General features: G+C 72.0%; 88 protein-coding genes, 1 rRNA gene and 1 pseudogene (1 of these 90 only partly in view). 27 read left to right on the top strand and 63 right to left on the bottom strand.

Features of this window, described 5'->3' with window-relative positions; genetic code table 11:
* The 3 genes from ACWCQM_RS23615 to ACWCQM_RS23625 all read left to right on the top strand — a co-directional run.
* On the top strand, positions 1 to 701 hold the 3' portion of the coding sequence (locus ACWCQM_RS23615) for a glycosyltransferase family 2 protein (RefSeq protein WP_450917132.1). It extends 304 nt beyond the left edge of the window; only the last 701 of its 1,005 coding nucleotides appear in the window; the start codon falls outside the window, past its left edge; the stop codon is at positions 699 to 701.
* Positions 702 to 730: 29 nt separating this feature from the next.
* Positions 731 to 1,519, top strand: coding sequence for a polysaccharide deacetylase family protein (locus tag ACWCQM_RS23620; protein ID WP_450917207.1), 789 nt, complete (start codon positions 731 to 733; stop codon positions 1,517 to 1,519).
* A gap of 151 nt (positions 1,520 to 1,670) precedes the next feature.
* Entirely contained in the window at positions 1,671 to 2,765 is a 1,095-nt protein-coding gene (locus tag ACWCQM_RS23625; protein WP_450917133.1) for a DUF5925 domain-containing protein, read from the top strand.
* A 58-nt stretch (positions 2,766 to 2,823) separates the two neighbouring features.
* On the opposite strand, the gene ACWCQM_RS23630 is transcribed toward ACWCQM_RS23625, so the two are convergent.
* On the bottom strand, positions 2,824 to 3,198 hold the full coding sequence (locus tag ACWCQM_RS23630; protein ID WP_450917134.1) for a GntR family transcriptional regulator: 375 nt from the start codon (positions 3,196 to 3,198) through the stop codon (positions 2,824 to 2,826).
* Between the two features lie 93 nt (positions 3,199 to 3,291).
* Here ACWCQM_RS23630 and ACWCQM_RS23635 point away from each other — a divergent pair, with 93 nt between their 5' ends.
* A complete protein-coding gene (locus tag ACWCQM_RS23635; RefSeq protein ID WP_450917135.1) occupies positions 3,292 to 4,212 on the top strand; it encodes an N-acetyltransferase family protein in 921 nt (306 codons plus the stop codon).
* Entirely contained in the window at positions 4,193 to 4,693 is a 501-nt protein-coding gene (locus tag ACWCQM_RS23640; protein WP_450917136.1) for a DUF402 domain-containing protein, read from the top strand. Before ACWCQM_RS23635 ends, ACWCQM_RS23640 begins: the two co-directional genes overlap by 20 nt.
* Positions 4,694 to 4,708: 15 nt before the next feature.
* On the opposite strand, the gene ACWCQM_RS23645 is transcribed toward ACWCQM_RS23640, so the two are convergent.
* The 3 genes from ACWCQM_RS23645 to ACWCQM_RS23655 form a co-directional block, all read right to left on the bottom strand.
* Positions 4,709 to 5,368 (bottom strand): GntR family transcriptional regulator, encoded by a 660-nt coding sequence (locus ACWCQM_RS23645; protein ID WP_450917137.1) that lies wholly within the window; start codon positions 5,366 to 5,368, stop codon positions 4,709 to 4,711.
* Positions 5,369 to 5,543: 175 nt separating this feature from the next.
* Positions 5,544 to 6,488: an ABC transporter permease gene (locus ACWCQM_RS23650; RefSeq protein ID WP_450917138.1), complete on the bottom strand. Its 945-nt coding sequence runs from the start codon at positions 6,486 to 6,488 to the stop codon at positions 5,544 to 5,546.
* Positions 6,485 to 7,264: an ABC transporter ATP-binding protein gene (locus ACWCQM_RS23655; protein WP_450917139.1), complete on the bottom strand. Its 780-nt coding sequence runs from the start codon at positions 7,262 to 7,264 to the stop codon at positions 6,485 to 6,487. Before ACWCQM_RS23655 ends, ACWCQM_RS23650 begins: the two co-directional genes overlap by 4 nt.
* A gap of 386 nt (positions 7,265 to 7,650) precedes the next feature.
* On the opposite strand from ACWCQM_RS23655, the gene ACWCQM_RS23660 reads away from it, so the two are divergent.
* Positions 7,651 to 8,820: a hypothetical protein gene (locus ACWCQM_RS23660; RefSeq protein WP_450917140.1), complete on the top strand. Its 1,170-nt coding sequence runs from the start codon at positions 7,651 to 7,653 to the stop codon at positions 8,818 to 8,820.
* A gap of 218 nt (positions 8,821 to 9,038) precedes the next feature.
* On the opposite strand, the gene ACWCQM_RS23665 is transcribed toward ACWCQM_RS23660, so the two are convergent.
* Positions 9,039 to 10,070 carry an isopenicillin N synthase family dioxygenase gene (locus tag ACWCQM_RS23665; protein WP_450917141.1) on the bottom strand — a complete coding sequence of 344 codons (1,032 nt, stop codon included), beginning with the start codon at positions 10,068 to 10,070 and terminating at the stop codon, positions 9,039 to 9,041.
* A gap of 498 nt (positions 10,071 to 10,568) precedes the next feature.
* Between ACWCQM_RS23665 and ACWCQM_RS23670 the strand changes: the two genes are divergently transcribed.
* Positions 10,569 to 11,906, top strand: coding sequence for an amidohydrolase family protein (locus tag ACWCQM_RS23670; RefSeq protein WP_450917142.1), 1,338 nt, complete (start codon positions 10,569 to 10,571; stop codon positions 11,904 to 11,906).
* Positions 11,907 to 11,971: 65 nt separating this feature from the next.
* Here ACWCQM_RS23670 and ACWCQM_RS23675 read toward each other — a convergent pair whose 3' ends face one another.
* Positions 11,972 to 13,447: a methyltransferase domain-containing protein gene (locus tag ACWCQM_RS23675; RefSeq protein ID WP_450917143.1), complete on the bottom strand. Its 1,476-nt coding sequence runs from the start codon at positions 13,445 to 13,447 to the stop codon at positions 11,972 to 11,974.
* Positions 13,448 to 13,679: 232 nt separating this feature from the next.
* On the opposite strand from ACWCQM_RS23675, the gene ACWCQM_RS23680 reads away from it, so the two are divergent.
* Entirely contained in the window at positions 13,680 to 15,254 is a 1,575-nt protein-coding gene (locus tag ACWCQM_RS23680; RefSeq protein ID WP_450917144.1) for an alkaline phosphatase D family protein, read from the top strand.
* Positions 15,255 to 15,275: 21 nt separating this feature from the next.
* On the opposite strand, the gene ACWCQM_RS23685 is transcribed toward ACWCQM_RS23680, so the two are convergent.
* Together ACWCQM_RS23685 and ACWCQM_RS23690 are read right to left on the bottom strand one after the other, a co-directional pair.
* Positions 15,276 to 15,803, bottom strand: coding sequence for a GNAT family N-acetyltransferase (locus tag ACWCQM_RS23685; protein ID WP_450917208.1), 528 nt, complete (start codon positions 15,801 to 15,803; stop codon positions 15,276 to 15,278).
* A 74-nt stretch (positions 15,804 to 15,877) separates the two neighbouring features.
* Entirely contained in the window at positions 15,878 to 16,600 is a 723-nt protein-coding gene (locus tag ACWCQM_RS23690; protein ID WP_450917145.1) for a DUF4232 domain-containing protein, read from the bottom strand.
* A 268-nt stretch (positions 16,601 to 16,868) separates the two neighbouring features.
* On the opposite strand from ACWCQM_RS23690, the gene ACWCQM_RS23695 reads away from it, so the two are divergent.
* Positions 16,869 to 17,606, top strand: a complete 738-nt coding sequence (locus ACWCQM_RS23695) for a hypothetical protein (protein WP_450917146.1) — start codon at positions 16,869 to 16,871, stop codon at positions 17,604 to 17,606.
* Between the two features lie 219 nt (positions 17,607 to 17,825).
* Positions 17,826 to 18,869: a lytic polysaccharide monooxygenase auxiliary activity family 9 protein gene (locus tag ACWCQM_RS23700; RefSeq protein WP_450917147.1), complete on the top strand. Its 1,044-nt coding sequence runs from the start codon at positions 17,826 to 17,828 to the stop codon at positions 18,867 to 18,869.
* Positions 18,870 to 18,918: 49 nt separating this feature from the next.
* Here ACWCQM_RS23700 and ACWCQM_RS23705 read toward each other — a convergent pair whose 3' ends face one another.
* The 3 genes from ACWCQM_RS23705 to ACWCQM_RS23715 form a co-directional block, all read right to left on the bottom strand.
* On the bottom strand, positions 18,919 to 19,800 hold the full coding sequence (locus tag ACWCQM_RS23705; RefSeq protein ID WP_450917148.1) for an esterase/lipase family protein: 882 nt from the start codon (positions 19,798 to 19,800) through the stop codon (positions 18,919 to 18,921).
* A 156-nt stretch (positions 19,801 to 19,956) separates the two neighbouring features.
* The gene (locus ACWCQM_RS23710) at positions 19,957 to 20,955 is read right to left on the bottom strand and encodes a DNA polymerase Y family protein (RefSeq protein WP_450917149.1); all 999 of its coding nucleotides are present in this window, start codon (positions 20,953 to 20,955) and stop codon (positions 19,957 to 19,959) included.
* Positions 20,952 to 24,410 carry a DNA polymerase III subunit alpha gene (locus tag ACWCQM_RS23715; protein ID WP_450917150.1) on the bottom strand — a complete coding sequence of 1,153 codons (3,459 nt, stop codon included), beginning with the start codon at positions 24,408 to 24,410 and terminating at the stop codon, positions 20,952 to 20,954. The genes ACWCQM_RS23710 and ACWCQM_RS23715 overlap by 4 nt, the downstream gene beginning before the upstream one ends.
* A gap of 155 nt (positions 24,411 to 24,565) precedes the next feature.
* Here ACWCQM_RS23715 and ACWCQM_RS23720 point away from each other — a divergent pair, with 155 nt between their 5' ends.
* Both ACWCQM_RS23720 and ACWCQM_RS23725 read left to right on the top strand, forming a co-directional pair.
* On the top strand, positions 24,566 to 25,612 hold the full coding sequence (locus tag ACWCQM_RS23720; RefSeq protein WP_450917151.1) for a DUF3533 domain-containing protein: 1,047 nt from the start codon (positions 24,566 to 24,568) through the stop codon (positions 25,610 to 25,612).
* A 165-nt stretch (positions 25,613 to 25,777) separates the two neighbouring features.
* On the top strand, positions 25,778 to 26,344 hold the full coding sequence (locus ACWCQM_RS23725) for a YcxB family protein (protein ID WP_450917152.1): 567 nt from the start codon (positions 25,778 to 25,780) through the stop codon (positions 26,342 to 26,344).
* A gap of 249 nt (positions 26,345 to 26,593) precedes the next feature.
* Here ACWCQM_RS23725 and ACWCQM_RS23730 read toward each other — a convergent pair whose 3' ends face one another.
* Complete coding sequence (locus tag ACWCQM_RS23730; protein WP_450917153.1) at positions 26,594 to 27,679, bottom strand: S1 family peptidase; 1,086 nt, start codon at positions 27,677 to 27,679, stop codon at positions 26,594 to 26,596.
* A 447-nt stretch (positions 27,680 to 28,126) separates the two neighbouring features.
* Here ACWCQM_RS23730 and ACWCQM_RS23735 point away from each other — a divergent pair, with 447 nt between their 5' ends.
* Positions 28,127 to 29,011 carry an alpha/beta fold hydrolase gene (locus ACWCQM_RS23735; protein ID WP_450917154.1) on the top strand — a complete coding sequence of 295 codons (885 nt, stop codon included), beginning with the start codon at positions 28,127 to 28,129 and terminating at the stop codon, positions 29,009 to 29,011.
* Positions 29,012 to 29,085: 74 nt separating this feature from the next.
* Here ACWCQM_RS23735 and fxsT read toward each other — a convergent pair whose 3' ends face one another.
* The 4 genes from fxsT to fxsA form a co-directional block, all read right to left on the bottom strand.
* The gene (gene fxsT, locus ACWCQM_RS23740) at positions 29,086 to 33,021 is read right to left on the bottom strand and encodes an FxSxx-COOH system tetratricopeptide repeat protein (protein ID WP_450917155.1); all 3,936 of its coding nucleotides are present in this window, start codon (positions 33,019 to 33,021) and stop codon (positions 29,086 to 29,088) included.
* The gene (fsxC, locus tag ACWCQM_RS23745; protein WP_323179212.1) at positions 33,018 to 34,319 is read right to left on the bottom strand and encodes an FxsC protein; all 1,302 of its coding nucleotides are present in this window, start codon (positions 34,317 to 34,319) and stop codon (positions 33,018 to 33,020) included. Before fsxC ends, fxsT begins: the two co-directional genes overlap by 4 nt.
* Positions 34,320 to 34,469: 150 nt before the next feature.
* Complete coding sequence (fxsBH, locus tag ACWCQM_RS23750) at positions 34,470 to 36,746, bottom strand: radical SAM/SPASM protein FxsBH, inactivated beta-hydroxylase extension form (RefSeq protein ID WP_450917156.1); 2,277 nt, start codon at positions 36,744 to 36,746, stop codon at positions 34,470 to 34,472.
* Positions 36,747 to 36,853: 107 nt separating this feature from the next.
* Positions 36,854 to 37,018, bottom strand: coding sequence for an FxSxx-COOH cyclophane-containing RiPP peptide (gene fxsA, locus ACWCQM_RS23755; protein ID WP_073751188.1), 165 nt, complete (start codon positions 37,016 to 37,018; stop codon positions 36,854 to 36,856).
* 211 nt (positions 37,019 to 37,229) lie between these two features.
* On the opposite strand from fxsA, the gene ACWCQM_RS23760 reads away from it, so the two are divergent.
* Complete coding sequence (locus tag ACWCQM_RS23760; protein WP_450917157.1) at positions 37,230 to 38,159, top strand: DUF4231 domain-containing protein; 930 nt, start codon at positions 37,230 to 37,232, stop codon at positions 38,157 to 38,159.
* Positions 38,160 to 38,244: 85 nt separating this feature from the next.
* On the opposite strand, the gene ACWCQM_RS23765 is transcribed toward ACWCQM_RS23760, so the two are convergent.
* The 10 genes from ACWCQM_RS23765 to ACWCQM_RS23810 form a co-directional block, all read right to left on the bottom strand.
* The gene (locus ACWCQM_RS23765; RefSeq protein ID WP_450917158.1) at positions 38,245 to 38,721 is read right to left on the bottom strand and encodes a hypothetical protein; all 477 of its coding nucleotides are present in this window, start codon (positions 38,719 to 38,721) and stop codon (positions 38,245 to 38,247) included.
* A 184-nt stretch (positions 38,722 to 38,905) separates the two neighbouring features.
* Positions 38,906 to 39,808, bottom strand: a complete 903-nt coding sequence (locus ACWCQM_RS23770) for a S1 family peptidase (RefSeq protein ID WP_450917159.1) — start codon at positions 39,806 to 39,808, stop codon at positions 38,906 to 38,908.
* A gap of 269 nt (positions 39,809 to 40,077) precedes the next feature.
* Entirely contained in the window at positions 40,078 to 40,884 is an 807-nt protein-coding gene (locus tag ACWCQM_RS23775) for a DUF1684 domain-containing protein (protein WP_450917160.1), read from the bottom strand.
* A 4-nt stretch (positions 40,885 to 40,888) separates the two neighbouring features.
* Positions 40,889 to 42,178, bottom strand: coding sequence for an NtaA/DmoA family FMN-dependent monooxygenase (locus tag ACWCQM_RS23780; protein ID WP_450917161.1), 1,290 nt, complete (start codon positions 42,176 to 42,178; stop codon positions 40,889 to 40,891).
* Entirely contained in the window at positions 42,175 to 43,251 is a 1,077-nt protein-coding gene (locus ACWCQM_RS23785) for an LLM class flavin-dependent oxidoreductase (protein WP_450917162.1), read from the bottom strand. Before ACWCQM_RS23785 ends, ACWCQM_RS23780 begins: the two co-directional genes overlap by 4 nt.
* A 15-nt stretch (positions 43,252 to 43,266) precedes the next feature.
* Entirely contained in the window at positions 43,267 to 44,241 is a 975-nt protein-coding gene (locus ACWCQM_RS23790) for an ABC transporter substrate-binding protein (protein ID WP_450917163.1), read from the bottom strand.
* Positions 44,242 to 44,271: 30 nt separating this feature from the next.
* Entirely contained in the window at positions 44,272 to 45,024 is a 753-nt protein-coding gene (locus ACWCQM_RS23795; protein WP_450917209.1) for an amino acid ABC transporter ATP-binding protein, read from the bottom strand.
* Between the two features lie 35 nt (positions 45,025 to 45,059).
* Positions 45,060 to 45,959: an amino acid ABC transporter permease gene (locus ACWCQM_RS23800; protein WP_450917164.1), complete on the bottom strand. Its 900-nt coding sequence runs from the start codon at positions 45,957 to 45,959 to the stop codon at positions 45,060 to 45,062.
* Positions 45,960 to 46,003: 44 nt separating this feature from the next.
* On the bottom strand, positions 46,004 to 47,845 hold the full coding sequence (locus tag ACWCQM_RS23805; protein WP_450917165.1) for an FAD/NAD(P)-binding protein: 1,842 nt from the start codon (positions 47,843 to 47,845) through the stop codon (positions 46,004 to 46,006).
* Positions 47,842 to 48,708, bottom strand: coding sequence for an amino acid ABC transporter permease (locus ACWCQM_RS23810; RefSeq protein ID WP_450917166.1), 867 nt, complete (start codon positions 48,706 to 48,708; stop codon positions 47,842 to 47,844). The genes ACWCQM_RS23805 and ACWCQM_RS23810 overlap by 4 nt, the downstream gene beginning before the upstream one ends.
* A 449-nt stretch (positions 48,709 to 49,157) precedes the next feature.
* On the opposite strand from ACWCQM_RS23810, the gene ACWCQM_RS23815 reads away from it, so the two are divergent.
* Positions 49,158 to 50,096: an ABC transporter substrate-binding protein gene (locus ACWCQM_RS23815; RefSeq protein WP_450917167.1), complete on the top strand. Its 939-nt coding sequence runs from the start codon at positions 49,158 to 49,160 to the stop codon at positions 50,094 to 50,096.
* 31 nt (positions 50,097 to 50,127) lie between these two features.
* Here ACWCQM_RS23815 and ACWCQM_RS23820 read toward each other — a convergent pair whose 3' ends face one another.
* Positions 50,128 to 51,321: a DUF5685 family protein gene (locus ACWCQM_RS23820; RefSeq protein WP_450917168.1), complete on the bottom strand. Its 1,194-nt coding sequence runs from the start codon at positions 51,319 to 51,321 to the stop codon at positions 50,128 to 50,130.
* A gap of 310 nt (positions 51,322 to 51,631) precedes the next feature.
* Here ACWCQM_RS23820 and ACWCQM_RS23825 point away from each other — a divergent pair, with 310 nt between their 5' ends.
* Positions 51,632 to 52,072: a cell division protein SepF gene (locus ACWCQM_RS23825; RefSeq protein ID WP_450917169.1), complete on the top strand. Its 441-nt coding sequence runs from the start codon at positions 51,632 to 51,634 to the stop codon at positions 52,070 to 52,072.
* A 22-nt stretch (positions 52,073 to 52,094) separates the two neighbouring features.
* Here the strand turns inward: ACWCQM_RS23825 and ACWCQM_RS23830 are convergent, their stop codons facing one another.
* On the bottom strand, positions 52,095 to 53,312 hold the full coding sequence (locus ACWCQM_RS23830; RefSeq protein WP_450917170.1) for an acyl-CoA dehydrogenase family protein: 1,218 nt from the start codon (positions 53,310 to 53,312) through the stop codon (positions 52,095 to 52,097).
* Positions 53,313 to 53,401: 89 nt separating this feature from the next.
* Positions 53,402 to 55,114, bottom strand: coding sequence for an MFS transporter (locus ACWCQM_RS23835; protein ID WP_450917171.1), 1,713 nt, complete (start codon positions 55,112 to 55,114; stop codon positions 53,402 to 53,404).
* A gap of 476 nt (positions 55,115 to 55,590) precedes the next feature.
* On the opposite strand from ACWCQM_RS23835, the gene ACWCQM_RS23840 reads away from it, so the two are divergent.
* Positions 55,591 to 56,628, top strand: a complete 1,038-nt coding sequence (locus tag ACWCQM_RS23840; protein WP_450917172.1) for a phosphatase PAP2 family protein — start codon at positions 55,591 to 55,593, stop codon at positions 56,626 to 56,628.
* 66 nt (positions 56,629 to 56,694) lie between these two features.
* On the opposite strand, the gene ACWCQM_RS23845 is transcribed toward ACWCQM_RS23840, so the two are convergent.
* On the bottom strand, positions 56,695 to 56,910 hold the full coding sequence (locus ACWCQM_RS23845; protein WP_450917173.1) for an I78 family peptidase inhibitor: 216 nt from the start codon (positions 56,908 to 56,910) through the stop codon (positions 56,695 to 56,697).
* 444 nt (positions 56,911 to 57,354) lie between these two features.
* Positions 57,355 to 58,635, bottom strand: coding sequence for a glycosyltransferase family 4 protein (locus ACWCQM_RS23850; RefSeq protein ID WP_450917174.1), 1,281 nt, complete (start codon positions 58,633 to 58,635; stop codon positions 57,355 to 57,357).
* Between the two features lie 301 nt (positions 58,636 to 58,936).
* Here ACWCQM_RS23850 and ACWCQM_RS23855 point away from each other — a divergent pair, with 301 nt between their 5' ends.
* Together ACWCQM_RS23855 and ACWCQM_RS23860 are read left to right on the top strand one after the other, a co-directional pair.
* Entirely contained in the window at positions 58,937 to 59,719 is a 783-nt protein-coding gene (locus tag ACWCQM_RS23855; protein ID WP_450917175.1) for a hypothetical protein, read from the top strand.
* 137 nt (positions 59,720 to 59,856) lie between these two features.
* Positions 59,857 to 60,162 carry a hypothetical protein gene (locus ACWCQM_RS23860; RefSeq protein ID WP_450917176.1) on the top strand — a complete coding sequence of 102 codons (306 nt, stop codon included), beginning with the start codon at positions 59,857 to 59,859 and terminating at the stop codon, positions 60,160 to 60,162.
* 70 nt (positions 60,163 to 60,232) lie between these two features.
* On the opposite strand, the gene der is transcribed toward ACWCQM_RS23860, so the two are convergent.
* The 5 genes from der to aroH all read right to left on the bottom strand — a co-directional run bounded on the left by der (position 60,233) and on the right by aroH (position 64,704).
* Complete coding sequence (der, locus tag ACWCQM_RS23865; RefSeq protein WP_073751148.1) at positions 60,233 to 61,702, bottom strand: ribosome biogenesis GTPase Der; 1,470 nt, start codon at positions 61,700 to 61,702, stop codon at positions 60,233 to 60,235.
* A 53-nt stretch (positions 61,703 to 61,755) separates the two neighbouring features.
* Positions 61,756 to 62,424 (bottom strand): lysophospholipid acyltransferase family protein, encoded by a 669-nt coding sequence (locus tag ACWCQM_RS23870; protein WP_073751146.1) that lies wholly within the window; start codon positions 62,422 to 62,424, stop codon positions 61,756 to 61,758.
* Positions 62,421 to 63,137 (bottom strand): (d)CMP kinase, encoded by a 717-nt coding sequence (gene cmk, locus ACWCQM_RS23875; protein ID WP_450917177.1) that lies wholly within the window; start codon positions 63,135 to 63,137, stop codon positions 62,421 to 62,423. Before cmk ends, ACWCQM_RS23870 begins: the two co-directional genes overlap by 4 nt.
* Positions 63,138 to 63,259: 122 nt before the next feature.
* Entirely contained in the window at positions 63,260 to 64,345 is a 1,086-nt protein-coding gene (locus tag ACWCQM_RS23880) for a prephenate dehydrogenase (RefSeq protein ID WP_267076517.1), read from the bottom strand.
* Positions 64,342 to 64,704 (bottom strand): chorismate mutase, encoded by a 363-nt coding sequence (aroH, locus tag ACWCQM_RS23885; RefSeq protein ID WP_450917178.1) that lies wholly within the window; start codon positions 64,702 to 64,704, stop codon positions 64,342 to 64,344. Before aroH ends, ACWCQM_RS23880 begins: the two co-directional genes overlap by 4 nt.
* 222 nt (positions 64,705 to 64,926) lie before the next feature.
* On the opposite strand from aroH, the gene ACWCQM_RS23890 reads away from it, so the two are divergent.
* Together ACWCQM_RS23890 and ACWCQM_RS23895 are read left to right on the top strand one after the other, a co-directional pair.
* Positions 64,927 to 65,337 (top strand): Rieske (2Fe-2S) protein, encoded by a 411-nt coding sequence (locus tag ACWCQM_RS23890; RefSeq protein ID WP_450917179.1) that lies wholly within the window; start codon positions 64,927 to 64,929, stop codon positions 65,335 to 65,337.
* 59 nt (positions 65,338 to 65,396) lie between these two features.
* Entirely contained in the window at positions 65,397 to 66,086 is a 690-nt protein-coding gene (locus ACWCQM_RS23895; protein WP_450917180.1) for a nucleotidyltransferase domain-containing protein, read from the top strand.
* Between the two features lies 1 nt (position 66,087).
* Here the strand turns inward: ACWCQM_RS23895 and ACWCQM_RS23900 are convergent, their stop codons facing one another.
* Entirely contained in the window at positions 66,088 to 67,044 is a 957-nt protein-coding gene (locus tag ACWCQM_RS23900; RefSeq protein WP_450917181.1) for a class I SAM-dependent methyltransferase, read from the bottom strand.
* A 47-nt stretch (positions 67,045 to 67,091) separates the two neighbouring features.
* On the opposite strand from ACWCQM_RS23900, the gene ACWCQM_RS23905 reads away from it, so the two are divergent.
* Complete coding sequence (locus ACWCQM_RS23905) at positions 67,092 to 67,658, top strand: helix-turn-helix domain-containing protein (protein WP_450917182.1); 567 nt, start codon at positions 67,092 to 67,094, stop codon at positions 67,656 to 67,658.
* Positions 67,659 to 67,676: 18 nt separating this feature from the next.
* Here the strand turns inward: ACWCQM_RS23905 and ACWCQM_RS23910 are convergent, their stop codons facing one another.
* The 14 genes from ACWCQM_RS23910 to ACWCQM_RS23975 all read right to left on the bottom strand — a co-directional run bounded on the left by ACWCQM_RS23910 (position 67,677) and on the right by ACWCQM_RS23975 (position 83,210).
* A complete protein-coding gene (locus tag ACWCQM_RS23910) occupies positions 67,677 to 68,468 on the bottom strand; it encodes a nucleotidyltransferase domain-containing protein (RefSeq protein ID WP_450917183.1) in 792 nt (263 codons plus the stop codon).
* A 3-nt stretch (positions 68,469 to 68,471) separates the two neighbouring features.
* Positions 68,472 to 69,494, bottom strand: coding sequence for an ADP-ribosylglycohydrolase family protein (locus ACWCQM_RS23915; protein ID WP_450917184.1), 1,023 nt, complete (start codon positions 69,492 to 69,494; stop codon positions 68,472 to 68,474).
* Positions 69,491 to 70,234 carry an NUDIX hydrolase gene (locus ACWCQM_RS23920; protein ID WP_450917185.1) on the bottom strand — a complete coding sequence of 248 codons (744 nt, stop codon included), beginning with the start codon at positions 70,232 to 70,234 and terminating at the stop codon, positions 69,491 to 69,493. The genes ACWCQM_RS23915 and ACWCQM_RS23920 overlap by 4 nt, the downstream gene beginning before the upstream one ends.
* On the bottom strand, positions 70,231 to 71,310 hold the full coding sequence (locus ACWCQM_RS23925) for an AAA family ATPase (protein ID WP_450917186.1): 1,080 nt from the start codon (positions 71,308 to 71,310) through the stop codon (positions 70,231 to 70,233). The genes ACWCQM_RS23920 and ACWCQM_RS23925 overlap by 4 nt, the downstream gene beginning before the upstream one ends.
* Positions 71,307 to 71,960 (bottom strand): nicotinamide riboside transporter PnuC, encoded by a 654-nt coding sequence (pnuC, locus tag ACWCQM_RS23930; RefSeq protein ID WP_450917187.1) that lies wholly within the window; start codon positions 71,958 to 71,960, stop codon positions 71,307 to 71,309. The genes ACWCQM_RS23925 and pnuC overlap by 4 nt, the downstream gene beginning before the upstream one ends.
* Positions 71,961 to 72,093: 133 nt before the next feature.
* Positions 72,094 to 73,293, bottom strand: a complete 1,200-nt coding sequence (locus ACWCQM_RS23935) for a pseudouridine synthase (RefSeq protein ID WP_450917188.1) — start codon at positions 73,291 to 73,293, stop codon at positions 72,094 to 72,096.
* Positions 73,293 to 73,943, bottom strand: coding sequence for an SMC-Scp complex subunit ScpB (scpB, locus tag ACWCQM_RS23940; protein WP_450917189.1), 651 nt, complete (start codon positions 73,941 to 73,943; stop codon positions 73,293 to 73,295). Before scpB ends, ACWCQM_RS23935 begins: the two co-directional genes overlap by 1 nt.
* Complete coding sequence (locus ACWCQM_RS23945) at positions 73,940 to 75,145, bottom strand: segregation/condensation protein A (RefSeq protein ID WP_450917190.1); 1,206 nt, start codon at positions 75,143 to 75,145, stop codon at positions 73,940 to 73,942. The genes scpB and ACWCQM_RS23945 overlap by 4 nt, the downstream gene beginning before the upstream one ends.
* Before the next feature lie 102 nt (positions 75,146 to 75,247).
* Complete coding sequence (locus ACWCQM_RS23950; protein ID WP_450917210.1) at positions 75,248 to 75,823, bottom strand: hypothetical protein; 576 nt, start codon at positions 75,821 to 75,823, stop codon at positions 75,248 to 75,250.
* The gene (locus ACWCQM_RS23955) at positions 75,820 to 76,938 is read right to left on the bottom strand and encodes a ParA family protein (RefSeq protein ID WP_073751114.1); all 1,119 of its coding nucleotides are present in this window, start codon (positions 76,936 to 76,938) and stop codon (positions 75,820 to 75,822) included. The genes ACWCQM_RS23950 and ACWCQM_RS23955 overlap by 4 nt, the downstream gene beginning before the upstream one ends.
* Before the next feature lie 358 nt (positions 76,939 to 77,296).
* Positions 77,297 to 78,412: an alanine dehydrogenase gene (gene ald / locus ACWCQM_RS23960; protein WP_450917211.1), complete on the bottom strand. Its 1,116-nt coding sequence runs from the start codon at positions 78,410 to 78,412 to the stop codon at positions 77,297 to 77,299.
* A 144-nt stretch (positions 78,413 to 78,556) separates the two neighbouring features.
* Positions 78,557 to 80,629 (bottom strand): NB-ARC domain-containing protein, encoded by a 2,073-nt coding sequence (locus tag ACWCQM_RS23965; RefSeq protein WP_450917191.1) that lies wholly within the window; start codon positions 80,627 to 80,629, stop codon positions 78,557 to 78,559.
* Positions 80,630 to 80,820: 191 nt separating this feature from the next.
* Positions 80,821 to 81,447 (bottom strand): NUDIX domain-containing protein, encoded by a 627-nt coding sequence (locus ACWCQM_RS23970; RefSeq protein WP_073751110.1) that lies wholly within the window; start codon positions 81,445 to 81,447, stop codon positions 80,821 to 80,823.
* Positions 81,448 to 81,539: 92 nt separating this feature from the next.
* Positions 81,540 to 83,210, bottom strand: coding sequence for a CTP synthase (locus ACWCQM_RS23975; protein ID WP_450917192.1), 1,671 nt, complete (start codon positions 83,208 to 83,210; stop codon positions 81,540 to 81,542).
* A 437-nt stretch (positions 83,211 to 83,647) separates the two neighbouring features.
* Here ACWCQM_RS23975 and ACWCQM_RS23980 point away from each other — a divergent pair, with 437 nt between their 5' ends.
* The 3 genes from ACWCQM_RS23980 (at position 83,648) to ACWCQM_RS23990 (ending at position 88,654) form a co-directional block, all read left to right on the top strand.
* A complete protein-coding gene (locus ACWCQM_RS23980; RefSeq protein WP_450917212.1) occupies positions 83,648 to 85,450 on the top strand; it encodes a glycoside hydrolase family 15 protein in 1,803 nt (600 codons plus the stop codon).
* A gap of 98 nt (positions 85,451 to 85,548) precedes the next feature.
* Complete coding sequence (locus tag ACWCQM_RS23985; RefSeq protein ID WP_450917193.1) at positions 85,549 to 86,946, top strand: FAD-binding oxidoreductase; 1,398 nt, start codon at positions 85,549 to 85,551, stop codon at positions 86,944 to 86,946.
* 79 nt (positions 86,947 to 87,025) lie between these two features.
* Positions 87,026 to 88,654: a PucR family transcriptional regulator gene (locus tag ACWCQM_RS23990; protein ID WP_450917194.1), complete on the top strand. Its 1,629-nt coding sequence runs from the start codon at positions 87,026 to 87,028 to the stop codon at positions 88,652 to 88,654.
* A gap of 45 nt (positions 88,655 to 88,699) precedes the next feature.
* On the opposite strand, the gene ACWCQM_RS23995 is transcribed toward ACWCQM_RS23990, so the two are convergent.
* The 5 genes from ACWCQM_RS23995 to ACWCQM_RS24015 form a co-directional block, all read right to left on the bottom strand.
* A complete protein-coding gene (locus ACWCQM_RS23995; protein ID WP_450917195.1) occupies positions 88,700 to 89,773 on the bottom strand; it encodes a glycosyltransferase family 4 protein in 1,074 nt (357 codons plus the stop codon).
* Between the two features lie 176 nt (positions 89,774 to 89,949).
* Positions 89,950 to 91,695, bottom strand: a complete 1,746-nt coding sequence (recN, locus tag ACWCQM_RS24000; RefSeq protein ID WP_450917196.1) for a DNA repair protein RecN — start codon at positions 91,693 to 91,695, stop codon at positions 89,950 to 89,952.
* Between the two features lie 94 nt (positions 91,696 to 91,789).
* A complete protein-coding gene (locus ACWCQM_RS24005; RefSeq protein ID WP_450917197.1) occupies positions 91,790 to 92,713 on the bottom strand; it encodes an NAD kinase in 924 nt (307 codons plus the stop codon).
* Positions 92,710 to 93,525 (bottom strand): TlyA family RNA methyltransferase, encoded by an 816-nt coding sequence (locus ACWCQM_RS24010; RefSeq protein WP_147962087.1) that lies wholly within the window; start codon positions 93,523 to 93,525, stop codon positions 92,710 to 92,712. Before ACWCQM_RS24010 ends, ACWCQM_RS24005 begins: the two co-directional genes overlap by 4 nt.
* A gap of 6 nt (positions 93,526 to 93,531) precedes the next feature.
* Positions 93,532 to 93,843: a hypothetical protein gene (locus ACWCQM_RS24015; RefSeq protein WP_450917198.1), complete on the bottom strand. Its 312-nt coding sequence runs from the start codon at positions 93,841 to 93,843 to the stop codon at positions 93,532 to 93,534.
* A 42-nt stretch (positions 93,844 to 93,885) separates the two neighbouring features.
* On the opposite strand from ACWCQM_RS24015, the gene ACWCQM_RS24020 reads away from it, so the two are divergent.
* The gene (locus ACWCQM_RS24020; RefSeq protein WP_450917199.1) at positions 93,886 to 94,233 is read left to right on the top strand and encodes an SCP2 sterol-binding domain-containing protein; all 348 of its coding nucleotides are present in this window, start codon (positions 93,886 to 93,888) and stop codon (positions 94,231 to 94,233) included.
* 63 nt (positions 94,234 to 94,296) lie between these two features.
* Here the strand turns inward: ACWCQM_RS24020 and ACWCQM_RS24025 are convergent, their stop codons facing one another.
* From ACWCQM_RS24025 to ACWCQM_RS24040, 4 genes are all read right to left on the bottom strand, one after another.
* Complete coding sequence (locus ACWCQM_RS24025) at positions 94,297 to 95,100, bottom strand: ABC transporter ATP-binding protein (protein WP_450917200.1); 804 nt, start codon at positions 95,098 to 95,100, stop codon at positions 94,297 to 94,299.
* A 47-nt stretch (positions 95,101 to 95,147) separates the two neighbouring features.
* Positions 95,148 to 96,206, bottom strand: a complete 1,059-nt coding sequence (locus ACWCQM_RS24030; protein WP_450917201.1) for a FecCD family ABC transporter permease — start codon at positions 96,204 to 96,206, stop codon at positions 95,148 to 95,150.
* Positions 96,203 to 97,261 carry a FecCD family ABC transporter permease gene (locus ACWCQM_RS24035; protein WP_450917213.1) on the bottom strand — a complete coding sequence of 353 codons (1,059 nt, stop codon included), beginning with the start codon at positions 97,259 to 97,261 and terminating at the stop codon, positions 96,203 to 96,205. The genes ACWCQM_RS24030 and ACWCQM_RS24035 overlap by 4 nt, the downstream gene beginning before the upstream one ends.
* 64 nt (positions 97,262 to 97,325) lie before the next feature.
* The gene (locus ACWCQM_RS24040) at positions 97,326 to 98,354 is read right to left on the bottom strand and encodes an HAD hydrolase-like protein (protein ID WP_450917202.1); all 1,029 of its coding nucleotides are present in this window, start codon (positions 98,352 to 98,354) and stop codon (positions 97,326 to 97,328) included.
* 72 nt (positions 98,355 to 98,426) lie between these two features.
* On the opposite strand from ACWCQM_RS24040, the gene ACWCQM_RS24045 reads away from it, so the two are divergent.
* Positions 98,427 to 99,707, top strand: a complete 1,281-nt coding sequence (locus ACWCQM_RS24045) for a DUF1015 family protein (protein WP_450917203.1) — start codon at positions 98,427 to 98,429, stop codon at positions 99,705 to 99,707.
* 109 nt (positions 99,708 to 99,816) lie between these two features.
* Here ACWCQM_RS24045 and ACWCQM_RS24050 read toward each other — a convergent pair whose 3' ends face one another.
* From ACWCQM_RS24050 to rrf, 3 genes and pseudogenes are all read right to left on the bottom strand, one after another.
* A complete protein-coding gene (locus tag ACWCQM_RS24050) occupies positions 99,817 to 100,563 on the bottom strand; it encodes a hypothetical protein (RefSeq protein WP_450917214.1) in 747 nt (248 codons plus the stop codon).
* A gap of 246 nt (positions 100,564 to 100,809) precedes the next feature.
* Positions 100,810 to 102,045 (bottom strand): annotated as a pseudogene (locus tag ACWCQM_RS24055) (hypothetical protein); the annotation flags it as partial.
* 127 nt (positions 102,046 to 102,172) lie between these two features.
* A 5S ribosomal RNA gene (gene rrf, locus ACWCQM_RS24060) occupies positions 102,173 to 102,264 on the bottom strand; the annotation flags it as partial.

Below are 102,264 nucleotides of genomic sequence, written 5' to 3' on the forward strand. Positions count from 1 at the left end.
GGCTGCGCCACTTCGGGAAGGGCTACGACGATCCGGGGGTGATGGCCGTCGGCGGCCGTACCCTGCCCTCCTGGGCCTCGGGCCGCCGGCCCGCCTGGTTCCCGGAGGAGTTCGACTGGGTGGTCGGCTGCACCTACCGGGGGCTGCCGCCCGGCACGGTCAGGGTCCGCAACGTCCTCGGCGGCAACGCCTCGTTCCGGCGTACGGCCTTCGACGCGGCGGGCGGCTTCGCCACCGGCATCGGGCGGGGCGGTGACAGGCGCCCGCTGGGCGGCGAGGAGGCCGAGCTGTGCATCCGGCTCACCCGCGCGCTCCCGGGGGCGGTGCTGCTGATCGACGACCGCGCGGTGATCCACCACAAGGTCCCCGCGCCCAGGGAGCGGTTCGGCTATTTCCGTACGAGAACCTACGCCGAGGGGCTCTCCAAGGCCCTCGTGTCCCGGAGTGTCGGGGCGGCCCGGGGGCTGGAGTCCGAGCGCCGCTACACCGCCCGGGTGCTCCCTGCCGGGGTGCTGCGGGGCCTGCGGGACGGCCTGCTCGGCCGGCCCGGCGGAGCGGGGCGTGCGGGCGCCATCGTGACGGGGGTGCTCGCAGCGGCTGCCGGATACGCGGTGGGGAGCGTCCGGGCCCGGCGCGACGGCACGTCCTTCGCCGTACCGGGGGCCCGCCCCACGGCGGTCGTGGGTGAGGAGGTGCGGTGAGTCCGCCGGACGGCGCCGTGCCGATCCTGATGTACCACGCCGTCGGCCGGCGCCCGGCCGATGGCGTGTACGGCCTGTCGGTGTCACCCGGCGCCTTCCGGACGCAGATGGAGATCCTCGCCCGGCGCGGGTTCACCCCGCTGACCACGGCGGCGCTGGGCGAGAGCTGGCGCACGGGGCGGCCCCTGCCGTCCCGGCCGGTGCTGATCACCTTCGACGACGGTTACGAGGGGGTGCACCGGCACGCCCTGCCGGTGCTGGCCGAGCACGGTTTCACGGCGACCGTCTTCGTCACCACGGGCTGGCTGCGCGGGCCGTACGACGAGGGGGGTGCCCTGGACGCCATGCTCGACTGGGGCCAGGTGCGCGAACTCGCGTCCACGGGTGTGGAGATCGGCGGCCACAGCCATACGCACCCGCAGCTGGACCAGCTCGGCGACACTGCGCTGCGGTCCGAGGCCGTGCGCTGCCGGGAGATCGTCGGCGCCGAACTGGGCGCGCCTCCGGTCTCCTTCGCCTATCCCTACGGCTACTCCACCCGCCGGGTGAGGCGATCGGTCAGGGCGGCGGGCTTCGCGCAGTCCCTCGCCGTGGGAAACGCGCTGGCCCGTCGCCGCCAGGGGCCGTACGCCCTGGAGCGGGTGACCGTCCGCCGGAGCACCGGGGCCGCCGAGTTCGCACGGCTGGTCGAGGGCCGGGATGTCGCCCGTGCGTTCGCGGCCGACCGGGTACTCACCAAGGGGTTCGCCGTCGTACGCGGCGCGCGCCGGGCGCGGCGGAGGCTCGCCGCGCCCGGGACGGCCGCGGACCGGGGCTGATCCCGGAGGGCCGGGCGGGCGCGGGTGCCCGTCCGGCCCTCCGGCTGGTCCACCGGCCCCGGCCGTTCCCCCGGCGGGCCTCGGCTCTTCTCCGCGGCGGGCTCGCGAAACCTGGGTGCGCGGGGTGCCGTGGTGGCGGATCATGGGCGCCATGTCTGCCAACCCCGAATCCGCCCTGCCGATCCGGCTCAACGTCGACGACAGCGATTCGCCGTCGGACGTCGTGGACGCGCTGTTCCTGGGCCGCTTCGCGACGGGCGAGCAGCCCTATTCGCACAGCTCCTCCCTCGACCGGGTCAAGTCGGGTGCGACCCTGCTGCCCTCGGCGGCCAAGGTGCTGCGCGCCGCGCGGGACGACGACCGCAGCGCGACGCTCGCCGAGGGTGAGGGATGGACACTGCTGGTCTCACGGTGGAACCGCGGGGCCGATGTGACCGTGACGGCGACCAGCTCCGAACTGGCCGAGAAGGTGCTGTCCGAGGCCACCGACGGCGCACAGGACGAGCCGGAACCCCAGCCGGAGAACGTGACCATGGGCTTCTGGTACGTCTCCCCGCGCCGCGGCCCGCACCGCACCACCCGGCAGATCGCCGCGGGCACCTGGGACGAGGTCCGGCCCAACTACACCGCTCCGGTCGCCGACGCGATGGACCGGCTGATGAAGGTCACCCCCGACGACATCGCCGGCCGGCTGCTCCTGCTGCACGGCCCGCCGGGCACCGGCAAGACCTCGGCGCTGCGCACCCTCGCCCGGTCCTGGCGCGACTGGTGCCAGGTCGACTGCGTGCTGGACCCGGAGCGGCTCTTCAACGACGTCGGCTATCTGATGGACATCGCCATCGGTGAGGACGACGGTTCGGCGAAGGGCCGGTGGCGGCTGCTGCTCCTGGAGGACTGCGACGAGCTGATCCGCGGCGAGGCCAAGCACACGGCCGGGCAGGCGCTGTCCCGGCTGCTGAACCTCACGGACGGTCTGCTGGGCCAGGGCCGGAACGTGCTGGTGGGCGTGACGACCAACGAGGACCTGGAGCGTCTGCACCCCGCGGTGGTCAGGCCGGGCCGGTGCCTGGCCCGTATCGAGGTCGGCCCGCTGACCCGTGCGGAGTCGGTGTCCTGGCTGGGTACGGAGGAGGGGCTCGGCCGGGAGGGCAGCACGCTCGCGGAGCTCTTCGCGCTGCGGCGCGGCAACACCCCCGCGTCCGTACCGAAGCAGGACGCGGGGGCGGACGCGGGGCTGTATCTGTGAGCAGCCGGGCAGCCTGGCGACGCGGGGCCGTATCTGTGAGCAGCCGGGCAGCTGTGCGTCAGCTCCCGTAGGCCGCTCGTACGGCGTCTTCGGCGAGGGCGAGAGCGTCGGCACGGGACAGACCGAGGCGCCGGGCCTGCTCGGCGTACTCCTGGGCCGCCGTCGCAGCGTGGCGGGCCGCCGCGTCGCCCGCGGCGGCGACGAAGGTCCCGTTGCGCCCCCGCGTCTCGATCACCCCGTCGGTCTCCAGCGCGCGGTAGGCCTTGGCGACGGTGTTGGCGGCGAGGCCCAGTTCGCCCGCGAGGCCGCGCACGGTCGGCAGCCGGTAGCCGACGGGCAGGGAGCCGGACCGGGCCTGTTCGGAGAGCTGGGCGCGCAGCTGCTCGTACGGGGCGGTGGCGGAGTCCGGGTCAACGGCGATCTTCAGGGTCACGCACCGATTCTCTCGCACGGCGCGCGGCGCGAGCGGTGGCCCCGCAGGAAATTCGGAGGCGGCCGGGCCGCGCATCACGTTAGCGTCCGGCCCATGACCGTTCTCGTGCGTGACTTCCTGCCCGGCGACGCGGACGACTGGGTGCGGGTGCGGCGTGCCGCGCTCCCGTTCATGGTGACGACTCCCGAGCAGGTCCTGAGCGACCTGGCCAACTCCCCTCCGGACCGGCGTTTCCGGCTGCTGGTCGCCGAGGAGGACGGCGAGCTGATCGGCACCGCCCAGGTGGGGATCTCCCACGAGAGCACGGAGCCCGGCCAGGGGTTCTGCAATCCGTACGTGCTTCCGGGCAGGACGGGCCGGGGTGCGGGGTCGCTGCTGGTGCGGACCGCCGAGGAGCATCTGACCGCCGCCGGTGCGAGGGCCGTGTACACCTGGGTGCTCGACGAGCCGGCCAACCGCGCGTTCGCCGAGAAGCGCGGCTACGCGCCGCGCAGGCAGGCGCACTTCTCCCGTCTCGACCTGGCGAACGCCACGCTGCCGCCGCTCCCGGAACTGCCCGCCGGGGTGGAGCTGCGCACGGGCGCCGACTTCGAGGACGATCCCCGGCCGTTGTTCGAGGCCGACGCGGAGGCGACGGCGGACGAACCGAGCGACGTCACGGTGGAGTTCTCCGACTACGAGGACTGGCTCGCCATGACCTGGCGGGCGCCCGGCCTGGACCACGAGCTCACCTCGGTCGTCGTGGCCGACGGGAAGGTCGCGGCGTTCAGCGCGGCCCAGACCGACGGCCGCACCCGCTACTGGTCGGGCATGACCGGCACCGTGCGCGCCTTCCGCGGACGGGGTCTGGCCAAGCTCGCCAAGAACGACTCGCTGCACCGCTCGCGGGCCGCCGGATACACGGACGCCTACACGGGCAACGACGCCGGGAACGCCCCGATGCTGGCCATCAACCGGTGGTTCGGTTACGAGATCTGCGCCACGGAGGTACGTCATGTCCGCGAGCTCGGCTGAACCCGGCACCACCCTGACGGTCGCCCTGGTCAAGGCGGGCCGCACCAAGATCCGGTATCCCGCGGAGCAGACCGGTGACGACGGAACCCGCATCACCGTCCGGGCTCCCTGGGCGGCCCCCGGGGTCCGGGACTTCGGTTTCGTACGCTTCGAGCCGGGCGACGTCTTCACCGAGCACTACTGGCGCGACCGGTGGTACGCCGTGAAGGAGGTCCGCACCGGGGACGGCCTGCTGAAGGGCTGGTACTGCGACATCACCCGGCCCGCCGTGCTGCGTGGCGCGGAGCTCCTGGTCGAGGACCTGGATCTGGACCTGTGGGTTTCGGCGGACCGTTCGTCCGTACTACGTCTGGACGAGGACGAGTTCGAGGAGAGCGGCCTCGCCGATCGCGACCCCGCGGCGGCCGGGGCGGCCGTGCGGGCGCTGGACGAACTGGAACACCTGGCCCGCACCGAGGGCCTGGCGGGGCTGCTGCGCTGATCCGGCCGGGTGGGCTCAGCTCTGGTCGGCCGTCCAGCGGCGCATCCGGACGGTGAGGGCGGCGACGTGGGCGGCGGCCGCCGTCTGGGCGGTGGGCGCGTCCCCCGCGTCGATGGCGGCCAGGATGGTGCGGTGTTCCCGCAGGGCGAGTTCCCTGTTGTGCTGCGAGGACCAGAGGGCCGAGCGGTAGAGATGGGCCTGGGCGTCGAGGCGGTGCAGGGCGTCGGTGAGGGCGGTGTTGGCCGCGAGCGCCCGGATCGCGGTATGGAACTCCAGGTCGAGAGCGGCCTCGCGCTGCGGGTCGGGGGCCTCGCCGAGCAGCGCCTCCTGCCGTGCGACGAGCGCTTCCAGGGCGGCGACATCGCTCGTACGGGCGCGGAGCGTGGCCTCTCTCGCCGCCAGGCCGTCCAGCACTTCGCGGACCTGGAGCACGGCGAAGACGGACTCCTGGTCGAGCTGGGCGACCTTTGCTCCGGCGTGCGGGATGTGCACCGCGAGGCCGTCGTAGATGAGGCGCTGCACCGACTCTCGTACGGGGCTGCGGCTGACGTCCATGTCTGCGGCGAGCGCGGGGACGCTGAGCGGGGCACCGGGGACGAGGTCGCCGCTGAAGATCCGGTCCAGCAGGCGCTGGTAGACCGCGTCGGCCAGGAGTTCGCCGCTGTCGAGGGTCATGGTTCTCCTGGGCGCGGGGCGCGCCATGCCGGCCGTCGGGCGTGCGGGTCTGCGTCCCGGCGCCGGGACGGCGGGTGCTGGGGTGGTGGTCATGCGGGGTGGTCGTCCCTCACATTCCGGGCCGAGCATAGTGCGCCCGGCCGACTGACGGGTTGCGACGGCTGACGGCACGGTGTCAGCGGCGGTCGCCCGAGCTGTGCCAGCGGCCCACGACAGCCTGCGAGACGAGCGTGAAGACGGTGTACACCGCGATGCCGAACAGCGAGGCGAGCGCGATCGCGGCGATGAGGTCCTCCGAGCGCAGCGTCGCCCGGTAGGTGTCGAGCAGGGTTCCGATGCCGGGCTCCCCCTTGGCGAAGAACATGTCGCCGAGGATGGCACCGATGACGACCTGCCCGGAGGCGATGCGCAGTCCGGTGAAGACCGAGGGCAGAGCTGCGGGAAGTTCGAGGCTGACGAGGCGGCGGACCCTGGAGGCACGGCCGAGGGTGAACAGCTCGTGCAGGCCCCGGTCGACGGAGCGTAGGCCGAAGTGGGTGTTGGTGATGACGGGGAACAGCGCGATCATCACACAGACGATGACCCTGGAGCCGGTACCGAAGCCGAACCACAGGCCGATGAGCGGGACGATCGCGAGGACCGGGATGACCTGGAGCATGACGGCGTACGGATAGACGAGGCGTTCGACCCACCGGGCCTGGTTCATGAGTGAGCCGGTGCCGATGCCGATCAGTGCGGCGAGGACGAACCCGATGGCGGCGATCCTGGCCGTCACCCCGAGAGCCTGGAGCATGGGTTCCAGATGGACGGGGTCGGCGAGCGACCGGGAGACCACCTGGTGCGGAGGCGGAAGCAGGAAGCGCCGGGCGGGGTCGAGGAGCAGGTAGCTGACGGCGTACCAGACCCCGATGCCGAGGGCCAGTGCGAGTGCGGGCACCGCGACGGCGGCGAGGACCCGGCGCGCCCGGGAGGACGAGCCGGGGGCGGCGGCCGGGGCGGCCTCGGCGGGCTTCGCGGGGTTCCCTGCGGACGCCCCGGCCGGCTTCCCGGTGGGCTCCTCGGCGGCCCGTTCGGCGGAAGACGCGAGGGTCGTGCCGGTGGAGGCGGCTGTGCTGGTCATCGGACCTCCTGGAGCAGAGCGGAGACGGCCGCGACGTGTTCGACGTAACGCGGGTCGTAGCGGAGTTCGGGGCCCCGGGCGGCGGGCAGGTCGATGTCGACGACGGCGGCGATCCTGCCGGGGCGCGGGGACATGACGACGACGCGCTGTGCGAGCAGGACGGCCTCGGCCACGGAGTGGGTGACGAACAGGGCGGTGAACCGGCTCTGTTCGTACAGGCGCAGCAGTTCGACCTGCATGTCCTGGCGGGTGAGCTCGTCGAGGGCGCCGAAGGGTTCGTCGAGCAGCATCACATCGGGTCGGAGTACGAGGGCCCGGGCGAGCGAGACACGCATGCGCATGCCGCCGGAGAGCGCGCGGGGCAGCTGGCCGGCGAAGTCACCGAGGCCGACGGCGTCGATGACGGCGTCGACGCGCGCCTCGCGTTCCGCCTTCGGGACCTTCGCCAGCCGGGCGAGCAGGCCGATGTTGCGCCTGACCGTGCGCCAGGGAAGGAGTGTCGCCTCCTGGAAGACGAATCCCACGGAGGAGGTGTCCAGGGCGACGGAGCCGGCGGTGGGCTTCTCCAGTCCGGCGGCGAGGCGCAGCAGGGTGGACTTTCCGCAGCCGGACGGTCCGACGATGGCGGTGAACTGGCCGTCCGGCACCGCGAGGGTGACGTCGTCGAGCGCCTGGGTGCCGGTGGGATAGCGGACACCGACGTGGTCGAACGAGACCCGTACCCCCTTCATCAGATGGCTGGCGTCCACGTCCCGAAGGGTGTCGACGAGGTGCACGGGCTCTCCGTTCTGCTGGTGGCGGGGGCCCGGCGCCGCCGGGGGAATCGCTGCGCCGGAATGCATGCCAGTCTGGAACTGCATGTAACCCGACACAAGAAGACCCGCGTTAACTTCTCGTGACGCGACCCGCCCTGGGTCCGTATAAGCCCAAGTTGCAGCGGGACAGGAGCCCACGGGGCGACCACATTCCACTCCTGGCGAAGAACATGCAATCAACTATCCAAAACAACAGAACTCAACTGGTTGCATGTAATGGCGCCGTAACAGGGCTCCGCCACAGTGGCCGCATCGAGGCAGTCGGCCGCTCCCCTTCCGACCGCGGCCTCGCACCCCGGCGCATCCGCATCCCGCCCCTTCCGGCGCGACCTTCCCTGGAGAACCGCATGAGGCCCATGACGTTCCGCCGCTTCGGCGCACTCGCCCTCGCTCTCGGCCCGCTCCTGGCCGCCACGGCCTGCGGTGAGGGCGGTGGCGGCTCGGCCACGGCGTCCGTCGACATCGCGCCCGCGGCGGCGGCCGAGCGGCTCGACGGGGTCTGTCCCTCCACCGTCGTCGTCCAGCTCCAGTGGCAGCCGCAGTCCGACATGGGCGCGCTCTTCGAGATGCTGGGCCCCGGCTACAGGGTCGACAGCTCCGACAAGTCCGTGACGGGCCCCCTGGTGGCGGGCGGCAAGGACACGGGGGTCGATCTGACGCTCAAGGCGGGCGGACCCGCCATCGGATTCCAGTCCGTGCCTTCGCAGATGTACGCCGACGACTCCGTGCACCTCGGCCTCGTCCACTCCGACCAGCTCATCGCGGCCTCGGGCGCCCAACGCGTCGTGGGTGTCACCCCGCTGCTCAAGTACAGCCCGGCGATGCTGATGTGGGATCCCGAGGCGCATCCGGGGCTGAGCCTGGACTCGCTGGCCGGCTCCGGAGCGACGGTGCTGGTCTCCAAGGACCAGTTCTACCCGGACTGGCTGGTCGCGAAGGGCCTGGTGAAGAAGAAGCAGCTCGACACCGGCTACGACGGCAACCCCGCCCGCTTCGTCGGCGACCCGGAGGTCGTCCAGCAGGGCTTCGCCAACTCGGAGCCGTACACGTACGAGAAGGAGACACCGGCCTGGGGCAGGAAGGTGGGGTTCCAGCTCCTGAAGGACGCGGGCTACGACATCTACGCGTCCAACCTCACGGTGCGCGCCGACCGGATGGAGAAGCTGGCGCCCTGCCTGAAGAAGCTGGTCCCGATCGTGCAGAAGGCGGGTGCCGCCTACATCGGCTCCCCGAAGGCCACGAACGGGACGATCGTCGACGTGGTCTCGCAGGACAGCTCCTACTCCCCCTACACCCAGGGCGAGGCTGACTACAGCGCCGCGTTCCTGAAGGACGAGGGCCTGATCGCCGAGGAGGCGGACGGTTCGCTCGGGACGTACGACATGGAGCGGGTGGCCTCCTTCGTCGATGAACTCGCGCCGGTGATACGGGAGAAGGGTTCCGCCGTGCCGGCTGGGCTGAAGCCCGGGGACGTCTTCACCGACGCGTACACCGATCACTCCGTCGGCATCGGCTGACCCGGGTCCGCACCCCCGTGCCCTCACGCCGGGGTCCGTACCGCGCGAACCGCGCGGGCACGGGCCCCGGCGCCGGCGTGCGCGGCTCTCCCCGACGATCGTGCGCACCGGCCTTCCGCCGTTCGTGACCGGGGGCACGCGGGAAGGCCCCGCGGCGGTGGTCGTCGGGAACCACCTGCCGCGGGGCCTTCGCTCACCGGGCCGTATACGGCCGGGTGTCAGTCGCGCGCCGCGTCGGCGAAGTTCGCGGCGATGCGCTGCTTGATGTAGTCGCCCGCCGTGATCGGCGGGTAGAGCCCCTGCGGGCTCTCGATGAGCACGTCCCGGTCCGCCTGCGCGAAGTAGGCGATGGACTGGCGTGCGCCGTGGTCGTCACCCGGGCCGGGCGCCTTGACCCGGTGGAAGTTGGACGGCAGCCGGTCGTCGCTCCACCGCATCAGCATGTCTCCGATGTTGCAGGTGATGGCGTCTGCGGTGGCGGGCACCGGCGTCCACTCCTGGGCGTCGCGCTCGGCGCCCGGGCAGACCTGGAGGCCGCCCTGGCCCTCCCGCTGGAAGAGGAGGGTGAGGCAGTCGAAGTCGGTGTGGGCGCCTGCCCGCCACCACACCCCGGAGCCGTCCGGGGCCTTCGGTGCCTCGAAGTAGTGGAGCAGGCGCAGCGTCGACTGGTGTCCGGCGCTGAGCGGATCGTGGGCGCGGGCGAAGAAGTCCCGCTCCATGCCGAGCCGGTCGGCGAAGCAGGACAGCACCTTCATCGCCACCTCCCGGCAGTGCGACTCGAAGGCGAGGACGGTGTCACGGAAGCCGGCCGCCTCCTCGTCCGCGGGCCACAGCCCTTCCATGCGCGGCCGGGTGAGCTGGTAGGACTCCTTCTCGTCGGGGATGCCGACGGACGGCCGCACCTGGCTGCGGTGTTCCCAGCCGGCGTTCGTGCCCGGCGCCATCGCGTACCGCCGCTTGGTCTCGGCGGGCAGGGCGAAGAACGCCGCCGCGGCCTCGAAGGCGGCATCGGTCTCCTGCGGGGTGATGCCGTGCCCGGTGATCTGGAAGAAGCCGATGTCGGTCGCCGCTTCCCAGAGCTGGTCGGTGATCTCGGCGCGCCGCTCCTCGAAGCCGGTGAGGTCGATACGGCGGATCTCGCGCCGGCTGGTCTCGGCGCCGAGCCCGCCCATCGCCGACTCCCGGTCGAGTTCGACCATGGCGGCGGTGGCGGGTCCGGTCGGAGCGGTGTGCTGGGTGTCCTGTCCCATCGCGGTGTCTCCCTGTGCGCTTCTCGCGGGTGTGGGTGCGAGGTGCAGTCACCGCCCCTGCTCCTCGTCCGCAGCCGGACGGCCGGTTGCCCGGGTCCGTCCGGGACCGCGGCTGCGCCCGCCGGAGGCCATGAGGGCCGGGAATCCGGGGCGCGGCTGGCACGACCTGTGTCGTACGCGATGGACCCGAGCCTGCCCGGAGCGTGTTGCGGACGCGTATCGGCGCGTTACGCACATGTTCCGATCCGGCGGCGGTGACGCGTCGCGGGCGCGCAACGGGGCGGAAACAAAGCACGTCTACCGTCGGGGCCACACCGGTCATGGCTGCAACGGCCGGTGTGCGCCGCCACCTCCGCGCGGGGACCTCGCCGGGCGCCGGCGTCGCGAACCAGCCGTCCCTTCCCCTGCGTCGATTCGAGGAGGAGCGATGGCACACGGCTGCCTCGTCCCGCACCCCGCCCGTACCGGGCTCCGCACAGCTGCTGAGGGGGTGGCGCTGTGACGCACATCGACCTCGTCACCGACGTCACCGTGTGGAGCCGGGGGGCGTGGCTGCCCGGGCAGGACGTGGAGATCGCGGACGGAAGGGTCGCCGCGCTCCGGCCCACGGGCAGCGTGCCCGTGCCGGAGGGCGCGCGCGTCCTGGAGGGTACGGACGGCCATCTGATCCCTGGGCTCGTGAACACGCACACCCATCTCCACCAGGCCCGGATGCGCGGCATCGGTGAGGGGCAGCCGCTGCTCGCCTGGCTGCACCTGGTCGGCGAGGAGACCGTGGACCTCACCCCGGAGCAGGCGTACACGGCCGCTGCCGCGGCGGCGCTGGAGGCACTGCGCAGCGGGACCACCACCCTGGTCGAGCACATGTGGCCCCATCCCTCGGCGGAGGTCCACGACGCCGTGCTGCGCGCCCTGGACGACTCGGGCATCCGTGCCGTGCTCGGCCGGGGTGTGTGCGACCGGCCCGACCCGACGCGCCGCTGGGGCATGGACCCCCGGCTGATGCAGCCTCTCGACGAGGTCTTCGCGCACACCGACGCCCTGGCCGCCGCCGCGCGCTCCACCCGGATCGGAGTCGGCCTCGCGGTGCCCAACCCGCGCACGCTGACTCCCCGGGGCATGCGGGAGGTACGGGCGTTCGCCGAGGAGCGCGGCATGCCGGTCTCCCTCCACCTGCTGGAGACCCCGACCGACGAGGTCATGTGCCGTGAGCACGCGGGGCTCGGCGCCGTGGAGTATCTGGCGGAGGCGGACTTCCTCTGGGACAGGCTGCTGGCGGTGCACTGCGTCGAGCTCGACGCGGCCGGGCAGCGGGCCCTCGCCGCGCACGGCGTGGCCGTCTCCTACAACCCGCTCAGCAACATGCGGCTGGGCAGCGGCATCGCGCCGGTCCCGGACTTCCTCGCGGCGGGCCTCCGGGTCGGCATCGGCGTGGACGGTGCGGCGAGCAACGACACACAGGATGTGATGGAGGCCCTGCGGATCGGTTCCTACCTCCAGCGGGCAGCCCGGCGCCAGGCCGATCTGCTGGGCTTCGAGGAGATGCTCGCGATCGGTACGGACGGGGCCAACGCCGCCCTGGGGCTGGAGTCCAGACCGCTCGGAATCGTGCCGGGGGTGCAGGCCGACCTCGTGCTCCACCGTTTCTCCCGCGACTACGCGGTGCTCCCGGTACGCGACCCCGGTGCGACGCTGCTCACCTGTGCGGGGGGCCGGACCGTCGCGGCGGTGCTCGTCGACGGGGAGGCGGTGGTCGTCGACGGGCGCAGTACCCGGATCGCGGAGGAGGACCTCGTCACGAGACTGCTCGGGAGCGCGCCCGTGCCGGTGGGCTGAGCGGCCCCGGGCCCGGGGCGCCCGGCACAGGGCTCCCCCAGTCCTCAGCCCTCAGCCCTCAGCCCTCAGGGGGCGACCAGCTCCACCTCGTATCCCGCGGTGTTCTCCAGGCAGGCCGTGTGGTGCCCGCCGCTCTCCCCCGGGCGGGCACCGGGCACGAGGGGGCGCCAGCCGTGTCCGGGGGCGCGCGCCACCAGGGCGTCGAGGGTGGCACGGTCCTCGACGTGGAACGCCAGGTGGTTGAGGCCCGGGCGCAGCCGGTCGTGAGTGGTGCCCGTGAGGTCGGGTGAACACTCGGCCACCACATAGGTGTCGCCGCGCCGCCAGCTGCGGCCGTGCGCCCAGCGCTGGTACGGGACATGGCCGAGCTCGCCCAGCAGCCAGCCCCACTCCGCCTCGGCCTCCGCCAGGTCGGGCACCCACAGCTCGATGTGGTGCACCCGGCCGGTGCGGGGCCCCGCGACCGGCAGCGGCACGACGCGGTGGGGCCCGCTCGGGGCGTGGGCGACGGGGTCGCCGTCCTCGTGCCAGTGGATCAGGAAGCGCTCCTGCGCGCGGTATCCGTCGAGTCCGGCGCGGCAGTACGCCACCATGTCGTCCGGCAGCGCGTCCAGGGGGAACCAGGCGAGCTCGGAGCACTTGTCCGGCTCCGCGTTGCGGGGAGGGCGCGCGGGGTCATGGACCGCCTCGAAGAACCAGCCCATCCTGGGGTTGCCGCCCGGTCCCCTGTGCTGCATGACCAGGGCGACCCGGAGCTCGTCCGGGTCCAGCTCGACGCCGATCTCCTCGGCCGCCTCCCTGATCATCGCCTCCCGGACGTCCTCGCCGTCCTCCGCGTGGCCGGAGGGGGCGTGGAGCAGCCCGTCGGCGTATCCCGTGCCGGCGCGCCGGGCGAGCAGCACGTCGGGGCCCCGGCGCAGGATCAGGTGGACGTCGACGACCTCCCTGTGCCGGCGCGGGGGTTCGGCGCGGGCAACCAGGGCGTACCGCTCGTCGTCGACCTCCTTGCCCCAGAGCCGGGAGTCGCCGGAGAGCGGCTCATGGTGGACGCGCTCGGTGTGGGCGGTCAGGAGCTCTGTGAGACGGGCCGCGGAGATGCCCGTCCCGCCCCACACGCCCTCGATCAGGACCAGCCGCCCGCCCGGCCGCAGCAGCGAGAACCAGTGCCGCAGGACGGCCGCGGGATCAGGCAGCAGCCACACCACGTGGCGGGCGAGGATCACGTCGAACCGCTGCGTGCCGACCGGGGGCCGGCCCGCGTCGCCGACGAGTACTTCGGTGCCGGTGCCCGCCAGCTTGGCGCGCGCCAGCTCGGCCATGCGCGGTGACCGGTCGACGGCGGTGACCCGGTGCCCCTGGCCGGCCACGAGCAGGGACAGGCTGCCCGTGCCGCAGCCGAGGTCGAGCACCTCGGAGCGGGCGTGGGGCAGCCAGGTCTCCATCCGCTGCGCCCAGGCGCTGCGGACCACGGGGTCGAGGAGTCCGTGGTCGGGCTCGTCGTCGAACGATTCGGCGGCGGCGTCCCAGTCGGTCGTGGTCATACCGACGATTGTCGCAGCCGCCGCCGACAGTCCGTCACGCCTCGTTCCGCCCCCTCACCCTGCCCACCAGGGGCGCCACAGCGGGATCAGGGCGACTCCTGAGCGGCCCGTCCCCATATAGCTGTCCTGTTCATGTACCGCTCGGTCCCCGGCCATGCGCTGCGTGTGAGCATGACATCAACTCCCGGCACCGTTTCCGAGGTTGGCGCAGTCGACCGAGGAGGACGGACCCGTGAACGCGAATTCCGTGTCCCGCAGGCAGATGTTCGGCTACGGCGGGGCGGCAGCCGTCGCGCTGATGCTCGGGACGGGGGCGTGGGACACCCGGTCCGCGTACGCCGCGCCCGCCCTGAAGGGGGACCCCTTCACCCTGGGCGTCGCGTCGGGCGACCCGAAGCCGGACAGCGTCGTGCTGTGGACACGCCTGGCCCCCGAACCCTTCGCGCAGGACGGCCTCGGCGGGATGCCCGCCACGCCCGTCCGCGTCCAGTACGAGGTGGCGCTCGACGAGCGGTTCCGCCGCGTCGTGCGCCGCGGCAGTGTCGTGGCGACTCCCGAACTGGCGCACTCCGTCCACCCGGAGGTGCACGGCCTCGCCCCCGACCGCACGTACTGGTTCCGCTTCAGGGCCGGTTCGGCGATCTCCCCCGTGGGGCGCACCCGCACGACGCCGGCCCCCTCGGACTCCCCCCGCGAGCTGAAGTTCGCCTTCGCCTCCTGCCAGGCCTGGCAGGACGGCTACTTCACGGCGTACCACCACATGGCGCAGGAGGACCTGGACCTGGTGGTGCACCTCGGTGACTACCTCTACGAGTCGGGCGTCAAGACGAACAAGCGGGGCGTGAGCACCGACCCGAAGTTCCACACGGAGACTCTCGACCTCGCCCGCTACCGTCTCCAGTACGGCCTCTACAAGTCCGAGGCACCGCTGCGCGAGGCGCACGCGAACTTCCCGTGGATCATGACGTTCGACGACCACGAGGTGGAGAACAACTGGGCGGACGGGACGTCCGAGAACAACGAGGACCCGGAGACCTTCCTGCTGCGCCGCGCCGCCGCCTTCCAGGCGCTGTACGAACACGCGCCGCTGCGCCGCACCCAGCTGCCGGACGGCCCCGACGTACAGATGTACCGCAGGCTCTCCTACGGCCGGCTCGCCGACTTCACCATGCTCGACACCCGCCAGTACCGCGACGACCAGCCCTGCGGCGACGGGGTGTCGGCCGACTGCGCGGACCGCTTCGACACGGACAGGACCCTGCTCGGGGCCCGGCAGCGCGACTGGGTGCTCAAAGGCTTCAGCCGCTCGCAGGCGCGCTGGCAGATCCTCGGCAACCAGGCCCCGATGGGCCAGACCGACCACGACCCGGGACCCGGCACGACGGTCTGGATGGACCCCTGGGACGGTTACGTCGCCGAGCGCAACCGGCTGCTGGCCGAGGCGGACACCCGCGGGGTGCGCAACCTGGTCGTCATCACGGGCGACCGCCACCAGAACTACGCCTGGGACCTGAAGCGCGACTACGCCGACCCCGGATCGGCGACCGTCGGCTCGGAGTTCGTGGGCACCTCGATCACGAGCGGCGGCGACGGCGCCGACATGACGGCCCAGGGCGAGACGTTCCTCGCGGCGAACCCGCACATGAAGTTCTTCAACAGCCAGCGGGGCTACGTACGCGTCACGGTGGACCGGGACCGGTGGACGAGCGACTTCCGCGTCCTGCCGTTCGTGACGAAGCCGGACGCCACGATCAGCACCCGGGCGAGCGTGGTCGTCGAGGACGGCACGCCGGGCGTCCAGGTCTGACGGGGCGCCACCGGGGCGCGCTCAGTCCCCGAGGACGCGTTCCCAGAGCAGCGCGTCCCGCCAGCTCCCTTCGAGAAGGATCGAGGAGTGGGAGACGCCGTAGGGGCTGAACCCGTTGCGGCGCAGCACGCGCTGCGAGGGCAGGTTCTCCAGGTTGGTGGAGGCCTCGGCGCGGTGCAGCCCGAGTTCGTCCGCCATCACCCGGAGGACGAGCTCCACGGCGCGCCCCGCGTGCCCCTGGTTCTGGGCGGCGCCGGTGATCCAGTAGCCGACGGAGCCGCGGCGCAGATGCGGCTGCGGCAGGATGCCGCCGACGGTGACCTGCCCGATCACCCGGCCGTCGGCAAGGACCACACCGGGCCAGACCGTGCCGGCCCGGTGTCCGGCCAGCAGGCCGTCGATCCGCTCCTCCTGGCCCTCCGGGGTGAAGAAGGCGGCCGGCTGGTCCGGTTCCCACGGCCGGAAGGCCTCGACGTCCCGCACCCGGTGCGCGGCTATCGGCGCGGCGTCGGCGGGCTCGATCAGTCGGATCGTCGTGCTGCTCTGCATGGGCCGGCCCTCGTAGCGGTACGTCGGATGGAACGGCAGCCTATGCGAGGCGTCCACGCCGGTGCGTGGTGCGGTCAGAGCTGGTTGACGGGCCGCATCGCCAGGCCCTCGGTACCGGCCCAGCCGTTCACCCGTGCCGCGTCGTCGTAGGAGACGGAGTCGAGGCCGTCGGGCAGGTCGAAGACGAGCGTGCCGTTGTGCTCGGTGCCCTCACCGGCGACCAGGGTGGCGGTGAACCGGTCTGCCTGGTCGTACTCCGCCTCGCCGCCCTCGTCGTTGCCGAAGACGTAGAGACCGGCGTACCCCTTGCCGCCTCCTTCGACGACGACGGGCTCGGTGTCCGGCTCTCCGAGCGACTCGACGGTCGGGGCGTCGTTGCCCGCCGCCAGCCGGACCAGCGGTGCTTCGTTGAGGACACACGGCGTGCGCTTGCCGTTGGTGACGGTCAGCAGGAAGTGCCGGGGCGTCTCCCCCGCCGGGTCCTGGAGCTCGACCGCGGTGATGAGGTCGGTGACCACGCAGTCCGGGTGTTCGGTGCCGTTGCCGCCGTTGGTCTCACCGCTGTCCCCGGACGTCTCGTCGGCGGGGCTGACGCTGCCGGTCCCGGAGTCGTTGGAGGGCTCGGTGTTCTTCGGCTCGCTCGCCCCGGCGGGCGCGGAGCCGGGGGACGCGGCCTTGCCGTCGTCCTCGGAGGACTGGCACGCCGTGGTCGCCAGCAGGGCGGCCACGGCCACCCCCAAGAGGGCGCCCCGCAGTCCCTTGCGTACCGAACCGGCTCTGGTGGTCTTCGAGTTCATGTCCTTTTCCCACTCCCCCGTGACCGGCCCCCAGGACCGGTCGGTCTGTACGCGACGCAGTCATTCTGATCGCGCCGGCCTGCCCTGTAACACGGAACCCGAGGTTGTTACAGCCCTCGGATGAACCGGCAGCCGTGGCGTGACGATGACCGGGAGCCCGCATCCCAACTGGGCACGCACGCTTGATCGTTACTGGTCAGGAGCGCGGCCGGACGGATCACCGCGTAATCCGCTTTCCGCGCGACGGGGCGGGTGCGACCATCGGCGGATGGACGACGACGAACCGTATCTTTCCGATCTGGTCGGCAAGCAGCTGCTGGGCGCGACCCTTTCGCAGGCCGGCCCGGGAGGGAGTCCGTCGCGCCTGGTGCTCCACACGGAGGGGCAGGGGCCGGTCAGCCTCCAGCCGCACGGGGCCACCCTGTCGCTGACGGCCGCCGTCCTGCCCGTCGACGGTACTCCGGCGGCGGAGAGGCGGGACAACACGATGGCCCGCTTCACCGGTTCCCCGATCCGCTCCATCCGGGAGATCCGCCACCGGCGCGACGGCGTCGACCGGGTGGCCGGCCTCACCTTCCACTTCCCCGGAGGGAACGTCCGCGTGCTGGCCCTCGACGGCGAACTCGTCCTCGCCCGCGACCAGCACCTGGGCGCCGTCGAAGCGCACCTGCACGAGGACGTGACCCTGGCCCGGGTCATCCGGACCTGCCTGGCCTCCCCTTCGCAGTGGGACGCGTGGACGACGGAGGGCCAGTACCTCTACTTCCGGTACAGGCACGGCGAGGGCACCGTCGAACAGCACCCAAGCGCGGACACCGACACCTGGGACGGCGAGGAGTCGAGGCTCTGGACGCTCTGGGAGGACGGGACCGATGACGGAGAGATCGCCCTGCCCGACTTCCTGGCCCTGGCCGGTCTGCGGCTGGCCCCGGACGCGGAGGTCTCCGTCCTGTCGTCCTGGAAGGGCAGGGAGGTGAAGGTGGGGTGGCCCACGCCGGACGCATGACGGACGCATGACCCACAGGGCCCCGCCGAGGCGGACGCCGCGCACCCGGCGAACAGGCTTCGCGGGCCGCTTTCCTGAGCCCTCTCCTAACCCTTCCTTAAGGGCACCATAACGATCCCCACCTGCGCCTTCTCCGGCCCGATCCGCCTCCCGGCGGCGGCTAGCTTGCTGATCACCAGACCTGGTCAACAGCCGTGTCGCCGAAGGAGAACCACCACCATGGCCGTCATCACCACCACCCGCCGCAGGCTCGCCGGAAGCATCGTCGCGCTCGGTGTCGCGCCGCTCGCGCTGACCGGGCTCTCCGCCGCCCCGGCCGCCGCCCATGGTTCGCTGAGCGACCCGGTCAGCCGGGTCTCGGCCTGTTTCGCGGAGGGGCCGGAGAACCCGCAGTCCGCGGCGTGCAAGGCGGCGGTGGCGGCGGGCGGCACCCAGGCGCTGTACGACTGGAACGGGGTGAACATCGCCAACGCGGCGGGCAACCACCGTCAGCTGATTCCCGACGGCAAGCTGTGCAGCGCGGCCAACGACAAGTTCAAGGGACTCGACCTCCCGCGCGCCGACTGGCCGTCCACGCCCATGGAGGCGGGCAGCCACACCTTCAAGTTCCGGGCCACCGCCCCGCACAAGGGGAAGTTCGAGCTGTACCTGACCAAGGCGAGCTACGACCCGACGCAGCCCCTGAAGTGGTCGGACCTCCAGGAGCAGCCGTTCGCCACGGCCACCGACCCGACGCTGCAGGACGGGTCGTACGTCTTCGACGGCACCGTGCCGCAGGCGTCCGGGCGGCAGCTGATCTACACGGTCTGGCAGCGGTCGGACTCCCCCGAGGCCTTCTACGCCTGCTCCGACGTGGTCTTCGGCGGCGAGAGCGCCGGAAGCGGTACGGGCACGGGGGACGGCACCGCCGAGGAGGCGCCGGCGCCGGTCGCGTCCGCCCCGTCCGACGAGGACATCGAGGCGGGCGCCGACAAGTCGTCCGTCGAGCACAACGGGCACGGTGACGACGACGCGGCGACCAACGCGGAGGTGACCGAGGCGGCTGCCCCGGCCGAGGACACCGGGGCCAACGCCCCCGAGCCGAACAACGTCGCCGCGTCCCGGGCGGACGCCGCGCCCGCCGGCGACGTCCTCGCCGAGACGGGTGGCAGCAGCAGCACCTCGTACCTCGCGATGGGCGGAGCCGCCGCACTGGCCCTCGGCGCGAGCGCCCTGTTCGTCTCGGTCCGGCGCCGGTCGGCGGGCGGCGCGCATCGCGCCTGATCCGGCGACCGCCGGGTCCCCAGACGACCGGGGGCCCGGCAGCGCGTGCTCAGCCGATGGCCGAGGCGCAGTTCGTCGGGGTGGCGTGCGCCGGGTCGAGGGCGTTCGCCACCTCGTGGAAGGCGATCCTGTCGATGGTCCCGATCGCGACGTGCTCGGACAGGTCGACCGCGCACAGGTCCTGGAGCAGGACGTTGCGCACGTCCGGCCCGTTCAGGTACTGCGTGCGGTACGGGGTCACGACCTCGTCGTACCGGGTCGCGATGACGGTGTAGCGGACGCCCGGCACGGTGTCGCCGCCCGCGTTGAGCTTGGTGATGAAGGCCGATCCCGCGATCTGGTCGGCGAGACCGGGGGTGTTCGCCGTGAGCAGGTCCTCGGCTCCGGGGAAGTACGGCAGCAGCTTCGTGAGTCCCAGGAGCGTGGTGCCGTGGTTGTCGGGGGCGATCCCGATGAGGGCGTTCACCTTGTCGGCGCCGCCGAGGAACTTCAGGTAGTAGTTGGGCATCATGCCGCCCTGGGAGTGACCGACGAGGTCGGCCTCGGGGGCGCCGGTGGCGCCGAGCACCTTGTCGACGAAGACGTCGAGCTGTCCGGCCGACTTGTCGATCGGGCCGAGTCCGTGGAAGAACGGCACGCCGGGGAGCTGGCCGTAGTCGAGCGAGAAGACGCAGAAGCCCCGGTTGACGAGGTACGGCGCCAGGACCAGCCAGTTGTCGACCGAGTTCCCGAAGGTTCCGTGGACGAGGACGACCGGGCGGGGGTGGGCTGCGGAGGGCTTGCAGGAGTAGTCGTTCCAGCCACGGGACGGGGAGGCGGTTCCGGCTGCGGTGGCGGTCGCCGTGGGGGCGGCGAGCGCGGCGAGGGTGAGGAGCAGCGCGGCGAGCAGGCGGCGTGCGCGGGGGGTGCGGGCACGGGTCCAGGGCAGCATCGGGTGTTCTCCTTGCGGCTCAAGGGAGTTGCGATGTCGGTGCGCCCTGCGGTCCGGACCACAGCGGAAGTCACGTTTTCACGTGCTCATGTCAAGTTACGCACGAGTAAAGTGCTCGGGGGAAGTTACGCGTCGGTAAAAAATCCCCGCCCCTGGTCAGGCCGCGAGCCGCCCCGGCTTCACCGCCTGCGGGCCGAACCTGGCCCGCAGCCTGTCGGACACCGCCTCGATCCGCCGGGCCCGTTCGTCCACGGGGTCGAAGGTCAGCTGATGGGCGGCCCGTTCGGCTCCGTGGAGCCCCTCCGCCCGCAGCCCGATCCCCCGCACCCGAGCCCGTTGCAGGGCGAACGAGTCCTGGATCCGGTACGCGAGCGAGGTGAGCGCCGCCGAGTGGGCGGTGGGCTCCGCGAGCGTACGGCTGCGGGTCAGCGTCGCATAGCCGGTCCGGTCCGCATAGCGCACGGAGACCGCGAGCGAGCGGCACACCTGGCCGTCGGCGCGCAGCCTGGCCCCCAGCTCCTCGGTGAGCGAGAGGAGCGCGCGGCGGTGCTGCTCGGGGTCGAGTTCGTCGCGGGGGAAGGTGCGTTCGGCGGCGATCGACCGGGCCGCGGCGTTGGGCGCGACCCGGGTACGGTCGATGCCGTTGGCCCGCTCCCACAGCTCGCGTCCCGTCCGTACGCCGGTGATCCGCTGGAGGGTGGAGAGGGGCGCGGCGGCGATCCGGCCGATGGAGTCCAGCCCGTATCCGCACAGGGTGCGCGCGGTCGCCGCCCCGACACCGTCCAGCGCCGCGGCGGGCATGGACGCGAGGAAGCCCGCGTGCTCGCCGGGGGCCACCACGAAGGTGGTTCCGGTCGCCGCCCGCCGTGCGGCCATCCTGGCCAGCATGGGGTTGGAGGCCGCCCCGATCGCGCAGTCCACCCCGTGCAGGGCGAGGGCGCGCACCCGGATCACGGAGGCCAGGCCCGCCGCGTCCTGCCCGAAGTAGCGCAGCGCGCCGCCGACATCGGCGAGCGCGGCGCCGGGCGGGGCCGCCTCGACGACCGGGGTGAACGCCCCGAGCAGGGCGAGCAGTCCCTCGTAGTCCGCGCTGTCCGGCAGTCCGCCGCCGATACGGCGGAACCGCAGGCACAGGACGGCCGGTTCGTCGTTCATCCCGCGCTCCCCGGGCTCTGGTGCCACAGCTTCCTTCCGGTGGGCGTTCCTTCTCCGGCGGGCTGGAGATCGGACCAGGGGTTCATCTCGTAGCCGGTCGGCAGCTGGATGCGGCGGCCGTCGTCCGGTGCCTCCTCCTCGCCGGTGGCGGGCTCCTCCGCGAGGCGTGCCGCGACGGCGTCGAGGCCGCCGGTGCGCCGGAGTTCGGCCAGTTCCGCGAGGTTCCAGGCCGCCGAGCCGACCACGCTCATGCTGCGCGGACCGCGCCGCTGGACCACCCCGCGCACCAGCAGCAGCCAGGAGTGGAAGACGGTGTGCGCGCAGGCCGCGTGACTGTCGTCGAAGAAGGCCAGGTCGACCAGGCCCGTCCCGTCGTCCAGCGTGGTGAAGATGACCCGGCGCCCGGAGCGGACCGGCGGGGTCTGGGTGGCCGCCTTGGCTCCCGCGACCAGCACGGTCTCGCCGTGCCTGGCCTCCCGCAGCCGCTTGGCGGAGACCGCGCCCAGCTCCTCCAGGAAGGCGTGGTGATCGCCCATCAGATGACGGGACACGTCCATGCTGAGGACGCCGAGCTCGGCGCTGAGACGCTCGGCGTCGCTGAGATCGGGCAGCCCGACCGTGCCGGTCCTGTGCCCGCCGCCGAGCGGGAGCTGGGCGCCCGCCGCACCGGAGCCGGAGCCCCGCTGGGCGCGGTGGAGCTCGGACAGATGCAGCAGCAGGTCCCGGCGGTTGCCGCCGAAGGCGTCCAGCGCGCCGACCTGGGCCAGCCGTTCGGCGGCCGGCTTCCCGGGCCTGGCCCGCTGCCAGAAGTCCAGCAGCGAGGTGTAGGGCTGCCCGGCCTCGATCCGGGCGACCTCGGCCTCACTGATGCCGTGGACGTCCGAGAGCGCCAGCCGCAATCCCCATTTGTCACCGTTATCGCCAGACACCAGTTCGATCTGGTGGGTGGCTGCCGACCGGTTCACATCCAGCGGCAGCACCGGGACCCCGCGCCGCCGCGCGTCCGCGAGGAGCAGCCGCTTCGGGTACATCCCGGGGTCGTGCGTGAGCAGCCCGGCGTAGAAGGCCGCCGGGTGGTGCGCCTTGAGCCAGGCCGACTGATACGTCGGCACGGCGAAGGCGACGGCATGCGCCTTGCAGAAGCCGTAGCTCCCGAACGCCTCGATGATCTCCCAGGCGCGGGCGATCACCTCGGCGCCGTACTTCCGCTCCGCCGCCCGCCGCGCGAACCAGACCCTGATCCGGTCCTGCGACTCGGGGTCGGAGAGCCCGCGCCGCACCCGGTCGGCCTCGCCGCGTCCGCAGCCGGTCATGATGTCCACCATCTCGATGATCTGTTCGTGGAAGACGACCACCCCGTAGGTGCCGCGCAGCGCCTCCTCCAGGTCGGGGTGCGGGTAGCGCACGGGCGCGCGGCCGTGCCTGGCCTCGATGAACGGCCGTACCATGTCGGCGGCGACGGGCCCCGGCCGGAACAGCGAGATGTCGACCACCAGGTCGTGGAAGGTGGAGGGCTGGAGCCGGCCGACCAGGTCGCGCTGGCCCGGCGACTCGATCTGGAAGCAGCCCAGCGTCTCGGCACTCCTGATCAGCCGGTACGTCTCCGGGTCGCCCTCCGGTACGGCGTCCAGGTCGACGTCCTCGCCGGACGCCCGCTTCACCTCGGTCACCGCGTGGGCCATCGCCGACTGCATGCGTACGCCGAGCACGTCGAGCTTGAGCAGCCCGAGGTGTTCCACGTCGTCCTTGTCGAACTGCGCCATCGGGAAGCCCTCGCCGCTGGTGGGCATGACCGGTGTGCGCCGCAGCAGCGAGTCGTCCGAGAGGAGCACCCCGCACGGGTGCATGGCGATGCCGCGCGGCAGGGCGTCCAGCGACTCCACCAGGTCCCAGAGGCGGCCGTGCTTCTCCTTCGTCCCGGCCACGGCGCGCAGTTCGGGCAGTTCCTCCATGGCGGCGCGGGCGTCCCTGGCCCGGATGTGCGGGAACGCCTTGGCGAGCCGGTCGGTCTCGGCCGGGTCCATGGAGAGCGCGGCACCGACGTCGCGGATGGCGTGGCGCACCCGGTAGGTCTCGGGCATGGAGACGGTCGCGACCCGTTCGGCGCCGAAGCGGCCGATGATCGCGCGGTAGACGTCGAGGCGGCGGGCGGACTCGACGTCGATGTCGATGTCGGGCAGCACGAAGCGCCTCTTGGACAGGAACCGCTCCATGAGCAGCCCGTGTGCGACCGGGTCCGCGTGGGCGATCCCGAGCAGATGGTTGACCAGGGAGCCCGCCCCGGAGCCGCGCGCGGCGACCCGTACGCCCATCTCCTTCACGTCGTCGACGACCTGGGCGACCGTGAGGAAGTAGGTGGCGAAGCCGTGGTGGGCGATGATGTCCAGCTCGTGGTGCATCCGCTCCCAGTAGTCGCGCCTGCGGTCGTAGCCGCGCCGCACCATGCCCGCGGCGGCCCGGGAGGCCAGCACCCGCTGCGCGGTGCGCCGCCCGGCTCCGACCAGGCGCGGCTCGGGGAAGTGGACGCTGCCCAGCCCCAGGTCGTCCGCCGGGTCGACGCGGCAGGCGTCGGCGGTGTGCCGGGTCTCCGCGAGCAGCCGCTCCCCGGCGCCCCGGCCGAGCCCCGCGGCGGAGGTGATCCGCTCGGCGGTCTCCCGCATCGCGCGGGCGTCCTTGAGCCAGCGCTCCCCGCTGTCGAGGGGGGAGCGGCGCGGGTCGACCGGGACGAGCCTGCGGGCCGAGTCGAGTACGTCGGCGACGGGGCCCTGCCCGGGGTCGGCGTACCGGACGGCGTTGGTCAGCACGGCCCGTACCCCTTGTTCGGCGGCGAAGCCGAGCGTGCGGGCGGCGAGCCGCAGCGAGCCGGGCCCGGTGCCCTCGCGGCCGTGGTGGACGACTTCGAGGCGCAGGGCGTCGCCGTAGATCTCCCTCCAGGGCGCAAGCAGGGCGGCGGCGCGGTCGGGCCGGCCGGCGGCCAGCGCGGCGCCCACCTCGGAGGCGGGGCCGAGCAGCACGGTGAGCCCTTCGGCGGGCAGCGCGTCCCGGCCGACCAGGGGCCGGCCGGCGTCCGGGGCCCCGTCGCCGGGGGCATGGGCGGCGGTGACCAGCCGGCACAGCTCGGCCCAGCCGTGTGCGCCGTCCCTGGCGAGGAAGGTGACCCGGGGTGCGGATTCATCGACAAAGGCACCTCCGCGGGCCGGGGTGCGCGTCCGGTGCGTACGGTCTCCCCCGCCCGTCCGCGGGGCCACCGCGAGCTCGGCTCCGAAGAGCGGCCGGATGCCGGCGTCCTCGCAGGCCCTGGCGAAGCGGACCGTGCCCGCGAGGCTGTCGCGGTCGGTCAGCGCGAGGGAGTCCATCCCCCGCTCGGCGGCGCGCTCGGCCAGCCGCTCCGGGTGCGACGCCCCATAACGCAGGGAGAACCCGGAAACGGTATGCAGATGCGTGAACCCTGGCATCCGCACCTCCTGGACCGATCCTTGCTCACCACCCCTCGCTCTCCACCATAGACCAAGTTTCGAACGTTCGTACGATAACCGGTGGGCGGCCTCCTTCTCCGCCATTCGGCCTGCCCCCGACTGCGCGTACAGCCCTCTCCCCGGAGCGTGGGGGCATGACTTTCGCTGACGAGGTGAAAAACGCCGTCACCGCACGGGCCGCACTGCTGGTCATCGGCGTACTGGGACTTCAGCTGCTGTTCATCGCCTCCTACGTCGGCGCGCTGCACCGGCCGGACCCGACGGACGTCCCCTTCGGAGTGGTCGCCCCGCAGCAGGTGTCCGGGCAGCTCGTCAGCCAGCTGGGCGACCTGCCGGGCGGCCCGCTGGACACCCGCGCGGTCTCCGACGCCGCCGAGGCCCGCCGGCAGATCGAGAACCGCGACATCGACGGCGCCCTGATCGTCAGCCCCACGGGGAGGACCGACACCCTGCTCGTCGCCTCCGGCGGCGGCACCGTGCTGGCCACGTCCCTGGAATCGATCGTCGAGCGGGTGGAGGCGCCCCGGAAGCGCGCGCTGCGGACCGTGGACGTGGCCCCCGCCTCTCCCGACGACTTCGACGGGCTCTCCTCGTTCTACCTGGTCGTGGGCTGGTGCGTCGGCGGCTACCTCTGCGCCTCGATCCTGGCGATCAGCGCGGGAACCAAGCCCGCCAACCGGCAGCGCGCGGCGATCCGCACCGCCGTGATGGCGCTGTACTCGATCGCGGGCGGGATCGGCGGAGCCGTGATCATCGGGCCGGTCCTCGGCGCCCTGCCGGGCAGCGTGTGGGCCCTGGCCGGGCTGGGCGCCCTGGTCGTCTTCGCCGTCGGCATGATCACGCTCGCCCTGGAGGCGCTCACCGGCATCGTCGGCATCGGCCTCGCCGTCCTGCTCATCGTGATCGCGGGCAACCCGAGCGCGGGCGGCGCCTTCCCGCTGCCGATGCTGCCGGACTTCTGGCGGGCGATCGGCCCCGCACTGCCGCCCGGCGCGGGAACCTGGGTGGCCCGCTCGATCGCGTACTTCCACGGCAACGCGGTCACCGGCCCCCTGCTGGTGCTCTCCGCCTGGGCGGTCGTCGGCACGGCTCTCACCCTGCTCCTGTCGATGCGCCGCCGGGACCGGGACGGCATCCAGGAGGCGGCGCCCACCGCCCCGGGAAACGGCGCGCACGGCTGAACCATCCCCGCCCGGCCGGGGTGGGCGGGCACGGGGGGACGTGAAGAGCGACGCCGGACTCGTCCCGCCGGCGCCCGGCCGCCCCGGCACTGACGGACCGGCACCGAAGGTCCGGCGTACGGGGTTCGGTAGGATCCGCGGGATCTTGACACCGGGGAGGGCTCCATGACCGAAGGCAGCATCAGCAGAAGCACCGACGGCGGCGCGGAGGCCCCCCGGGCGTCCGTGGACGAGGCGGCCGGTGTCCGGCTGGCGTATCTGCCGCAGCCTTCGGACACCTTGGCCGGTCTCCGGGTACGTGCGCGGGTCAAGAAGACCGGGCTGTGGCTGCGCTGGGCGTTCGCCGCCGTGTGGGCCGGTGTGTGGCTGCTCGCAGCCGTGGGCAGGGGAAGCACCGACGCGGTCTCGACCGTTCTGACCGTGTTCGTCGTCCTGATGGTGTGGGGCTACCCGCGGAGCCAGGCCGCCCAGGTGCAGCGGCTCATCGGCTGGCAGGGCGAGTACCGGGTCACCGTCTCCCCGGCCGGCGTCAGCTGTACGAACGACCACAGCACGCTGACCCAGAAGTGGTCCCTCTTCCGGGGCTACCGGGAGGCGCGGGACCACTTCGTCCTGCTCAGCCGGGACCCCAACATCATGTGCCTCGACGTCCTCCCCAAGCGCGGGGCGCGGGATGCCGGTGATCTGGACCGGCTGCGGGCCCTCCTGGACGAGCACACCACCCGGGTCTGACGCGACGGGCCGGGCGGGACCGTCCCGCCCACCCGGGCAAGGCTGCGGCACCGTTTATCCCGGATCAACCGTATGTCCACGAGAAGGGCCCAGCCTGGCCGTACGCAGGTTCTGCGTCCGACAGCGGGGGGTAGGGCACGGAGCTCGCGGCACGCACGTGCTCGCGACAGCGAAGGGTCCGCCCACCCCGGACATGGGGTGGGCGGACCCTTCGCTCGGAAGCACTCGCGGGAGCGGGCGGGCCCGGCGTCAGCCGATCTCGGCGCCGTACGCCTCCAGCGCCTCGGGCACCGGCTGGAAGAACGTCTCGCCGCCCGATGAGCAGTCGCCGCTGCCGCCCGAGGTCAGGCCGATCGCGGTGTCGCCCGAGAAGAGCGAGCCGCCGCTGTCGCCGGGCTCGGCACAGACGGTCGTCTGGATGAGGCCGTTGACGATGTCGCCGTTGCCGTAGTTGACGGTGGCGTCCAGGGCGGTGACCTCACCGTCGTGGACCTGGGTGGTCGAACCGCTGCGGGTCACCGACATCCCGACCGTGGCCTCGCCGGCCTGGGTGATCGCCTGGGTGGAGCCGTCGTAGAGGTCCACCTCGCTGGGGTGCTCCACGTCGGAGGTGTACTTGACCAGGCCGTAGTCGTTGTCCGGGAAGCTGGAGTCCTCGTTGGCGCCGATCTCCGCGACGCCCTGTGTGCCGGACCAGCTGGTGATCGACTCGGTGCAGTGGCCGGCGGTCAGGAAGTAGGGCTCGCCGTCCTTGACGACGTTGAAGCCGAGCGAGCACCGTCCGCCGTTGCCCCAGATCGCGTCGCCGCCCGCGATGAGGGGCTTGAACTCCCCTGCGGACTTCTTGAGTTCGGCCTTGGATCCGAGCCCTTCGACGACCTTGCCGAGCTTGCCCCAGGCCGCGCCTTCGACCGTGCGGTCCGCGGTGACGACGACCTTGTTGCTGACCGGGTCGACGGCCCAGGAGGTACCGGGGATGGTGGCCTTGGCGGCGAGGGTCTGCCGGGCGGCCGTCAGCTCGGCGAGCGTGTGCTGGACCAGTCTGGCCTTGCCGCCCGCCTGACGGACCTGCTCGGCCGCCGCCTCGTCGACGACGTTCACGACGAGGTTCCTGGCCTCGGCGTCGTAGTACGCGCCCGCTGTGTCGCCGCCCAGGGTCCTGTGCAGGGTGGTGGCGAGATTTCCGGCCGCGTGAGCGGTGAGGGTGCGCGCGGTGACTTCGGGTACGTCATCGCTGGCGTTCGCGGACTGGAAGGTGACTCCAGCCGCTACCAGGGCGAGGACGGCCGATCCGGCCAGGGTCACACGCTTCCTGGATATGCGTCGGTGCTTCAACTGACGACCTCCTGTGGGGCCGCGCCCGGGCAAGTGGGGTGCCAGGAACGCGGAGGATGGGGCGCCCACTATTCCGACGCGGTGGATAGCACACAAGGTCGACTTCAGGACGCGCACACGACGACGACCGTTCACCCGCGACGCGTTCACAAGCGGCGGCCGCACCACGTCGGTTCCGTTCGCGAACACCCGGTGCGACCGGAGATGGCCGACGGGTGAGGACTGGTCCTGTCCTGTAATCGCGCCTGGAGTCCGCATGCTGTGCAGAGCACTCCTGAAGTCGAACGCCCGTCGAGCGCCCCCCGAACGTCACCGGACGTCCCCGGCACCACCGGTTGATTACGACAGGTGGTGCCGGTATCGCTTCCGATAGGTCATCATCGAACAGGCAGTACACATCGGGCACTTGATGCCCGTACCGGGCATGGTGACCGAGCGGAGGGCGGCGTGCGGAATCGGGTGCGCGTGGCGGACGGACGGCATCTGATGGTCGAGCGTCTGGGGGATCCGCGCGGCAGACCGGTGTTCCTGCTCCACGGGATGCCGGGCAGCAGGCTGGGCCCGGCCCCTCGCGGGATGGTGCTCTACCAGCGCAACATGCAGCTGATCACCTACGACCGTCCGGGGTACGGCGGCTCCGACCGGATGCAGGGACGCCGGGTGATGGATGTCGCCGAGGACGTACGCACGATCGCCGACGCGCTCGGACTGGACCGCTTCGCCGTGGTCGGCCGCTCCGGCGGCGCTCCGCACGCCCTGGCCTGCGCCGCGCTGATGCCGGACCGGGTCACCCGTACCGCCGCGCTGGTCAGCCTGGCGCCCAGGGATGCCGTGGGGCTCGACTGGTTCGACGGCATGGCCCCCTCGAACGTGCTCGCCTACTCCAGGGCGACGGCGGACCGGGACGGGCTGGCCGAGTCCTTCATCCTCCGCTCGGAGGAGATCCGGCAGGACCCGGCCCGGCTTCTGGACGACCTGCGCCGGGAGCTGACCGACGACGACCGGATCGTGGTCAACGACGCCGGCATCCGGATGAAGCTGCTCGCCAACTTCCAGGAGGGGCTGCGGACATCGGCGTACGGCTGGATCGACGACGTGATCGCCTTCTCCGAGCCGTGGGGGTTCGATCCCGCGGACATCACGGTGCCCGTGATGCTGTGGCACGGCGTCAAGGACGTGTTCTCACCCGTCGGCCACTCCCGCTGGCTGGCCGAACAGATCCCGGGCGCCACCGCCGTCCTGGAACCGACGGCGGCGCACTTCGCCGCACTGTCCGTGCTTCCCGGCATGCTCAACTGGCTGCTGGACGACCGGGAAGCCGTGGTCTGCTGACCACCGAGGGCTCCGGGCTCCTCAAGCCCTGACCACCGAGGGCGCCGGGCTCCAGGAGCCCGGCGCCCTCGGGCTCACACCGACATCGGTTCCAGCTCGCGCCGGAACCTCCGCTCGTCCCTCGCTATCCGGGTCAGCGGATGCTCGTCGCCGAGCTGCCGGGCCAGCTCGTCGCCCGTCTCCGCCCGGAGCCTGAGCGCCTCGTCCTTGCGTCCCATCGCGTCCAGCGTGACCGCGAGGTTCGAGGTCATGGCCAGCGTCTCCGGGTGGTGCGCGCCGAGCACCTCCCTGAGCTGACCGGCCACCCGCCGCTCCGTCTCCAGCACTATGTCGAGCTCGCCCCTGTCGGCCGTGGCGTTGGCCAGGTTCATCACGGAGAACAGCGTGTTCGGGTGCTCCCTCCCGAAGACCTCACGCATCGAGGCGACCACCCGCGTCAGCAGCTTCTCGGCCTCCACGGGCGCGCCGGTGCCCGAGAGGTAGACGCCGAGGTTGTTCTGCGCGGCCAGGGTGTACGGGTGCTGCTCCCCCGGGACCTTCATGTACTGGTCCACCACCTCCTGGGCGGTGTCCCTCGCCTCCACGGCCTCCCCCGCGGCGAACAGGTCGGCCGCCATGTTGAGGTCGCAGGCCAGGGACTCGGGGTTGGCCGAGGTGTACTTGGCCCGGTACCTGGCCCGGGTGGCCACCGTCAGCCTGCGCGCGTCCTCCAGCTGCCCCGCCCTGCGCAGCGAGACCGCCAGACTCTTGGCGGCGCTCAGCGTCGTCGGATAGGTGCGGCCGAGCGTGGCCTTGAAGCTGTCGTACGTGCGGCTGAGCAGACCGACCGAGTCCTCGTAGCGCCCGACCTCCCGCAGGTCGCGCGCCAGGCACATGGCGGAGGACAGGCTGTACGGGTGCTCGGGTCCCAGCACCTCGGACCGGAGGTCGTAGACGTCCTGGTCGATCTCCCTGGCCCGCGCGTACTGCCCGACGCTGCGCAGGTTCAGCGCCAGGTTGTTGGCGGCGGCCAGCGTCCTGGGGTGCCTGTCGTGGAAGATCTGGCTGAAGCCCTCGTGCGCGGCGGTCGCCAGCTCGATGGCCTTGGTGTAGTCACCGAGCAGACCCAGGTCGATCGCCAGGCTGCTGGTGGTCATGTAGGTGTGCGGATGCTCCGGCCCCAGCACCTCGCGCTGCCGGCTGAGCGTGAACTCGTCGAGCTCCTTGGCCTCCACGTACCGTCCGCGGGTACGCATGATGTTGGAGAGGTGGAAGCAGAGGTACAGGTACTGGAGGTCCCGCTCCCCGAGCATCTCCTCCCAGGTCTCGCGGAGCTCGTCCCCGAGCCGGCCCGCCGTCCTGACGTCCCCGCGCTTCCAGAGGTAGCGCACACGGTCGATCAGAAGCCTGCGGGTCTCCGGTTCCTTGCAGTTGCGCGCGTCCGACGGGCCGAGGTGCGGCCAGATCGTGGCGAAGCGCGGCCAGGTCGCGGGGTTGTCGATCGGCTCGTCGTCATCGGGCCTGGCACCGGCCAGGATGCGGTGGACGACGTGCCTGGCCTCGCGCTGCTCCTCGTCGCTGAGCTGGGCCCTGATCACCGCCTGCACCAGGCGGTGCACCTGGATGGAGTTCGACACCTGGTCGACCTTGGCGAGGGCGAAGCGGCCGATCTCCCGGATGACCCGGCCCAGGACCAGCTTCTCCTGGAGCGAGGCGTCGTACGGCTTCAGCGCCTCGATCATCTCCTTGCTGTAGAGGAGATTCGCCGAGATCGGCTCGGGTGCGAAGAACGCGCAGAGCTGGAGCAGCCGCACCGCGGCGGGCGAGCGCTCCTTGAGTCGCTCGATCGAGATGTTCCAGGTGGCGGCGACGGGCTGCGGGTAGCCGGCCGGCTGGTTCAGGGCGAGGACCTGGGGTGCCTGGCGGGCCAGCTGCTCCAGATAGGTGTCGATGGGGGTGGCGGTCTCCGCGATCCAGGCCGCCGCCTGCTCGACCGCCAGCGGGAGGTCGCCGACCGCGGTGGCCACCTGTGCGGCGTCCTCGTTGCTCAGCCCCGGAGCGCGGCGCTGGAGGTGCTCGACCGACTCCTCCCGCAGGAAGACGTCGACGGGCAGCGCGTCACCGTGCTGGGACCAGGTCTGGTTCCTGGACGTGACGAGGATGTGCCCCGAACCTCCCTGCGGGAAGTAGCGGCTGAGGCGTTCGGGGTCGTCCGCGTTGTCGAAAACCAGCAGCCAGCGCTCCGACGGCACGCCCCTGCGCAGCAGGTCCACCGCTTCCTGCGAGGCGGCGGCCATGTCGTCGCCGCCCTGGGCACCGAGCCGTACGGCGAGTTCGGCGAGGCTGGCCACCACGTCGTCGATCTGCTCGGAGGATATCCACCACACCAGGTCGTAGTCGGCCATGAAGCGGTGGACGTACTCCAGGGCGACCTGGGTCTTGCCGACGCCCCCGAGGCCGTACAGGGTCTGCGGCTGCGGCAGGACGACAGCCATGCCGCCGCCGAGCTGGTCACGCATCCGCTCCAGGACCAGGGAGCGGCCGGTGAAGCCCGGGTTGCGGGGCGGGGCGTTCCAGATCCTGGGCACGGTGCCGGGGAAGCGGGGCCCGGGCGAGACCCCGTCGCCGAGCTGCACCGGCCGGTCCAGGGCGCGCATCAGGGCCGTGGTGGCGTGCACCTCGTCGAGCCGGAACAGGTCGACCGGGTTGCGGTCGATGTACGGCGCGGAGAGGCGGACGTCGCTGACCCTGAGCGGCAGCAGCTGGCGCCGCCCGCCGCCCGGGTCCTCGGAGACCGCGCGTTCCCAGAGGTCCACGGCCCGCTGGGACTTGAGGTAGGCGCTGGAGAGCAGCACGACCGTACGGGCCGCGGACTCGGCCGCCGCCTGGGTGGCGTCCGCCGCGCCGATCTCGGCGGAGACGTCGCGCGGGACCACCCGGAACCCGGCCCGGGTGAGGACCGATTCGATCCAGTCGGCCCACATGCGGTTCTCCGCCACATAGCTGAGGAAGAGATCGGCGGGCAGCGCGGGCCTGCGCCGGGTGAAGGCGTCGCGGATGCGGAGCCGCACCTCCTCCCCCACCGGGGGCATCGAGGTGATCTCCTGCTGGGTGACGACCGCGGTGAGGCGTTCGAACGCGGACAGCAGCGAGTTGCTGAGCCCGGCCTCGTCGCCGAAGGTGGCGAGGGTCTCCTCGTACGCGTAGTAGGGGCGGTAGGGGATCTCCACCGCGCCCCAGTAGGCCGTGAGTTCGTCCCCCGAGAGGTCCCGGGGCAGCCGGTCGAACTTCAGCCGGGCCAGCGCCCGGCCCGCGTCGGCCTTCTCCTTCTCGCCCTCGTCGATCCGCATCGGGACGGGGAAGATGGAGATGGGACGGCCGGTGTAGCGCTCGGCGATCTGCCGGGCGACGGAGGCCGCGCCGTCGATGGACTGGTCGCTCAGGGTGAAGCAGTCGACGAGCACGTCCGGGAGGTGGACGGTGCAGATGTCGGCGATGTCGCTGAGGCCTGTACGGCTGTCGATGAGGACGTAGTCGTAGTTGGCCTTCATGTCGTCCCGCAGGGCGTCGAAGAAGTGCCCGCCGCCGAGCCGGTCGTAGAAGTTGTCCCAGTCGAAGGTGGAGACGGTGGCGGAGTACTCGCGGTTCTGGCGCCCGGCGGAGACGAAGTCGAGGGTGCCGCCGCGGGGGAACTCCCAGCCGTGCGCCTCGGGGCTGAGCGAGACCGCGTGGGGCTGGATGCGCGCGTAGTCGCGGTGCCAGTCGTCGGACCGCTGGGCGGGGTTGGTCGCGGCCCAGGCGTATTCGGTGATCAGGTCGATCACGCCGGTGGTGGCCCCGAGCGTCGAGGGGTCGAGGAAGGGGTGGAAGAAGCGGTGGAGTCCCGGGGCTTCCAGGTCCCAGTCGACGGCCAGTACCCGCTTGCCGTTGGCCGCGAGGATCCAGGCGGTGTTGGCCAGGGCCATGGTGCGCCCCGTGCCGCCCTTGTACGAGTAGAAAGTGACGATGCGCCCGTCACGACCGGCTGTCATACGTCCTCCGCATCCGTCGCAGGGTCGTGCATGTCGGGTATGAACTGCGTGCTGCCCATGGGCCCCATCAGGCGCGTCCGTTCACTGTGCCGCCCACCCGCGGGCGGGTAGGCCGTGGCATGTCTCAGATACTGCTGGGCGGCCACCTCGACCACTTGGGGCAGGACCTGTCCGAACGCCTCCATGCTGGGCACCCCCTTGGCCGCGACACGGCAGAAGGCCCGCCCCTGCCGCATCTTGACCGGCATCGTCTGTTCGAGCTTCTCGATCAGTGCGGCCTCTGCGGCTCTGCTCTGATGGTCCTCCCGGCACCATGGCACGACCATGGTCACCCAGGGCCGGTTCTCCGCGTCGAACGCGGCGAGCCTGCGCCTGCGGTCCTCGTCCTCCAGCGCCCAGCGGTCGACGACGAGTATTTCCGGGGTGCTGGGGGACTGCTTGCCCTCCGGCTGTCCGGGCCCTTCGTCGAACGACGCTATGACCGCCTGGTAGTTGAGGGAGCGCACCAGTTCCTCGGCGACGTAGGCCAGAGGCCGGGCGGCGGCCGGATGGTAGGGATTCCACTCCTGCGGATTGTCCCCGTAGTACTCCGGGTTACGGCCTTCCGGCAGGTCGTGGCGGGTGGGCGCGGCGATGGTGATCCGCATCGGCCTCGGTGCGCCCGCGCCGCTGTCCGGAGGGCCGAAGGCACTGGGGACGAGGCGGTAGTCGAACGGCCTGCCGGAGTCGAGCCGTACGGTGTCGGCGACGTTGACGATGCGTTTGGCCAGTTCGTAGACGGCCCGTTCGTATTCCTGGGCGAACAGCCTGAGTTTAATCAGACCGTAGAGCCCGTCGCTGACGTAGCGGTCCCCGAAGTCGCGGTGGTTGAACTGCAACCGCTCTGCGGGGCCCGGGAGTTGGCTCGGTGGTACCGGCACCCAGAGCGCCGGCACGATCGCCTCGGCAGGCTGGTTGGACCGGGCCCTGTGGTGAATGGCCCGCTGCTCGAAGGCGTACCACTCCTTGCCGCACATCTCACTGGCGAAGTAGCGCGGCGAGAACAGCGGTACGAAGACCCGGCAGCTCGCCAGCACGCTGCCGAGCCGCTCGGACCAGCCCTCGCCGGAGCGTATCTCCCGGTCCATGAATCCGGCCGCCGCACCCGCGGGCAGATTGGTCATGGCCATCACATGACCGCAGAGATCTTGGAAAAGCCGTTCGACCCACATGTCTGGGTCCGATCCACCGCCGTACCCCGGTGTATGCGCGTAGCTCAGAAAAAAGTACGGCCGATGGTCCGCTCGCTGTTGCGTCATGCGTGCACACGACCCCCGTCCTGTGTGAGCACCCGCATCCCAGGACAATGGAGAGGGTGCGAGCGAATTCATCATTCCGGAGCGGACTGTGCTCCACCCCCATGGCGTTCGGTCATTCAACGCCGCTTTTCAGTCATCCATACCCAGGATTCATCGAACAGGTTCTTGATCCACCGCATTGGTGCGGATGTTCATCCCACTTGTCCCATGTACACCTCTCGCCTCGTCCCGGAGAGAGCCGAGCAGCCTCTTTCCTCCGACGGTCGGTTCGGCGGCCCGTTCCATCATGTCGAGTGCCTCCGGAACACCGTCCATGAATGCGGGATCGAGTGCGGAGAGGCCCACCCGTTCATAAGCGGTGGACAGCAGTCCGGAAAAGGGGATCTTCATATGATGATCCCAGGGGGACCTGTATTTCCAGGCGCCGTCCAGCGCGTACAGATCGGTGACGTCCAGCAGCGCCCGCAGCCTGGTGCGCCGCAGGGCCCGCAGCAGCGAGAGGGCGAGCTCCCGGGTGTCCCCCGTCATCACGAGGCCGATGGAGCCGTAGCCGTGCGGCCGCCCGGCGTTCCGGCCGTCGACGAGCGGGGTGAGCGTGGTCAGCCACTCCACAGCGTCCGCCGCCTGCCCGGGCGCGGACCGCTCCAGCAGCTCCCACGCCCGGCCGACGGCCTCGGCCCAGACCTCCGCCTCGGCCGGAGCGAGCCTCGGCGCGGCGGGGGCCTCGAAGCAGTCGCGGTAGGGATCGAGGTCGTCCAGGACGAAGCCGGGTGTGCCGCCCGGGGCGAAGTGCCGCACCGGGAGCCAGTCGGGATCCTCCGTCCCGCTCAGGACCGTCCTGGGCCCTCCGCCCTCCCGCCGGTACGTGAACCCTTCGCCCTCGGCCCGCACCCGGACCCTGCCCGCCTCGCCGGGCCCGCCGACGCGCAGCTCGCCGAGCGTGGGCAGGAAGAGCCTGCCGTCCCGGAAGTCCGCCGGGACCTCGATGCCGGAGCCGGCGCGCACCGCCGCCGCCGCGACGTACGACGGCAGCCTCAGCGCCTGGCCGACGGCCTCGGGCCGCTCGGCGTGCAGCCCCTCCAGGACGTCCAGCAGCCAGGTGCGCGTGTACGGGTGCGCCAGGACGTGGTCGAGTCCCGCGGCGCCCTCGGCGGATGCCTCCAGGGCGCCCGCGAGCCCCCACGCCTCGTCCCACCGGGCGCCGCCGCGGCCGTCCAGCGTGCCGTGGAGGGCGGCGAGCAGGGTGCGGGTCAGGTCGTGCTGCCCGGCGGCGAGTTCCCGCGGGCCGGACAGCGCCGGGGACACCATGGCCGCGCCGGTGCGCGCCTCGATCCCCCGTACCAGCGCCTCCAGGTCGGCGCAGTAGACGGACGGATTGTCGAAGTCGTTCGCCGGGCTGTACCGGTGCGTGTAGAGCCCGCCGCCGCAGGAGCGCACGACGGGGCACTTCCGGCAGGTCTCGCTGACCCCGGCGAGGCCGAGCTGCCGCGCCTGGACCCCGGGGTGGGCGGCGACGTCGTCGAACGAGTGGGAGAACACGTCGAAGCCGGTGGAGGCCGCCCCCTCGTAGGCGCTCTTGAGCGAGTCGACCTGCTCCAGCTGGCCGTCCGTCTCCACGACCACCAGATCGGTGGGGGCGAGGCCCAGGGACTCCGTGAGGCTCGGGCCGCCGCTCAGCGTGGAGAGCACCGAGGAGAACAGCCGCACCGGCACCGGCCTCCCCTGGTCCTGCCAGCGGTCGAAGATGGCGAGGAGCCACTCGGCGTAGGCCGTGGGCGATCCGTCCGGGCGGGACGGCGGCTCCTCCCAGGTGGCGTGCGGGAGGAGGAAGTCGATCAGCGGGGGGTCGAGTGCGACCAGGGCGTCGAGCACGGCGCGCGGGTCGTTCTCGATGTCGATGGTGCACAGCAGACCGAGGTTGAGGTGGCTGTAGCGGTCCTGCCTGAGCAGCTCGACCGCCTTCAGGACCAGTGGATGGCTGCTGCGTCCGTCGGCGAAGCGCCGGTGGCGGTCGTTGGCCTCGCGGTCGCCGTCGAGGGAGATGCCCACCTTGACGTCGAACTCGTCGAAGAGGTCCAGATAGCGGGGGCTGAGCTGGAGGCCGTTGGTGTGGATCCGGAGATCGAGCTCGGCGATGCCGGCGAGGGCCGATCCGAACTCCTCGCAGACGCGCCGCAGTCGGGCCGGGCCGGCGAGCAGAGGCTCCCCTCCGTGCAGGATCACTGACACGGAGGGCAGTGCGTGTGTCTTCGCGTGCTCGGCAAGGCGCTGAGCCGTCTTGGAGATGACTTGATCAGAAACCGTCTTCGGCCGGGTTCTCCAGCTCTGATCCGCATGTTCGTAGACATAGCAATGATCGCAGGCGAGGTCACACCTGCTGTGAACCTTCAGAATGATTTCGCGGAACGGGACCGCGGGGCCTGTCATTCCACCACTCTAGTGCAGCGGTGCCATGATTCCGGCGGTCGACCACCGGCACCGACCGAAAGGGTGGAATTCTTACAGCTTTACGGCTCCGAGGGCCCGCACCGCGTCTACAGCGAGGAGTTGAAAGTGGAGATCTGCGTCGGGCGGCCGCCTGCCGTCGCGAGCACCCTGCCCATCTTCTCGGCTGCTGCACTGCCGGTTGCTTCGATCTTCGCAAGCGGCACACGACTCTTCGCTACAGCGAAGTTGGGGGTGGATTCGTAGGTCTTCACGGCCGTCCTTGATGGGCTCGTTCCGGACACGGAAACAGCACCGGCACCTGCACCATTGCAGTGTCCGGCGGCACGACTTTACTCTCATGGCCCCGGTGTGCAACTCGGCTCGTACAGCCGTAACCCGAGTGATTTCCAGGACTACTCCAAATGGATGGGAACCCTTTCATCCGAGGGCCGGGTGACCACTACATCGAATACAGGAGTGACCATGACAGCGATTCCCGGACCTCTGCAGAGCATGGTCTTCAGGAGCGCTGATCTGCCCGCACTCTTCCACCACACCGATGCCGTCGCCGTCGCGCGCCAGCGCGAGGCGGTCAACACCACCCGTGGGCAGCTGATCCTGCTCGTACTGGGCACCGTACCCGCTGCCCTGCCCTGGCACGTCGAGGTCGGTGAAAATCTACAACTCCTGGACGCCATCGCTGTGTTGGCGTACCTCGGTGTCCTGATCACGACCTACCTCGCCTCCCGCCGCAAAGCAAAGTCGCATTGGCAACTCAACCGCTCCGCAGCGGAGTTCATCAAGTCCAACTGCTGGCGCTACGCCGTCCACGGCTCGCCCTTCGACACCGGCACCCAGCACCCGGAGGCGGTGTTCGCCAGCCGGCTGGAGGAAGGGCTCCAGGAGCTGCGGAAGGTGGGGTGGGACGACCCCAGGGAGGATCTGGCCGACGCGGGTGGCGGTCTCATCACCGCGTCCATGAGGGAGTTACGGGAGAAGGCGTTCACCGTACGCAAGGAGACCTACATCCGGGACCGGCTGATCGAGCAGCGGCGCTGGTACCGCAGGCGCAGGCTGGTGTCGCGGCGCGGAGCGCTCGTGTGGTCGAGCACCATCGCCGCGCTCACCCTGCCCGCGCTGGTCCTGGCGGTGTCGCAGACCTTCGGCGGTGCCGGGTCCTTCGCGCTGACGGGGACCTTCTCCGCCGCCGCTGCCGCCTGTCTCGCCTGGAACGAGATGCGCCGCCACCACCCGCTGGTGACCGCCCACTCGCTGGTCGAGGACGACCTGGAGAACATGCAGGCCGCGATGGAGACCACCCTCACCGAGCGCCAGTGGGCGGCGGCCGTCTTCGAGACCGAGCGGATCGTCTCGCCCGAGCACACGGACTGGCTGGTCAGGCACCGGATGTGAGGGCCGGGCCCGCGCGGTCGGCCGGAGCCCACCCGGCCGGATCACCGCGAGGCCCGTGCGGTCGGGTCACCGCGAGACAAGACGGTCAGCCGCGCTCCACGCCGTCCAGCCAGATCACCGTGACCGGCCGTCCGAGGCTCCGGGCGTACGTCACGATGTCGCCCGTGCCTCCGAGGCCCCGCGCGGGTCTGCCGTCCCAGACCGCGAGCAGCCGGTCGCAGTGGTCCGCGATGTAGGCGCCCGCCGCGTAGTAGGCCTCGTCGGTGGAGTGCGGGAAGTCCAGCAGGATCTCGCGGGCGGCACGGGCCTTAAGTTGCCGGTAGCGGGCGAGCTCCGCCTCGTCGAAGCCGGCCTCGTAGTCCCCGCTGGGGATGACCACGGTCAGCTCCGCGCCGTGGGCGAGCGCCAGGTCGGCGAAGAGCTGGTCGGCGCCGACCGCCAGGCTGGAGAGCGCCTCCAGGGAGCCCTCGTGGCCGCAGAGCGCCGCCCGCAGCTGCTCCAGCACATGATCGTGGACCTCTTGGGGGATGGAGCGATGACCGGTCACTCCGATGCGTTTCACGGACCTGGAACCCCCTGGTGTCGACGGGGGCCCGGAGGGCATCCCTCCGGTCCGGCACAGTGTCCGCCCCCGTGATGCCGCTGCGACCGACCGTCCTGACATCTTCTCAAGAGCCGGGGCCCCAGGGGGAGCCCCCGCCGGGGATCGGCGGGGGCTCACGGGAGTGCGGCGGTGCCCGGCCGGGTCAGAACACACTGACTCCGTACGCGCTGAGCGCTTCGGTGACGGGCTGGAAGAAGGTCGTCCCACCGCTGGTGCAGTTGCCACTGCCGCCCGAGGTGAGGCCGATCGCCCTGGTGCCGGAGTAGAGGGGACCGCCGGAGTCCCCGGGTTCGGCGCACACGTTGGTGCGGATCATGCCGTAGACGATGTCGCCGCCGCCGTAGTTGACCGTGGCGTTGAGGCCGGTGACGGACCCGCTGTGGGTGCCGGTGGTCGAACCCCTGCGGGTGACGGCCATGCCCACGGTGGCGTTGGCCGCGCTGGTGATGTCCTGGCTGCCGACGGTGCCGGACTTGGTGACCGAGGTGTTGGTGTAGCGGACGATGCCGTAGTCGTTGGTCGGGAAGCTGGATCCCGTGGTGGTGCCGAGGACCGTGGTGCGGGCCGAGTTGGACCACCAGGTACCGGCGCCGTCGGTGCAGTGACCGGCGGTCAGGAAGTAGTAGGTGCTGCCGCTGCGGACGTTGAAGCCGAGGGAGCAGCGCCAGCTGGAGGCGTAGATCGCGTCGCCGCCGGAGATGAGCTTGCTGAACTTCCCGGGGGTGCGCTCGATGCGCAGGGCGCCGGCGTTGGCTCCGGCCGCTTCCTTGATCTCGTCGATCTCCGCCTGCGACACGGTGCTGTCCACCGTGACCACGAGCCGCCCGGTCGCCGGGTCGACGTTCCAGGCGGTGCCGGCGACGTCCGCGTCGAGCACGGCTTCTCCCGCCGCGCTGAGCTGATCGGCGCCGAACGTCGCGGCCTGGTCGGCGTTGGCCGCCGGGACGGCGAGGGCGGCGACGGCGACGAGACCTGCGGTGACGGCGGTGACGCGGCTGCGTCTCGCCGTGCCGGCGGTGCGGGGGTTGGTGCGCTTGATCCTCACTTTTCGTTCCTCCCGAGGGGAATCGGGGGCCCGCCTGTGGGGTGGCCGGACCCGTGAGGCGCGGCCCGGGGCACGGCGACGCTCCGGGAAGGCGTTCGGTGATCCGGATGCGTCGTGCTCCTGGCGAGCGCTGCTCGGGAGTATTCGGGGCGTCAACCGGCCGCACAAGGGCGCCTTTCGGCCGCCCCGGCGCACGGGAGCACCGGCCCCGGCAGCCCTGGGGCCGGTGGGGCCGGTGCGCGCGGTGCGTGCGTCCGGGGTGGGACGGATCAGCCGTCGATACGGTTCCGCTCCCCCGCCGGGACGGCCACGGTGAGGGTGTTGCCGGGCGGCGGGAAGGGGCAGATGAAGTGATCGGCGAAGGCGCACGGGGGTAGCAGCGCGCGGTTGAAGTCGACCCGGACCCTGCCCTCGGGACCGGGGGCAGGGGGCCGCAGGAAGCGGAAGCGGTAGCTGCCGTTCCCGCTGGTGGTGTCGGCGAAGACGGCCCAGAGCGAGCCGTCGGGCTCGACGGCGGCCTGGAGGGTGTGCTCGGTCCCGTCCACGGTGAAGGCGATCTCGCCGGCGAGCCCGAGCCCCCGCTCCCGCCCGTCGGCGTTCTCGACGCGGATGGTGCGGTCGCGCTCGTACGGCCGGAAGGTGCCCTCCAGCGACCAGCGCGGGTCGTAGGGGGTGGCGTCGATGGTCCGGAAGGCGTGCCTGGCCGGTGACTGGGGGTCGAAGTCCCTTACGGCCCAGAGTCCTTCACGGCTCAGGACGACCAGCCGGCGCTGCCCCCGCGCGACCCGGGACTCGTCGATGGGGCCCCGGTCGGCGCCCAGGCGGACCTCGCCGGCCAGCGGCTTCGCGTCGACGGTCAGCCCCTCGTCGGGGGTGGCGGTGAGCACCACCGCGTCGCCCTCCGCGCGCCACAGTCCCGGCACGGCCGGAATTCGACCCTCCGGGTGGTCGGCGAGCCAGTGGGTGCCGGTGAGGGAGAGCGGGCCGTGCGGCGCGGCGACGGCGACGATGCGCCCCTCGTGCCAGCGCTGCCAGGCGTGGAACTCCTCGCTGTCCTGCTGTGCGTCCGTGCTCATGCGGTCAACCTTTCCATACCGGCTCCGCCAGTCCGAGGTGCGACCTCAGCGTGGAGCCGGTGTATTCGGAGCGGAAGGCTCCGCGTTCCTGGAGGAGGGGGACGACCCGGTCGACGAAACCGTCGAGGCCGCCCGGTGTGAGATGCGGTACGAGGATGAAGCCGTCGGCCGCGTCGGTGGAGACGAACGTCTCCAGTTCGGCGGCGACCGTCTCCGGGGAGCCGATGAAGGACTGGCGCGCCGTGGACTCGATGACCGTCTGGCGGATGGACAGCCCCTTGGCCTCGGAGAGCGCCCGCCACTTCGCGGCGACGGCGAGCGGGTCCGCGATCCGCACCCTGCCCTGGACCAGCTCCGACGCGGGGTCCGGGTCGGTCTCGGGCAGGGGCCCGTCGGGATCGTACGAGGAGAGGTCGCGGCCCCAGACCTGTTCGAGGGCGAGGATGGCGTTCTGCGGGGAGACCTGCTGTCTGCGGATCTCGGCGGCGTTCTGCTGGGCCTCCGCGTCGGTGTCGCCGAGCACGACGGTGACCCCGGGCATGATCTTCAGGTCGCCGGGCTGCCTGCCGTACTTCGCCAGGCGTGCCTTGACGTCGGCGTAGAAGATCCGGCCCGCCTCCAGGGTGCCGTGCCGGGTGAAGATGACGTCGGCGGCGGACGCGGCGAACTCCCTGCCCTCGTCGGAGTCCCCGGCCTGAATGACGACCGGGTGCCCCTGGGGCGAGCGGGGGACGGTGAACTCCCCGGAGATCTCGAAGTGCTGCCCCGCGTGGGCGAAGGGGCGCGAGGTGCCGTCCGGGGTCCAGGAGTCCCACAGCTCACGGGCGGTGGCGACGAACTCGGCCGCGCGGGTGTATCGGTCGGCCCGGTCGAGGTAGCCGCCGCGGCGGAAGTTCTCGCCGGTGAAGGCGTCCGAGGAGGTCACCACGTTCCAGGCGGCGCGGCCCGCGCTGAGGTGGTCGAGCGTGGCGAGGCGGCGGGCGAGCTCGTACGGCTCGTTGAAGGTGGCGTTCACCGTGGCGGCGAGGCCGAGGCGTTCGGTGACGGCGGCCAGGGCGCCCAGGACGGTGAGGGACTCGGGGCGGCCCACCACGTCCAGGTCGTGGATGCGGCCGTTGTGCTCGCGCAGCCGCAGCCCTTCCGCGAGGAAGAAGAAGTCGAACTTCCCGCGCTCGGCCGTCCTGGCCAGGTGCTCGAAGGAGCTGAAGTCGATCTGGCTCCGGGAGCGGGGATCGGTCCACACGGTGGTGCTGTTGACGCCCGGGAAGTGGGCGGCGAGGTGCATCTGCTTCATGAAGTCCCCCCTGAGGTCCTCGCGGACGCGTAGCGGTTGGCCGGCCTGCCCAGGCCCAGGTGCTCGCGGAGTGTGCCGCCCGGGTAGAAGGTGCGGAACAGACTGCGGTGCTGGAGCAGGGCCACGGTCCCGTTGACGATCCGTTCGAGGTCGCGTTCCGGTGTGATGGGGGTGAGGTGGAAGCCGTCGACGGCGCCGCCCCGGTGCCACTGGGTGATGAGTTCGGCGAGGTCGACGGGGCCGCCCCGGAAGTAGGTCCCCCGCCCGGCGAGCTGCGGTCCGCTCTCCAGTCCCGGTTCGGGTGCCGTCTCCGCGTCCCCGAGGTCGACGGTGAGCGCGACCAGGACCCGCAGGGTGTCGGGGTCCCTGCCGTGCGCGGCGGCGGCCCGGCGCAGTTCGTCGCGGAGCGAGGACGCCTGTTCGGGCGAGGTGGCCCGTACGTGGACGACGTCGGCGTGCCGGGCTGCGGCCTCGCGGGCCGGGCCGCTCGTGCCGTCGATGACGGTGACGGGACGGCCCTGCGGCGGCCGGGGCACGATGGCCGGTCCCTTGACGGAGAAGGTGCTGCCCTCGAAGTCGATGTAGTGCAGCTTGTCGCGGTCGATGAAGCGTCCGGTGGCGGCGTCGCGGATCTCGGCGTCGTCCTCCCAGCTGTCCCAGAGGCGTGCCCCGGCGTCGGCCACCTCGCCCGCCTCCTGCCACAGCGCGGTGGCGGGGGCGGCCGGGCGCCGGCCGAACAGCCGGGCCTCGGCCTCGGTCGTCGACACGTCGGCGTGCCAGCCGGCCCTGCCCTTGCTGACCCAGTCGAGGGTGGCGACGGCGGACGAGACGTGGAAGGGCTCGGTGTGGGTGGTGGTCACGGTCGGCACGAGGCCGATCCGGGTGGTGGCCGGGGCGACACGGGCCAGTACGGCGAGCGCGTCGGGGCCGGGGCGGGCGAAGGAGTCGCTGAGGGTGACGAAGTCGAGCGCGCCTCCCTCGGCGAGGCGGGCGAGCGCGACATGGGAGCCGGCGTCGTAGCGCGGGGGGCCGCCGATCTCGGCGGCGAGGTGGAGTGGCCTGGTGGCGGACATGCGGACCTCTCGGGGTCAGTTCTCGGTCTTGGGGAGGCCGGGCGGGTTGATCTCCGACTTCTCGACGGCCTCGTTGGACAGGCCCCAGCGCTCCAGCACCTCGGCGTACGAGCCGTCCTCGATGATGTGGTCGATGGCGGCGCCGTACGCCTCGACCAGGCCGCTGCCCTTCTTCGTGGTGGCGGCGATCTTCCCCTGGACGCCGTCACCGCCGCCGGAGAGCGTGCCGATGATCTCGGACTGCCCGGCGGACGCCACGTGGTAGTTGGCGGAGGGGCTCGGGCCGAGATAGGCGTCGATGCGGCCCGACTGGAGGGCCAGGTAGTAGTCGGTGTCCTTCTGGAAGTACGTGATCTCCACCGGCTTCCGCCCGGCCTTGACGTTCTCCTCGCTCCAGTCGACGAGGATCTTCTCCTGGTTGGTGCCGGAGGCGACGGAGATGGTCCTGCCCGCGACGTCGGCGGGGCCCTTCACCTTCCAGCCGGAGCCCTTCTTGGCCTCGAAGGCGATGTTGTCGAGCCGGTAGGTCGCGAAGTCGTACTTCTCCTTGCGCTCCTCGGTCACGGTGACGTTGGAGAGGACCCCGTCGAACTTGGAGCTGTCGAGGCCGACGAAGAGGTTCTCCCAGGAGACCTCCTCGAACTCCGGCTTCAGGCCGAGCGTGTCGGCGATCAGGGTCGCCAGGTCGATCTCGCTGCCGATCCGGGTCTTGTCGTCGGTCGCGTAGAAGCCCAGCGGTGGCGAGGCGTCGGCGCTCGCGCCGAGTCTCAGCGTGCCGCGTTCGCGGACGGCGGCCGGTACCTGGGCCGCGATGGCGTCCACCTTCTTGCCCCTGATCCGGTTCTGGTCGGGACCGATGTTGATGCCCGTGTCCTTCTGGCCCTTCGGGCGGATCACGTCCTCGGTCGCGTCGCTGGCTCCGCAGGCGGTGAGCAGCCCCGCGGCGGTGAGGAAGGCGAGGGCGGCGGTGAGGGTGCGGCGGACGGACATGAGACTGCTCCTCGGGTGGCGGGACATGGGTCAGAGGACCTTGGAGAGGAAGGCGCGGGTGCGCTCCTGGACGGGGCGGTCGAGTACCTCGGCGGGCGTGCCCTGCTCGACGATCCGACCCTCGTCCATGAAGACGACGGTGTCGGCGACCTCGCGGGCGAAGCCGATCTCGTGCGTGACGACGATCATCGTGGTCCCGCCGTGGGCCAGGCCCTTGATGACGTCGAGGACCTCGCCGACGAGCTCGGGGTCGAGGGCGGACGTGGGCTCGTCGAAGAGCAGCAGCTTCGGCTCCAGCGCGAGGGCGCGGGCGATCGCGACGCGCTGCTGCTGGCCGCCGGAGAGCTGCCTGGGGTAGGACCCGGCCTTGTCGGCGAGGCCGACGCGCGCCAGGAGCTTCTCCGCGGCGGCCACGGCCTCCTTCCGGGGGCGGCCGAGGGCGGCGACAGGGGCCTCGATGATGTTGTCGAGGACGGTGAGGTGCGGGAAGAGGTTGAAGTTCTGGAAGACGAAGCCGATCCGGGTGCGCTGGCGCAGGACCTCGCGTTCGCGCAGCTCGTACAGCTTGTTGCCCGACCTGCGGTAGCCCACCAGGCTGCCGTCGACGCTGATCCAGCCCTGGTCGACCTTCTCCAGGTGGTTGATGGTGCGCAGCAGGGTGGACTTCCCCGATCCGGAGGGGCCGAGGACGACGGTCACCTCTCCGGGCCGGACGGAGAGGTCGATGCCGCGGAGCACGTCGAGCGTGCCGAAGCTCTTGTGCACCCCCCGGATCTCGACCATGGCCTCGTCGGTGCTGCGTTCTTCCGTGGGTGTGCTCATCGCACGGCCCCCTTGGCGTAGTGACGTTCGACGTAGTGCTGGAGGACGGAGAGCGCGGTGGTCAGGAGGATGTACCAGACCGTGGCGACCATGAGCAGCGGCACCACCCGGCCGTTGCGCCCGTAGACGACCTGGACCTGGTAGAAGAGTTCGCCGATCGCCATCACGGAGACGATCGAGGTGCCCTTGAAGAGGGAGATGATCTCGTTGGCGGCGTTCGGCAGGATGGAGCGCATCGCCTGCGGCAGCACGATGCGCCGCAGCTGCCGCAGCCGGGGTATGCCGAGCGCGGCGGCGGCCTCCAGCTGCCCGCTGTCCACGGCGAGTACGCCGCCCCGGACGATCTCCGCGGCGTAGGCGGCCTGGTGCAGGGCGAGCCCGAGCACGGCCGCGCTCATCGCGCCGACGAGGTTCATCGTGTCGAAGGTGACGAAGCCGGGCCCGAAGGGGATGCCGAACTCCAGCTCCTTGTAGAGGTAGGCCAGGTTGAACCAGAACAGCAGCTGCACGATGAGCGGGATCGAGCGGAACGCCCAGATGTAGGCGTACGCGACCGCCTTGAGGAACGGGCTCGCGGAGAGCCGCATGAAGGCCAGGACGATGCCGAGCGCGAAGCCGATCACCGTTCCGTAGAAGGTCAGTTGAAGGGTGACCCAGACGGCGTGCAGGATCGTCTCGGTGGTGACGAAGCGGGCGAACACGTCCCATTCCCAGCCGGGGTTGGTGATCAGCCCGTTGAGGAACTGGGCGAGGAGCACGGCCGTGGCCGCCACCGCCACCCAGCGCCAGGGATGGCGTACGGGGACGACCTTCAGGGCCGCGTAGTCGTCGGTGTCCTGCTCCTTGCCCGGGTCGGCCGCCGGTGGACGGACGGGTGGATCGCTGGTCAGCGCCATGGTGGAGGTTCCTTCTGCGACAGGGGTACGAACGGGGGCCGTGCTCAGACGGTGGCGCGGTCCCGACAGGAGAGGTCCCGCAGGAACGCGAGCGCCGTGCGGGCGGTGGCGTCGTTCTGCCGGAAGGCCGGGCCGCCGGTGCGCGGCCGGGTGAACGCCCCGCTGGAGCGTGCGGTGGTGTACGGCCCGAGCGCGAAGCGGCGCGGGTGGGGGCGGCCTTCGCGGTCCAGGACGCGTCCGTCGGCGGGGTGGACGGACAGCAGGCCCGTGTCGGTGCCGGCGGCCCCGTCCTCGTACAGCCCGCTCAGCAGCGGGCTGCGCGTCCTGAGCAGGGAGGGGTCGGGCAGCCGCGCCTCGACCAGGGCGCGGGCCTCCGTGTACGCGCCGGGGACGGTGGTGCTGCCGGCCCGGAACACGCCCTTGCGCTCGTCGGTCCCGACGGTCATCCCGGCGCCGAGGAAGCGGACGATCCCGGCGTCGGAGAGGGCCAGCAGCTGCCGCAGCCGGGGTCCCGGCGGTCCGGAGGCGAGGTAGCTGAAGAAGCCGTGCCACTTCTCCCCGATGTCGCCGAGGCCGGTCAGCTGGCCGTAGACGGAGAGCAGTCCGAGGAACACGGCGAGGTCGGGGCTGTGCCGGGTGTCGTGCCGGCGTGCGAGGTCGGCGGTGATGTAGGCGCGCAGCCCGTCCTGGAGCGTGTCGTAGGAGGCGTGGCGCACTCCGTCGAGCGGGTGGTCCAGGGCGTCGAGGTCGAGCCGGTCGGCGGGGTCCGGGACCGCCGAGGCGACGAGGGCCGCGAGCTCGGGGCTGCCGGGCTCGGCGACGGCGTACTTCTCCTCGAAGTCGCCCCGGTCCACGGAGGTGCGCTCGGGGTGGGCGGTGAAGAGCCGGTGGTAGTGGGCGTGGCCTAGCTCCTTGGCGACGAGCGGCCACACATCGCGCCGGAAGTCGACGGGGCCGGGCCGGTCGAGGATCTCCGCCACCTGTGCCGGGCCGAAGTGGTGGGGCAGGGGCGGCCGTTCGCCCTGCCAGGTGTAGCCGATCTTGGAGTGGTAGGGGACGCCGCGCCGCGATCCGACGTGGAGGACGGGCTCCTGCCCGGAGGGCACGTAGACCCCGTTCTCGTGCCGTCCGCCGCGTCCCTCGGTGAGCAGCACCATCAGGTCGATGAAGGCGAGTCCGAATCCGCGCACGATGACGGGTTCGCCCGGCCGGAGTGCCGAGAGGTCGCTGTCGGCGGTGAAGTCGGGCGGCAGGTGCACCAGCCCGTGGCGCGCGGCGAAGGCGGCCAGTTCCCGCTGCTCCGTGGGGAGTTCGGCGTCCAGATGGCCGACGGTGAGGACGACCAGGTCGGCGGCGAGCGGCTCGGCGCGGCCCTCGATCCAGACCTTCTGGCGGCCGTCGCGGGGGCCCTGGACGCGCAGGGCGGTGCCCCGGTGCTCGTGGACGGTGATGCCGGGCGGCAGCGCGGCGAGCGCCTGCTCGTACACCCAGCGCAGATAGGCGCTCTGGAGCCGCCGGCTGGGGAAGTCCTGGCCGCCGAGGCCGTGGATCTCCTCCAGCACCTCCGGTCCGGCGACGGCGGCCGTCCGCCCCTCGCGGACGTCCCCGGCCCAGGTGTGCAGGTCGGGGCCGGGGATCACCGGGCCGTCCAGCTGGACGGTGTCGTCGGTGAACATCGTGACGTCCTCGGCCATGGAGTTCATCCGGAGCAGCGGGGACTGGTCCTCCCGCCAGATCCGGCCGCCGCCCGGCGGGTACGGGTCGACGAGGTGGAGGTCCAGGGGCAGGCCGTCGTAGAGCTCGGCGGCGTTGGCGGCTATGCGTTCGACGACTCCGGTGCCGCGCGGTCCCGCGCCTATGACGACGAGCGTCGGTGTGGTGCTCATCGGGCGTCCGCCGTGCCGCGTGCGTAGTGGCGTTCGACGTAGTACTGGCCGAGGGAGAGCAGCGAGGTGACGGCCACGTACCAGAGGGTGGCGACGAGCAGCAGCGGGATGACCTCGTACGTGCGGTGGTAGACGAGCTGGACCGAGTAGAGCAGGTCCTGCACGGCGATGATGCTGACGATCGAGGTGCCCTTCAGCGTCCCGATCAGCATGTTCCCCGCGGGCGGGACGATGGAGCGCATGGCCTGCGGGAGCACGATGCGGCGCAGACGCCGCCAGGGCCCGAGGCCGAGCGACTGGGCCGCCTCCAGCTGTCCGCGCTCCACGGAGAGGATGCCGCCGCGGACCACTTCGGCGGCGTACGCGGCCTCGTGGAGCGTCAGTCCGATGATGGCGACGGTCACGGGCCCGAGCAGGTCGACGGTGTCGACGCCGAGGATCCGCGGGTACAGGGCGCCGATGTTGAACCAGAAGAGCAGCTGGACCAGGATCGGGGTGGACCTGAACAGCCAGATGTAGCCCCAGCTCACCGCCTGGAGGACGGGGTTCCCCGAGAGCCTGAACACCGCGAGCAGGGTGCCGATGGCGAAGCCGAGCACCATGACGAGGCCGGTGAGCCACAGGGTCAGGCCGAGGCCTCGCAGCACGGAGCCGGTCGTGAGGTAGGTGCCCACGACGTCCCACTGGAAGGCGTCGTTGCGCACGACGGAGACGAGGGCGCCCGCGAGCAGGACCAGGACGGCGACTGCCGCTGCCCAGCGGCCTGTTCGGCGTACGGGCACGATGCGCGGGACGGGGTCCCCGGTGTCCTTGCGGGGCGGGGGCGCGAGCGGGGAGGGAAGGCTGTCTGTCTGCGCGGACATGCGAAGGCTCCGTGGATGCAGAGATCGAACACGGGGCGTGCCTTCAGCGCGGAACACGACGTGGACCGGGCCCCTCAGCGCCGGTCCGCTCTTGAGAAAAGCCCCAACGGGCTGTGTTGTCAAGCCTGTCCACAGTGTGAGCCGTACGTCTCACCTCGGTTGACGTGCAACCGGATGCCTGTTCCACTTGGGCCATGCATGCGCAGCAGTGGCTGGTCACCCGCTCCCACATCGACTTCGGTCGCGTGTGGTCCTCTTCCTGTTGAGCTGACCCCCTGCGTCTGCCCCACCCCCGCTCGCGCCCCGCTGGGCGCTTGAGCACCTTCCCCCGCGTTCCTTCGCGTACACGACGTCGCTCCGCCCTCCCCTCGCACCGCTGATCTCCCGCCCCGCCGCTCCGTGCTGCCGCAGCACGCGAGCGCGGTCGACGAACCCGGAGAAACTCCGCCATGCCCCGAACCCGGCACACCGCTGCCTTCGCACTGATCACCGTGGCCACCCTGACCCTGACCGCATGCGGCTCGGGTGACCCGGCGGCCGCCCCGGCCGGAGCGGGTTCCGCGGGAAGGGGGAAGACCCCGGCCACCGATGTGGTCTCGGCGGTGAAACGGAACGACGCCGCGGCCGGGCTGCTCCCCGCCGGGGTCCGGTCCTCGGGCACCCTCTCCCTCGCGTCCAGCGTGGGCGCCCCGCCCGGAGCGTTCTACGAGGCGGACGGGAAGACGCTCGCGGGCGCGGACATCGACTTCGCGGACGCGGTGGCCAAGGCGCTGGGGCTGAAGCTGAAGCGCGAGGTCGCCTCCTTCGAGGCGATCCTGCCGGCCCTCGGCAGCGGGAAGTACGAGGTGGGCACGGGCAACTTCGGGGTCACCGACGAGCGCCGGAAGACGATCGACTTCGTGACGTACATCAACGACGGGCAGGGCTTCGCCGTCCGTGACGACAGCGATCTGAAGGAGGTCACCGATCTCACGCAGCTCTGCGGTCTGACCGTCGGCACCGGCGCCGGGACCACCTTCGAGGCGACCCTGGAGGAGAACAAGCACGTCTGCGGCGACGCGGGCAAGGAGGCGTACGAGGTCAGGACGTACGCCGATCAGGCCGCCGTCTGGAGCTCGCTCCAGCAGGGCCGCAGCGATGTGCTGATGTCGACGATCAACGGACTGCGCTACGCGGTGGCCCAGCTGGACGGGCTGCGCTTCCTCAACGAGTACAAGCGGCTCGACGTCGGCTTCGCCTTCAAGAAGGGCACCCCGCTGGCGCCCGCCTTCCAGGCCGCGGTCAACGGCCTCAAGGAGGACGGGACCTACGACCGCATCCTGAAGAAGTGGGGCACGGAGAAGTCGGCGATCGAGACCTCCCAGATCTCGCCGCCCGAGATCAGGTGATCCCGGCGGGTGCGGAGCGCGCCCCCCGGCCTCAGCAGTCGCACCCGCAGTCGCAGCAGCCGCCGTCACCGCAGCAGTTGCTGCAGCAGTCGCAGGCATCGCAGCAGTCCCCGCAGTCGCACTTGTGGCAGAGCCCCTCGCGTTCCTGACCGCTCCACGGGTCGTGGAAGCTCCCGGAGCAGCAGAGCTGGCAGGTGCAGGCGAGCCCGGCCCAGACCAGGCAGCCCGCGAGGAGGCCGCGCCGGTTGCGGGGCGGCTCGGGCGGGAGCGGCGGTCCGGGCGGGGAGGAGGGTCCGCCCGGGGCGTACGGGTTGCCGGGCGGCGGCCCGAAGCTCCCCTCCGGCTGCCCGCCCGGGCGGTGCGAGCAGGACGCCGGACCGAAGGCCCGGTCCACCGAGCGCCGCAGCTCGTGCACCAGGAGCACATGCGCCAGGGTGCCGTCGGTGAATTCCGCGTCCCGGAGCGCGAGGCGCACCCCGTGCAGCGCGTCGTCGCACAGCCGGCGGGCCTCCGGGAGCGTGGTGCCGGTCGCGGTGAGCGGGTTCCAGGCACCCGACGCGGCGTCGGCCTCCCGGTCCTCCACGGCGTCCAGGAGGTGCGCGAGCCGTCCGAAGAGCCGGCCGGCCTCGGCGAGCGGCTCGGCGTTCCCCGGCCTGCCCGCGAGGACGGCGGTGTGCGCGAAGGCCGCGGCCGTCGCCGTCTCGGTGGGTTCGGTGACCGCCAGCAGCGGGGTTCCCGGTCCGGCGAGCGACTCGATTCCGGTCTGCCGGTCGACGGCGTCGACCAGGACCGCCGTGTCGAAGCCCAGCTCGGCCCCGGTGCGCGCCCCGGCCCTGTCCCAGCCCGCGGCGACCCTGCGTGCCGCGGCGGCGACCGGGCGGCGCTTCAACAGCCCGTCACCGTCGGCGACATGGTCGCGGACCTTGGCGGAGGCCAGCACGAGCGACACGGCGGCGGCCAGCCTGGCCCCCTCGCCGCGCGCGACCGGCGCCGTGCGCATCGAGCGCAGGGGGCAGGGGCCCGCGGTGCGCCGCTGCCCACCGGAGCGCGGGGACTGAGCCTCCGTCAGGACCGAGACGATCAGGCCGTCGTAGTTGGTCACGATCCGGGCGAACTGCCCGTGATCCGCGCGCAGCGCGAGACAGAGCCCGCAGAGATGGGCCATCCACTCGGCCTTGAGCCCTTCGGACAGCCGATGGGTGCAGGGCCTGACGATTCCGAACACGACGATCCCCCGAGAGCCGTTCAACCGATGCCGCGGCACTCGTGCGCCCGCGCGGCGTGCATCGTACCGAGCTCTCCGTTCACCCGTACGCACGCCATGTCACCCGTACGGCCCGGCGCATCATATTTTCCTTTTGCAACCCCCCTTATGCGGGAGGAACCCTGACGAATCGCCACATGCTCTGCACCAGTAGCGTCACGAATCGCGTGCGCGCCGCCTATCCCCTTGGCGCTGTATCCGCATCATGGACGACCATAGGGATAGGAAAGAGATGCGGAACACGAACGAACCGCGGTGAGAGGAGGCGTCCATGGGATCGGTGCGCAAGGCGAGTGCCTGGCTGGGCCTCGTGGAGGACAACGACGAGCGGTACTACGACGACGAGTACTCCGAGGAGGCGGAGACCGGCACCGGCCAGGCCTGGGTGACCGACCCCCGCGTCCAGGTGGCGTCCGAGAAGGCCGAGGACACGGGCCGCCGGATCGCCACCGTCACCCCCGACAGCTTCCGGGACGCCCGTGGGATCGGCGAGCTCTTCCGGGACGGCGTGCCCGTGATCGTCAACCTGACGTCCATGGACCCCACCGACGCGAAGCGCGTCGTGGACTTCGCCGCGGGGCTGACCTTCGGGCTGCGCGGCTCCATCGAGCGTGTGGCGACCAGAGTCTTCCTGCTGACTCCCGCCCACACCCAGGTGGTGACCGGCGAAGCCGCCGGCCGGCCCGCCGACGGCTTCTTCAACCAGAGCTGAGCGGGGCGCTCGCCGGAGAGCCCTACCGGAAAGCGTCCAGGCCGGTGAGCGCCTTGCCCAGCACGAGCTGGTGCATCTCCACGGTTCCCTCGTAGGTGAGCACCGACTCCAGATTCGTCGCATGCCGCATCACCGGATATTCCAGCGAGATTCCGTTGGCACCGAGGATCGTCCGCGAGGTGCGGCAGATCTCGATCGCCTCCCGCACGTTGTTGAGCTTTCCGAAGCTGACCTGCTCCGGGCGGAGCCTGCCCGTGTCCATCCGGCGGCCCAGATGGTGGGCGAGCAGAATTCCCTTGTGGAGTTCCAGGGCCATGTCCGCGAGCTTGGCCTGGGTGAGCTGGAATCCGCCGATCGGCCTGCCGAACTGCTCACGGGACTTCGCGTAGTCCAGCGCCGCCTCGAAGCTGGCGCGTGCCGCGCCCATGGCTCCCCAGACGATGCCGTAGCGGGCGTGGCCGAGGCAGCTGAGCGGGCCGCGCAGCCCCGTGACCCCGGGCAGGACGGCGTCGGCGGGCAGCCGCACACCGTCCATGACCAGCTCACTGGTGACCGAGGCGCGCAGCGACCACTTGTGCCTGATCTCCGGCGCGGAGAAGCCGGGGCTGCCCGTCGGCACGACGAATCCACGGATGCCGGACCCGCCGTCGCCCTCGTCGGTCTGCGCCCAGACGACGGCGACCCCGGCGACCGATCCGTTGGTGATCCACATCTTGCGGCCGGTGAGGATCCAGTCGTCGCCGTCCCGTTTCGCGTACGTCCGCATCGCGGCGGGGTCCGAGCCGTGGTCCGGTTCGGTGAGGCCGAAGCAGCCGATGGTCTCGCCGGCCGCCATGCCGGGCAGCCACCGCTGCTTCTGCTCCTCGGAGCCGAAGCGGTGGATGGCGTACATGGCGAGGGAGCCCTGCACGGAGACGAGTGAGCGGATCCCGGAATCGGCGGCCTCCAGCTCCAGACAGGCCAGACCGTACTGCACGCTGCTCGCCCCCGCGCAGCCGTAGCCCTGGAGGGACATACCCAGGGCTCCGAGCGAGCCGAGCTCGCGGGCGAGCCCCCGGATGCCGGGGAGCTCGCCCTTCTCGTACCACTCGGCGATGTGCGGGAGAACCCGGTCGGCGGCCCAGGTGCGCACGGTGTCGCGGATCGCGAGGTCCTCCGGGGCGAGGAGGTCGTCGACGCCGAGGGGGTCGCGCGGATCGAAGGGCGGGAGCTTCTGCTTCGAGGACTCGGTGGTGGACAAGGGTGCCTCCGGCGGCTCGCACGGTACGGAAACGCGCCACCGTACTGAAACTAGCAGTGGTAGTTATGGCGCCCCGCCGACGTTACGGCTCAGTGTGCGGCCCGTCCAGAGCCGGTGGCCTCCGCAGGCTCGCGCCGCACGGGACGCGGCAGCCGCTTCGGCGCAGTGGTCTCCCGGCGGGTTCCGGACACGGCAGCGTCCGGCCCGCCCGCCTGTGCGGGAACCTCGGCGACCGGCTCCCGGCAGGCCGTGACGGCGGGCGGGCACTCCATGACGCGCGGTAGCCGCAGCGCCGCCAGCGCCCCGAGCAGCAGCAGGCCCGCGCTGACCAGCAGCGTGAGGTGCAGACCGTCGACGAAGGCGTGCCGGGCCGTGTCGCGCAGCAGCTCCCCCATCGGCCCGCCCAGCCGCCCGGCCACCTGGTACGCCTCGCCCAGCGAATGCGAGGCCGCCGATCCGGCGGACGCGGGCACGCCCTCCTCGTGGAGCCGGGAGAGTCCGGGCGCGTAGGCGGCGTTCATGACGCTGCCGAGCAGCGCGATCCCCAGGCCGGCGCCCAGCTGGTAGGAGGTCTCGCCGATCGCGGCGGCCCCTCCCGCGCGCTCGGCGGGGGCCTCGCTCAGCATCGACTCGTACGCCCCGAACAGCGTGGACTGGAGCCCGAAGCCGAGCAGCACGAAACCGGTGGTGAGCAGCACGGGCCGGTCGTGCTGGCCCATCAGGGTCAGCAGGAGCACCGAGGCAGCGGTGAGCACGAAGCCCCAGCCGACCATCCGGCGCGGCCCGATCCTGCTCAGGGTGTACGAGCCGGTGGCGCCCGCGGCCATCGCGGCGAAGGTGAGCGGCAGCAGCCGCAGACCGGTCTCCAGCGGACTGAGGTCCAGGACCAGCTGGAGGTACTGGACGGCGATCAGCTCCAGGCCGACCAGGGCCAGCATGGCCAGCACGATGCAGCCGACGGCGGTGGTGAAGGCGGGCCGGGAGAACATCGCGATGTCGATCAGCGGATGCGCGCGCCGGCGCTGCCTGCGCACGAAGAGGGTGAGCAGCGCCGCCCCGGCGAGCAGCGGGACGAGGGTGGCGGGGTTCAGCAGTCCCTCGCCGCCGCCGATCCGCTTGATGCCGAGGACGACGCCGAGCACGCCCGCCGCGGCCATCAGCGCGCCGAGCACGTCCCAGGGGCCGTCCTCCGCCCCGCGCGACTCGGGCAGCAGCCAGCGTCCGACGGGGAGTATCACGGCCATGAGCGGGATGTTGATCAGGAAGACCGAGCCCCACCAGTAGTGCTCGACGAGGAATCCGCCGATGACCGGCCCGGTCGCGGCACCCACCGCGGCCACCGCGGTCCATACCCCGATGGCCAGGGCCCGCTCGCGCCGGTCCGGGAAGACCTGGCGGAGTATCGACAGCGTGGCCGGCATGATCATCGCGCCGCCCACACCGAGCAGCGCGCGGGCCGCGATCAGCACACCGGGGCTGTCGGCCGCCGCCGCGACGGCGGAGGCGATCCCGAAGATCGCGTAGCCGAAGAGAAGGACGCGGCGTCTGCCGATCCGGTCACCGAGCGTGCCGAAGAGGATCAGCAGCGAGGCGCAGACCAGCGGGTAGGCGTCCACGATCCAGAGCAGGCCGACGGCGCTGGGCCGCAGGTCCTCGGTGACGGCGGGGACGGCGACGTGCAGCACGGTCGCGTCGAGCGCGACCAGCAGAAGACTGAGGCAGAGGACGACCAGGACGACCCAGCGGTTGGCACCGTCGGCTGCAGCGCGCAGCCTGCTCACGGCCGTGGACGTCCCAGTCATGTACGTACCTCCCACAATGTGTCCCTCGCGCTCGGCAGACCTGCTGGGGTCCGTTCCGGCACCCCCGGGCCCGGCATCGACGGGCGAGTGAGCCGCCAGAGTACGCGAGTTCCAGATGGTCACACGTGGTGCAGCTCATACGTTCACGGGCCACCGAGTGTGGCGTACACCACTTCACCGCGTACGCGGGGTGACGTCTCCGCCGCCACGCCGGAGGCCCCGCCGGACGGCCGGGCATCGTCCCGCCCCTGCCCCGAATGGCCCCGCGCACAGTCGGCGGTGTCACGCCGCATCGCTTTCTTCGACGGTCAAACATTTCTGCGATTAATGCGGGGAACGAATAGCCGGAGGGGTCGAAACGATTCCCCGGAGCAGAGGTAATAGATGCCTGTCTGAGACAAAGTCCACATCACATCGTCATCACAAAGACGCGGGATCGGCCGGATCACACACTCACTCGCTGTAACGTCCATTGCGTGCGTACCGACATCTTTGCCCGTCTGGACCGGGAGCCGGAACCGCCGAAGATAGAGACCCCGCGGATGAGTCGTCACCGCATCGCTCTCTTCGGCGGGACTTTGGCGTTCTATGTCGCCATCGTCGTTGCCGTGCTGGTCTCGTCCTGGCTGGTGGCCCTCGACTGGAAGGTCATGCTGTTCCGGCCCTATCAGCAGTGGCCGGAACTCCACGCCTTCCTCGACTACTACGTCGTGCTCGGCCAGCGTGGCCCCACGGCCGTGATGGTCGCCTCCTGGCTCGGCTGGCGCTCCTGGCGCCAGCACACGCTGCGCCCGCTGCTCACGCTGGGCGCCTCCCTGCTGCTGCTCAACCTGTCGGTGGGCGCGGTCAAGCTCGGCCTGGGGCGGCTCGGCCCTCACTACGCCACTCAGATCGGCTCGGCGGAGCTCTTCGCCGGCGGCGATATATTTCCTTCCGGGCACACCGCCAATGCCGTGGTGACCTGGGGAATCCTCGCCTATCTGGCCACCACCCCGCGCGCGAGGCGCTATCTGTCGGCCCTGTCGGCGTTCGTCTCCCTCGGCGTGGGGCTCACCACCGTCTACATCGGCACCCACTGGCTCAGCGACGTCCTGCTGGGCTGGGCGGCCGGGCTGCTGATCCTGCTGGCCCTGCCGTGGTTCGAGCCGCTGATCACGCGCGCCGAGGTACTGATCCTCTCGGTGCGCGAGCAGTGGCGGGCGCGCCGCAGGCTGCGGGCGTCCGCTCCGGCCGCCCCCGCGGCACCCGAGCCCGTCATGCTCCCGCAGTCGCTGAGCGGCGGGACGGGCGCCGAGGGAGCCCTGGAGGCGGTGAGCGTCGAGCCGGTGCCGGAGGCGCAGGGCGCCACCGGCCACCCGGGCGCCCGCGCCAGGGCTCACCAGGCGCATCCCGTGCGCTCGGAGCGGACACCGGTCACCCCCGCGGGCTCGCGCCGTCCGCCGCACGCGGACCGTGCCCCGCGGAGCAACGGGACGCAGGCCCGCCCGGTGGCGGGCGGCTCGGTCGCCCCCTGACCTGCCCGGACAGCACACGGCGAAGGCCCCGACAATCCGTCGGGGCCTTCGTCGTGCGGGGGGTTCTCAGCCGACCCAGCAGCGGGTCACGGTCGCGGCGTCCACCTCGAAGTTGATGCGTCCGCCGCGGAACTCCATGGTGATCACGGTGCCCGGCGGCAGGGCCCGGACCGTGCTCCAGCCACGGGCTCTGGCCTGCCGCTCCGCGGCCTCGGCGTCGAGGCCGACGTACGACTCGGGAGCGTCGTCCGGCTGGGCGGGAAGGTTCGGTAGAGGTGCCATACCTCTCACCGTAGGCCGTCACGGACCGGGGCGGAAGCGATCACGCTCACGGATGCCGGAGCAACCCCATGTACCCCGGCGGTCACGCTTGTGTCACAGGATCCCCACGCGCGTTTACTCCGCGGCACTTCACCCGAACGGACAGCCGGAACGCCCGGAAACCGGAATTCACCCGCTCACGGAATGGGCACCCCGGCGCCCTTCGGCATGAAATTGCACACGGGCCGCCGTCACGCGCCACGGCTTTTCCAGGCAGCGCAGAATGGAGAATATACGACCACGCAACCTGGAATTCACTCGCCCTTATACCACCCTTACTCCCCGCCGCCCCGCGCCCGCGCCTCCCTCACCGGAGAGCGGCCCCGTACCGCCGGACCATGCGGAATGGAACGGTCCGGGACGCGGGGCGCCGGGCGCCCGGACGGCGGTCCGGGCGCCCCCGGTTCAGGCCCTTCCGCGGCGGATCGCCGAGGAGGCCAGGTAACGCAGTGCGTACGCCCCGTCCAGCGCGCTGCCCCTGGAACGGTGCAGCGCGTTGCGCAGCGCGCCCTGCGAGCGGCCCCGCGATCCCCGCGCGGCCAGCTCGGTGAAGAGCTTCTCGTGCCGCTCGGCGATCGGTGCGGGATCGAAGCGCGCGGCGGAGACCCGCGCGGCGCGTCCCATCCGGTGCCGCAGCCCGTCGTCGTCGATCAGGCCGAGCAAGGCCTTGGCGAAGGCCCCGGTGTCGCCCAGCGGCACCAGCAGTCCGTCGGTCCCGTCGTCGATGATCTCGGCGGGTCCGTGCGGGCAGTCGGTGGAGACGACCGGCACCCCGCAGCGCATCGCCTCCACGATGGTCATGCCGAACGACTCCCGCTCGGAGGTCACGGCGGCGATGGATGCCTTGGGCCACTCCTTCTCCATCGGATCGGCCGAGCCCATGAGCCGCACCCGCTCCCGGAGGCCCAGCTCCTCGACCAGCGCGCGCAGCGGCCGCTGCTCGTTGCCCGACGCGTCGCCGGCGCCGTAGATCCGCAGCCGCCACTCGGGACGTGCGGCCGCGATCTCGGCGAAGGCCCGGATCAGTACGTCGTAGCGCTTGACCCGGTGCAGCCGGCCGGCCGCCACGATCCACTTGGCGTCGCAGTCGGCGGGCGGGCCGTCCGGCTCGGGCACGCTGTTCGGGATGGCCTCCACACGCACGCCGGGCAGCCGCAGCCTGGCGCGGTAGTCCCTGGCGTCGGCAGAGGTGACGGTCGTGACCGCGTCGAGCAGTTCGTACCGGTGGCTCATCTCCCGGCGCAGCCGGTAGCTGTGGCTCTCCAGCGTGAGGTGCTCCTGGCCGACGCGCACCGGCCCGCGCCGCGCCTGCCTGCTGATGTGGATGTTGAGTCCGGGACGTGTACCGACGACGACGTCGGCCTCGACCGCCCCCAGATGGGCCGCGATGCGCCTGTCGGTGAGCCTGCTGTACTGCCGGTGCCTGGTGTCGCCGCGCGGGAAGACCGAAGCCTGTTTCGCGTGTTCGGCGTGGTCCCCCTCGTATCCGGGACTCGACTTCCGCAGATCGACGAGGTGCCTCATGCGTACGCCGCCCGGTGCGCCGAGCGCCGGGTCGTCCCGGTGCCGGAAGACGGAGACGATCTCGACGTCGTGCTGCTCGGCCAGGGTCCCCGCGAGCGTGAAGGTCGTACGGATCGTTCCCCCGATGCCGTACGCATTATGGAGCAGAAATGAAATATGCATTACGTAGTCGTTTCCCCTGTTCGACTGGTCTGCGTCGGACCTTACGTGGCGTCAGGAAGGGGCACAGCTTTCGCACAGGAGTCGCACAAAGCCGTGACGTTTCGAACTGGCACACGCACACCAGGGGCCCACAGGCGGAATGTCCGGCTCCGAGTCTCTTTCTCGATCTGTCGGTGCATCGGCCCGCCGGTTCCCCCGCTTTAATCTCCCGATTCGCGCGTGACCCAGGCCCCGGGTCGTCCGTTGTCTCTTCATGAGCCGGGAACCGCCCGGCCCACGCACCGAGTTCGAGGAGCCACCCGTGCCGCGCATGCTCGACGTCAGCGAGGACGTACGTGCCGAGATCGGCGACGCCGAAGCCGACCGGCTGCTCGTCGGCGACAGTGCCCCAGGCAGTTACGACTGCACCTCCTGCCGCACTCCCGGCGACTCCGACCAGGAACGCACCAGCACGGTGCTGTTCGTGGGCGACGAGACCGCCGTGCTCGCCTTCGCCCACGCGACCTGCATCCCCTCGCAGGTCGTCCAGGTCGCGGAGGACCAGCTCCAGGGCGCCGTGCGGTCCATCACCGGCAGCGAGCCACAGAATCCGGAGGGCCTCATGCCCGAACAGGCTGTCCTCGGCATCACCAGCGGTCTTGTCCTGATCGAGGACGACCTCCGTCCGGCCCTGGTCGTCGAACCGACGGGGCCGATCGCGCGTCCCGGCACGGACGGCAGCAGCGGCGACCAGTTCCTCCAGCTGCTGCTGGAGCAGGGCTTCCAGCCCACGCCCCATCTCAACAGGCTGCCCGGGGTGCTCCCCGGCTGGTCGGTGCTGCTCGCCATGGGCCAGCTCCACGCGGTGCTCCAGCCGGGTGCGGGCGGCGGAAGCCCGGTCGCCTGGTGGCAGGCCCATCAGCCGCTCCAGGTCACCGAGGGCTGGCGTACGGCGGCGAACAAGTCGCAGAGCGTGCTCGTCTTCGCCGCACCGGCGGGCTCCATCGGCCAGCAGCCGCGCGAGGACCTGCTCCGGGACGCGCTGGACAAGGCCGCGATCAACGGTCTGCTGGTCGCCGCGACGATGCCGCTGGCCGGGACCTGACGGTGACGGCTCCGCCCTCCCCGGCCCGCCGAACATCGTTTTCTCCGCCCGGCCCGCATCCCACGGGCGGTGAGGTCGTTGGCACCTACGTGCACTCATACGACCCTTCTCGCCAGCAGCAGACCCCCATCCCGGCCATGCGCCCTTCACGGGAGCCGTCGGGCGGCAAGTCCGCGACGCCGATCTACGACGCGCTGTACGCCGAGTACCGCCGCTCGTTCAGGGCGCTTCCCGGGGACCGTACCGGTGAGGAGAATCTGGGCTTCCGGACGTTCGGCATCGGGATGTTCGGCAGCCGCACACCGCTGAGCAGCCGTACGGCGGCGAACGCCCAGGGCAGCCACAGCGCCTCGGGCGGCAATCCGGGTTCCTGGCAGCGGGTCGGACGCCACGCGGGCCGTGGCAGGCCGGCGGCGCTGCCACCCGGGTCGACGGACTCCTGAGGGCGTACGGCGAAGCCCCGGACCCCCCGCACAGAGCGGGTGGTCCGGGGCTTCGCCGTACGCCCTCGGATCACTTCTTGCGGCCGCGCTTCTCGCGGACCCGGACCGAGATGTGCAGCGGAGTCCCCTCGAAGCCGAACTCCTCGCGCAGGCGGCGCTCCACGAAGCGCCGGTAGCCGTGCTCCAGGAAGCCGGAGGAGAAGAGCACGAACCGCGGGGGCTTGGTGCCCGCCTGGGTGCCGAAGAGGATGCGGGGCTGCTTGCCGCCGCGCACCGGGTGGGGGTGGGAGGCGACGATCTCGCCGAGGAAGGCGTTGAGCCTGCCGGTGGGGACGCGGGTCTCCCAGCCCTCGATGGCGGTCTCGATCGCCGGGACCAGCTTCTCCATGTGCCGGCCGGTGACGGCAGAGACGTTGACGCGCGGGGCCCAGGCGATCTGGGCGAGCTCGGTCTCGATCTCGCGCTCGAGGTAGTAGCGGCGCTCCTCGTCGAGGGTGTCCCACTTGTTGAAGGCGACGACGACGGCGCGGCCCGCCTCCACCGCCATGGTGACGATGCGCTGGTCCTGCACGCTGATCGACTCGCTCGCGTCGATCAGGATGACGGCGACCTCCGCCTTCTCGACGGCGGCGGCGGTGCGCAGCGAGGCGTAGTAGTCCGCGCCCTCCTGGAGGTGGACCTTGCGGCGGATGCCCGCCGTGTCGATGAACTTCCAAGTGGTCCCGCCGAGCTGGATCAGCTCGTCGACCGGGTCGCGGGTGGTGCCCGCCAGGGCGTTGACGACGACGCGGTCCTCGCCCGCGACCTTGTTCAGCAGGGAGGACTTGCCGACGTTGGGGCGGCCGATGAGCGCGATGCGGCGCGGGCCGCCGAGCACGGTGCCGAAGGTCTGCTCGGGGGCCTCGGGCAGGGCTTCCAGCACGGCGTCGAGCATGTCGCCGGTGCCGCGGCCGTGCAGGGAGGAGACCGGGTGCGGCTCGCCGAGGCCCAGCGACCAGAGGGCGGTGGCGTCGGCCTCGCCGCTCTGTCCGTCGACCTTGTTGGCGCACAGGACGACGGGCTTGCCCGCGCGGCGCAGCAGCTTGACGACGGCCTCGTCGGTGTCGGTGGCCCCGACGGTGGCGTCGACCACGAAGACGACCGCGTCGGCCGTCTCGATGGCGTACTCCGCCTGGGCGGCGACGGAGGCGTCGAGGCCCAGCACGTCCTGCTCCCAGCCGCCGGTGTCGACGACCTTGAAGCGGCGTCCGGCCCACTCGGCCTCGTAGCTGACGCGGTCACGGGTGACGCCGGGCTTGTCCTGGACGACGGCCTCGCGGCGGCCGATGATCCTGTTCACCAGGGTCGACTTGCCGACGTTCGGCCGGCCGACGACGGCGAGCACGGGAAGCGGGCCGTGACCGGCCTCACCGATCGCGCCCTCGACCTCCTCGAGGTCGAACCCCTCCTGCGCGGCGAGCTCCATGAACTCCGCGTACTCGGCATCGCCAAGTGCTCCGTGCTCGTGGTCCGAGCCGTCGGAGTGAATCTGGTCGTTCATGAAGTCCGTTCCTCTTTGCATCATCGATGGGCCACGATGGCGCGGCCCACTACTCAGGTCTTGACAGGGCGTCCGGTGAGACGCCTGGCGTTCTCCAGGTGCGCGGTCAGCTCGGCCTGGATACGCAGCGTCGCCTCGTCCAGCACCTTCCTGGTCCGCCGCCCGCTGCCGTCACCGGCCTGGAAGGCGTCCCCGAAGACGACGTCCACCCGGCTGCGCAGCGGGGGCAGTGCTGATATCAACCGTCCGCGCCGCTCGGTGCTTCCCAGGACCGCGACGGGAACGATCGGCGCCCCGCCGCGCACCGCGAAGTACGCGAGCCCCGCACGCAGGGAGGCGAAGTCTCCCTCGCCCCTGGTGCCCTCGGGGAAGATCCCGAGGACCCCGCCGTCCTCCAGCACGCCGAGTGCCTGCGTGATGGCGGTGCGGTCGGCGGTCGTACGGTCCACCTTCAGCTGCCCGATTCCGCGCAGGAACGGGTCGAGGGGGCCGACGAACGCCTCCTTCTTGATCAGGAAGTGGACGGGCCGGGGCGCGGTGCCCATCAGCATCGGCCCGTCGATGTTGTGCGCGTGGTTCACCGCGAGTATGACGGGTCCCGAGGCGGGGACCCGCCACGCGCCGAGCACACGGGGCCTGAACAGCCCGTACATGAGCCCGATGCCGATCCCGCGCCCGACGGCCGCTCCGCGCAGCGTGGGCGCGGCGGTGGCTTCGGTCACTTCGCGGCCTGCTTCTCCCCGACGAGGGTGACGACGCACTCGATGACCTGGGTGAGGGTCAGCTCCGTGGTGTCCACCTCGACGGCGTCGCCCGCCTTGGCGAGCGGCGAGGTCTTGCGGCCGGAGTCGGCGGCGTCCCGCTTGATCAGCGCCTCCTTGGTGGCGGCGAGATCGGAGCCCTTGACCTCGCCGCTGCGGCGGGCGGCGCGCGCCTCCGGGGAGGCGGTCAGGAAGATCTTGATGTCGGCGTCGGGCAGCACGGTCGTGCCGATGTCCCGGCCCTCGACGACGATGCCGCGCTCGGCCTCCTTGGCGATCGAGCGCTGCAGCTCGGTGATCAGGGCGCGCACCTCGGGCACCGCGCTGACGGCGCTGACCTTGGAGGTGACCTCCTGGGTGCGGATCGGGCCGGAGGCGTCCTCGCCGTCGACGGTGATCGTCGGCGCGGACGGGTCCGTGCCGGAGACGATGACCGGCTTGGCGGCGGCCGTGGCGATCGCCGCCGGGTCCTGCACGTCGATGCCGTTGTTCAGCATCCACCAGGTGATCGCGCGGTACTGGGCGCCGGTGTCCAGGTAGCTCAGGCCGAGCTGGGCGGCGACGGCCTTGGAGGTGCTCGACTTGCCCGTGCCGGAGGGGCCGTCGATGGCGACGATCACTGCGGCCGGGGCGGTCCGGGCGGCGGCGCTTACGGTTTCCACGGTGGTGGACACCTTCCTGGTACGCGGGGGCGGGCTGAGCGGGGCAGGGCAGACCGGGGCGCCCTCCCCACAAGGTTACCGAGTGCGCGAAGCGCGTTTGCACCCCTGTCTCCGGGGCCCGCCCCGTGCGCTCCTCACGGGCGGATCGACCAGCCCCGCTCCCTGAGGGCGGCGCTCAGCGCGGGTGCGGCGCTCGGCTCGACCATCAGCTGGACCAGTCCGGCCTGCTGGCCGGTGGCGTGCTCGATGCGGACGTCCTCGATGTTGACCCCGGCCTTGCCCGCGTCGGCGAAGATCGCGGCCAGCTCGCCCGGCCGGTCGCTGATGAGCACGGCGACGATCTCGTACGACGCCGGGGCGGCCCCGTGCTTGCCCGGCACCCTGACGCGGCCCGCGTTGCCCCGGCGCAGGACGTCCTCGATGCCTTCGGTGCCGCTGCGGCGCTTGTCCTCGTCGCCGGACTGCAGGCCGCGGAGCGCCCGTACCGTCTCGTCCAGGTCGGCGGCGACGCCGGCCAGCACGTCGGCGACCGGGCCGGGGTTGGCGGAGAGGATCTCCACCCACATCCGGGGGTCGGACGCGGCGATGCGGGTGACGTCCCTGATGCCCTGCCCGCAGAGGCGTACGGCGGTCTCGTCGGCCTCCTCCAGCCGGGCCGCGACCATCGAGGAGATCAGCTGCGGGGTGTGGGAGACCAGGGCGACGGCGCGGTCGTGGGCGTCGGCGTCCATGACGACCGGGACGGCGCGGCAGAGCGCGACCAGTTCCAGCGCCAGGTTGAGGACCTCGGTGTCGGTCTCCCGGGTCGGGGTCAGGACCCAGGGCCGGCCCTCGAAGAGGTCGGCGGTTGCGGCGAGGGGGCCGGAGCGCTCCTTGCCCGCCATGGGGTGCGTACCGATGTACGGCGCGAGGTCGACGCCGAGCGCCTCCAGCTCGCGGCGCGGGCCGCCCTTGACGCTGGCGACGTCGAGGTAGGCACGGGCGACCCCGTCGCGCATGGCCCTGGCGAGCACGGACGCGGTGTGGGCGGGCGGTACGGCGACGACCGCCAGGTCGACGGGGCCCTCGGGGGCCTCGTCGGTGCCGGCTCCGAGCGCGGCGGCGGTCTGCGCCGAGGAGGCGTCGCTGTCGGCCAGGTGCACCTGGATGCCGCGCCCCGCCAGGGCGAGGGCCGCGGAGGTCCCGACCAGGCCGGTTCCGATGACGAGGGCTGTTCTCACTGGGCGATGTCCTTGCGCAGGGCGCCGGTGGCGCCGAGGTAGACGTGGTTGATCTCGGCCTTGGAGAGATACGTCTCCACATGGGCGAGGATGCGGACCACGCGGGGCATGGCCCCCGTGATGTCGAGTTCCTGCGCGCAGATCAGCGGTACGTCGACGATGCCCAGGCCCCGGGCGGCCGCCGCGGGGAAGTCGCTGTGCAGGTCGGGGGTGGCCGTGAACCAGACGCTGATCAGGTCGTCGGCGACGAGCTGGTTGCGCTCCAGGACCGCGGTGAGGAGCTCGCTCACCCGCTCGTCCATGTGCCCGGCCTCGTCCCGATCCAGCTGGACTGCCCCACGGACCGCTCGTACCGCCACGTCGTACCCCTCGTCGCCTCGTGCTGCGTGCCCTTTCAGCCTAGAGGGGCGGCGGGAGGCGTGGTCACCCCGCTCTGTCCGTGAGACGCGGCGGGTGCCCGCCTCCCGGGGGATTCCCCGCGCGGAACGCGGCGATGGCGGCAGGCTCCCGGGCGCGGTGGCTTCGCCGGGGCGGCCGGGGGCGCCACGATGCCTCTCAGCGACCACCACACGAGGAGAGCCATGAACGCACGACGCAGGACGGTCCTGGCCGCGGGGACGGCGGGAGCCGCGGCCCTCGTGACCGGCTGCGGCTCGTCGGACGGCGACGGGGGCGGCGACGAGAGCTCCGCCCCCGCGTCCGACGGCGCGGAACTGACCAGCACCTCCGACGTCCCGGCCGGCGGCGGCACGATCTTCAAGGAGCAGAAGATCGTGGTGACCCAGCCGGCCGACGGTGAGTTCAAGGCCTTCTCGGCAGTGTGCACCCACGCGGGCTGCATCGTCTCGACGGTCGAGAACGGCACGATCAACTGCGCGTGCCACGGCAGCCGGTTCAGCATCACGGACGGGGCCGTCGAGCAGGGCCCGGCGACACGCGCGCTGCCCGCCGAGAAGATCACCGTGGACGGGGACAGCATCCGTCAGGGCTGAGGGCCGTCCGGCCGGAAAAAGGGGCGCGGCCGTCGGCGGGACTGCGTACGCTCGCGCGAATGATCACCCCTGACGGCACACGGCTCGTGCGGGATCACACCGTCTACTCCTGTGTGATGGGCTCGCGCGCCTTCGGACTGGCCACCGAGGACAGCGATACGGACCGGCGTGGGGTCTTCCTCGCGCCGACACCGCTGTTCTGGGGCTTCACCAAGCCGCCGACCCATGTCGAGGGGCCGGCGGACGAGCAGTTCTCCTGGGAGCTGGAGCGCTTCTGCGAGCTCGCGCTGCGGGCGAATCCCAATGTGCTGGAGTGCCTGCACTCGCCGCTGGTGGAGCACGCCGACGCCACGGGCCGCGAGCTCGTCGCTCTGCGCGCGGCCTTCCTGTCACGTCAGGCCCACACCACGTTCGTGCGCTACGCACTGGGCCAGCGGCGGAAGCTGGAGGCGGATGTCCGCCTCCACGGCGAGCCGCGCTGGAAGCACGCGATGCACCTGCTGCGGCTGCTGGAGAGCTGCCGGGACCTGCTGCGTACGGGCGAGCTGGTGATCGACGTGGGCGACCGGCGGGAGCATCTGCTGGCGGTGAAGCGGGGCGAGGTCCCGTGGGACGAGGTGGAGCGCGCGATGACGCGGCTGGCGCAGGAGAGCGACGAGGCCGCCACCCGGTCCCCGCTGCCCCTGGAGCCGGACCGGGAGCGCGTGGAGGCCTTCCTGGTCCGTACCCGGAGGGCCTCGGCGGGGTAGGTCAGCCCGCGTCCGCCGGGCGGCGGGCCAGCCAGAGCCGGCGCGTGGAGCGGACGACGAGGTCGTCGCGGTGGCGCACGTCCTGCGGGCCGCCGTCGAGGAGGGCGCCGAGCGCGGCGAGGTCCGCGGGCTCGGCCACTCCGTCGAGGGCCCCGCGGATGCGGCCCAGCACGACGTGGGCGTACCGGCCCGCGGAGGGCGGGAGCGGGGCGCGCACCTCCAGCGCCTCCACGTGCTCCTGCTCGACCGTGAGGCCGGCGGCGGCCAGCAGGGCGCCCCAGTCGGCGCCCAGGTGCGGCACCTGTCGCGCGTGCAGCCCGTCCAGCGCCTCCCGGCAGCGCGCTTCCAGTCCCGGGCGGCCGGGCGCCGCGTCCTCCGGCAGGAAGTGTGGCATCCCGTCCATCTCGGCGACGGCCAGCAGGCCGCCGGGGCGCAGCGCGGCGCGGACCCCCGCGAGCGCCGCGGCGGGGTCGTCCACGTGGTGCAGGGAGGCCGAGGCCCAGACGAGGTCCGCGTCCTCGATGCCGCCGAGCCCGGCTCCGGCGTCCGTCTCCAGGGTGCGTACCCGGTCGCCCAGGCCCTTGGCACGGGCGGTCTCCTCGATCAGGGCCAGCATCTCCGGGGAGTTGTCGACGGCGGTCACCCTGGCGCCGGGGAACCGCTCCAGCAGCGCGAAGGTGCCGGTGCCGGTGCCCGCGCCGAGGTCCACCACGTGGGCGGCCCCGGGCCCTGCGGCGTCGGCGACCCGGGCGGTCACCGAGGTGAGGTACGGGGCGAACAGCTCCGCGTCGAGATCGAGCACCGCGGCGAGGGCGTCCTGCGCGCCGGGGGTCCCGTGATCGTGGCCGTGATCGTGGTGGTCGCCGTGGTGACGGGCGCCATGGCCGTGCCCGGCGTGAAGGGCCGCGCCGTGCTGCTGTCCCGGGGCGTGGGGGTGGTGGGAAGAGGTGGGAGTCATGCGACCGAGCTTACGAAGCATTGCTCCCAGCGCATACTCTCTTGCCCATGACGCAAGAAGGCAGTGACCTCGACAGCCTCGTACGCAAACGGGTTCGCGCCCTGCGGGCCGCGCACGGCTGGTCGCTCGACGACCTCGCGGCCCGCTGCCACCTCAGCCCTTCCACTCTGAGCCGGATCGAGACCGGCCACCGCAGGATCGCGCTCGACCAGCTCACCGTGATCGCCCGGGCCCTCGGCACCTCGCTCGACCAGCTCGTCGAGTCGGCGCCCGACGACGTGGTGACGAACCCCACCCATGTCCCGGCGCGCGGTCTGACCCAGTGGGCGATGCGCGGCGAACCCGGGGTCACCGTGGCCCGGATGCGATTGACCGGCCCGCCGCCGGAGGGGCCGTCGGTGCTGAAGGCGCACCCCGGGCGGGAGTGGTTCACGGTGCTGTCGGGCACGGTCGTGCTGCTGCTGGGCGACCGGCGGCTGCGGGTGGAGGAGGGCCAGGCGGCGGAGTTCACCACGATGCTTCCGCACGCGCTGGGCGCGGTCGGCGGCCCGGCCGAGGTTCTCGGCATCTTCGACCGCGAGGGCCACCGCTCCCACCTGCGCGAAGGCGGGTGAGAGGGCGGCCCTGCACCGTCAGGGCGTGACGCGCTCCCCCAGGCGCACCCGGACGACGAGGTCGTGCAGGGCGTCGAACCCCGAGGGTCTCTCCACGAGCCGTGAGGCGGCCTGAGCTTCGTCGAGCACGGCGTGGAGAGATTCGACGTCACGCGCGGCCGACGCGCCGTCGACCATGTGCGCCGCCCCGTGCTCGGCCTCCGTCTTCGCGTCGATCAGCTCGGGCAGGCAGGCCGGGGCAGCGACTTCGCCGAGCAGGGTGGGCAGATGGGCCACCAGCGTGCCGGTGCGCATCAGATGGATGCCCGTGAGCAGCGCCCGGAAGGTGTACAGGAGCGGCTTGAGCTCGCCGGTCCTCTCGAACAGCCGCCACTGCGTACCGGCGAACCCCCGGTAGTGGTGGGCGTGGTTGCGGGTCACCACCGCCGGCGCCAGGGCCGCGAGTTCCGCGTGCAGGGCTGTGGTGTGCACGACGAGCGGGGACAGCAGCTGCTCCAGCACGTAGCCGTTGGGCTTGAGCATGAGACGTACGAACTTGCGGAGGTCGTGGGTGACGAGGTCCATCTCGACGCCGTCGTGGTCCCACATCCGCGAACGCGTCTCCTCCGGCTCCCGCAGCCCGACGAGATCCTCGGCGGGCAGGACGTGGACCCCCCGCAGGTCCACGTCCGAGTCCCGTGAGGGGAAGCCGTACAGGTGCGCGCCCGAGACGGTGGCGAACAGGATCGGGCAGGGCTCCTCGGCGAGTACCGGGGCCAGGTCGGTGACCGGGAGCCCGGCCCGCGCGAGGAGCGCCGTGTCGGTGTGCATGGGTCAAGCGTCCCAGAGCGCGGCGAGCGACAGGAGGTCGCTGCGGTATTCGATGCGCTCCGACCATTCCTTGGGCCAGGCGTCCGCTCCCAGGTGCGCTCCGGCCAGTGCTCCCGTCAGGCAGCCCAGCGAGTCGGAGTCGCCCCGGGTGCAGGCGGCCCGGCGCAGGGCGGTGACGGGTTCCTCGGGGAAGAGCAGGAAGCAGTGCAGGGCCGTCGCGAGGGCCTCCTCCGCGATCCAGCCGTCGCCGGTGCTCTCGCAGGGGTCGGTCTCGGGGGACGGACTCCGCAGGGCGTCCTGGACCCGGGCGAGCGCCGTGAGGCACTCCTCCCAGCCGCGCCGGATGTACGCCTCGGGCGAGGCGTCGCCCGCGTAGCGCCAGAGGTCGCCCAGCCAGCGCTCCGGATAGCGGTCGCTGTTCTCGTAGGCGTAGCTGCGCAACTGGCCGACCAGGCCCATCGGTTCGGCCCCCTGCGCCAGCAGGTACACCGCGCGGGCCATCAGGTCGGAGGCGGCCAGTGCGGTGGGGTGACCGTGGGTCAGCGCGGCCTGGAGCTGTGCGGCGCCGGCACGCTGCTCCTCGCTGAGCCCCGGCACGAGGCCGACGGGCGCGACCCGCATGTTGGCGCCGCAGCCCTTGGAGCCGGTCTGGCTGGCCTCCTGCCAGGGGCGTTCGCTGTCGAGCAGCCGGCAGGCGGTCATGCAGGTGCGGCCGGGGGCGCGGTTGTTGTCGGGCGAGTGGTACCAGTCGACGAACTCCTCGCGGACGGGGCGCACCAGCCGCGGCGGGGTGAGCAGACCCCGGTCCATCGCGGTGCGTATGCCGCGCCCCAGCGCGAGCGTCATCTGGGTGTCGTCGGTGACGAACGCGGGCTTCGGCAGCCGCATCTGGCGCCAGGGCCCGCACTTGGCGAGGATCGCGGGGACGTTGTTGAACTCGGTGGGGAAGCCCAGCGCGTCGCCGAGCGCCAGCCCGGTCAGCGCGCCCGTGGCCGCCTGTTTCGTGAGAATCCTTGTCGGGATCATGAGGTCCGTCCTTCCGGGCGTCCTTCCGGGCGCAGGAGTGGTGGGTGCAGGGCGGTAGCGGCACCCGCCCGGTAGAGGGCGGCCGGTTTGCCCCGTCCGCCGGTGCGGCGCGGGGGTCCGTCCACGGCCTGGACGAAGCCGGGCGTGGTGAGGACCTTGCGCCTGAAGTTGGGCCGGTCGAGCTCGACGCCCCAGACGGTCTCGTAGACCTGCTGGAGCTCTCCGAGGGTGAATTCGGCCGGGCAGAACGCGGTGGCCAGGCAGGAGTACTCCAGCCTGGCGCCGATCCGGTCGTAGGCGTCGGCCAGGATGCGGTCGTGGTCGAAGGCCAGCGGCACGGTGCCGCCCGTCTCCCACCACCGGGCGTGCGCCGCGTCCCCGCCGCCGCGCGGTTCCGGCAGATCGGGGACGAGTGCGGCGTACGCGACGGATACGACCCGCATCCTGGGGTCGCGGTCCGGATCGCTGTAGGTGCGCAGCTGTTCGAGGTGGAAGGCGCACACCGTGTTCTGGGTGAGGCCGGTCTCCTCGGCGAGCTCGCGGCGGGCCGCCTCCTCGGCGGACTCGCGGGGCAGCACGAAACCGCCCGGGAGTGCCCAGCGGCCCTTGTACGGGTCCTCGCCGCGCTCCACGAGCAGGACGTGGAGCCTGCCTTCGCGGACGGTGAAGACGGCGAGGTCGACGGTGACGGCGAACGGGGTGAAGGCGTGCGGGTCGTAGCCCTCGGGGACGGTGCTCATCGGCGCTCCGGCAGGGGTGCGGTGAAGTGCCATCCGGCGGCGAGCAGTCCGTCCACGGCGGCGACGGCCGTCGCGAGGCGCTCGTCGCGGGAACCGGTGATCTCGATGAACCCGCGTCCTGTACGGGCGAGTTCGGCGCGGAAGCGGTCGGTCATCCAGGGCCTCAGTTCCTCCCCGTCCCGCAGTCCGTCGTCCTCGAAGGCGACGCCCTCGTGGTCGGTGAGCAGCCAGAGGTGGTGGGTGTTTCGGTCGGCCGTCTTCTCCACGAGGGGGTTACGTCCGCCGATGTAGCGCTCGTGCCAGACGGTGGTGGCGAAGGAGTCCGTGTCGCAGAAGAGCACCGGGGAGCCGACCCGCGCGGCGGCGTCCTCCCTGGCGTTCTGGGTCTCGGCGATGAGCGGGAAGTCGTCGGTGGTGAAGCTGACGTCCTCCCACGCCGCGCCCGGCCATCGCGCACGGAGGGCGGCGAGTTTCGCCTCGCTGAACTCCCGCCCGTACTCGTCGACGCACAGCGTCCGCGCCCATACGCCGCCGCGCCGGCGGTAGTGCGCGGCCAGGGCGCGGGCCAGGGTCGTGGTGCCGGTGGACTCGGCGCCGAGCACGACGACGCGGCGGGTCAGCGCTGCCCGGACCGGTGGTTCGAGGAAGTCCCAGCAGCCGGCGGGGTCGGCCCGGACGGCGGTGCCGGAGACGGGGAAGACGGTGCGGGCGGGGTCGACGAGGACGGGCTCCGCGCCGAAGCGGCGGGCGAGTTCGTCGCCGTACTCCTCCGAGGTGAAGACGGCGTCGACGCGTCCGGGGACGGCCGAGGTGAACACGGCCATGTGCGCGTCCCAGACGGCCGGGTCCTCCAGGTCCATCGGGATGTCGTCGACGGCGCCCACCACCCGTACGTCCGGGTGCACTTCGCGCATCCAGGCGACCCGGTCGGCGAGCGGGACGGACTCGACCGACGCGGCGCAGACCAGGACGGTGACCCGCTCGCAGCGGTCCGTGGCGGTGCGGACGAGGTGGTGGTGCCCCGCGTGCGGCGGATAGAACTTGCCGAGGACCAGACCATGCCCGTGGCGCTTCATACCGGCACCGCCACGCCCTCGCGGCGGTCCGCGGCGAGATCCCGGCTCCAGCCGCGCAGCCCGATGAGGCAGAGGGTGAGGAATCCCAGGTAGAGCAGGGAGGTGAGGTAGAGCTCCTTGTACGCGTACAGCGGGATGTAGACCACGTCGGCGGCGATCCACAGCCACCAGGACTCGACGCGCTTGCGGCACTGCCCGTACGTCGCCATGAGGGACAGCGAGGTGGTCAGGGCGTCCCAGAACGGCACGGTCGAGTCCGTGGCCCGGGAGAGCAGGAGGGTGAGGAGGAGTGTCCCCGCCGCCCCCGCCGCGAACAGCCAGGTCCATTCGGTGCGGGTCGTGCCGCGCACCGGCAGGACGGACGCACCTGGTCCACCCCCGTGGGTCCAGGTCCACCAGCCGTACGCGGCGAGGGCGATGAAGACGATCTGCAGGCCGGCGTCGGCGTACAGACCGGACTGGGTGAACAGCAGGATGAAGAACAGGTTGTTGGCGATGCCGATCGGCCAGTTGGCGAGGTGCTGGCGGGCCACGAGCCAGACGCACAGCGCACCGCTGCCGAAGCCGAGCACCTCGGTCCAGCTGACCGGGGTGCCCAGGACCGTCACCAGGGGCTGTTGCAGGGGTTCGAGTATGTCCGCGAGCGACACGCCGCCGCCTCCTTCTTAATGGTCACTCTGACTATAAAGAAGGAACGGCTGCGGCAAAAGGCCCGCGGCCGGTTCCCGTTCGGAAAAAATGAACGAGGAACCGGCCGCGGGCCGTCAGGGGTCGGGCGGGTGGCTAGAGGCCGACCTCGCGCATCAGCATGCCGACCTCGGTGTTGGTCAGGCGGCGCAGCCAGCCCGACTTCTGGTCGCCCAGCGGGATCGGGCCGAAGGACGTGCGCACGAGCCGCTCGACCGGGAAGCCGGCCTCGGCCAGCATCCGGCGGACGATGTGCTTGCGGCCCTCGTGGAGGGTGACCTCGACGAGGTAGTTCTTGCCGGTGTTCTCGACGACCCGGAAGTGGTCGGCGCGGGCGTAGCCGTCCTCCAGCTGGATGCCGTCCTTGAGGCGCTTGCCGAGGTCACGCGGCAGCGGGCCCTGGATGGCGGCCAGGTAGGTCTTCTTCACGCCGTACTTGGGGTGCGTGAGGCGGTGGGCCAGCTCGCCGTGGTTGGTGAGCAGGATGATGCCCTCGGTCTCGGTGTCGAGGCGTCCGACGTGGAACAGCCGGGTCTCGCGGTTGGTGACGTAGTCACCGAGGTTCTGGCGGCCGTCCGGGTCGCCCATGGTGGAGACGACACCGGCCGGCTTGTTCAGCGCGAAGAAGAGGTACGACTGGGTCGCGACCGTCAGGCCGTCGACCTTGATCTCGTCGTGCTGCGGGTCGACGCGCATGCCCTGCTCCAGGACGATCTCGCCGTTGACCTCGACCCTGGCCTGCTCGATCAGCTCCTCGCACGCCCTGCGGGAGCCCATACCGGCGCGGGCGAGGATCTTCTGCAGACGCTCACCCTCCTGCTCGGCGCCCGGGTGCGTCTTGGGCGTCCTGATCTCGGGCTTGTCGGCGTAACGGTCGCGGTTACGCTGCTCGATCTTGGCGTCGAGCTCGCGCGGGCGGCTGGGGGCGCCCTGGCGACGGCCGCCCTTGCTCACGTTCTGCGGGGGCTTCGGGCCGCCCTTGGCGCCGCCGCGCGCCGCGGCACCACGGCCCTTGCGGGGGCCGCCGTCGCCGCCGGGCCGGTCGGAGCCCACGTCGTAGCGGCGCTCCTCGGGGCGGGGCCGGCGGGGGCGCTTCTCCTGGTCGTCGTCGCGCCCGGAGCCGGAGACCCGCGCGTTCGGGTTGCTGTTCCTGCCGGTGCCGGCGTTGTTCCTGTTGCCGCTCCAGCCGCCGCCACCGCTGCTGCCGCCGCTCCGGCCGCCGCCACCGCTCCGGCCGCCGCCACTCCGGCCACCGCCGCTGTTGCCGCTTCCGCTGTTCCTGCCACTGCTTCGCATCAAAAATCCGTCTTGTCGTCTGCGTGAGTATCCGGGGTGTCCGGTGCGTCCGGATCGAACGACGGCACACCCTCTAGCGTCTCAGCCTCGATCGCGTCCGCCTCCGGGAGGAAGGGCGCGAGCTCCGGGAGCTCGTCCAGGCCTCGCAGGCCCATGCGCTCCAGAAAGTAGTTCGTCGTCCTGTACAGGATCGCACCTGTTTCGGGTTCCGCGCCCGCCTCCTCGACGAGACCCCTCTGGAGCAGGGTCCTCATGACGCCGTCGCAGTTCACTCCGCGTACCGCCGAGACCCTCGACCGGCTCACCGGCTGGCGGTACGCGACCACCGCGAGGGTCTCCAGCGCCGCCTGGGTGAGCCGGGCGTGCTGGCCGTCCAGGACGAAGCCCTCGACGGCAGGCGCGTACTCCGGGCGGGTGTAGAAGCGCCACCCCCCGGCGACGAGCCTGAGGTCGAATCCGCGGCGCTGGACGGTGTACTCGTCGGCCAGCTCCCGCAGGGCGTGCGCCACGGCCCGGCGGGGGCGCTGGAGGACCTTGGCGAGGTGTTCCTCGGTGGCGGGCTCGTCCACGACCATGAGGACCGCCTCCAGGGCGGGCTTGAGGTCGAGCCCGGCAACCGTGCCCTGGCGCCCGTCGTCGTCCGTGCTCATTCCCGTACGTCCTCCTCCGCCTCGTGCACCTCTTGGTCGAACTCGTCGGTGACCAGTGGTCCGGCTCCCTCTCCCCCGGCCCAGCGGACCATCAGCTCGCCGAGCGCCTCCTCCTGGTCGAGGGCGACCGCCTTCTCCCGGTAGAGCTCCAGGAGCGCCAGGAACCGGGCGACGACCGTGAGGGTGTCCGCCGCGTCCTCGGTGAGCTCCCGGAAGCTGATCTCGCCCTCCGCGCGCAGCCTGGACACGACGATCCCGGCCTGCTCGCGCACGCTGACCAGCGGCGCGTGGATGTGGTCGACGTACACCTGCGGCTTCGGCTTCGGCTGCATCGCCTTCACCGCGAGCCGGGCGAAGCCCTCGGGGCCGATGCTGATCACGACCTCGGGCAGCAGCTCGGCGTGCTGGGGTTCCAGGCCGACGGTACGGGGGTGGCGGCGGGACTCGGACTCCAGGCGGTCGCTGAAGATCTCGGCGATCCGCTTGTACGCGCGGTACTGGAGCAGCCGCGCGAAGAGCAGGTCCCGCGCCTCCAGGAGGGCGAGGTCGGCCTCGTCCTCCACCTCGGCGGTGGGGAGCAGCCTGGCGGCCTTCAGGTCGAGCAGGGTCGCGGCGACGACGAGGAACTCGGTGGTCTGGTCGAGGTCCCAGTCGGGGCCCATGGCGCGGATGTGGGCCATGAACTCGTCGGTGACCTTCGACAGCGCGACCTCGGTCACATCGAGCTTGTGCTTGGAGATCAGCTGGAGGAGGAGGTCGAAGGGGCCTTCGAAGTTGACCAGCCGCACGGTGAAACGGCGGTCGTCACCAGCCTCGGGAACGGCGCCCTCGCCCGCCCCGTTCGCCTCGGGCACGCTCCCGACGCCGCCAGGAGCGTCCACCTGGGCCTCGGGGGGCCCGGAGGACGGATGCGCGGCAGGCGCGGAGTGCTCGGCAGGGGCCTCGGTGCCCTCAGGGGCCGCAGGGTAGCTGGCAGGGGCCTCAGGGGCCCCCTGGAGGTCCGCGGGGGCCGTGGGGCCCTCAGGGGCCTCCTGGAGAGCCGCAGGAGCCATGGGGCCCGCAGGGGACCCTTGGAGTTCCGCAGGCGTCCGGGGCGGGCCCTCAGGGGCCTCGGCGTCCACGGAGGCCTTCGCCGGCCGTATCCCCGGCCCCCGGCCGAGAGCACGGCGGGTCGGGCGGGGCGGGTCGTCGGCTGTCGGCATGTGCTGGGGTCCAGAGGTCCGGCGGGGAATCGGGCGGTGGCCCTGGGGCGGGGCCGCCCTCGGCGGCTCCCCTCCCCCGGCAGGCTACCGGCGTCGCGCCGCTCAGCGGCCGCGCAGCCTCCGTACGAGGATGCTCGCGTCGCCCCGCGACTCCAGGTCGGCGAGCACCACGGCGACCGCCTCACGGACGATGCGCCCCCGGTCCACGGCCAGACCGTGCTCACCGCGCAGCACGAGCCGCGCGTGTTCGAGGTCCATAAGTTCCTCGGCCGAGACATAGACGGTGATCTTCTCGTCGTGCCGCTCCCGGCCGCTGGGCCGGCGGTTCGCCCCGCGGCCCCCTCCGCGTGCCCGCTGGGGCTGCACGGTGGTGGCCGCCACCTCCTGGGGCGGCACGGTGCGGGGCGGGGCGGGCGCGCCGCGCTCCTCGCCCTCGGCGCGGCCGCGCGAGCCGCCACCGTCGGCGTCCGCCGCGGCGTGCTCCTCCCCGGACGCCCCGGCGGGAGCCTCAGCGCCGCCTCCGGGTGCGCCGCCCTGCTCCGCCGGATCGTTCGACCCGGTCGGTGCGGGCACCCGTGCCTCACCGTTCGCCCTGCGTCGCCTCTCAGCTGGGGACGAGGCCTGCAGGCCCATGCCCCCGGTGGTACGGAACAGCTCGTCGGCCCCCGGCAGACTCACTCGGCGTGACACCGGGCGAGCACCTCCCTGGCGAGCTGGCGATAGGCGGCGGCACCGACCGAGTTGGACGCGTACGTGGTGATGGGCTCACCCGCGACCGTGGTCTCCGGGAAGCGCACGGTGCGCCCGATGACCGTGTGGTAGACGTGGTCGTCGAAGGCCTCGACGACGCGTGCGAGCACCTCACGGCTGTGCACCGTGCGGGAGTCGTACATGGTGGCGAGGATGCCGTCCAGCTCCAGCTCGGGGTTGAGCCGCTCCTGGACCTTCTCGATCGTCTCGGTGAGCAGTGCCACACCGCGCAGCGCGAAGAACTCGCACTCGAGCGGGACTATCACCTTGTGAGCCGCCGTCAGGGCGTTCACCGTGAGCAGGCCGAGCGAGGGCTGACAGTCGATCACGATGTAGTCGTAGTCGGCCATCAGCGGCTTGAGGGCGCGCTGGAGCGTCGACTCCCGGGCCACCTCGCTCACCAGCTGCACTTCGGCGGCCGAGAGGTCGATGTTGCTGGGGAGCAGGTCCATGTTGGGCACCGCGGTCTTCAGCAGGACCTCGTCCGCCGCCATGCCCCGCTCCATGAGCAGGTTGTAGACGGTGAGGTCGAGCTCCATCGGGTTGACCCCGAGGCCGACCGACAGGGCTCCCTGCGGGTCGAAGTCGACGAGCAGGACGCGTCGGCCGTACTCCGCGAGTGCGGCGCCCAGGTTGATGGTCGACGTGGTCTTGCCGACGCCGCCCTTCTGGTTGCACATCGCGATGATCTTCGCGGGGCCGTGATCGGTCAGCGGACCGGGAATCGGGAAGTACGGCAGGGGCCGGCCGGTGGGGCCGATCCGCTCGCGGCGCTGACGGGCGGCGTCGGGCGCGAGGGTGGCCGCGTACTCCGGATCGGGCTCGTATTCGGCATCGGGGTCGTAGAAGTGCCCCTCGGGCACCTCGGCGAAGTCGGCGAAGTGGGCGGTCTCTCGGCCACTTTCGTTGCCGGCCATGGCGTTCACGTGTAGGCCGTCCATCATCTGGGGGGCTGTCGTCATGTGCTGGTGGGTGGCGAAGGTGCGGACAGCGACGGAGCCGACAGCTTCGAGCCCGATCGGGCTCAGACCCCGTGCAGGCATCCCTGGTTGACCACCCCCGGGAGTAATTGTCGACTCATTCACAAGTCGTCTTACCTCCTTGGATGTGACCAGGAAACTTATCGATAGGTCAGCGTGGCACCATGCCGACGATTGGCGACTCTATGGCGTGTCACCGGTTCGCAGCAACACAATCCGCCGGACCCGGCCCGATGTGTCGGCAATCGAACACCCCGCTGTCAAGGGTGCGGAGCGCCCGGGGCGCACCTTTCGCCGGGGTGCAAAAAGGGTAGAGGGTTACGTCTCCGGCGAGTTGGGCCGGGGCCCCTCATGCGTCCGGCCGGACCTTGCTGGGCAAGGTCCGGCCGGACGCATGAGGTTGACGGAGGGGGTTGACCGCTCAGCCGAGAAGCGTGCTCAGTTCCACGTGGTCGAGACCGTGCGCCTCGGCCACCTCGCGGTAAACCACCTGGCCGTCATGGGTGTTGAGGCCCTTGGCCAGCGCGGCGTCACGGCGCAGGGCGTCGGCCCAGCCACGGTTCGCGAGCTCCAGGATGTAGGGCAGCGTGGCGTTCGTGAGCGCGTAGGTGGAGGTGTTCGGCACCGCGCCCGGCATGTTCGCGACGCAGTAGAAGACCGAGTCGTGGACGGTGAAGGTCGGGTCGGCGTGCGTGGTCGGATGCGAGTCCTCGAAGCAGCCTCCCTGATCGATCGCAATGTCGACAAGAACACTTCCGGGCTTCATCTTGGCGACGAGCTCGTTGGTGACCAGCTTCGGGGCCTTCGCTCCGGGGATCAGCACGGCGCCCACGACGAGGTCGGCCTCGACGACTGCCTTCTCCAGCTCCAGGGCGTTGGAGACGACCGTCCGCACCTTGGTGCCGAAGACCTTGTCGGCCTCGCGGAGCTTGTTGATGTCCTTGTCGAGCAGCGTGACGTGGAAGCCGAGCCCGACGGCGATCTGGGTCGCGTTCCAGCCGGAGACACCGCCGCCGATGACGACGGCCCTGGCCGATCCCGTGCCCGGGACGCCGCCGGGGAGCACACCGCGCCCGCCGACCGAGCGCATCAGGTGGTACGCGCCGACCTGCGGGGCGAGGCGGCCGGCGACCTCGGACATCGGGGCGAGCAGCGGCAGCGCGCGGTTCGCGGTCTCGACGGTCTCGTACGCGATGGCGGTCGTGCCCGACGCGAGCAGGGCGTCCGTGCACGCGCGGGAGGCGGCGAGGTGGAGGTAGGTGAAGAGCGTCTGGCCCTTGCGGAGGCGGTGGTACTCCTCGGCGACCGGCTCCTTGACCTTGAGCAGCAGGTCGGCGGCGGCCCAGACCTCGTCGGCGGTGGGCAGGATGCTCGCGCCCGCCGCGACGTACTCCTCGTCCGGGATGGACGAGCCCTCACCGGCGTGCTGCTCGACGAGGACCTGGTGGCCGTGGCGTACGAGCTCATGCACTCCGGCGGGGGTGATCGCCACCCGGAACTCGTTGTTCTTGACTTCGCGGGGGATGCCGACCTTCACGTCGATCACGGTCCTTGACTCAGAGGGTCGCCAGGGCATAGCGGGTCATACCCGTATGAACCAAGCATAAAGGGAGACACCACAGAGATCTGCGGCAGAACCATCATTAATGAAGGGCTTCCCGCTGTCTAGCCTTACAAAGCATTAAGTTTCGTTCGAAGCGCTACGGATTTCGTAGGCAGGGCTCTCCTCGCCCAGCAATCTGTCGGCCGTCGAGCGGTGCAGCCGGGCGGCCGCGGGGTCCCCGAGCCGGTCCAGGGTGTCCGCGAGTCTGAGCTCCAGCGCCGCCTGGAGACGCACGTCACCCGCCCTGCGCGCCAGGTCGACCGCCTCACGGCAGGTGTGCAGGCACTCCTGCGGCCGGCCCGCGTACTCCTGCACACGGGCGGCCTCGCTGAGCGCCCGCGCCTGGGCCGGCAGGTCCCCGAGCCTGCGGTGGCCCGCGGCGGCGGCCCGCCATGCGCGCAGGGCCTCGCCGTAGCGCCCGGTGTACGTGTGGACGGCCCCGAGCCGTCCGTACAGGCGTGCCGCGTCAGCGTGCTCCCCCTGTGTGAGGCGTTGCGCGAGGGCCCGGCCGTACCAGTCGGAGGCCCGGTTGTAGTCCCCCAGCTCCGCGTGGGCGCCGCCTGCGGATTCCATCGCCCGGCCGGTCGCGTAGAGGTCGTTCGCGGCGCGTCCGGCGTCCAGCGCGGCCCTGTAGCGGGCCAGCGCCTCGCGCGTACGGCCGGTCCTGGCGTCCAGATCGGCCAGATTGAGCAGCGCGGCGGCCTTCTCCCTGGGCAGGTCGCGGCGCTCGGCCACATCCAGGACCAGCCCGTGCAGCCCGTACAGCACGGGAGCGGCGTCCTCGGTTCCCCGGTGCACGGCGAGGGCCCGGACCAGCGCGGCCACCAGCCGCCGGGCCAGGGTGTCCAGACCGCCGTCCCGCACCGCGAGCCTGGCGGAGGCCACGAGAGAGGGCTCACGGATGCGCAGCCACTCGGCGGCGGACTCCGGGTTGGGGAAGCGCAGCGAGCGCGGCAGCCCGGCGAGCCTGCGACGGGCCGGTGAGTCCTCGGGGTCGGTGACCGCGCGGCAGGCCTGGAGCCGGCGCACGGTCCGCTCCAGCATCCTGGCCCGCGCGAGCTGGATCTCGGCGGGGCGTTCCCGCTCCTCCAGCACGGCGCGCACCAGGGGGGCGAGGCAGCCGGGCACCTCGTACTGCGGGAGCACGGCGCCGTTGGTCCGCAGCAGCCCGAAGCGGACGAAGTCGTCCAGGGTCTGCTGGGCGGCGGACACGGAGCACCCGGCCAGCGCGGACGCGGTGTGGGCGTCGGCGAGTCCGGCGGGCGCCAGGGCGAGCAGTCGCAGTATCCGGGCGGCGACCGCGGGCAGCGAGTCGTGGACGAGGCGGAAGGCGCGGGCCAGCGGCCTTGCCCCGGCGGGCTGTTCGGGATCGTCCTGCTGGTCGCGCAGCTGCTTGGTGACGTCGGCGACGGAGGCGCCGGGGCGGGCCGCGAGCCATCCCGCGACGAGGGTCAGCGCGGCGGGCAGCCCTCCGCACTCCTCCGCGAGCGTCTCGGCGGTCCGGGGGTCGACGGTGATGCGGACCTGGCCGATGGTGTGGGCGAGCAGCTGCACGGCGGCGCCCGTGTCGAGCCCGCCGATGGTGCACGGGCGGACCCCGGAGATCCCGGTGAGGGGACCCGTCGAGGTGGCGACGACCAGGCAGTCCGGGTTGTCCGGGAGCAGCGGGTCGACCTGTTCGGCGTCCACGGCGTCGTCGAGCAGGATCAGGGCGCGGCGTACGGCGAACGCCTCGCGGACCATCTCGGAGAGCTCGTCCTCGCCGGCGCCCGGCGGGGCGGTGATACGGAGCATGTCCAGGAGTTCGCGCGCGGTGCGTTCGCCGGTGACGCGTTCGCCTCCCGGGTCGGTGAGCGAGACCCGGAACACCCCGTCGGGGTAGTCGCCGGGTTCCGCGAGCCCGCGGGCGAGTTCGGCGGCGAGGGCGGTGCGTCCGGAACCGGGCCTGCCCGCGATGAGCAGGACCCTGGCGCGGGCCGCCTTGCGGCCGGCCAGGGTGTCCAGGCCCGCGCCCGCGATGTCCTCCTGAAGGGCTTTCAGCTCGCGTGCGCGGCCGAAGAACCGGGGTGGCGTGGCCTCGGGCGGTTCCTTGGCTCCCGCCGTCCCCGCCGCTCCGGCCGGGCCGTTGGTGTCCACCGCCTGATCGGTCACGGGCCACGCTCCACTTCGCTGCACGCGGTTGCCCGCCGGAACTCCGGGCGGGGCCTTTCGAGCGTAGTTCAGTGGTGCGGACGATCACGGCCGAGCGCGGCGGACGGATCCCCCGAAAGGATCAGCGTTTCGTACGATCTGCCGATGTTCTACGGGGAATCCATCGGCCATCCGTGACGACCCGTCAGCGGTCAGGCCTCGAACGGCCGGGCCGGCCACGGCGCCTCGGCGGGCCGCAGCGAGTCCACCCCGTCGCCCGCGAGCACCGCGGTGAGCGAGAGGACGCCCACGACCAGGCAGTTGTTGTGCAGGTCACCGGCGAGCACGCCCCGGACGAGCTCCTGGAGGGGCACCCGGGCCTGCTCCATGTCGGCCTCCTCCTCGGAGACCGCGAAGCGCTCGCCCTCGGCCTCCGAGAGGTCCCGCGCGAGGAAGATGCGCACGGCCTCGTCGCAGCCGCCGGGCGTGGTGTAGACGTCGGTCAGCACCCGCCAGTCCTCGGCCTTGACGTGGGCCTCCTCGTACAGCTCGCGCTGCGCGGCGTGCAGCGGGTTCTCGCCGGGGATGTCGAGCAGTCCGGCCGGGATCTCCCAGAGCTTGTGGCGCACCGGGTGGCGGTACTGCCGCAGGACGAGGACCCGGCCGTCGTCGTCGACGGCGAGCACGGCGACGGACCCGGGGTGGACCTGGTAGTCGCGGCTGTGGACGCTTCCGTCGGGCATCACGACGTCGTCGGTGCGGACGCTGGTCTTGTTACCGGTGAAGGGGGTCACCGTCGCGGTGACCTGCCACTCCTCGGGCGTGTCCTGGAAACCCATGTACGTCCTCCCACGAACAAACAGAAACCGGGGTACGCGTCCCCTGAAGGACGCGTACCCCGGTCAACCGTATCGCTTCACGCGTCGGCGCCTTACGCGTCGGCGCCCTTCTCCTGCGCCGCGACCTTGCGCTCGACCGCGGCCTTCACCAGACCGGCGAAGAGCGGGTGCGGGCGGGTCGGGCGGGAGCGCAGCTCCGGGTGCGCCTGGGTGGCCACCAGGTAGGGGTGGGCCTCACGCGGGTACTCGACATACTCGACGAGCTTGTTGTCCGGGGAGGTGCCGGAGAAGACCAGGCCGGCCTTCTTCTCCAGCTCCGCGCGGTAGCCGTTGTTCACCTCGTAGCGGTGGCGGTGGCGCTCCTCGACGTACGGCTCGCCCGCGTAGGCCTCGCGGACCAGGGAGCCCTCGGCGAGCTTCGCCGGGTACATGCCGAGCCGCATGGTGCCGCCCAGGTCGCCCGCGCCCTCGACGTACGCGAGCTGCTCCTCCATCGTCGAGATGACGGGGTGGGCGGTGGCGGCGTCGAACTCGGTGGAGTTGGCGTCGGCGATCCCGGCGAGGTTGCGCGCGGCCTCGATCACGATGCACTGGAGGCCGAGGCAGAGGCCGAGCAGCGGCACCCTGTTCTCGCGGGCGTACTGGATGGCGCCGACCTTGCCGATCACACCGCGCTCGCCGAAGCCGCCGGGGATGCAGACGGCGTCGACGTCACCGAGCTGCTTCTGCGCGCCGGCCGGGGTCTTGCAGTCGTCGGACGCGACCCACTTGACCTTGACGCGGGCCTTGTTCGCGAAGCCGCCGGCCCGGATGGCCTCGGTGACCGAGAGGTAGGCGTCGGGCAGGTCGATGTACTTGCCGACCAGGGCGACGGTGACCTCGTGGTCGGGGTTGTGGACGCGGTCCAGCAGGTCGTCCCAGGTGGTCCAGTCGACGTCGCGGAACGGCAGGTCCAGCTTGCGCACGACGTAGGCGTCAAGGCCCTCGGTGTGCAGCACCTTGGGGATGTCGTAGATCGACTTGGCGTCCACGCAGGCCACCACGGCGGCCTCGTCGACGTCGCACATCAGCGAGATCTTGCGCTTGATGGCGGTCGGTACGTCGCGGTCGGCACGCAGCACGATGGCGTCCGGCTGGATGCCGATGTTGCGCAGGGCGGCGACGGAGTGCTGGGTGGGCTTGGTCTTCAGCTCGCCGGAGGGGCCGATGTAGGGCAGCAGCGAGATGTGCACGACGAAGACGTTGTCGCGGCCGACCTCGTGCCGGACCTGGCGGACCGTCTCCAGGAACGGCAGCGACTCGATGTCGCCGACGGTGCCGCCGACCTCGGTGATGACGACGTCCACGTCGTCGGTCGCCATGCGGCGGATGCGGTGCTTGATCTCGTTGGTGATGTGCGGGATGACCTGGACGGTGTCGCCGAGGTACTCGCCGCGCCGCTCCTTGGCGATCACGGTGTTGTAGACCTGGCCGGTCGTGACGTTGGCCGAGCCGTCGAGGTCGACATCGAGGAAGCGCTCGTAGTGGCCGATGTCCAGGTCGGTCTCGGCGCCGTCGTTGGTGACGAACACCTCTCCGTGCTGGAAGGGGTTCATCGTGCCGGGGTCGACGTTGAGGTAGGGGTCGAGCTTCTGCATGGTGACCCGGAGGCCACGCGCCTTGAGCAGGGCACCCAGGCTGGAGGCAGTCAGACCCTTGCCGAGGGAGGAGGCGACACCCCCGGTGACGAAGATGTGCTTGGTCGTCGTGGATGTGGGCTGCATAGCCAAAGGGGGCTCCCGTGGTCGCGATCGTGAGGTGCGTGCCGGCGTGCCGTCCGGATTTCCGGAGGCGCCGTCGCTGCGGTTCGGGGGCCTCGTCCACTGTCGGGACGACCACCGGTCCACGGGCTACCAGGGTAACAGCGACGAAGGGGGGCTGCTTCCGGCCATGCCCCGCCCACCGCCGACACAAGATCATCACGACCGCTTACAGGTTCCACGCATTCACCGATGACGGGCGACGGACAAGTTGCGGACAGGCGCGCGGATCTCCACGGTGCGTCGTATCCTGCTCGGACACTCGCTGCCGAGTTGGCCGGCCCAGCGGCTCCACCCCAGCCCGCTCACCCGTGCAAGAGCTCGTCGGTTCTATTACAACGACCCCTTGACCAGCAGTAAGCGCCCTGCGGGGCGACATGGCCGTTCGACTGGAGACGCACGTGGCCGGGCGCATCGAGGATTACGCACTCATCGGAGACATGCAGACCGCCGCCCTGGTCTGCCGGGACGGCACAGCTGACTGGCTGTGCCTTCCCCGCTTCGACTCGCACGCGATTTTCGCAGGACTTCTCGGCACCGAGGAGCACGGCTTCTGGCGGCTCGGTCCCGCCCGCCCCGAGGGCGCCGAGCCCCCGGCGGCCGACCGGCGCCGTTATCGCGGCGACTCGCTCATCCTGGAGTCGGAGTGGGACACGGACCGCGGCACGGTCAGAGTGACCGATTTCATGCCGCCGCGTGACGGAGCCCCTCAGCTCATCCGCATCGTGGAGGGTGTGAGCGGCCGGGTTCCGATGCGCTCCGAGCTCCGGATGCGTTTCAGCTACGGGCGCGTCACCCCGTGGGTCCACAAGGTCGACGGGCGTACGGTCGCCGTCGCCGGCCCCGACTCGGTGTGGCTGGACACCGACGCGGAGACGTACGGCCAGAACCTGACCACGTACTCCGACTTCACCGTGTCCCCGGGCGACCGGGTGGCGTTCACGATCAGCTGGCAGCCCTCGCACCACGAGCCGCCCGCCATGCCCGAGCCGGAGACCTCCCTGGAAGCCACGGAGAGCTTCTGGCGCGAGTGGGTCGAGCACTGCACGTACCACGGCCCCTACCGTGAGGCCGTCGTCCGCTCGCTCATCACCCTGAAGGCGCTCACCTACGCGCCGACCGGCGGCATCGTGGCCGCCCCGACAACCTCCCTCCCGGAGGACATCGGCGGTTCGCGGAACTGGGACTACCGCTACACCTGGCTGCGCGACGCGGCGATCACCCTCTCCTCACTGCTGCGCACGGGATACCGCGAGGAGGCCCGCGCGTGGCGCGAGTGGCTGCTGCGGGCGGTCGCGGGCGACCCGGAGAACCTGCAGATCATGTACGGCATCGCGGGTGAGCGGGAGCTCGGCGAGGCGGAGCTGGACTGGCTGCCCGGCTATGAGAACTCCGGCCCGGTCCGGGTCGGCAACGGCGCGGCGAACCAGCTTCAGCTCGACGTCTACGGCGAGGTCACCGAGGCGCTGCACCTGGCGCACATGACCGGGCTGACCCGCAACGACTACGCCGTGGGGCTCCAACTCAAGCTGATCAGCTACCTGGAGAAGCACTGGGACGAGCCGGACGAGGGCATCTGGGAGGTGCGCGGTCCGCGCCGGCACTTCGTGCACTCCAAGGTCATGGCCTGGGTCGCGGTGGACCGCACGATCAAGCTGATCGAGTCCGGCGACACGGACGGCCCGCTGGAGCGGTGGTACGAGCTGCGGGACGACATCCACCGCGACGTCTGCGAGCGGGGCTACGACCCGGAGCGCAACACCTTCACGCAGTCCTACGGCTCCAAGGAGCTGGACGCGTCGCTGCTGCTGATCCCGCAGATGGGCTTCCTGCCGCCGGACGACAAGCGGGTCATCGGCACGATCGAGGCGATCCAGCGGGAGCTGTCCACGGAGGACGGCTTCATCCTGCGCTACCCGACCGAGGGCGACGACGCGGGTGTGGACGGTCTGGAGGGCGACGAGGGCGCGTTCCTCGCCTGCTCGTTCTGGCTGGCCGACGACCTGGCGATGATCGGCCGGGTCGACGAGGCCCGCAGGCTCTTCGAGAAGCTGCTGTCCCTGCGCAACGACCTCGGGCTGCTGGCCGAGGAGTGGGACTCACGTCTCCAGCGCCAGGTGGGCAACTTCCCGCAGGCGTTCAGCCATGTGCCGCTCATCGACACCGCGCTGCGGCTGACGGCCAGCGGGGCGTACGTCGGCTGACCCGGGACCGTGACGGGACCCTCCCCGTGGAACGGCCGATACCACCGGCCGGGCCTACGATGGGAGGGTCCTGTCACGCCCTGCGAAGGGGGCACAGCATGACGCCCCGTACGTCGTTGACGGACGCCGCTCTGGCCGGCCTCCGTACTGATTTCGCCGGTGAGGTCCACACACCCGGCGACCCGGGTTACGACGAGGCCCGGACCGTCTTCAACGCCATGATCGACCGCAGACCCGCGGTGGTGGCCCAGTGCGCCACCGAGGCGGATGTCGCGCGGGCTCTGCGCCTCGCCCGGGACCACGAGCTGGAGGTCGCCGTGCGCGGCGGCGGTCACAGCGTGGCGGGCATGGCCCTGAGCGAGGGCGGTGTGGTGATCGATCTGCGCCGGATGCGCACGGTGCGCGTCGACCGGGACGCCCGGTCCGCCCGCGTCGGCGGGGGCGCCACCATGAGCGATCTCGACCGCGCCACCCAGCCGTACGCTCTGGCGACCACGGGCGGGCGGGTCTCCACCACAGGCGTCGGCGGCTTCACGCTGGGCGGCGGGTCGGGCTGGCTGGAGCGTAAGTGGGGGCTGGCCTGCGACAACCTGCTGGCCGCCGATCTGGTGACGGCGGACGGCGGCACCGTGCGCACGAGCGCGGAGGAGAATCCCGAGCTCTTCTGGGCCCTGCACGGCGGCGGCGGCAATTTCGGGGTGGTCACCTCACTGACACTGCGGCTCCACGAACTGCCCGCGATGAGCATGGCGCTGCTCCTCTTCCGCCCGGAGAGCGGCCCCGAGGCGGTCCGCACCTACCGGGACGTCCTGGAGTCCGCCCCCGACGAGACGGGCGGTGGCTGCATCTACCTCACCGGCCCGCCGGAGGAGTGGGTGCCCGAGCCCATGGTGGGCAGGCTCGCGCTCGGGGTGCTGTTCACCTTCGCGGGCACCCTGGCGGAGCTCCGCGACGTGATGGCACCGGTGCTGGCACTGGAGCACGAGGCGGAAGTGATCGACGAGATCCCGTACGCGGATCTGCAGTGCCTGCTCGACGACCCGCCCGGGATGCGGAACTACTGGTCGGCGGAGTATCTGAACGGCTTCCCCGACGAGGCGGCGGCCGCCTACTGCGCCGCTGCCGCCACGATGCCGGTGCCCACCGGCACGCAGCACGTGCTGTTCCCGATGGGCGGCGCGGTGGCGAGCGGGGCCTCGGACTATCCGCTGCCCTGGCGTTCCTCGCCCTGGGCCGTGCACCCCTTCGGCGTCTGGGAGGACGCGGCCGACGACGAGCGGGTCAAGGAGTGGGTGCGCGGGGTGCGCTCCGCCGCGATGCCGTGGGCCAGCGGGGACGTCTACCTCAACTTCATCGGGCGGGAGGGCCAGGAGAGGGTCGTCGCCGGCTTCGGCGAGCAGGCCTACGAGCGGCTGTCCCGGGTCAAGGCCCGCTACGACCCCGACAACGTCTTCCACCTGAACCACAACATCAGGCCGGCGGTGGCCCTGGTGTGACGCGCCGGTCCCCGCACGGTAGCTTCCTGGCCAGGGCGTTCGCCCGACGCACACGAGTGGAAGCACGAGGCCGGGGCCAGTGGAGACAGAGGGCGGGATCACCGTGCGGCAGGCGCTGGAGCTGCCGGGCCTGCGCGCCGGGCTACCCGAGGTCCTGACCTGTGAGAACCAGCTGGACCGCGTGGTGCGCTGGGTGCACGCGGGCGAGGCGCCGAACCTCCCCGCCCTGCTCAAGGGCGGGGAGCTGCTGCTCACGACCGGGATCGGCATCGGATCACGCCCCGCCGAACAGCGTGCCTTCGTCCGCAGACTGGCCGACAGCGGCATCGCCGCCCTGGTGGTGGAGCTCGGTCCGCGCTTCACCCGGCTGCCCGCCGCGATCGTGGACGCGGCGCGGACGGCGGGGCTGCCGCTCGTGCAGCTGCACCGTGAGGTGCCGTTCGTGGCGGTGACCGAGGCGATCCACACCGAGATCGTCAACGGCCACTACGCGCTGCTCCAGCGGGCCGACGAGGTCCACAGCAGGTGTACGCGGGCCGTGCTCGGCGGCGGCGGAGTGCCTCAGGTCCTGGGGATTCTGGCGGACTTCGCGGCCAACCCGGTCTTCCTGGAGACCCCGGACGGCAGGCTGCTGTACGCGGCGGGCTCCGGGACCGGCCCGGTGGGCGCCGAGCCGCTCCAGGTCTGGGAGGGGCTGCGCGGCGGGCGGGCGGCCCGGGAGGCTCCCCCGGCCGGCACGGTCCTGGTGGATGTGCCGGGAGGCGGGCCGGGCACCGGGTCGGTACGCGCCCGGCTGGCGCTGCTCGCCGTGTCGGGGCCGTTGGCGGCGGTGCACCGGATGGCCGCCGAGCGGGCGGCGGGCATCATCGCTGTCGTGCTGATGCAGGCCCGCCAGGAGGAGGAGGTCGCGGCGCGTGGACGCGGTGACTTCCTCACGGATCTCGCCGAGGGCCGGATCGCCCCCGGTGACGCGCCCGCGCAGGCCGGGGTGCTGGGCTTCAGGCCGGGCTCCGACGCGCTGCTGCCCGTGGTGATGCGGCTGGCCCCCGAGTCGGCACCCTCGGGCAGCTGGGCGCTGCTGGCCCGTGCCGTGGGCGAGGAGCTCACGGCGGTGGGCGTCCCGGTGCTGGTGGGGGTCCGCCCGGTGGAGGGCAGGGTTCCGCTGCTGCTGGCCCTGCGCGAGGGCACGGACCGGGCGGCGCTCGGTGACCGGGTGGCGGCGGCACTGCGGGCCGGGGCCGAGCGGGCGGGGCTCGAACGGGCCGGGGACCGTACGCCGGTGGTCGTGGTCGTCGGGGCGGCGGGCGGCTGGGCGGCGGCGGGCGCGGGGCTGCGGCACGCGGCCGAGGCGGCTACGGCCGCGCAGGGGCTCGGGGAGCGCCCCTGGTACGACGCGCGCAGTCTGGACATCGACCTGCTGCTGTGGCGGCTGCGGGACCACCCGGATCTGGCGTCCTTCGTGGACCGGGCGATCGGGCCGCTGCGCGAGCACGACCGGACCTCGCGACCGCCGCTGCTGCCGACGCTGGAGGCCTATCTCGCCCACGCCGGCCGCAAGGCGGAGGCCGCCCGCGAACTGCATCTCAACCGGCAGACCCTGTACAACCGGCTGGCCAGGATCGGGGAGCTGCTCGGCACCGATCTGGACGACCCGCAATCGGTGCTGGCCCTGAGCCTGGCCCTGCGGGCCCGCCGCCACACCTTCTGACGCCGTTGCTCCCGGTCGCCGGGGCCGGGAGCCGCCGGACCCGGGTCAGCCGACCGGCACGGGCGTCGCCAGCTCGTCGTACACGGAGAGCACATGGGCGATGGTGTCGTCCTCGGTCGGCCATCCGGCCGCCTGCTCGCGCCCGGCGTCGGCGAGGTGTTCGCGCCGCCCGGGGTCGCCGAGGAGCCGGGTGACGGCATCGGCCAGCGCGGCGGCGTCCCCGTACGCGACCAGCTCGGCGGCGTCGCCCACGAGTTCGGGCAGGCCGCCGGAGCCGGCCGCGACCAGCGGGACGCCCAGCCGCAAGGCCTCCTGGGCGAGGAGCGGTCCGGCGTCGCCCCGGCCTGCCAGCACCGCGAGGTCGGCGGCGGCGAGGAGGTCACCGATGCCGCCTGGGCCGTCGGAGAGGACGACGGGGAGCCCCTCTTCCGCGACCCTGCGCCGCAACGCGCCGGTCCTGGCCCCCTCCCCCACGACGACGAGCAGGGGTACGGGGTCGAGCTCCCGCCACTCACGAGCGGCGTCCAGCAGCGCGTCATGGCCGTGCTGGGCCACCGAGACCAGCAACGGCCTGCCCACCGCGCCCAGTTCGGCACGCAGCTTGCCGCCGTCGGCCGTGCCGGCGAAGCGGCCCGCCGGGATGGCCGCAGGGGCGAGCCGGGCGTCCCTGGCTCCCCTGCGGCGAGCCCGGTCGACCAGGTCCCAGGAGGTGCCCAGCACAACGGCCGCCGCGCGGGCGGCCCTTCGCTCCAGCAGCCGCTGGAGCCGCCCCCTGGCGCCTTCCGCATGGGAGCGGTGGTGCCAGGTCACGACCAGTGGGGTCCCCCGGCCGCTGAGCGCGATACCGGCGCGCAGAGCGGCGTGCAGGCCGTGGGCGTGGACGATGTCCGCGCCGGTGCACGCCGTACGAAGAGCGGCGACGGCCGCGGGGTCACTGCGCCGGGGGACCGGGACGAAGCGTGCGCCGGTCGCGGGGAGGCCGTGGGCGCGGCCGGCGCCGGCGGGCGCGCAGACGGTGACCTGCACCCCCCGGGCGATCAGGCCCGCGGCGAGCGAGCTGACATGAGCGCTGCTTCCGGCACCGCCGCCCAGTACCTGGACCGTACGCAGCTGTGACACGTTGATCGGCTCCCGGGGCTCCCGACTCGGTGGTATGTACAGCGCCAAGGATGCCAGTCCGTACGCGCGTTCCGGGACCGACGAAACGTTCTTCCCGTCCTCACGTCGCCGACGAGCGGAACCGCCCCACTCGTTCGAGTGAGCAGGGCGGCGCCGTACTGACGTCCGTCGGCCAGCTATCCGTCGGCCCGCGCGGTCTCCAGCAGCTCCTCCGCGTGTGCCCTGGCGGTCTCCGAGTCCTCCTGGCCGGCGAGCATCCGGGAGAGCTCCCGCACCCGGTCCTCGCCCTCCAGGACGGTGACACCGCTCCTGGTCACCGATCCGTCGACGGTCTTCTCGACCAGCAACTGCCGGTCGGCGAAGGCCGCGACCTGCGGGAGGTGGGTCACCACGACGACTTGGGCGGACCTCGCGAGCTTGGCGAGCCGTCGGCCGACCTCGACCGCGGCCTTGCCGCCCACGCCCGCGTCGACCTCGTCGAAGAGATACGTCGGCACCGGATCGGAGCCCGCGAAGACCACCTCGACGGCGAGCATCACCCGGGACAGCTCACCGCCGGACGCGCCCTTGGCGATCGGCCGGGGCTGGGCACCGGGGTGCGGGGCGAGCAGGAGCTCCACCTCGTCCGCCCCCGAGGGCCCGTAGAGCACGCTCCGGCCGCCGATGTCGATGCCGGACGCCTCGTCGGGCGCCTCGGTCTGGCCGATGGAGAAGGAGACCCTGGCGTGCGGCATCGCGAGCGAGGCCAGCTCCTCGGTGACGGCTCCGGCGAAGCGCGCCGCCGCCTCCGTCCTGGCGTCGGTCAGCTCCTGCCCGAGGACGGAGAGTTCGGCGCGCAGCGCGTCGCGCTCGGCCGTGAGCTCGCCGATCCGGTCGTCGTCGCCCTCCAGCTCGGTCAGCCGGCCCGCGCCCTCCTCGGCCCAGGCGAGCACGGCGCCGATGTCCTCGCCGTACTTGCGGGTCAGCCCGGTGAGCGCGGCGCGGCGCTCCTCCACGGCGGCCAGGCGCAGCGGGTCGGCGTCGAGCTGGTCGGCGTATCCGGCGAGCTCCCCGGCCACGTCGGCGAGCAGGATCGAGATTTCGCCGATCCGGTCGGCGAGCGCGGCGAGCGCCGGGTCGTGGGCCCGAACGGAGTCCAGGGACCGTCCGGCCGCGGCCACCACCGTGGTGGCGTCCACGCCCTCCTGGTCCTCCGGATCGCCCGCGAGCGCCGCGTGCGCGAGGGCGGCGGCGGAGGCGAGCGCCTCGGCGTGACCGAGCCGCTCGGCCTCGGCCGCGAGCTCGGTGTCCTCGCCGGGCAGCGGCTCCACGGCGGCGACCTCGTCGAGGCCGAAGCGCAGCAGATCCGCTTCCTGGGCCCGCTCCCGGGCGCGGGTGGTCAGTTCGTCGAGCTCCGTGACGACCGCGCGCAGCCGCCGGTAGGCGGCGGCGTACTTGGTGCGGGGGACCTCCACGCCGTCGCCGGCGTACCGGTCGAGCGCCCCCCGCTGCCGTGCGGGCTTGAGGAGCCCCTGCTGGTCGGTCTGGCCGTGTACGGCGACGAGTTCGTCGGCGAGCTCGGCGAGTACGCCCACAGGCACGGATCTGCCTCCGAGATGGGCACGGGAGCGCCCTTCCGCGGAGACCGTGCGGCTGACGAGCAGCGCACCGTCCTCGATCTCGCCCCCGGCCTCCTCGGCGCGCACCGCCGCGGCGTCGCCCGGGGACACCGTGATGCGCCCCTCGACGACGGCGGCCTTGGCACCGATCCGCACCAGGGCGGGGTCCGCGCGCCCGCCGAGCAGCAGCCCGAGGCTCGTGACGACCATGGTCTTGCCCGCGCCGGTCTCACCCGTCACCGCGGTGAAACCGGGTGAAAGCTCCACCACCGCGTCGTCGATGACTCCGAGCGACCGTATCCGCATCTCCTCCAACACGGACATGACCTTACGAGGTCCGGGGCCCGGTGTGCGACGGACCCCGGTGACCGGTTCACTCACGCGGGTGTGAGCAGCGGCCCCGCGGACGTCCCGCGCATCAGTGCGGAGCACCCCGCCAGCCCTGCACAGGCAGCGCGAACTTGGCGACCAGCCGGTCGGTGAACGAGGCCTGGTGCAGCCGCGCGAGCCGTACGGGCACGGCGCCGCGCCGCACCTCCACCCGGGCCCCGGCGGGCAGCTCCACGGTCCTGCGCCCGTCGCACCAGAGCACCCCGTGCGGGGTGTGCGGCTGGACCTCCACGGCCAGCACGGAGGTGGGCGAGGTCACCAGCGGCTTCGCGAAGAGCGCGTGGGCGCTGATCGGCACCATCAGCAGGGCCTCGACCTCGGGCCAGACGACGGGGCCGCCCGCCGAGAAGGCGTACGCGGTCGATCCGGTCGGGGTGGCGCAGACGATCCCGTCGCAGCCGAAGCCGGTGACCGGGCGGCCGTCGATCTCCAGGACGACCTCCAGCATCCGCTCGGGCGAGACCTTCTGCACGGCGGCCTCGTTGAGCGCCCAGTCGGTGTGCACGATGTCGCCGTTGCTCCGCACGGTCACGTCGAGCGTCATCCGCTCCTCGACCTGATAGGCCTTGGTCACGACCCGGTCGACGACCTGGTCCAGGTCGTCGCGCTCGGCCTCGGCGAGGAATCCCACCCGTCCGAGGTTGACGCCGAGCATCGGGACGCCGGAGGCACGGGAGATCTCGGCGCCGCGCAGCAGCGTCCCGTCCCCGCCGAGCACGATCAGCAGCTCACAGCCGTCCACAGCCGCGGGGGTCGCGTCCGTGACCGTCTCCACGGACGGCGGCAGCGGCAGGTCCTCGGCCTCCACGGCCAGCACCCGCACGCCCAGACCGTTGCGCAGCAGGCCCTGGACGACGAGCTCGGCGCTGCGGATCGCGGCCGGGCGGCCGGTGTGCGCCAGCAGGAAGACGGTCCGTTCCGCGTTCCCTGGTTGTGCCGCATGCGTCGTCAACGGGGCCCCTCCGCCACTGCACGGTCGACGTCCGCGGGATCCAGCTCAGGTGCTCCGGCCCGCAGCCACAGAAAGTACTCGACATTTCCCGACGGTCCGGGCAGCGGGCTCGCCGTGACGCCCTGGACGCCGAGGCCCAGCAGACCGGCCCGGCGCGCCACTTCCCGTACCGCCTCGGCCCGCAGCTCGGGACTGCGGACCACACCGCCGCTGCCGAGGCGTTCCTTGCCCACCTCGAACTGCGGCTTGACCATGAGCACCAGGTCGGCGTCGGGCGCGGCGCAGCGCGCGAGCGCCGGCAGCACCAGGCCGAGCGGGATGAAGGACAGGTCGCCGACCACCAGGTCCACCGCCTTCCCGTCGATCTGCTCCAGCGTCAGTTCCCGTACGTTGGTACGGTCCTTGACGGTGACGCGTTCATCCGACTGGAGCGACCAGGCGAGCTGCCCGTAGCCGACGTCCACGGCGACGACATGGCCGGCCCCGGCCCGGAGCAGTACGTCGGTGAAGCCGCCCGTGGAGGCTCCGGCGTCCAGTGCCCGCCGTCCCTCGACCTTCAGTCCCAGGGGGACGAACGCGGCGAGGGCGCCCGCGAGTTTGTGCCCGCCGCGCGAGACGTACTCGGGGTCGCTGTCGTCCTTGACGACCACGACGGCGGCGCTGGTCTCGACCTGGGTGGCGGGCTTGGTCGCGGTGTTGCCGCCGACGGTCACCCGCCCCGCCGCGATCAGCTGGCTCGCGTGCTCGCGCGAGCGGGCGAGCTTTCGGCGTACCAGCTCGGCGTCGAGGCGGCGACGTGCCACTCCTGCCACTTCTCGTCAGCTCCTGTTGTCGTGCGCGGGCGTCGGTGCGGGTGCGGGCCGGGCGTCCAGCGCGGTCAGCTCGTCGCGCAGCCCACGGTGTACATCCTCGTACACCTCGTGGTGACCGTCCGCGGCGAGGTGGTCGGCGTCGGCCAGCCGGTCCAGCCGGGCGTCGACACCGGCGTGCCCGGTCGGGGTGCGCGTGACACCGAGGGGTGCGGGCGGGGCGGGGTCGAAGGAGGGCCCCTCGGGCGCGGCGGGCGCCCCCTCGGCCGCTTCCGCCTCGCCCCGCTGCGCCGTGTCCGGCTCCGGCATCCAGTCGCTCATGCGGGAACGCTACCTCGAAGGGCCGGTGTACGGTCGGTGACGATGGCGACCTTGGAGGAGTGCCGCAGCGCACTCGACACACTTTCCGACAATCTGGCGGGTGCGGACGGCGACGTGCGCGGCGCCGCCTCCCTCGACCGCTCGCTGAGCTGCCACATCACGGATCTCGACGTCACGTTCACCGGACGGCTGGCGGACGGCAGGATCCGGGTGCTGGACACGCTGGAGGGCCCGCCCAGGGAGAAGGCCGAGATCCGGCTGGCGATGACCGGGGACGACCTGGTGGCCATGGTCGAGGGCGAGCTGAACTTCGCGAAGGCCTGGGGGTCCGGCCGCGTCAGGCTGGAGGCGGGCTTCCGCGATCTCCTGAAGCTGAAGTCCCTGCTGTAGGCGTTGCCCGGCCCGGACGACGGCCTCGGTGGGCCGGGCCGGGACGGCCTCGGTGCGCCCGGCTCAGGCGGCGGCCCCGGCGCGCTTCCTGCGGGCGGCCGGGATCACGAGCGGGGTTCCCGTCTCGGGGTCGTCGATGATCTGGCACCGCATCCCGAAGACCTCCTCCACCAGCTCGGCGGTGACGATGTCGCCGGGCGCGCCCTCGGCCACGACCGTCCCCTCGCGCATGGCTATGAGGTGCGTGGCGTACCGGGCGGCGTGGTTGAGGTCGTGCAGCACGGCGACCAGCGTGCGGCCCCGGGTCTCGTGCAGTTCCGCGCAGAGGTCGAGCACGTCGATCTGGTGCTGGATGTCCAGATACGTCGTCGGCTCGTCGAGCAGCAGCAGCGGGGTCTGCTGGGCGAGCGCCATGGCGATCCAGACCCGCTGGCGCTGGCCGCCGGACAGTTCGTCGACGTAACGGTCGGCGAGCTCGCCGACACCGGTCGACTCCATGGACTCCTTCACGATCCGCTCGTCCTCGGGCGACCACTGGCGCAGGATTCCCTGGTGGGGGTAGCGGCCACGCGCGACGAGGTCGGCGACGGTGATGCCGTCGGGGGCGATGGAGGACTGGGGCAGCAGGCCCAGCGTCTTCGCGACCTTCTTCGCGGGTATCCGGTGGATGGACTGCCCGTCCAGCAGGACGTCTCCGCTGCTCGGCCTCAGCATCCGGGAGAGCGCGCGCAGCAGGGTGGACTTACCGCAGGCGTTGGGTCCGACGATGACCGTGAACGAGTTGTCGGGGATCTCGACCGAGAGGTTCTCGGCGATGGTCCGCTGGTCGTAGCCCAGGGTCACCGATTCTGCGGTGAGGCGCTGCATGGTCGTACTCCCGGAATCGATGGGGGTGGTGTGCGGGGTGCCCGGTCTCATATCCGTCCCGCTCTGCGCTCCGACACCAGCAGCCACAGCAGGTAGCAGCCGCCGAGTACACCGGTGACCACGCCCACGGGGAGCTGGCGGTCACCGAAGGCGTTCATCGCGGTCCAGTCGGCGACGAGCAGCAGGGCCGCGCCCATGCCGGCCGCGGCGGCCAGGTTGGGGCCGGGTGCGCGGGTGAGTCTGCGGGCGACCTGGGGGGCGCTGAGGGAGACGAAGACGATGGGGCCCGCCGCGGCGGTCGCGACGGCGACGAGCAGCACGGCGCAGCCCAGCAGGACGAGGCGGGTGCGTTCCACCCGTACGCCCAGGGCGTGCGCCGAGTCGTCACCCATCTCGATCATCCGCAGCGGGCGGCCGTGCCCCAGGACGACGGGGATGAGTACGCAGCAGACGGCCAGCAGGGGCCAGACCTGCGCCCAGTCCCTGCCGTCCAGCGAGCCGGTCATCCAGACGACGGCGCGGGTGGCGTCGACGAGGTTGGCCTTGGTGATCAGGTAGTGGGTCGCGGCGGTGAGCATCGCGGCGGCTCCGATGCCGACGAGCACCAGGCGGTAGCCGTGCACGCCCCGCTTCCAGGCGAGGAGATAGACGGCGACGCCGGTCAGCAGGCCGCCGCCGACAGCGCCCAGGGCGACCGCGGTGGGGTCGCCGTGGAAGAGCACGATGACGACGAGGGCGCCGACCGCCGATCCCTGGCCGAAGCCGAGGACGTCGGGGCTGCCGAGCGGGTTGCGGGAGACGCTCTGGAAGACGGCGCCGCCGATGCCGAGCGCGGCACCGACGAGGAGCGCGACCAGGACCCTGGGCAGCCGGAGTTCCGTGACGATGAACTCCTGCTGGAAGGTGCCGTTCCCGAACAGCGTGCTGACGACCTCGCCCGGTGACATCGAGAAGTCGCCGCTGCCGATGAGCACCACGGCCATGAAGGCGGCGGCGGCGACGAGCAGCGCGATCACGGTGAACGCCCGCGCGTCCACCCGGAAGGAGAACCCTCCGGCCGTCCGCACGGCGCGGACCGTCCTGGTGGTGTCCTGCGCGGCCTTCACAGCTGGGCCATCCTCTTGCGTCGTACGAGATGGATGAAGACGGGCCCGCCGAGCAGCGCGGTGACGATGCCGACCTGGAGCTCGGACGGCCGGGCGACGACTCTGCCCACCACGTCGGCGCCGAGCAGCAGCACGGGGGCGAGCACGGCGGCGTACGGCAGGATCCAGCGCATGTCGGGCCCGGTGATGGTGCGGACCAGGTGCGGGATCATCAGCCCGATGAAGACGATCGGCCCGCAGGCGGCGGTCGCGGCCCCGCAGAGCAGGGTGACGGCCACCATCGCCAGGACGCGGGTACGGGTCAGATGCGCGCCGAGCGCCCTGGCCGTGTCGTCGCCCATCTCCAGCGCGTTGAGCGGCCGTGCGATGAGCAGGGACAGCAGCACGCCGAGCGCGATGAACGGCCAGACCTTGCCGACGGTCTCCTGGTTCGCGGAGGCCAGCGACCCCACGGTCCAGAAGCGCAGCCGGTCCAGCGCGGCGGCGTCCAGCAGCTGTACGGCGTTGACGTAGCCGTAGAGCGCCGCGGTGACCGCCGTACCGGCGAGAGCCAGCCGCACGGGGTTCGCGGACCGGCTGCCGCCGAGGAGGTACACCGCGACGGACACGATCGCGGCACCGGCGAAGGCGAACCAGACGTAACCGGTCAGCGAGGTGACGCCGAAGAAGCTGATGGCCGAGACGACCGCCGCCGACGCGCCCGCGTTCACACCCAGCAGTCCGGGTTCGGCCAGCGGGTTGCGGGTCAGCGCCTGCATCACCGCACCCGCGAGCCCCAGCGCGGCTCCGACGATCAGCCCGAGCACGGTGCGCGGTACCCGTACATCCCGGACGAGTACGTCGCCACCGGTGCCGGAGTAGTGGAACAGGCCGTGCCACACCTCGGAGAGCGGAAGGGCCTTGGCGCCGACCGCGACGCTCGCGAGGCACACCAGCACCAGCACGCCCACGGCGACCAGCAGGCCCGCGGCGCGGACCGCGTGGCGCCGGGCGCGAGCGGGCTTGTCCGGAGCGGCGGCGGGGCCGGGTTCGGATTCGGGGGGACTGTCGACCAACACGCGGTTAGGTTAGCCTATCCTCCCACTGCGCCCACTCTCCGGAGCCGCAGGCCGGCGGGCCCTACAGCCCCAGCCTGGCCACCGCCTTCCCCGCGTCCAGGCCGCACGAACCTTCCCCGGCGTGCGTCCAGGCCGCCCCGCACAGGGCACGCAGACCGTCCAGCGCGTCACCCTCGCCCTCCAGCTCCAGCGCGTCGTCACGCACCAGGGCCGTCCAGCCGCCGCAGCGGAACGCCCCGCCCTCCTCCGTGACCTCGGGCTGACCGGTGAGCAGGCCCCGCAGGTCCCTGTCCACATAGGTCGGGCGGTACTTGGGCTCGGCGGCCAGCAGCTGCGCCGCGTCGGTCACCCCGGTGAGCACGAGCAGCGAGTCGACACCGCCGTTGAACGCGCCCTCGATGTCGGTGTCCAGCCGGTCCCCGACGACCAGCGGCCGCTCGGCCCCGGTCCGCAGGACCGTCTCGCGGTGCATCGGAGGCAGCGGCTTGCCCGCGACCTGGGGTTCGGCGCCGGTGGCGATCCGGACGACCTCCACCGCGGCGCCGTTGCCCGGCGCGATGCCACGGGCACCCGGGATCGTCAGGTCGGTGTTGGACGCGAACCACACGGCCCCGCCCGCGATGGCGTACGCGGCTTCCGCGAACCGCCCCCACGGGAGGTCCGGCCCGCCGAAACCCTGGGCGACCGCGACCGGCTCGTCGTCCGCCGACTCCACGGGGACCAGACCGCGCTCGCGCAGGGCGACCCGCAGCCCCTCACCACCGACGACGAGGACCTTGGCCCCGGCCGGAAGCTGATCGGACATCAGCCGGGCGACCGCCTGCGCCGACGTGATCACATCGGAGGGCTCGGCCGGCACCCCCAGCTCCGTCAGGTGCGCGGCCACCGCGTCCGGGGTGCGCAGGGCGTTGTTCGTCACGTAGGCCAGGTGCATGCCGCCCTCACGCGCGGTGCCCAGCGACTCGACGGCGTGGGCGATGGCGTGCCCGCCCGCGTACACCACCCCGTCGAGGTCGAGCAGGGCCGTGTCGTACGCCTCGCTCAGCGCCGCGCTGCTCCCGAGCGGCCGGGACCTGTACTGCTGACTCATATGCCTGCGCTCCTCTTTCCATGCTTCTCCCCCGATCATCGCGCATCACGCGAGCGCACATACGATGCCCGAATGAACACAACCGGCCCCGCCCTCGACCAGGGACTGCGGCTGATCCCCTTCCGCGGTCTGCGGTACGTCCCCGAACGGGTCGGCAGTCTGGCGGCGGTGACCTCGCCCCCGTACGACGTGGTGGTGCGGCCCGACGGGCTCCATCACCTGGAGTCCTCGGACCCGCACAACATCGTGCGGCTGATCCTCCCGCAGGCCGGCACCGCCGCCGAACGCAACAGGCAGGCCGCCGACACCCTGAAGCACTGGCTCGCCGAGGGCATCCTGGCCCCGGATCCGGTGCCCGCGCTCTACGTCTACGAGCAGCGGACCGGCGACACGCTCCAGCGCGGAGTGATCGGGGCCCTGGGACTGTCGCCCGCCTCGGAGGGCGTCGTGCTGCCGCACGAGGACGTCATGGCCGATGTCGTGGCGGACCGCGCCGACCTGATGCGGGCGGCAGCGGCCCACCTCGAACCGCTGTTGCTCAGCTACGCGGGCGACGGCGGGCCGACGGGAGCGACGGCCGTCATCGAGCGTGTGGTGGCGCGTCTTCCGCTGCTCACGACGAGGACCGAGGACGGCGTCGGCCACCGGCTCTGGGCGGTCACCGATCCCGCGGAGCGGGCGGAGATCGAGTCCGACCTCTCCCACCGCCAGGCCCTGATCGCCGACGGCCACCACCGCTGGGCCACCTATCTCAGGCTCCAGGGGGAACAGACCGCCCCCGGCCCCTGGGACTTCGGTCTCGTCCTGCTCGTCGACACGGCCCGCTATCCGCTCCAGGTCCGCGCGATCCACCGGCTGCTGCACCGGCTGCCCGTCGCCCGGGCGCTGAGGGCCCTCGACGGCCGCTTCCGCGTGCGGCCGGTCGACGGGCCGCTGCCCCGGGCACTCGACGCTCTGGCGGAGGCCGCGTCGGAGGGCAACGCCTTTCTCCTCGCGGGCGACGGCCGCTTCCATCTGGCCGACCGGCCGGACGAGCGCCTGCTGGCCCGCACGGTCCGGACCGACCGCCCCGACGCATGGCGCGCGCTCGACGCGACGGTGCTGCACTCGACGCTGCTGGACGACGTCTGGGAGATCCCCGACGCCCCGGAGCACATCGCCTACCTCCACGACGCGTCGGCGGCGGTCGAGCAGGCGGAGCGGCACGGCGCCACCGCGGTCCTGATGCATCCGGTACGGGAGGACGTCGTGCGGGACCTGGCCCGGCAGGGCATCACGATGCCCCGCAAGTCGACCTCGTTCGGCCCCAAGCCGGCGACGGGCCTGGTCCTGCGGAGCCTGGACATCGGCTGACGGACAGCACGCGGTGACGGCGCCGAACCGCGCCGAACCGCGCCGGACGCAAGAAGGGCGGCACCCGTGGTGGGTACCGCCCTTCTTCATGACGCCGTGTCAGCAGCGATCAGGCCTTCGCGGATCCGTCCGCGTCGTCCTGCTCGTCCTCGTCGTCCCCGTCGTCCTCGTCATCCTGCTCGTCCCGGGCGTCGGCAACTTCGGCTTCGGCCGGTGCGTCGGACAGCTCGTCGTCGTCACCGAGCGCGTCGACGAACTCGACACCGTCGAGCTCGGCCAGACGGTCGGACGCGTCGGTCGCGCCGTCCTTGTCGGCCTCCAGCGCCTTGCCGAACCACTCACGGGCCTCGTCCTCGCGTCCCGCTTCGAGGAGCGCGTCGGCGTAGGCGTACCGCAGACGCGGGGTCCACGAGTGAACCGCGCTGGAAGCGAGCTCGGGGCTCTGCAGCGTGACGATCGCGGCGTCGATCTGCCCCATGTCCCTGCGGGCACCCGCGGCGACCAGACGCATCTCGACCTGTCCGGCCTTGTCCAGCTTCTGCACCTCGGGCTCACCCGCCATGGCCATGGCCCGCTCGGGACGGCCCAGGCCGCGCTCGCAGTCGGCCATGACGGGCCAGAGCTCCACGGAGCCGGTCATCCGACGCGAAGCACGGAACTCGGCCAGCGCCTCTGCGTACTTCTGGGTGGCGTACGCGGCGAAGCCGGCGGCCTCACGCACTGCGGCGACCCTCGACGCCAGACGCAGGGCGATACGGGAGTACGCATAGGCCTGGTCGGGGTCCTCGTCGATCAGACGGGCGACCATGACGAGGTTCCGTGCGACGTCCTCGGCCAGGGTCTTCGGCAGGCTCAGCAGCTCCTGGCGAACGTCCTTGTCGATCTCGTCGCCGGTGACGTCGTCGGGGATGGGGAGCCGCTTGATGGGCTCGCGGTCGCGGTCGTCGCGCCCCTGGTAGCCGCCACGGTCGTCGCGGCCACGGTAACCACCGCGGTCGTCGCGACGGTCGTTGTCCCGACGGGGACCACGGTCCCGGTCACGGCTCCGGTCGTCACGGCGGAAACCGCCACCACCGGTGCCGGCGCCACGGCTGTCGTCGCGACGGAAGCCACCGGGACGGTCGTCATCACGGCGCGGGCCACGGGGCCGGTCATCACGACGGTCGAAACCACCACTGGGACGGCTGCCGCCACGGTCGTCACGACGGTCGAAGCCACCACTGGGACGGCTGCCTCGGTCGTCACGACGGTCGAAGCCACCGCTGGGACGGCCGCCTCGGTCGTCACGACGGTCATCGCGCTGGCCACCGCGGTAGCCACCACGGTCGTCATCGCGGCGCGGGGCACGGTCGTCGCGGCGGAAGCTGCCCGAGCGGTCGTCGTCACGGCGCGGACCACGCTCGCGGTCATCGCGACGGAAGCCACCACCGGTGCCGGCGCCACGGCTGTCGTCACGGCGGAAACCACCCGGGCGGTCGTCGTCACGGCGCGGGCCACGGGGCCGGTCGTCACGGCGGTCGAAACCACCGCTGGGACGGCCACCACGGTCGTCGCGACGGTCGAAACCACCGCTAGGACGGCCACCACGGTCATCGCGCTGACCACCGCGGTAGCCTCCACGGTCGTCCTCACGGCGCGGGGCACGGTCGTCACGGCGGAAACCGCCACCACCGGTGCCGGCGCCACGGCTGTCGTCGCGACGGAAGCCACCGGGACGGTCGTCATCACGGCGCGGGCCACGGGGCCGGTCATCACGACGGTCGAAACCACCGCTGGGACGGCCGCCTCGGTCGTCACGACGGTCATCGCGCTGACCACCGCGGTAGCCACCACGGTCGTCATCACGGCGCGGGGCACGGTCGTCACGGCGGAAGCTGCCCGAGCGGTCGTCGTCACGGCGCGGACCACGCTCGCGGTCATCACGGCGGAAGCCGCCACCGGTGCCGGCGCCACGGCTGTCGTCGCGACGGAAGCCACCGGGACGGTCGTCATCACGACGGGGGCCACGGGGCCGGTCATCACGACGGTCGAAACCACCAGTCGGACGGCTGCCGCCACGGTCGTCACGACGGTCGAAACCACCACTGGGACGGCCACCACGGTCATCGCGCTGACCACCGCGGTAGCCACCACGGTCGTCCTCACGACGCGGGGCACGGTCGTCACGACGGAAACCGCCACCACGGCTGTCGTCGCGGCGGGGACCACGGTCACGGTCGCTGTCACGGCGAGGTGCGCCGGACCGGTCGTCACGGCCGCCTCGGAAGCCGCCCCTGTCACCGCCGTCCCGGCGACGCGGCTCGCGCTCCGGACGGTCGTCGGAAGAGTTGGTGGACATGGGGGGTGACTCCTGTCATCGGGTACCACAAGACATTCTCGCGCAGCCGACCATCCGACGCGCTTCGGCACAAAAAAAGGACCCTTGGCCCCAGCATGAACGCTGGGACCAAGGGTCCTGAAAGATTGTTCGGCGGCGTCCTACTCTCCCACAGGGTCCCCCCTGCAGTACCATCGGCGCTGAAAGGCTTAGCTTCCGGGTTCGGAATGTAACCGGGCG

It is taken from the genome of Streptomyces sp. NPDC002125 (assembly GCF_053593715.1).

What these genes read in the sequence shown, in the direction of transcription:
- ACWCQM_RS23915 (WP_450917184.1), bottom strand. Translation starts at nt 69,494, where the DNA reads ATGATCCCGACAAGGATTCTCACGAAACAGGCGGCCACGGGCGCGCTG.
- ACWCQM_RS23775 (WP_450917160.1), bottom strand. Translation starts at nt 40,884, where the DNA reads ATGAGCACGGACGCACAGCAGGACAGCGAGGAGTTCCACGCCTGGCAG.
- ACWCQM_RS24045 (WP_450917203.1), top strand. Translation starts at nt 98,427, where the DNA reads ATGAACACAACCGGCCCCGCCCTCGACCAGGGACTGCGGCTGATCCCC.
- ACWCQM_RS23675 (WP_450917143.1), bottom strand. Translation starts at nt 13,447, where the DNA reads ATGACCACGACCGACTGGGACGCCGCCGCCGAATCGTTCGACGACGAG.
- ACWCQM_RS23690 (WP_450917145.1), bottom strand. Translation starts at nt 16,600, where the DNA reads ATGAACTCGAAGACCACCAGAGCCGGTTCGGTACGCAAGGGACTGCGG.
- ACWCQM_RS23660 (WP_450917140.1), top strand. Translation starts at nt 7,651, where the DNA reads ATGAGGCCCATGACGTTCCGCCGCTTCGGCGCACTCGCCCTCGCTCTC.
- ACWCQM_RS23640 (WP_450917136.1), top strand. Translation starts at nt 4,193, where the DNA reads ATGTCCGCGAGCTCGGCTGAACCCGGCACCACCCTGACGGTCGCCCTG.
- ACWCQM_RS23780 (WP_450917161.1), bottom strand. Translation starts at nt 42,178, where the DNA reads ATGAAGCAGATGCACCTCGCCGCCCACTTCCCGGGCGTCAACAGCACC.
- ACWCQM_RS23790 (WP_450917163.1), bottom strand. Translation starts at nt 44,241, where the DNA reads ATGTCCGTCCGCCGCACCCTCACCGCCGCCCTCGCCTTCCTCACCGCC.
- ACWCQM_RS23705 (WP_450917148.1), bottom strand. Translation starts at nt 19,800, where the DNA reads ATGCTGCCCTGGACCCGTGCCCGCACCCCCCGCGCACGCCGCCTGCTC.
- ACWCQM_RS23800 (WP_450917164.1), bottom strand. Translation starts at nt 45,959, where the DNA reads ATGGCGCTGACCAGCGATCCACCCGTCCGTCCACCGGCGGCCGACCCG.
- ACWCQM_RS24020 (WP_450917199.1), top strand. Translation starts at nt 93,886, where the DNA reads ATGGCGACCTTGGAGGAGTGCCGCAGCGCACTCGACACACTTTCCGAC.
- ACWCQM_RS23835 (WP_450917171.1), bottom strand. Translation starts at nt 55,114, where the DNA reads ATGACTGGGACGTCCACGGCCGTGAGCAGGCTGCGCGCTGCAGCCGAC.
- ACWCQM_RS23650 (WP_450917138.1), bottom strand. Translation starts at nt 6,488, where the DNA reads ATGACCAGCACAGCCGCCTCCACCGGCACGACCCTCGCGTCTTCCGCC.
- ACWCQM_RS23850 (WP_450917174.1), bottom strand. Translation starts at nt 58,635, where the DNA reads ATGCATATTTCATTTCTGCTCCATAATGCGTACGGCATCGGGGGAACG.
- ACWCQM_RS23975 (WP_450917192.1), bottom strand. Translation starts at nt 83,210, where the DNA reads ATGCAGCCCACATCCACGACGACCAAGCACATCTTCGTCACCGGGGGT.
- ACWCQM_RS23685 (WP_450917208.1), bottom strand. Translation starts at nt 15,803, where the DNA reads ATGCAGAGCAGCACGACGATCCGACTGATCGAGCCCGCCGACGCCGCG.
- ACWCQM_RS23920 (WP_450917185.1), bottom strand. Translation starts at nt 70,234, where the DNA reads ATGAGCACCGTCCCCGAGGGCTACGACCCGCACGCCTTCACCCCGTTC.
- ACWCQM_RS23890 (WP_450917179.1), top strand. Translation starts at nt 64,927, where the DNA reads ATGAACGCACGACGCAGGACGGTCCTGGCCGCGGGGACGGCGGGAGCC.
- scpB (WP_450917189.1), bottom strand. Translation starts at nt 73,943, where the DNA reads ATGAGCACGGACGACGACGGGCGCCAGGGCACGGTTGCCGGGCTCGAC.
- ACWCQM_RS23900 (WP_450917181.1), bottom strand. Translation starts at nt 67,044, where the DNA reads ATGACTCCCACCTCTTCCCACCACCCCCACGCCCCGGGACAGCAGCAC.
- ACWCQM_RS23910 (WP_450917183.1), bottom strand. Translation starts at nt 68,468, where the DNA reads ATGCACACCGACACGGCGCTCCTCGCGCGGGCCGGGCTCCCGGTCACC.
- fsxC (WP_323179212.1), bottom strand. Translation starts at nt 34,319, where the DNA reads ATGACGCAACAGCGAGCGGACCATCGGCCGTACTTTTTTCTGAGCTAC.
- ACWCQM_RS23825 (WP_450917169.1), top strand. Translation starts at nt 51,632, where the DNA reads ATGGGATCGGTGCGCAAGGCGAGTGCCTGGCTGGGCCTCGTGGAGGAC.
- ACWCQM_RS23970 (WP_073751110.1), bottom strand. Translation starts at nt 81,447, where the DNA reads ATGGGTTTCCAGGACACGCCCGAGGAGTGGCAGGTCACCGCGACGGTG.
- ACWCQM_RS23715 (WP_450917150.1), bottom strand. Translation starts at nt 24,410, where the DNA reads ATGCCAGGGTTCACGCATCTGCATACCGTTTCCGGGTTCTCCCTGCGT.
- der (WP_073751148.1), bottom strand. Translation starts at nt 61,702, where the DNA reads ATGAACGACCAGATTCACTCCGACGGCTCGGACCACGAGCACGGAGCA.
- ACWCQM_RS23905 (WP_450917182.1), top strand. Translation starts at nt 67,092, where the DNA reads ATGACGCAAGAAGGCAGTGACCTCGACAGCCTCGTACGCAAACGGGTT.
- ACWCQM_RS23935 (WP_450917188.1), bottom strand. Translation starts at nt 73,293, where the DNA reads ATGCGAAGCAGTGGCAGGAACAGCGGAAGCGGCAACAGCGGCGGTGGC.
- ACWCQM_RS24025 (WP_450917200.1), bottom strand. Translation starts at nt 95,100, where the DNA reads ATGCAGCGCCTCACCGCAGAATCGGTGACCCTGGGCTACGACCAGCGG.
- ACWCQM_RS23700 (WP_450917147.1), top strand. Translation starts at nt 17,826, where the DNA reads ATGGCCGTCATCACCACCACCCGCCGCAGGCTCGCCGGAAGCATCGTC.
- ACWCQM_RS23955 (WP_073751114.1), bottom strand. Translation starts at nt 76,938, where the DNA reads ATGCCTGCACGGGGTCTGAGCCCGATCGGGCTCGAAGCTGTCGGCTCC.
- ACWCQM_RS23860 (WP_450917176.1), top strand. Translation starts at nt 59,857, where the DNA reads ATGCGCCCTTCACGGGAGCCGTCGGGCGGCAAGTCCGCGACGCCGATC.
- ACWCQM_RS23895 (WP_450917180.1), top strand. Translation starts at nt 65,397, where the DNA reads ATGATCACCCCTGACGGCACACGGCTCGTGCGGGATCACACCGTCTAC.
- ACWCQM_RS23815 (WP_450917167.1), top strand. Translation starts at nt 49,158, where the DNA reads ATGCCCCGAACCCGGCACACCGCTGCCTTCGCACTGATCACCGTGGCC.
- ACWCQM_RS23710 (WP_450917149.1), bottom strand. Translation starts at nt 20,955, where the DNA reads ATGAACGACGAACCGGCCGTCCTGTGCCTGCGGTTCCGCCGTATCGGC.
- ACWCQM_RS23945 (WP_450917190.1), bottom strand. Translation starts at nt 75,145, where the DNA reads ATGCCGACAGCCGACGACCCGCCCCGCCCGACCCGCCGTGCTCTCGGC.
- fxsBH (WP_450917156.1), bottom strand. Translation starts at nt 36,746, where the DNA reads ATGACAGGCCCCGCGGTCCCGTTCCGCGAAATCATTCTGAAGGTTCAC.
- ACWCQM_RS23985 (WP_450917193.1), top strand. Translation starts at nt 85,549, where the DNA reads ATGACGCCCCGTACGTCGTTGACGGACGCCGCTCTGGCCGGCCTCCGT.
- ACWCQM_RS23625 (WP_450917133.1), top strand. Translation starts at nt 1,671, where the DNA reads ATGTCTGCCAACCCCGAATCCGCCCTGCCGATCCGGCTCAACGTCGAC.
- ACWCQM_RS23635 (WP_450917135.1), top strand. Translation starts at nt 3,292, where the DNA reads ATGACCGTTCTCGTGCGTGACTTCCTGCCCGGCGACGCGGACGACTGG.
- ACWCQM_RS23620 (WP_450917207.1), top strand. Translation starts at nt 731, where the DNA reads ATGTACCACGCCGTCGGCCGGCGCCCGGCCGATGGCGTGTACGGCCTG.
- ACWCQM_RS24015 (WP_450917198.1), bottom strand. Translation starts at nt 93,843, where the DNA reads ATGAGCGACTGGATGCCGGAGCCGGACACGGCGCAGCGGGGCGAGGCG.
- ACWCQM_RS23725 (WP_450917152.1), top strand. Translation starts at nt 25,778, where the DNA reads ATGACCGAAGGCAGCATCAGCAGAAGCACCGACGGCGGCGCGGAGGCC.
- ACWCQM_RS23925 (WP_450917186.1), bottom strand. Translation starts at nt 71,310, where the DNA reads ATGAAGCGCCACGGGCATGGTCTGGTCCTCGGCAAGTTCTATCCGCCG.
- ACWCQM_RS23665 (WP_450917141.1), bottom strand. Translation starts at nt 10,070, where the DNA reads ATGGGACAGGACACCCAGCACACCGCTCCGACCGGACCCGCCACCGCC.
- ACWCQM_RS23720 (WP_450917151.1), top strand. Translation starts at nt 24,566, where the DNA reads ATGACTTTCGCTGACGAGGTGAAAAACGCCGTCACCGCACGGGCCGCA.
- ACWCQM_RS23795 (WP_450917209.1), bottom strand. Translation starts at nt 45,024, where the DNA reads ATGGTCGAGATCCGGGGGGTGCACAAGAGCTTCGGCACGCTCGACGTG.
- ACWCQM_RS23805 (WP_450917165.1), bottom strand. Translation starts at nt 47,845, where the DNA reads ATGAGCACCACACCGACGCTCGTCGTCATAGGCGCGGGACCGCGCGGC.
- ACWCQM_RS23645 (WP_450917137.1), bottom strand. Translation starts at nt 5,368, where the DNA reads ATGACCCTCGACAGCGGCGAACTCCTGGCCGACGCGGTCTACCAGCGC.
- recN (WP_450917196.1), bottom strand. Translation starts at nt 91,695, where the DNA reads ATGTCCGTGTTGGAGGAGATGCGGATACGGTCGCTCGGAGTCATCGAC.
- ACWCQM_RS23760 (WP_450917157.1), top strand. Translation starts at nt 37,230, where the DNA reads ATGACAGCGATTCCCGGACCTCTGCAGAGCATGGTCTTCAGGAGCGCT.
- ACWCQM_RS23810 (WP_450917166.1), bottom strand. Translation starts at nt 48,708, where the DNA reads ATGTCCGCGCAGACAGACAGCCTTCCCTCCCCGCTCGCGCCCCCGCCC.
- fxsT (WP_450917155.1), bottom strand. Translation starts at nt 33,021, where the DNA reads ATGACAGCCGGTCGTGACGGGCGCATCGTCACTTTCTACTCGTACAAG.
- ACWCQM_RS23845 (WP_450917173.1), bottom strand. Translation starts at nt 56,910, where the DNA reads ATGGCACCTCTACCGAACCTTCCCGCCCAGCCGGACGACGCTCCCGAG.
- ACWCQM_RS23695 (WP_450917146.1), top strand. Translation starts at nt 16,869, where the DNA reads ATGGACGACGACGAACCGTATCTTTCCGATCTGGTCGGCAAGCAGCTG.
- ACWCQM_RS24040 (WP_450917202.1), bottom strand. Translation starts at nt 98,354, where the DNA reads ATGAGTCAGCAGTACAGGTCCCGGCCGCTCGGGAGCAGCGCGGCGCTG.
- ACWCQM_RS23785 (WP_450917162.1), bottom strand. Translation starts at nt 43,251, where the DNA reads ATGTCCGCCACCAGGCCACTCCACCTCGCCGCCGAGATCGGCGGCCCC.